This window comes from Polaribacter sp. SA4-10, from assembly GCF_002163835.1.
Lineage (GTDB): Bacteria > Bacteroidota > Bacteroidia > Flavobacteriales > Flavobacteriaceae > Polaribacter.
In genome coordinates this window covers 2,925,573-3,040,915 of the sequence record NZ_CP019331.1, presented here as the reverse complement: position 1 = coordinate 3,040,915, position 115,343 = coordinate 2,925,573, and the positions used below count along the sequence as shown (strand labels likewise).

96 protein-coding genes and 2 tRNA genes (1 of these 98 only partly in view) are annotated in these 115,343 nt (G+C 29.7%); 45 read left to right on the top strand and 53 right to left on the bottom strand.

Going from position 1 to position 115,343, the window contains the following annotated elements:
- Positions 1 to 340, top strand: partial view of a metallophosphoesterase gene (locus BTO04_RS13280; RefSeq protein WP_087564958.1) — the 3' portion only. 158 nt of this gene lie to the left of the window's left edge; the window shows 340 of its 498 coding nt (coding positions 159-498); its start codon lies beyond the left edge, outside the window; the stop codon is at positions 338 to 340.
- Here BTO04_RS13280 and BTO04_RS13275 read toward each other — a convergent pair.
- From BTO04_RS13275 to BTO04_RS13260, 4 genes are all read right to left on the bottom strand, one after another.
- On the bottom strand, positions 327 to 2,117 hold the full coding sequence (locus tag BTO04_RS13275; RefSeq protein ID WP_087564957.1) for a tetratricopeptide repeat-containing sensor histidine kinase: 1,791 nt from the start codon (positions 2,115 to 2,117) through the stop codon (positions 327 to 329). The genes BTO04_RS13280 and BTO04_RS13275 overlap by 14 nt on opposite strands.
- A 22-nt stretch (positions 2,118 to 2,139) precedes the next feature.
- Complete coding sequence (locus tag BTO04_RS13270) at positions 2,140 to 2,835, bottom strand: hypothetical protein (RefSeq protein ID WP_087564956.1); 696 nt, start codon at positions 2,833 to 2,835, stop codon at positions 2,140 to 2,142.
- Positions 2,836 to 2,993: 158 nt separating this feature from the next.
- Positions 2,994 to 3,659, bottom strand: coding sequence for a response regulator transcription factor (locus BTO04_RS13265; RefSeq protein ID WP_087564955.1), 666 nt, complete (start codon positions 3,657 to 3,659; stop codon positions 2,994 to 2,996).
- 275 nt (positions 3,660 to 3,934) lie between these two features.
- A complete protein-coding gene (locus BTO04_RS13260; RefSeq protein ID WP_087564954.1) occupies positions 3,935 to 4,366 on the bottom strand; it encodes a DUF4293 domain-containing protein in 432 nt (143 codons plus the stop codon).
- Between the two features lie 201 nt (positions 4,367 to 4,567).
- Here BTO04_RS13260 and rho point away from each other — a divergent pair, with 201 nt between their 5' ends.
- Entirely contained in the window at positions 4,568 to 6,274 is a 1,707-nt protein-coding gene (gene rho, locus BTO04_RS13255) for a transcription termination factor Rho (protein ID WP_087564953.1), read from the top strand.
- Positions 6,275 to 6,639: 365 nt separating this feature from the next.
- Here rho and BTO04_RS13250 read toward each other — a convergent pair whose 3' ends face one another.
- The 7 genes from BTO04_RS13250 to BTO04_RS13220 all read right to left on the bottom strand — a co-directional run bounded on the left by BTO04_RS13250 (position 6,640) and on the right by BTO04_RS13220 (position 14,313).
- Entirely contained in the window at positions 6,640 to 8,763 is a 2,124-nt protein-coding gene (locus BTO04_RS13250) for a peptidylprolyl isomerase (RefSeq protein ID WP_087564952.1), read from the bottom strand.
- A 123-nt stretch (positions 8,764 to 8,886) separates the two neighbouring features.
- Positions 8,887 to 10,152, bottom strand: a complete 1,266-nt coding sequence (locus BTO04_RS13245) for a hemolysin family protein (RefSeq protein WP_087564951.1) — start codon at positions 10,150 to 10,152, stop codon at positions 8,887 to 8,889.
- 15 nt (positions 10,153 to 10,167) lie between these two features.
- Positions 10,168 to 10,368 carry a hypothetical protein gene (locus tag BTO04_RS13240; protein ID WP_087564950.1) on the bottom strand — a complete coding sequence of 67 codons (201 nt, stop codon included), beginning with the start codon at positions 10,366 to 10,368 and terminating at the stop codon, positions 10,168 to 10,170.
- 4 nt (positions 10,369 to 10,372) lie between these two features.
- Complete coding sequence (lptC, locus tag BTO04_RS13235) at positions 10,373 to 10,936, bottom strand: LPS export ABC transporter periplasmic protein LptC (RefSeq protein ID WP_087564949.1); 564 nt, start codon at positions 10,934 to 10,936, stop codon at positions 10,373 to 10,375.
- 4 nt (positions 10,937 to 10,940) lie between these two features.
- Positions 10,941 to 12,278 (bottom strand): lipopolysaccharide assembly protein LapB, encoded by a 1,338-nt coding sequence (locus tag BTO04_RS13230; protein ID WP_087564948.1) that lies wholly within the window; start codon positions 12,276 to 12,278, stop codon positions 10,941 to 10,943.
- A gap of 17 nt (positions 12,279 to 12,295) precedes the next feature.
- Positions 12,296 to 13,588: a hypothetical protein gene (locus tag BTO04_RS13225; protein ID WP_087564947.1), complete on the bottom strand. Its 1,293-nt coding sequence runs from the start codon at positions 13,586 to 13,588 to the stop codon at positions 12,296 to 12,298.
- Positions 13,585 to 14,313: a type III pantothenate kinase gene (locus tag BTO04_RS13220; protein ID WP_087565423.1), complete on the bottom strand. Its 729-nt coding sequence runs from the start codon at positions 14,311 to 14,313 to the stop codon at positions 13,585 to 13,587. The genes BTO04_RS13225 and BTO04_RS13220 overlap by 4 nt, the downstream gene beginning before the upstream one ends.
- 99 nt (positions 14,314 to 14,412) lie before the next feature.
- Here BTO04_RS13220 and BTO04_RS13215 point away from each other — a divergent pair.
- Positions 14,413 to 14,485 (top strand) — tRNA-Phe (locus BTO04_RS13215).
- 125 nt (positions 14,486 to 14,610) lie between these two features.
- Here BTO04_RS13215 and BTO04_RS13210 read toward each other — a convergent pair.
- The 15 genes from BTO04_RS13210 to BTO04_RS13135 form a co-directional block, all read right to left on the bottom strand.
- Positions 14,611 to 15,252, bottom strand: coding sequence for a DUF6266 family protein (locus BTO04_RS13210; RefSeq protein ID WP_087564946.1), 642 nt, complete (start codon positions 15,250 to 15,252; stop codon positions 14,611 to 14,613).
- A 1,206-nt stretch (positions 15,253 to 16,458) separates the two neighbouring features.
- Positions 16,459 to 17,109, bottom strand: a complete 651-nt coding sequence (locus BTO04_RS13205; protein ID WP_087564945.1) for a DUF4391 domain-containing protein — start codon at positions 17,107 to 17,109, stop codon at positions 16,459 to 16,461.
- Between the two features lies 1 nt (position 17,110).
- Positions 17,111 to 20,344 carry a helicase-related protein gene (locus BTO04_RS13200; protein ID WP_087564944.1) on the bottom strand — a complete coding sequence of 1,078 codons (3,234 nt, stop codon included), beginning with the start codon at positions 20,342 to 20,344 and terminating at the stop codon, positions 17,111 to 17,113.
- A 5-nt stretch (positions 20,345 to 20,349) separates the two neighbouring features.
- Positions 20,350 to 23,484, bottom strand: a complete 3,135-nt coding sequence (locus tag BTO04_RS13195) for a type III restriction-modification system endonuclease (protein WP_087564943.1) — start codon at positions 23,482 to 23,484, stop codon at positions 20,350 to 20,352.
- Positions 23,485 to 23,632: 148 nt separating this feature from the next.
- On the bottom strand, positions 23,633 to 25,090 hold the full coding sequence (locus tag BTO04_RS13190) for an ATP-binding protein (RefSeq protein WP_232455905.1): 1,458 nt from the start codon (positions 25,088 to 25,090) through the stop codon (positions 23,633 to 23,635).
- A 2-nt stretch (positions 25,091 to 25,092) separates the two neighbouring features.
- On the bottom strand, positions 25,093 to 27,147 hold the full coding sequence (locus BTO04_RS15550) for a site-specific DNA-methyltransferase (RefSeq protein ID WP_087564941.1): 2,055 nt from the start codon (positions 27,145 to 27,147) through the stop codon (positions 25,093 to 25,095).
- A gap of 178 nt (positions 27,148 to 27,325) precedes the next feature.
- Positions 27,326 to 27,919, bottom strand: a complete 594-nt coding sequence (locus tag BTO04_RS13180) for a hypothetical protein (protein WP_087564940.1) — start codon at positions 27,917 to 27,919, stop codon at positions 27,326 to 27,328.
- A gap of 149 nt (positions 27,920 to 28,068) precedes the next feature.
- Complete coding sequence (locus BTO04_RS13175; RefSeq protein ID WP_087564939.1) at positions 28,069 to 28,362, bottom strand: helix-turn-helix domain-containing protein; 294 nt, start codon at positions 28,360 to 28,362, stop codon at positions 28,069 to 28,071.
- Position 28,363: 1 nt separating this feature from the next.
- Positions 28,364 to 28,660, bottom strand: a complete 297-nt coding sequence (locus BTO04_RS13170; RefSeq protein WP_087564938.1) for a helix-turn-helix domain-containing protein — start codon at positions 28,658 to 28,660, stop codon at positions 28,364 to 28,366.
- A gap of 81 nt (positions 28,661 to 28,741) precedes the next feature.
- The gene (locus BTO04_RS13165) at positions 28,742 to 29,653 is read right to left on the bottom strand and encodes a hypothetical protein (protein WP_087564937.1); all 912 of its coding nucleotides are present in this window, start codon (positions 29,651 to 29,653) and stop codon (positions 28,742 to 28,744) included.
- A gap of 34 nt (positions 29,654 to 29,687) precedes the next feature.
- A complete protein-coding gene (locus tag BTO04_RS13160) occupies positions 29,688 to 30,503 on the bottom strand; it encodes a hypothetical protein (protein ID WP_087564936.1) in 816 nt (271 codons plus the stop codon).
- A gap of 68 nt (positions 30,504 to 30,571) precedes the next feature.
- Positions 30,572 to 31,876, bottom strand: coding sequence for a site-specific integrase (locus BTO04_RS13155; RefSeq protein WP_087564935.1), 1,305 nt, complete (start codon positions 31,874 to 31,876; stop codon positions 30,572 to 30,574).
- A 2,558-nt stretch (positions 31,877 to 34,434) separates the two neighbouring features.
- Positions 34,435 to 34,668, bottom strand: a complete 234-nt coding sequence (locus tag BTO04_RS13145) for a hypothetical protein (RefSeq protein WP_087564933.1) — start codon at positions 34,666 to 34,668, stop codon at positions 34,435 to 34,437.
- 12 nt (positions 34,669 to 34,680) lie between these two features.
- On the bottom strand, positions 34,681 to 35,283 hold the full coding sequence (locus tag BTO04_RS13140) for a thiamine diphosphokinase (protein ID WP_232455904.1): 603 nt from the start codon (positions 35,281 to 35,283) through the stop codon (positions 34,681 to 34,683).
- A gap of 68 nt (positions 35,284 to 35,351) precedes the next feature.
- Positions 35,352 to 35,690 carry a MotA/TolQ/ExbB proton channel family protein gene (locus BTO04_RS13135; protein WP_087564932.1) on the bottom strand — a complete coding sequence of 113 codons (339 nt, stop codon included), beginning with the start codon at positions 35,688 to 35,690 and terminating at the stop codon, positions 35,352 to 35,354.
- 288 nt (positions 35,691 to 35,978) lie between these two features.
- Between BTO04_RS13135 and BTO04_RS13130 the strand changes: the two genes are divergently transcribed.
- The 7 genes from BTO04_RS13130 (at position 35,979) to BTO04_RS15255 (ending at position 41,205) form a co-directional block, all read left to right on the top strand.
- Positions 35,979 to 36,257 (top strand): LytTR family transcriptional regulator DNA-binding domain-containing protein, encoded by a 279-nt coding sequence (locus BTO04_RS13130; protein WP_087564931.1) that lies wholly within the window; start codon positions 35,979 to 35,981, stop codon positions 36,255 to 36,257.
- A gap of 36 nt (positions 36,258 to 36,293) precedes the next feature.
- Positions 36,294 to 37,397: a diphosphomevalonate/mevalonate 3,5-bisphosphate decarboxylase family protein gene (locus BTO04_RS13125; RefSeq protein ID WP_087564930.1), complete on the top strand. Its 1,104-nt coding sequence runs from the start codon at positions 36,294 to 36,296 to the stop codon at positions 37,395 to 37,397.
- A gap of 27 nt (positions 37,398 to 37,424) precedes the next feature.
- A complete protein-coding gene (locus tag BTO04_RS13120) occupies positions 37,425 to 37,916 on the top strand; it encodes a toxin-antitoxin system YwqK family antitoxin (protein WP_087564929.1) in 492 nt (163 codons plus the stop codon).
- Positions 37,917 to 37,970: 54 nt separating this feature from the next.
- Positions 37,971 to 38,897: a mevalonate kinase gene (locus BTO04_RS13115; RefSeq protein ID WP_087564928.1), complete on the top strand. Its 927-nt coding sequence runs from the start codon at positions 37,971 to 37,973 to the stop codon at positions 38,895 to 38,897.
- A 9-nt stretch (positions 38,898 to 38,906) separates the two neighbouring features.
- Positions 38,907 to 39,824, top strand: coding sequence for a geranylgeranylglycerol-phosphate geranylgeranyltransferase (locus tag BTO04_RS13110; RefSeq protein ID WP_087564927.1), 918 nt, complete (start codon positions 38,907 to 38,909; stop codon positions 39,822 to 39,824).
- Positions 39,825 to 39,863: 39 nt separating this feature from the next.
- The gene (locus BTO04_RS13105; protein WP_087564926.1) at positions 39,864 to 40,730 is read left to right on the top strand and encodes a pseudouridine synthase; all 867 of its coding nucleotides are present in this window, start codon (positions 39,864 to 39,866) and stop codon (positions 40,728 to 40,730) included.
- 319 nt (positions 40,731 to 41,049) lie between these two features.
- Positions 41,050 to 41,205 carry a hypothetical protein gene (locus tag BTO04_RS15255; RefSeq protein WP_157662470.1) on the top strand — a complete coding sequence of 52 codons (156 nt, stop codon included), beginning with the start codon at positions 41,050 to 41,052 and terminating at the stop codon, positions 41,203 to 41,205.
- Positions 41,206 to 41,754: 549 nt separating this feature from the next.
- Here the strand turns inward: BTO04_RS15255 and BTO04_RS13095 are convergent.
- Together BTO04_RS13095 and BTO04_RS13085 are read right to left on the bottom strand one after the other, a co-directional pair.
- Positions 41,755 to 45,522 (bottom strand): M4 family metallopeptidase, encoded by a 3,768-nt coding sequence (locus BTO04_RS13095; protein ID WP_087564925.1) that lies wholly within the window; start codon positions 45,520 to 45,522, stop codon positions 41,755 to 41,757.
- Positions 45,523 to 46,723: 1,201 nt separating this feature from the next.
- Entirely contained in the window at positions 46,724 to 47,062 is a 339-nt protein-coding gene (locus BTO04_RS13085) for a hypothetical protein (RefSeq protein WP_157662469.1), read from the bottom strand.
- Between the two features lie 708 nt (positions 47,063 to 47,770).
- On the opposite strand from BTO04_RS13085, the gene BTO04_RS13080 reads away from it, so the two are divergent.
- Positions 47,771 to 49,321 (top strand): phospholipase D family protein, encoded by a 1,551-nt coding sequence (locus BTO04_RS13080; RefSeq protein WP_087564922.1) that lies wholly within the window; start codon positions 47,771 to 47,773, stop codon positions 49,319 to 49,321.
- A 271-nt stretch (positions 49,322 to 49,592) separates the two neighbouring features.
- Here the strand turns inward: BTO04_RS13080 and BTO04_RS13075 are convergent, their stop codons facing one another.
- Together BTO04_RS13075 and BTO04_RS13070 are read right to left on the bottom strand one after the other, a co-directional pair.
- A complete protein-coding gene (locus BTO04_RS13075) occupies positions 49,593 to 50,528 on the bottom strand; it encodes a UDP-glucuronic acid decarboxylase family protein (RefSeq protein ID WP_087564921.1) in 936 nt (311 codons plus the stop codon).
- 371 nt (positions 50,529 to 50,899) lie between these two features.
- Positions 50,900 to 50,972 (bottom strand) — tRNA-Met (locus tag BTO04_RS13070).
- A 173-nt stretch (positions 50,973 to 51,145) separates the two neighbouring features.
- Between BTO04_RS13070 and era the strand changes: the two genes are divergently transcribed.
- Positions 51,146 to 52,030, top strand: coding sequence for a GTPase Era (era, locus tag BTO04_RS13065; protein ID WP_087564920.1), 885 nt, complete (start codon positions 51,146 to 51,148; stop codon positions 52,028 to 52,030).
- A gap of 72 nt (positions 52,031 to 52,102) precedes the next feature.
- On the opposite strand, the gene BTO04_RS13060 is transcribed toward era, so the two are convergent.
- The gene (locus tag BTO04_RS13060; RefSeq protein ID WP_087564919.1) at positions 52,103 to 52,621 is read right to left on the bottom strand and encodes a hypothetical protein; all 519 of its coding nucleotides are present in this window, start codon (positions 52,619 to 52,621) and stop codon (positions 52,103 to 52,105) included.
- Between the two features lie 80 nt (positions 52,622 to 52,701).
- On the opposite strand from BTO04_RS13060, the gene der reads away from it, so the two are divergent.
- The gene (der, locus tag BTO04_RS13055; protein ID WP_087564918.1) at positions 52,702 to 54,012 is read left to right on the top strand and encodes a ribosome biogenesis GTPase Der; all 1,311 of its coding nucleotides are present in this window, start codon (positions 52,702 to 52,704) and stop codon (positions 54,010 to 54,012) included.
- An 82-nt stretch (positions 54,013 to 54,094) separates the two neighbouring features.
- On the top strand, positions 54,095 to 56,482 hold the full coding sequence (locus BTO04_RS13050) for a GAF domain-containing protein (RefSeq protein WP_087564917.1): 2,388 nt from the start codon (positions 54,095 to 54,097) through the stop codon (positions 56,480 to 56,482).
- Between the two features lie 2 nt (positions 56,483 to 56,484).
- Here the strand turns inward: BTO04_RS13050 and BTO04_RS13045 are convergent, their stop codons facing one another.
- Positions 56,485 to 57,693 carry a Pycsar system effector family protein gene (locus tag BTO04_RS13045; RefSeq protein ID WP_087564916.1) on the bottom strand — a complete coding sequence of 403 codons (1,209 nt, stop codon included), beginning with the start codon at positions 57,691 to 57,693 and terminating at the stop codon, positions 56,485 to 56,487.
- Positions 57,694 to 57,884: 191 nt separating this feature from the next.
- Here BTO04_RS13045 and msrB point away from each other — a divergent pair, with 191 nt between their 5' ends.
- The 12 genes from msrB to BTO04_RS12980 all read left to right on the top strand — a co-directional run bounded on the left by msrB (position 57,885) and on the right by BTO04_RS12980 (position 69,885).
- Positions 57,885 to 58,346: a peptide-methionine (R)-S-oxide reductase MsrB gene (gene msrB, locus BTO04_RS13040; protein ID WP_087564915.1), complete on the top strand. Its 462-nt coding sequence runs from the start codon at positions 57,885 to 57,887 to the stop codon at positions 58,344 to 58,346.
- Positions 58,339 to 58,875 carry a peptide-methionine (S)-S-oxide reductase MsrA gene (gene msrA / locus BTO04_RS13035; protein WP_087564914.1) on the top strand — a complete coding sequence of 179 codons (537 nt, stop codon included), beginning with the start codon at positions 58,339 to 58,341 and terminating at the stop codon, positions 58,873 to 58,875. The genes msrB and msrA overlap by 8 nt, the downstream gene beginning before the upstream one ends.
- Before the next feature lie 64 nt (positions 58,876 to 58,939).
- Entirely contained in the window at positions 58,940 to 60,346 is a 1,407-nt protein-coding gene (locus BTO04_RS13030) for an FAD-dependent oxidoreductase (RefSeq protein ID WP_087564913.1), read from the top strand.
- Between the two features lies 1 nt (position 60,347).
- Positions 60,348 to 60,596: a glutaredoxin domain-containing protein gene (locus tag BTO04_RS13025; RefSeq protein WP_087564912.1), complete on the top strand. Its 249-nt coding sequence runs from the start codon at positions 60,348 to 60,350 to the stop codon at positions 60,594 to 60,596.
- Positions 60,597 to 60,628: 32 nt separating this feature from the next.
- The gene (locus BTO04_RS13020; protein ID WP_087564911.1) at positions 60,629 to 62,185 is read left to right on the top strand and encodes a YdiU family protein; all 1,557 of its coding nucleotides are present in this window, start codon (positions 60,629 to 60,631) and stop codon (positions 62,183 to 62,185) included.
- A 14-nt stretch (positions 62,186 to 62,199) separates the two neighbouring features.
- The gene (locus BTO04_RS13015; RefSeq protein WP_087564910.1) at positions 62,200 to 63,144 is read left to right on the top strand and encodes an aldo/keto reductase; all 945 of its coding nucleotides are present in this window, start codon (positions 62,200 to 62,202) and stop codon (positions 63,142 to 63,144) included.
- On the top strand, positions 63,135 to 63,653 hold the full coding sequence (locus tag BTO04_RS13010) for a peptide-methionine (S)-S-oxide reductase (RefSeq protein ID WP_087564909.1): 519 nt from the start codon (positions 63,135 to 63,137) through the stop codon (positions 63,651 to 63,653). The genes BTO04_RS13015 and BTO04_RS13010 overlap by 10 nt, the downstream gene beginning before the upstream one ends.
- Positions 63,654 to 63,668: 15 nt before the next feature.
- Positions 63,669 to 63,941 carry a hypothetical protein gene (locus tag BTO04_RS13005; protein ID WP_087564908.1) on the top strand — a complete coding sequence of 91 codons (273 nt, stop codon included), beginning with the start codon at positions 63,669 to 63,671 and terminating at the stop codon, positions 63,939 to 63,941.
- A gap of 44 nt (positions 63,942 to 63,985) precedes the next feature.
- Positions 63,986 to 65,005, top strand: coding sequence for an XdhC family protein (locus tag BTO04_RS13000; protein WP_087564907.1), 1,020 nt, complete (start codon positions 63,986 to 63,988; stop codon positions 65,003 to 65,005).
- A 2-nt stretch (positions 65,006 to 65,007) separates the two neighbouring features.
- On the top strand, positions 65,008 to 65,592 hold the full coding sequence (locus BTO04_RS12995; RefSeq protein ID WP_087564906.1) for a nucleotidyltransferase family protein: 585 nt from the start codon (positions 65,008 to 65,010) through the stop codon (positions 65,590 to 65,592).
- A 203-nt stretch (positions 65,593 to 65,795) separates the two neighbouring features.
- Entirely contained in the window at positions 65,796 to 69,488 is a 3,693-nt protein-coding gene (locus tag BTO04_RS12985; RefSeq protein WP_087564904.1) for a metallophosphoesterase, read from the top strand.
- A 10-nt stretch (positions 69,489 to 69,498) separates the two neighbouring features.
- Complete coding sequence (locus BTO04_RS12980; RefSeq protein ID WP_087564903.1) at positions 69,499 to 69,885, top strand: DUF423 domain-containing protein; 387 nt, start codon at positions 69,499 to 69,501, stop codon at positions 69,883 to 69,885.
- Here BTO04_RS12980 and BTO04_RS12975 read toward each other — a convergent pair.
- The 11 genes from BTO04_RS12975 to BTO04_RS12925 form a co-directional block, all read right to left on the bottom strand.
- The gene (locus tag BTO04_RS12975; RefSeq protein WP_157662468.1) at positions 69,878 to 70,723 is read right to left on the bottom strand and encodes an SdiA-regulated domain-containing protein; all 846 of its coding nucleotides are present in this window, start codon (positions 70,721 to 70,723) and stop codon (positions 69,878 to 69,880) included. The genes BTO04_RS12980 and BTO04_RS12975 overlap by 8 nt on opposite strands.
- A 10-nt stretch (positions 70,724 to 70,733) precedes the next feature.
- Positions 70,734 to 71,558 (bottom strand): YgcG family protein, encoded by an 825-nt coding sequence (locus BTO04_RS12970; RefSeq protein WP_087564902.1) that lies wholly within the window; start codon positions 71,556 to 71,558, stop codon positions 70,734 to 70,736.
- On the bottom strand, positions 71,555 to 71,992 hold the full coding sequence (locus BTO04_RS12965; RefSeq protein WP_087564901.1) for a TPM domain-containing protein: 438 nt from the start codon (positions 71,990 to 71,992) through the stop codon (positions 71,555 to 71,557). The genes BTO04_RS12970 and BTO04_RS12965 overlap by 4 nt, the downstream gene beginning before the upstream one ends.
- A 1-nt stretch (position 71,993) precedes the next feature.
- Positions 71,994 to 72,605: a LemA family protein gene (locus BTO04_RS12960; protein ID WP_087564900.1), complete on the bottom strand. Its 612-nt coding sequence runs from the start codon at positions 72,603 to 72,605 to the stop codon at positions 71,994 to 71,996.
- A 60-nt stretch (positions 72,606 to 72,665) separates the two neighbouring features.
- Positions 72,666 to 73,418, bottom strand: coding sequence for an SDR family NAD(P)-dependent oxidoreductase (locus BTO04_RS12955; protein ID WP_087564899.1), 753 nt, complete (start codon positions 73,416 to 73,418; stop codon positions 72,666 to 72,668).
- Position 73,419: 1 nt separating this feature from the next.
- Positions 73,420 to 74,478, bottom strand: a complete 1,059-nt coding sequence (locus BTO04_RS12950; protein WP_087564898.1) for a phosphotransferase family protein — start codon at positions 74,476 to 74,478, stop codon at positions 73,420 to 73,422.
- Positions 74,478 to 75,695 (bottom strand): acyl-CoA dehydrogenase family protein, encoded by a 1,218-nt coding sequence (locus BTO04_RS12945; protein WP_087564897.1) that lies wholly within the window; start codon positions 75,693 to 75,695, stop codon positions 74,478 to 74,480. The genes BTO04_RS12950 and BTO04_RS12945 overlap by 1 nt, the downstream gene beginning before the upstream one ends.
- Before the next feature lie 86 nt (positions 75,696 to 75,781).
- Complete coding sequence (locus BTO04_RS12940; protein ID WP_087564896.1) at positions 75,782 to 76,558, bottom strand: SDR family NAD(P)-dependent oxidoreductase; 777 nt, start codon at positions 76,556 to 76,558, stop codon at positions 75,782 to 75,784.
- Positions 76,558 to 78,372, bottom strand: coding sequence for an acyl-CoA dehydrogenase (locus BTO04_RS12935; RefSeq protein WP_087564895.1), 1,815 nt, complete (start codon positions 78,370 to 78,372; stop codon positions 76,558 to 76,560). Before BTO04_RS12935 ends, BTO04_RS12940 begins: the two co-directional genes overlap by 1 nt.
- A gap of 11 nt (positions 78,373 to 78,383) precedes the next feature.
- Entirely contained in the window at positions 78,384 to 78,713 is a 330-nt protein-coding gene (locus BTO04_RS12930) for a MerR family transcriptional regulator (RefSeq protein WP_087564894.1), read from the bottom strand.
- A gap of 18 nt (positions 78,714 to 78,731) precedes the next feature.
- Positions 78,732 to 79,700 (bottom strand): M23 family metallopeptidase, encoded by a 969-nt coding sequence (locus BTO04_RS12925; protein ID WP_087564893.1) that lies wholly within the window; start codon positions 79,698 to 79,700, stop codon positions 78,732 to 78,734.
- 162 nt (positions 79,701 to 79,862) lie between these two features.
- Between BTO04_RS12925 and alaS the strand changes: the two genes are divergently transcribed.
- From alaS to BTO04_RS12910, 3 genes are all read left to right on the top strand, one after another.
- Positions 79,863 to 82,481, top strand: a complete 2,619-nt coding sequence (gene alaS / locus BTO04_RS12920) for an alanine--tRNA ligase (protein ID WP_087565420.1) — start codon at positions 79,863 to 79,865, stop codon at positions 82,479 to 82,481.
- A gap of 10 nt (positions 82,482 to 82,491) precedes the next feature.
- Positions 82,492 to 83,442 (top strand): GSCFA domain-containing protein, encoded by a 951-nt coding sequence (locus BTO04_RS12915; RefSeq protein WP_087564892.1) that lies wholly within the window; start codon positions 82,492 to 82,494, stop codon positions 83,440 to 83,442.
- 177 nt (positions 83,443 to 83,619) lie between these two features.
- The gene (locus tag BTO04_RS12910; protein ID WP_087564891.1) at positions 83,620 to 83,997 is read left to right on the top strand and encodes a hypothetical protein; all 378 of its coding nucleotides are present in this window, start codon (positions 83,620 to 83,622) and stop codon (positions 83,995 to 83,997) included.
- Positions 83,998 to 84,004: 7 nt separating this feature from the next.
- Here BTO04_RS12910 and BTO04_RS12905 read toward each other — a convergent pair whose 3' ends face one another.
- From BTO04_RS12905 to BTO04_RS12895, 3 genes are all read right to left on the bottom strand, one after another.
- Positions 84,005 to 84,301 (bottom strand): rhodanese-like domain-containing protein, encoded by a 297-nt coding sequence (locus tag BTO04_RS12905; protein ID WP_232455903.1) that lies wholly within the window; start codon positions 84,299 to 84,301, stop codon positions 84,005 to 84,007.
- Between the two features lie 31 nt (positions 84,302 to 84,332).
- The gene (locus BTO04_RS12900; protein ID WP_087564890.1) at positions 84,333 to 86,078 is read right to left on the bottom strand and encodes an aromatic amino acid hydroxylase; all 1,746 of its coding nucleotides are present in this window, start codon (positions 86,076 to 86,078) and stop codon (positions 84,333 to 84,335) included.
- 478 nt (positions 86,079 to 86,556) lie between these two features.
- Entirely contained in the window at positions 86,557 to 86,946 is a 390-nt protein-coding gene (locus BTO04_RS12895) for an ankyrin repeat domain-containing protein (protein WP_087564889.1), read from the bottom strand.
- 258 nt (positions 86,947 to 87,204) lie between these two features.
- Here BTO04_RS12895 and gpmI point away from each other — a divergent pair, with 258 nt between their 5' ends.
- Genes gpmI through BTO04_RS12880 form a run of 3 tightly spaced genes read left to right on the top strand, consistent with a single transcriptional unit; the run spans position 87,205 to position 89,667 of the window.
- Positions 87,205 to 88,722, top strand: coding sequence for a 2,3-bisphosphoglycerate-independent phosphoglycerate mutase (gene gpmI / locus BTO04_RS12890; protein ID WP_087564888.1), 1,518 nt, complete (start codon positions 87,205 to 87,207; stop codon positions 88,720 to 88,722).
- Between the two features lie 14 nt (positions 88,723 to 88,736).
- Entirely contained in the window at positions 88,737 to 89,261 is a 525-nt protein-coding gene (locus tag BTO04_RS12885) for a thioredoxin family protein (RefSeq protein ID WP_087564887.1), read from the top strand.
- A 4-nt stretch (positions 89,262 to 89,265) separates the two neighbouring features.
- A complete protein-coding gene (locus BTO04_RS12880; protein ID WP_087564886.1) occupies positions 89,266 to 89,667 on the top strand; it encodes a BT0820 family HAD-type phosphatase in 402 nt (133 codons plus the stop codon).
- 52 nt (positions 89,668 to 89,719) lie between these two features.
- On the opposite strand, the gene BTO04_RS12875 is transcribed toward BTO04_RS12880, so the two are convergent.
- Positions 89,720 to 90,991: an acetyl-CoA hydrolase/transferase family protein gene (locus BTO04_RS12875; protein WP_087564885.1), complete on the bottom strand. Its 1,272-nt coding sequence runs from the start codon at positions 90,989 to 90,991 to the stop codon at positions 89,720 to 89,722.
- A gap of 134 nt (positions 90,992 to 91,125) precedes the next feature.
- Here BTO04_RS12875 and map point away from each other — a divergent pair, with 134 nt between their 5' ends.
- Together map and BTO04_RS12865 are read left to right on the top strand one after the other, a co-directional pair.
- The gene (gene map, locus BTO04_RS12870; protein ID WP_087564884.1) at positions 91,126 to 91,935 is read left to right on the top strand and encodes a type I methionyl aminopeptidase; all 810 of its coding nucleotides are present in this window, start codon (positions 91,126 to 91,128) and stop codon (positions 91,933 to 91,935) included.
- A 6-nt stretch (positions 91,936 to 91,941) separates the two neighbouring features.
- A complete protein-coding gene (locus BTO04_RS12865) occupies positions 91,942 to 92,712 on the top strand; it encodes a class I SAM-dependent methyltransferase (RefSeq protein WP_198342066.1) in 771 nt (256 codons plus the stop codon).
- Between the two features lie 198 nt (positions 92,713 to 92,910).
- Here the strand turns inward: BTO04_RS12865 and BTO04_RS12860 are convergent, their stop codons facing one another.
- Complete coding sequence (locus tag BTO04_RS12860; protein ID WP_087564883.1) at positions 92,911 to 93,903, bottom strand: FAD:protein FMN transferase; 993 nt, start codon at positions 93,901 to 93,903, stop codon at positions 92,911 to 92,913.
- A 115-nt stretch (positions 93,904 to 94,018) separates the two neighbouring features.
- On the opposite strand from BTO04_RS12860, the gene BTO04_RS12855 reads away from it, so the two are divergent.
- From BTO04_RS12855 to BTO04_RS12845, 3 genes are all read left to right on the top strand, one after another.
- Positions 94,019 to 94,864, top strand: a complete 846-nt coding sequence (locus BTO04_RS12855; protein WP_087564882.1) for an OmpA family protein — start codon at positions 94,019 to 94,021, stop codon at positions 94,862 to 94,864.
- A 476-nt stretch (positions 94,865 to 95,340) separates the two neighbouring features.
- A complete protein-coding gene (locus BTO04_RS12850) occupies positions 95,341 to 97,860 on the top strand; it encodes an ATP-binding protein (protein ID WP_087564881.1) in 2,520 nt (839 codons plus the stop codon).
- A 1-nt stretch (position 97,861) separates the two neighbouring features.
- Positions 97,862 to 98,959: a response regulator gene (locus tag BTO04_RS12845; protein WP_087564880.1), complete on the top strand. Its 1,098-nt coding sequence runs from the start codon at positions 97,862 to 97,864 to the stop codon at positions 98,957 to 98,959.
- Positions 98,960 to 99,060: 101 nt separating this feature from the next.
- Here BTO04_RS12845 and BTO04_RS12840 read toward each other — a convergent pair whose 3' ends face one another.
- A complete protein-coding gene (locus BTO04_RS12840; RefSeq protein ID WP_087564879.1) occupies positions 99,061 to 99,426 on the bottom strand; it encodes a Na(+)-translocating NADH-quinone reductase subunit F in 366 nt (121 codons plus the stop codon).
- 5 nt (positions 99,427 to 99,431) lie between these two features.
- Complete coding sequence (locus tag BTO04_RS12835; protein ID WP_087564878.1) at positions 99,432 to 100,784, bottom strand: DEAD/DEAH box helicase; 1,353 nt, start codon at positions 100,782 to 100,784, stop codon at positions 99,432 to 99,434.
- A gap of 158 nt (positions 100,785 to 100,942) precedes the next feature.
- On the opposite strand from BTO04_RS12835, the gene BTO04_RS12830 reads away from it, so the two are divergent.
- The 6 genes from BTO04_RS12830 (at position 100,943) to BTO04_RS12805 (ending at position 107,245) form a co-directional block, all read left to right on the top strand.
- Positions 100,943 to 101,707, top strand: coding sequence for a TatD family hydrolase (locus BTO04_RS12830; protein WP_087564877.1), 765 nt, complete (start codon positions 100,943 to 100,945; stop codon positions 101,705 to 101,707).
- Complete coding sequence (locus BTO04_RS12825) at positions 101,697 to 102,188, top strand: methylated-DNA--[protein]-cysteine S-methyltransferase (RefSeq protein WP_087564876.1); 492 nt, start codon at positions 101,697 to 101,699, stop codon at positions 102,186 to 102,188. Before BTO04_RS12830 ends, BTO04_RS12825 begins: the two co-directional genes overlap by 11 nt.
- A gap of 31 nt (positions 102,189 to 102,219) precedes the next feature.
- A complete protein-coding gene (locus tag BTO04_RS12820) occupies positions 102,220 to 105,597 on the top strand; it encodes a hypothetical protein (protein ID WP_087564875.1) in 3,378 nt (1,125 codons plus the stop codon).
- A gap of 62 nt (positions 105,598 to 105,659) precedes the next feature.
- Positions 105,660 to 105,878: a hypothetical protein gene (locus BTO04_RS12815; RefSeq protein ID WP_087564874.1), complete on the top strand. Its 219-nt coding sequence runs from the start codon at positions 105,660 to 105,662 to the stop codon at positions 105,876 to 105,878.
- 216 nt (positions 105,879 to 106,094) lie between these two features.
- Positions 106,095 to 106,667, top strand: coding sequence for a DUF3575 domain-containing protein (locus tag BTO04_RS12810; protein ID WP_087564873.1), 573 nt, complete (start codon positions 106,095 to 106,097; stop codon positions 106,665 to 106,667).
- A 74-nt stretch (positions 106,668 to 106,741) separates the two neighbouring features.
- Entirely contained in the window at positions 106,742 to 107,245 is a 504-nt protein-coding gene (locus BTO04_RS12805; protein WP_087564872.1) for a hypothetical protein, read from the top strand.
- A 102-nt stretch (positions 107,246 to 107,347) separates the two neighbouring features.
- Here BTO04_RS12805 and lpdA read toward each other — a convergent pair whose 3' ends face one another.
- Positions 107,348 to 108,748 (bottom strand): dihydrolipoyl dehydrogenase, encoded by a 1,401-nt coding sequence (gene lpdA / locus BTO04_RS12800; RefSeq protein ID WP_087564871.1) that lies wholly within the window; start codon positions 108,746 to 108,748, stop codon positions 107,348 to 107,350.
- A gap of 135 nt (positions 108,749 to 108,883) precedes the next feature.
- On the opposite strand from lpdA, the gene BTO04_RS12795 reads away from it, so the two are divergent.
- Both BTO04_RS12795 and BTO04_RS12790 read left to right on the top strand, forming a co-directional pair.
- Positions 108,884 to 109,357: a heme-binding domain-containing protein gene (locus BTO04_RS12795; RefSeq protein WP_087564870.1), complete on the top strand. Its 474-nt coding sequence runs from the start codon at positions 108,884 to 108,886 to the stop codon at positions 109,355 to 109,357.
- On the top strand, positions 109,358 to 110,602 hold the full coding sequence (locus BTO04_RS12790; RefSeq protein ID WP_087564869.1) for a glycosyltransferase: 1,245 nt from the start codon (positions 109,358 to 109,360) through the stop codon (positions 110,600 to 110,602).
- 109 nt (positions 110,603 to 110,711) lie between these two features.
- Here BTO04_RS12790 and BTO04_RS12785 read toward each other — a convergent pair whose 3' ends face one another.
- Positions 110,712 to 112,727, bottom strand: a complete 2,016-nt coding sequence (locus tag BTO04_RS12785) for a M3 family metallopeptidase (protein ID WP_087564868.1) — start codon at positions 112,725 to 112,727, stop codon at positions 110,712 to 110,714.
- Between the two features lie 574 nt (positions 112,728 to 113,301).
- Positions 113,302 to 115,343 (bottom strand): DUF1566 domain-containing protein (locus tag BTO04_RS15385; protein WP_198342065.1); only part of this gene is annotated, 2,042 nt, incomplete at its 5' end.

Sequence of the window (115,343 nt, the reverse complement as noted above, 5' to 3'; positions counted from 1 at the left end):
TGGAAATATTGATGATCAAGATGCGAGAGCAGAATTCCCTTTAGACTTAAAATTTGAAGTAGAAAACGTTGCTGTCTGGATGACTCATATTGGAGGTTATCCTAATAATTATTATCAAAGAATACGTGAAGAAATCAAAAATAACCCTCCAAAAATATTTATTTCTGGGCATTCACATATCTTAAAAGTACAATACGATAAAAAATTGAACTTGTTACATTTAAACCCTGGTGCAGCAGGGAAACATGGTTTTCATAAAGTAAGAACAATGTTACGTTTTTGTTTAGAAAATGGAGAAATAAAAGATTTAGAAATTATAGAATTAGCTAAGCGTGAATAAAAGTTTCCTTTTCTAAAATTGGTAATTCTACACTTATATATGTTCCATTATTTACTGATGTATCTATTTGAAATTTTCCTTTCATCATTTGAATTCTTGCATCTATTTGGTTAAGACCTAATCCGTCTTTTGAACCTATTTTTGTTTTATCAAACCCAACACCGTCATCAGAGATTTTTATACAAAGTTTAGTATCTACTTCTGCTAAATTTACTGTTGCGTTATTTGCATCACTGTGTTTTAATATATTATTAATAAACTCTTGAATAATATTGTATACTTTAATTTCAAAATTTTGATCATATCTTCTAATATTTGTTACTTGAGTTTTTATTTTTATTTGAGAGTTTGAATACTTTTCTGCCATATCAGTTACGGCATAATTTAATCCAAATTTTAATAAAACAGAAGAAACTAACGTGTGAGATAAATCTCTAATTTTTTGTGAAGCTTCAGTAATTATTTCTTGTGTTTTACCAATTTCTAGAGGTATTTCACCAATATACTGCTTTCTTGTAGCTTGTAAATGTAAGTTTGCAGAAGATAATAAAGCGCTTACACTATCATGCAAAGTTTCGGCAATTTGTTTTCTCTCAGATTCTTTACCATCAATAGTAGCATTTAGAATTCTAATTTGTGAGTCTGATTTTAATTTTTCTAAATTTTGATTTTGAAGTAATTGAGATTGTGATAGTTTTAAACCTAAATTCTTTTGTCGTAGTTTATAGTAATTAACCCAATACAACAATGAAATGATAACAATAAAACTACCTACCCCATAAACCCAAAAAGTTCTTTGATCTTCTACTCGTTTATTCTCTTCTTCTTTTTTAACTTCTTTAACATCATATTCAGCAGCTACAGTTTCAATCATCGTTCTTACCTCCATGTCCCTAATTCCATCTTCTATTTCATAAGAAAGCTCTTGTATATCATAGGCATTGTAATCTTTAAGGTTTCTCATTGCCCAAGCCAAATTGGAATATAAACTAGCTTTGTATCTAATAGCGATTGGACTATTATCATTCTCTATTAAACCTATTCCTTTCTGATACAACTCTTTAGATTTTTTATAATCTCCTAAAGATAAATAAATGTTTCCTAGATTATTAACAGCAATTGCTTGTCCTGCTCTATCGTTTCTAATTTTATGAATATCTATAGCCTTGATTGCGTACTCTTTTGCTTTCTCAAATAAAGAATCTTTTTCAAAAATACCTGATAAATTACCAAAAGAGGTAGCTTTAAAACCTAAAACATCTTTATTGAGAGATGAAAATTTTTCTAATTTCTCATAATAGAATTTAGCACTGTCAATATTAGATAATTTATGATAAAAACTACCAATTCTAAGAATAGTTTTAGCGTAATTTGAATTAACAAAAAGACCATAGTTGCTCTCTTTTAATGAACTGTTATTTAATATAAAAAGGGCTTCTTTATGATATTGAAGTGCTTTATGATACTTATTAGTTTTATCATAGATATCTGCAATTAATGTTGTTATTCTATATTGAGAATTATTATTTTCTCTACTTTCTAAACCATCATAAATTTCTAATGATTTTTTTAAAGCTTCAATAAATTTCTCCTCTTTATATAGTTTTACAATACTTTTATATTTTGCATCAAAAACTGAATCTTTCTGAAACAAAAAAGCAGAAGAAGCTTCTTTAAAAGAAGCTTCTTCTGAGATGTGTGCTTTATTAATTGTAGCTTTTAATTGAAAGAAGCTAAAAAAAGCAAAAATAAATAATAACTTTAATTTCCTTACCAAAAATTCGTAATAATTTTATTAATTAATCAACTGTTTCTCCAGTACCTATAATAACTCTTGGCTTTCTTGTTATCGTATCCGCTACTGCTGATTTAGCAGAAGTATTTGTCGTAATATGATTTACAAAATCAAACTTTAACAGTTGCCCTTCTTCTTTTTCTAATATTCTTGTAAAACTAGTTTCAGTAGTTTTACCCTCTTCTAAATGAATTTCATAAGTATCTATATCTTCGTTATAAACAAAACCTACACTTACATTATTTTTTACAGAAAAATCTAAATTAAAAGTTCCATCCTCATTGCTAGAAATACGATACTCTTTTAACATCACATGTTCCGCAGATGTTTTTGCTAAAGTAATATTATCATCAATAATTGTAATATGTGGTGAATTATTAGAATTTGCATCAACAAAACCAACTTTTAGTTGAGTTCCATCGATTGTTAAATCTTGAGAAACTTTTCTATTTAACTGATTGTCTATCGAATACAATAAAATTTGATGCGTATTTGTTTCTACATCTAAAACATTTTCTGATGCAGCATTCTTATTCAAATCAAAATCAACAGAATATGCACCATTTGCATCTCTTTTAACAGAATATGATTTTAATAAATCTAATGATTGTTCTTCTGGCAAAATTGTTTCATTTGTAGAACAAGAAGAAAAAGTAATTGCAATTGAAAAGATAAATATTAGTAGTTTAAAGTTTTTCATAATGAATGATTATTTAAGTTAAATTGGGTATTTGGTATACTAAAAAAAGTAGGATTAGAGATAACTGAAAACAAAATTGTATACTTATTGGAATTTTCAAGATGTTTAGGACACGATTTAAAAAAAATCAAACCCTGATATTTTTTTAGAGGTAAACATTATACCACCTTGTTTTTTACTGCATACATTGCTAGACCTACTGCATTTTTTACATTTAATTTTTTTAATAAATTCTTTCTATATGTTTCTATTGTATTTACACTTAGATGCATGAAATCTGCCATTTGTATAGTGCTATATTCTTTAGTAATTAACTTAAGAACATCTATCTCTCTATCTGTTAAACTGTCTAGCAAAAAGTTATCTGGCATTTCTCCTTGAGGAACTATTTGACCTGATAATGATTTTAATAAACTACTTTGAATATCATTACTAAAATATTGCTCACCTTTTGCAACCGCTTTTATAGCATTAACTATGTGCTCTCCTGCATTATTTTTAGAAATATATCCTTTACAACCAAGGTTTAATACTTCCTGAACAATTTTAACATCATCATAACTAGAAAGAACAATAACTTTTTGGTCTATTTTATTTTTCTTGAAGTGTTTTAAAACCTGAAAACCATCTAATATAGGCATTGTAATATCTAATATTAAAACATCAGCATTGTTATCTTTTACTTCAAACCAATCTACTACTTCCTGTCCTGTTAAAGAATATCCTTTAATTTCAATCTCATTATCCGTATTTATAACAGCAATAATCCCTTCAATTAAGATCTTATGATCATCAGCTACATGAACGTATATTTTCTCTTTCATTTCTATACAAATTTAAGTTGCAAATTAAGATTGTACAACCCCATTTTCAGTGAAATTTTCTACTCACGGAAAACAGTGAGTCTTATCACGGAAAACCGTTAGACAATAATTTTAATGAACTGTTTATTAACCATTTACAATATAGCGCTTTTACTATATAAAATTACTATATAATTTCTTTTAAAACTTTTTATTAAAAAAAAAACTTAAAAATAAAAAACCGAGAAATAAATTCTCGGTTTTTTTTCGCACTAAATATAACTAAGATGTTAGTTTTATCGCAATCTATCTACAGATTTTACAAGATCCTCATCCTTTTTAATAGCTTTATTTGCCAAAACAATAAGCAAAATAGCTAAAATTGGTAAGAACATCCCAATACCTTTCTCCGAAATCGAAACTTCTCCAGGTAATGTTAGAGATAAATAAATCAATAATCCTAATAAAAAAAGATTGATCAAAATAACAACACGTCCTATTACAAACTGCAATTGTCTGTTTTTATATAAAAAAACAGCAATAAATGAAATAATTGCAGATGCTAGAAATAAAACTGGAATCAACTTTAATTGAATAGTTTCCTCTAGAAATAAATCTAACGTAAAAATATTTTCTTTTAAAGTACTCCATAAATTGAATACAAAAATTAATCCACCAGAAACTGCTGATGCTAATAATAAATATATGGTTTGTATTCTTTGAATCATTCCTTTAAACAAATAGGATTACAAAAGTAAAACTTTCTTTTTTAAAAAGAAAACTTCAAACTTAAAAAAAAAGCATATATTTGTTTTATAATTAACAGCACAAAAATATTGTATAGTACTATATACACTATCTATCTATCAAAAAAAATCATTATAATCTTATCAAAATTAAGATTTACAATTTAAATTAATATATACATAATGTTCGAAATCTCTGAACTAAAAGCAAAAACTCTTGCTGATTTACAATTAATTGCTAAATCTATTGGACTTACAAAAACAAGTCAACTAAAAAAATTAGATTTAGTGTATCAAATATTGGATACACAGGCTGCTAATCCTGCAGAAAAAATTATTCCTTCTACAAATGAAGAAAAAGTTAAAACTGAAAAACCAAGAAGAAAGCGCGTAGTTAAAACACAACCTCTTTCTTCAAATAGTACTCAGAACACTCCAGTTACCCTTGATGAAACTAAAGAAATAGAACCTATAGAAAAACCAATACCGGTAAAAGTTCCTCAACATAAGCCTGTTGTTAGAAAAGAGGAGAAAAGAGAAGTTATTGTTAAAGCTGAAGTTCAAAAAGAAACTGAAGTGGAAAAGAAGGAAAAAGAGGTTGAGAAACCTACTTCTAACCAAAATAAGCCTCAGCAAAATAAACCACAACAAAACAAACCGAAACAAAATAGTCCCCAGGTAAATAAAAACAGACCTAAAGAAAATAGGGATAAAAAACCAGTAGTTAGTAGAGGTAATAAATCTAATAATAGATATAAAGACCCAGACTTTGAGTTTGATGGAATAATAGAAAGTGAAGGTGTATTAGAAATGATGCCAGATGGTTATGGTTTTTTACGTTCTTCAGATTATAATTATTTATCATCTCCAGATGATATTTATGTTTCTCAATCTCAAATTAAATTATTTGGATTAAAAACAGGAGATACCGTAAGAGGTAATGTTCGTCCACCAAAAGAAGGTGAAAAATATTTTCCTTTAATTAGAGTTTCAAAGATAAACGGATTAAATCCTAACATTGTTAGAGATAGAGTTTCTTTTGAACATTTAACGCCTTTATTTCCAGAAGAAAAATTCAATTTAGCAGAAAAAGGAAGCTCCCTATCAACAAGAATTATTGATTTATTTTCTCCAATAGGAAAAGGTCAAAGAGGAATGATTGTAGCGCAACCAAAAACTGGTAAAACTATGTTATTAAAGGATGTTGCCAATGCCATTGCAATGAATCATCCAGAGGTTTATCAGATAGTTTTATTAATAGATGAACGTCCAGAAGAAGTAACAGATATGCAACGTAGCGTTCGTGGAGAAGTAGTAGCGTCTACTTTTGATGAACCTGCAGACAAACATGTTAAAGTTGCTAACATTGTTTTAGAAAAAGCAAAACGTTTAGTAGAATGTGGACATGATGTAGTTATTCTTTTAGACTCAATTACACGTTTAGCAAGAGCTTATAATACGGTTGCTCCAGCTTCAGGAAAAATACTTTCTGGTGGTATAGATGCAAATGCATTACACAAACCAAAACGTTTCTTTGGAGCCGCTAGAAATATTGAAGGAGGAGGTTCTTTAACTATTATAGCAACTGCTCTTACTGAAACAGGTTCTAAAATGGATGAAGTTATCTTTGAAGAATTTAAAGGAACTGGTAATATGGAATTACAGTTAGATAGAAATATTTCTAACCGTAGAATTTATCCTGCTATTGATTTAATTAAATCTTCTACAAGACGTGATGATTTATTATTAGATGCTAAAACAGTACAAAGAATGTGGGTTTTACGTAAGTACCTAGCAGATATGAATCCTATTGAAGCAATGGAGTTTATTAACGATAGAATTAAATTCTCTAAAAACAATGATGAGTTTTTGATCTCTATGAATGGTTAATAAACGAATCTAAATACTATAAATACAAGCCTTTTTGAGAAATCAGAAAGGTTTTTTTCATAAAGTTATTTAATGCTTTACACCTTATCTTTTTATTTCTGTCATTGCGAAGTTTACTTTTTTCTTAAAACTGTGGCAGTCTCATTATTAAAAACAGATTACATCGTTACACACTCGTAATGCGATTATTAAAAGGATAAAAAAGGGTAAGAATAGCAGCAGATAATCGAACACTTTCAATCAGGGTTAAACCATCGTGCCAATTTTTAGTCGCAAAAAAAATAGCAATCACTTTTAATTAAGTTATAAGCAAAAAAAAATCCGCTCAATAATTGAGCGGATTTTGATATTATAAAATAAACGAACTAGTTTGCACTATATATGTTAGCTCTATTATCTTCTATAGTAGAAGCATTTTTAATTGCTTCATACATTTTAAATGTTTGGCTCTTCCTAGTTTGAGAAATCTTTTTTCTTGCAGCATCATAATTTGGTAATGCTGTAGGCAATTCTTTTTTAGAAACTGTAAAAACAAACACACCTCTATTACCCTCTATATTAGCATACATTTTATTTAATTCTGCATTGTACATTGCACCAACCACTTTTGGCTCAGAACCTGCTCCAGATAAGGTAGGATTCTTTAAATTAATACCACTTGCAGTTCTTACACTTGTATTATTAGCTTTTGCAATTTCTTGTAAAGTACTCCCTTTTAATTTATCAGAAATTAACGTTGCTTTCTTTTCATTTAACAAAATAGGTTTTACTCTATTTGTAGCTTTAGCAGCCTGAATTAAACCTTTTTTAGCATTTGCAGTAACAAAAGCAACTACATGGCTTCCCTCTAAATCAAAACGTTTAAAATCTCCTGTTTTAGTGTTTTTTCCAAAAGCCCAACTAACTATCTGTCTTTGGTTTCCTAATCCAGGAACACTCTCATCTAAAACTTTTAAACCAATTGCTGGTCTTGTAGTATATTTATTTTCTTTAGCAATCTCAAAGAATTTTTTATCTTTAGAAACAGACAATGCAAATTGTTCTGCTTTTTGAAACATTGTATTTTCTGTTGTTTCTGAAGCCACAATTTTTCTACTATAAGTAGCTAACTTAAGAACTTTTTGATTATTCTTTTGATCATCAATCTTTATAATATGAAATCCAAATGGAGTTTTCACAACACCTAAAGCTCCTTTTTTGTTTGAAAAAGAAAAATCTCTAAAAGCAGGTGTCATTCTAGAATAGTTAAACCAATCTAAATCTCCTCCTTTTTCTGAATTTGATTTATCAGATGAAAACTCTTTTGCTAATCCAGCAAACTTACTTTTATTTCTTTTTGCAATATTTAAAAGACTATCTGCTAATTTTCTAGCTTCCTCTTCAGTTCTTGTAATATCTGGAGTTGCTCTTTGTGCTCCAACAAAAGGAATTAAAATATGGCTCGCTTTTACAGAATCTGGCATATTAGCAACTTCTGTAATTTTAGCTATTTTAAAAAATCCATTATCTTTATAAGGTCCAAAAACATCACCTTTAGATCCTTCAAAAATTTTACTTGCAACTACTTGATTTACATCATTGTTGAATTTAAAATTTAAATCTAAATTAGTATCAGAATTATATTCTTCTAAAAACTCTTTATCATTAGTAGTGTTTTTAAAACCAACAACAGTTTCTTTATTTCTATCTAAAGAATCTTCAATTAAATTTGCTACCTCACTTTTAATAGCTTCTTCATCTTCTGCAGAAGCTATTATATCAAACTTAACATAAGAAACATCTCTAGATGCCTCTACTTGAAAATTTGATGGATTTGCTTTAATATACGCTTCTACATCTGATTTTGATACAGAAACTAAACTATCTGCAACACTTGTATAAGGGACAAATACAAACTGAGCGTTTAATTTAGTGTTTTCTATTAAGTGTTCGTTTTCACCTTCTTTTAAAGAAGCTCCAAGACCGGCAGTTACTAAATTATTATATGTATTTCTTTCTGCATTGTCTCTAATTTGATTCATGTAATTAGACCAAGCACTCCACATTTGCGGATTATTTTCTTTAGTATCAGCTAAAAATTGCTTGAATTTAGCTTCATCAAATAAACCTGCTTCATTTAAGAATTGTGGATTCCCTTTTACAGAAGGTGCATTAAGAACTTCTTTCCAAACATCTGCTTCACCAACAGTTATTCCTGCTTCAGATAATTGATTTTTATAGATTTTTGTTCTAACAATGTTATTCCAAACAGTTTTTGCTGCTTGCATCTCAGAAACGTTAGCTCCAGCTTGTTGCTTGTAGGCTTCTACAGCAGTTGCAAACTCTTGTCTAGAGACAGATTCTCCATTAATTTCTCCTATTTCATTTACTTTACTAGAGTTAAAAAAGTCTCCTAAAGTTGAAGGGTCTAATACAAAAGCAAAAAGTGCTAAACCAATTATGATGATTAAGAACATTGAGCGTTCTCTAATTTTCGATAATACTGCCATACGTCGTTAATTTATTTTCAGTTGGCGAATATACGATTTGGGTTTTAATATTGCAACCCATTTTATATTTTTTAGCAGTAACTTCGTTCGTATTAAGAAGTATATAAATTAATAACAGGTAAATTAAGCTTCTTTCTCAATTATTTTAAAACAAACTTCATCTATTTTAGCACTGCTTGTTTTTAAAATCTTGATCTCAAAATTCTCAATTTCAACAATTTCTTCTTGTGTTGGTATATTTTCTGTATGATTAATTATGAAACCTCCTAAAGTTTCATAAGCTTCAGATTTCGGAATATTTAAATCATACTCTTCATTAAGGTAATCTACTTCTAATCTTGCAGAAAAATTAAATATTGATTCGCTTATTTTCTCTTCCAAAAACACTTGTGAATCATGTTCATCTTCAATTTCTCCAAATAATTCTTCAACAATATCCTCTACAGTAATTATTCCTGAAGTGCCTCCATATTCATCTACAACAACGGCAACACTTTTACGCTTTTTCATTAACCCGTTTAAAACATCGTTAATCATCATAGATTCTGGAACAATTTCTACAGGAAGTAAAATAGATTTAATTGTCTTTGGATTTTTAAATAACTCAAAAGCATTTACATAACCAACAACATCATCTAATGATGATTTATAAACCAAAACTTTAGACAAGCCAGTTTCTATAAATATATTTTTTAAATTAAAAACCTTTTCATGAATTTCTACAGCTATTATTTCTGTTCTAGGCACCATTACCTCCCTAGCTTTTACATTATGAAATTGTAGTGCATTTTGAAAAATCTGAATTTCAGAATCTAATTCAAAGTCATCACCTCCTGTTTCTAATTGCTCTGTAATATAGTTCCCTAACTCTTCTTTACTAAATTCAGTTTGTTGTTCATCTGCATTTGTTTTAAAAAAAATACGCAAGAAAAAATCTGAAATTACAGTTATAAATTCTGAGAAAAAATGAAATAAAATATAAAAGACATACGCTGGTAAAGCAAATATTTTTAAAACTTCATTTGCATAAATTCTAAATATTGCTTTTGGTAAAAACTCTGCAGTAACTAATATAATAATAGTAGAAATTATTGTTTGAATTAGTAAAACAGAAAACTCATTAAATAAATCTAAAGGAAGTATTTTTACTAAAAAATTTCCCATATAATAACTATAAACCACTAATGAGATATTATTACCAACTAACATAGTTGTAATAAATTTAGATGATTTTTGAGTTATTTTACGAAGAATACTAGCTATAAATCCATCTCTTTTCTTCTCTAACTCTATATGAAGTTTGTTAGCAGAAACAAATGCGATTTCCATTCCAGAAAAAAAGGCGGAAAGGATAATTGATGTAAATATAATTATGAGTTCAATTTCCATTAAGAAATTTATAAACTATTGATTTTGACTGTTTCTTTGTTCTACTTTTTTTCTAAAATGTCTTTTAAAGAAAAACACTAAAGTAATAAAAACTGAAAATATAAATAATATGATTGCTGTATTTCTATCAGAATTCCATTTTAAAATGCCCTCTATTAAACAAATAATTGCAATAAATAAATATCCGTATTGAAAAAGTTTCCAAATTTTAGTCATAATGTTATTCTTTTGTTTGTAGTTTTCCTGTTGTTTTTTTTGCTAAGTGCTTACTTAAATCTTCTTTACATTCAAAACCAACTCCATAAATTGTATCTGTTGGGCTTGTTAATGTAAAAGCTTTTTCTGAGAAAAAATATTTAGTATTTTCATCCCAAAATAATTGTTCTGTTTCTAATTTAGATTCCTCTGTATGATTTAATACAATTACATTTCCAATAATTTCAGAGACTGAGGTTTTAGAATATGAAAGCGCATAATTCCCTGTTATTGTAACAGAATCTAATCCATTTTTATCAAAGTTAATGATTTTTATTCCTTTAGGAAACTCATTATAAGGATGTTCTTTTCTATTACTAAAATCATTTAATAAAGGTGTAATTAACTTAGACGTTATTCTACCAGAATCTTTATAAACATGGTAAGCATTTTTGGCAATTCCTATTGGTAAATTTTTAGACGCCAAAAAATCTCTAACTTGTTGTGTATTGTTAGCGCAAGAAAAAAGCATTACTGTTGTAAGAACAACAGTAATGCTTTTAAATAGTATTTGTTTGTAATTTTTCACAAAATTAGTTAGTTGGTACTCTTACAGTTTCTCCAATCCAACATTTAATAGTGTGTTTACTACCTGGATTAATACCCGCTGTAAAAATCACTTTTTGACTTGGCACATTCGCTCTATAAGCTCTAATATATTTACCCGCTAAAGATGAAATACTAGGATCTACAGATGCTGCTCTTTGTGCTTGATTTAAAGCTGCAACATATACCATTCTTTTTTCAAATTCATTTTCTCCACAAGAATTTACACTTGACTTGTATAAATTAGCAATAAATAAATATGCTTTTCCAAAATTAGGGTTAAATCTAATTGCTTCTCTTGCCAAACTTCTTGCTTTACTACTTTGACCTCTATCTCTAGCTGCCTGTGCAAACTTTAATTTATACTTTGCCTTCTTTAAAGGATCTGTTTCTAAATTAAATGCTTTCTCTCTCATTTGTGCTGCACCACTTGAATCATTATTATCCTCTAAAATATTAGCTAAAAAAGAATACGCATCTGGAGATGGAGAAGCCTCAGCATAAGCTCTCGCCAAAGTTTCATATAAAGCCTCTTTTTGACAACCTTTGTTAAACATTCTAGATACTGCTCTTTTTAACCAAATTGCATTCGATTTATTTTCTTCAAAATCTCTTTGATATAATGGACCTAATCGCTCACATGTAGCAATATCAGATATAATTGCATCTAAACCACTTTCTACAGTACCTAGTGCTTCTGAGTTTATTGTGTACGCTCTTAATCTCGATTTGTCTCTTTTATCTAAAGTTTTTGTAGAATCTTTAGTTAATTTAACAATATTCTTAGAGTACCCTTCTAATTTTTTACTTACAGATTCTAATACATCATCATACGTATCAAATACTTTTTGAGGATTTGTATCTTTATTTCTATCAGTAACTCCTTGAAAATAGATATATAAATTTTTAACGCCCATTTTAGTTGGATCTATACTATATCCTTTTTCTAAAATTGAAAAAATTTCATCTTCAGAAGCTAATTTATTATCCGCTAAATAAGTTGCATAGTCACTATGTACTTTTGCAGGGTTCTTTGTTGGAAAATATTGTAACCTTTGTTCATAAACTCTTTTAGACAATGCAGGATCTTTTCTTATATCTTCTGCTAAAGTTGAACCAAACTTATATATATTAACAGATAAATCTTTACAATTATCCATTAAATAAATCCAATTAGTATAAGCGTCATCGTATTTCTTTGATGAATAATCTCCTTTAAAAAGGTTATACTTAATTGTACATTCTCTTTTTGCGTCATCCTGAGCATTTGTTTTTGCTGTCGCTAAAAATAACACTGCAGCTAGTAAAAACGTAATTTTCTTCATTTTTGTTTGTTTTTTTGTTAATCAATCTTTCTCTTAACGAACCAGTTTGTATCTGTCAAAGATAAACTTAATCTAAAATTAAAATAATTTTCTTGAATTAAATTATTATTTGTGGTTCCTCTTTTACCAAATTCAAATCCCATATTTACAGAGGATAATCGTTTCAATGGTAAACCTAAACCAAAAGATATGCCAAAGTCATCAACTGAAGTGAAATTTGTGCTATTTCCAAATCCATCTACTAATAAACCTGATTTCTCAAAACGAACACCAGCTCTATAAGTAACTCTCTGCCAATAACTAGATATAGAGTTTATTTTTGGTAAATAAAATCCTCCTAAAGAAAACCTATTTGACTTACCATATTTATATACACTATTAGTAGTGTTTAAAAACCCAGAAGTTTCTATTGCATCTTGATTTTCATATTCTAAACCAACATACCAATTATCCAATTTTCCCAATCCTGCTCCTAAAGTAGTTTTTAAAGGAAGTTTATAGTTACCTGTTATTTCACCATCAGGATTATTTGCGTTTTGAAGAGTATCTCTTGGCACTTCACCTCCAGAATTTGATAAACTTAAAGTGTACAAGTACTCATTTCCAGTAACATTTAATTTGTTGCCAAATTTAAAAGCTGCTCCAGCATTTAGTATTAGCTTATTTTTTAACTCTTTTTGATATTGAGCACCAAATGTAACAGCTCCACCTCTAACAACTGTAGTCTCTTTATTTTTTGTCGCCAAGTCTTTATCTGCTCTTTGTTTAATAATACTATTATCAACATTTCCAAAACTAAAATCTGTTTCAATACCTAAAGAGAGTCTTTTAGAAACTTTAATACCAAAACTAGCATATATTCTATTTATACCGCCATCTCCAGAAAAAAGAGTTATTTCAGATAGGTCTTCTGCTGTATTGGATAAAGAATAACCAACAGAAGAAACTGGTTGCAAACCAAAAGAAAAACCTGCTTTATCACCAATAGGAAAAGCCAATGCAAAATAACTTAAACGTGTAGATGTAGAACTTTGCTCTATATCTCCATTTTTAATTGTTAAATCGTTATTTAGCACTCCAAAAGCATATGTTGTATACCTCAAATCTGCATAAGCAGCTGGGTTTGTGAAATTTAAATATTTGTAATTATTAAAAGCAACACCTATTCCTCCCATACTACTTTGCTCTACAGTACTTGGACTAAACTGATCGCCTATCCCAAAAAAAGAATATGGAGATGAATTTGTTCTTTGCGCTAATAAAGTAGCAGAAGTTATCAATAAAAAAACTACTAAAATCTTTCTAATCATTTGTCTTCGTTAAATATCAATATTTCATTTAATCCCTGAAGGAGAAAATTTTGATTGGCAAATATGCTACTTTTTAATTGTTTTGCCAAGAAATTTGTGTCTCCTCCTGTTAAAACAACTGTTAAATGGCCAAATTTTTCTTTATATTCTTTAATTACCCCATCTATCTCTTTTATTACACCATTAACAACTCCTGAATTTATACTCTCTTTTGTAGTTTGACCGATAAAATCTTTCACAAATTCTTTTTCTAATAGTGGTAATTTTGATGTAAACTTATTTAATGCTTTAAAGCGCATCTCAATTCCAGGTGAAATAGCTCCTCCAAAATATTCGCTTTTTGAATTTACAAAATCAAAAGTGATACAAGTTCCTGCATCTAAAATTAAAACATTTCTATTTGGATATCTTTTTACGGCATTTACAACTAAAGCAATTCTATCTACTCCAAGAGTATTTGGACTTTTATATAAATTGATAAAAGGAACTCTTGTTGAAGACGAAACTAGCTGAAATTCGAGTAAACCTTGAAGCTTTTTTAGCTTTTTTTCTGAAATAGATGCCACGCTAGACATAATTCCAGTACTAAAACCTTCTTTTTTTAAAATTTTCTTTACTTCTGAAATAATTTTTTTCTTCTCAAAAATGACAAGATCAAACAATGTATCTCCCTTAAATACAGCTGCTTTCACTCTTGTATTTCCAATATCTATTACTAATTTCATTCTTGTGTTTTTAAAGAATTTCAAAAATACAACACATTTTTTTAATTTTATTTGGTAGAAACCAAAAATGCGTTTTATATTTGCCACCGCTAAGGCGATGGTACCTTAGCTCAGTTGGTAGAGCAAAGGACTGAAAATCCTTGTGTCCCTGGTTCGATTCCTGGAGGTACCACTTAAAGACCCTGTAAACGTAATGTTTATAGGGTTTTCTGTTTTTAGGGTGCTAAATAGGGTGCTAATAAAAAAACCGTTACAACTTAATGCAACGGTTTAAAATATTTATTTAGTCCTTAACTACTAAGCCACCGTACCTGAACCTAAATAAATACTATTTGAAACTACCTTACCATTTTCAGAAACAAATGCCATAAACAACTGTATTGTATCTCCTGTATATGAAGTCGGTAATGTTAATATTTGAGAAGTTGTACTTCTTTGAGCACCATCTAAAATATAAATTGATTCTTTTTTTGATGGATTATAAGCTAAAACCATTGCTTTATCTGTTGCATTTGCATTACCATCAGCAGAATTATCATCCCAATCAAATGTAACTTGATTAGCTGTTGCTAAATCTACACCACCATTTAGTGGAGTTGATAAATTACCTTTACTCAATAGAGCCAATGAATAATCAACATTAAAGTTTGGTGCAGTTCCTGCAATTGCATTGTTTAAAACATATGACATTGCCGAATTAAATGCTGTTTTCTTAACTGCAAAGGCTTTATAACCTACATTTAAAAAATCTTTGTTTGGTTGCAAGAATTCAATTGTTGCACTAAACTTGTTTCTTTGATTTACTTGCCCTGGTGTTCTTGGATTTGCAACACTTGAAGGTTTGATCCTTATATAATCAATACCTTTCCAGCTGCCGCCAATAACATTACCCACTTTACCCGATAAACCACCTAAAATTCCTTGAGAGATTTTCCCCATAACTACTATTTGTATTTAAAATTAATATTCAACATTGGACTTGGTACGGTTTTACTATGGCTTAAGTACTAATATAATTAAAATAAATGACTTTTGTTATAACTATAGATATCCTTGATACCTTTTACTTTCTTTTACCTCTTTTTACTTAACGAAATGTAACAAACAAAGAATTTTGATAAAGAAATTAAATGAATTTAGCAGAATTTTTGTGCAGATGAATGAGGTAAGGGAAAAATACATCTTATCGTTTTTAAAGATTGATAAACAGAGGCTGGTATGAGCGTGGAGTTTATCAATCTTTAAAAATGTTAGCCCAATGGCGATTGAATGACATCATATTGGAAATAAAATATTAATCAAACATTTTTCTTGTATATTAGTACTTTCTTTTTCATAGCAATTTTCCCACCTCTCAATGATGTGGGTTTTTCTTTTTAAATAATTTCATTTAAAAAAATTAAAGTACCTAGTGCGTTGGCAGAAGCGAGAATAAGGGTAAAGACTTTTTATTTGTGCTTTCTAATTTTATTGAGGTTTTATTAAAAGTGAATGCTTACCTTTTGTTATTTTAATAAATTGATTTTCTTATTAAATGACTACTCCCATTTTTTCTAATTGCATTTACTTTTAGTGAAAACGGTTACTAACTATTTTCTTCACAAATAAAAAGTTTTACTCTTATTGGCATTTTTTGATTTTATAGGTGCTTTATAAATTTTCTTTAATTTTCTAAGTTTAATTATTTAGTTCCTACGCTTAATTTAAATTTACCAAAAGCACTTATAAAAACAATGCAACAAAGACGAATTGTTATTAAAATATCTAAATATCATTATTAATATCGGGTGTGAGCGTTGGATGTGCGGCTATTTTACATAATAGCAGTTATAACTACGAAAAAATAAAAACTTAGCGTTAGCGTACCTTTGAAAGGTTTTTTGCTATTATAACTTCTATTATGTAACTTAGCTTGGGGTTGGTTTTGTGGCGAAATAGTTGTTTGAGCGTTGGCAATGGCTCTTTGCTTTTTTATTATTCTAATTTTTAAATATAACTAGGTTTAAATAAAACAAGCAATGTGCCATTTTAGCTTTGGCTACAAATATTATGACATAAAAACCAACTATGTGTTGGTGAGTGGAACAACACAAAAGACAGAGGTTTTTGAGGTACGAAAATTCTGGGTTTTATGTTGTGTGGGTTTTATATTATTGATTTAAGTTCTATTTTTAACTGATTTAAAGTGCCATTTAAAGGTTGTTTTCTATTAAATTGTTTTGTTCTTTTTATTTGCGCTTCTAATCTTATGATTTGATTTTTTAGTTCTTGAATTTTTTGTTCTTTTTCTATCAGTTCTTTTAAATTCTTTTTAGAACCAGGATCTGAATTATTTGATAACTGAAAGCAAAAATCACTAAAAATTTTATCTAAACTTTCTTTTAAATTGATAGTGTATTTTCTTAATGATCTATTGAACCAGTCAGTTTTAAATATCCAATCTACTACAGAATTGTTTTCATTAACTGGATGTGCGTGTTTTTGAGACGTATACAACATTACTTCATCATTAAAAGATATCATAAATATTATATGGTAAGGAATTGCTTTTTCAATAATAGGCAATACCGATTCTATATTCTTTTTTTGTTTTAAATTAATTTCAAAAACCTGTATCTCTTGCACCTCAATACCTTCTAAATTAATAGTATCGCTTGCTAGTTTATATTGCCACTTAATTTTATCTACTACATCAATAAATAATTGTTTTTGTTTAGACGTTGTGTATTCATAAAAAGCTTTTTTAGGAATGCTTTTGTCTTTAATAGTTTGACTTGGTAATTGAAAATAATTCATCTTATTTAATTACTAAAAATGAAATTAATTTAAAATCTTCTATGCCTTTAATTTGACTTTTACCAGAATTTGTCCCACCAGCTCTAAATAAACTTAAAACTTCTTTTTCCTGCTCTGTTTCAACTATAGAGCCAATACTTTTTTTAAGTAAGTTAGAGTACTTTGACATATCTCTATATTGATTTGTTTCATTTTCAAATGATTCACAAACCTGCACTAATGGCTCCTTTTTATCTTTACATAACATTCTGAAAACATCTAACGTTTTCTTTCCATCAATATGACCTAATTTAACTTCACCATCATCTTTTATATACACCATATAATAAGGATGTAAGCGATTCATTTTATCAATATTCACAGAAGTGTTTACATTTTTTAAAACATATATTACCCCCTTTTCAAAATACTCATTGGCATCTGTAATAGCGTGAAGTCCTTCAGGAATGTTTTTTAATTCTCCATATTTTTTAATATAATTTGATAAATCAATTCTAAAATCATTTAAACCTAGATCCGTTATACTTACACCTTCTCTTAGATCCTCTAAATCAACTACTTCTTCTTGTAATTTTTTAAGCTGTATTTTTCTATATTCTAGATCCTTATCTTCTGAGTTTAAAGGATTATCATCACCAGCACCAGTACCCGCCATATTACTGATTAACATTTTATTTTCTACTCTTGACTTTAGATTAATATAATTATCTAATGTAATATCTGGCCAAAAATTAACCATTGTAATATTTGAATTGATTGAGCCAATCCTATCTATTCTACCAAAACGTTGAATAATACGAACAGGATTCCAATGAATATCATAGTTTATTAAAAAATCACAATCTTGTAAATTCTGACCTTCTGAGATACAGTCAGTTGCAATTAAGATATCTATCGATTCTTTAATATTAGGATGCAATTGTTGTTTACTTTTAGAACGTGGTGAAAAACACGTTAATAAGGTATTTAAATCTGTTGGAATTTCTTTAGTGGTGCATTTACGCTTACTACCTGTTATTAATGCAGTATTTAAACCATAAAACGTTTTGAACTCTGATTTTAAACTATCATATAAATAATTTGCAGTATCTGCAAAAGCAGTAAATATGATTATTTTTTTATTATTAGGGTTTTTAGGGTTTTCAATTTTGTCTTTTACAAGGTGTTTTAAATCATTTAACTTATAATCTAAACCATCTTTAACCATAGAAATTTCGGATAGAAGCTGTTCTAATATTTCTACATCAGCATTCAAATCTTCCTTCCATTTTCTACCATCCATATCAGCAATATGAACCTTTATTTTTTTACCAATTACATTTTCTTCATCACCCCAATCTGCATCCCAATCCATATCATTAGTAATACTTGCTTGTAAACCAGAAAATGTATTTTCTTCTCCTTTTTCAATTGCGTTAATAGCATTTATAATTTGACCTAAAATATTCTGTAGCGTTAATCTAAAGGAATAAACAGAACTTTCAATCCGTTTTAGAAGATTCATACGCATTAAAATCTTCAAACTTGCTTCTCTATCTACCTGAGCAAATTTACCAGAACCTTCTTTTACCTGTTTATCATATAAATCTGCATACAATTGCACCTTACTTGGTAGTATGTAACTTAAAGGAGAATAAACAGAAAGGTTTAGCAACGTTAAGCGCTCTGCTATATCAATGTAATTAATACCTGTATGTTTAGTTAATGCACTTTGAATTGAAATTGGTTTATTTCTTTTTGGAAACTCCCCAATATCTGAAGTGTCATAGTAAGTTGTAATATGTTTTCTTGAGCGAGCAATTGTTAAACTATCTAAAATTTCAAAGAAATCAAAATCTAACATTTCTAATAGTTTTTCCGTAGTACGTTGTTCTGTATCAAATTTAGACCAACTATTGAAAGCTTGTTGTGCTCTTCTAAAAACCATATCAACACCTCTTTCTGTATCTAATTTTTCATCAATCTTTTCAGAAGCACCTTCATAAGCTAAGGCTAATTGATTTTTTAAATCATTAAAACGATTGTTTACAGGTGTTGCTGATAGCATTAAAACCTTTGTTTCAATACCTTCTTGCATTATTTTACGTAATAGTTTTTGGTATCTATTTTCTTTACCAACAGATGTATTATTATTTCTAAAGTTATGAGATTCATCAATTACAACTAATCCATAATTACCCCAATTTACATTTTCTAAATTTCTACCATTACTCTGACCTCTTTCACGAGATAAATCTGTATGGAATAATACATCATATCTAAATCTGTCTTTAGATAGAATATTGTCTTTGTCATTCTGACGATACGTATTCCAGTTTGCTTCTAATTTTTTAGGACACAATACTAAAACATCTTTATTCCTTTTCTCATAGTATTTAATAACACCTAAAGCAGAAAACGTTTTACCTAGACCCACACTATCTGCAATGATACAACCGTTGTACTTTTCTAATTTATTAATTGCACCAATTACTGCATCTTTTTGAAAATTATATAGTTTAGACCAAACTAATGTGTCTTTAAAACCTATTTCATCATTGGGTAAATTCTCTAATGCAATATCTTCTAAAAAATCACTAAAAATATTATACAATGTTATGAAGTAAATAAACTCTGGACTATTTTCTTTGTAAGCATTCTCAAAATACTCTTGAACAAAATTAGTTACATCTTGTAAATTTTCTTCATTTTCCCAAATTTGATTGAACCATTCTAAGTATGCACTACTTTGTGGAAAATCTACTTTCTGAATTAGTGTTGGAAACCCTTTTTTATGACTTATCCCTAAATCTGAAGTTGTAAAACCGTTAATATTTGAGAATGCAGCTCCAGAATCTTTATTATCTATATGTATTAACCCATTTAAAGGTGTATTAGCATTTTTATTAGATTTAAAGGTTGCTTTGTCCTTGACCCATTGTGAACATTCTTTAGCTATTGCCCTTTGATTTAGTTCACTTTTTAAACGTAATTCAAATTCACCACCACATAAATCTGCTTCATTAAAAATATGAGGAATATAGAACTCTCTTGATTCTTTATTTAGTTTTTCCTTTAAGAAAGTAGGTGAAGTGAAAATGAATTTCAATTCCTCTATTCCTTTTAATTCTTTTTTTAAAGCCTCAAAAGCATAGATAGAAAAAGAAGAAGCTGCAATAGCCATTTTACTACCTTTCTTAATCTCTGTTTTTAACTCATCGTTTAAACGATTATTTACATTATCTATTAACTTCATACTTTTTATATAAAAGTTAGCATTTGTGTCATTTTTTCATAATCTTTTATTTTAGCGAAGTGAACTTCGCCATTACCTATTTCTTTAAAATGCTCTTCTGCACAATGTATTTTTAAAGCCTCAATGCCCCTTAAATCTTGTTGTTTATCAGAACCTTTTGTTTCGGCAACAAAGTAAATTTCACGTACTTTTTCTTTCTCAAAAACAATAGCCCAATCAGGACTGTAACGACCTGTTGGAATTGTGATATAAAAATCTTTAGGTAATTTAGCAAATACAGAAACCGCTGTACTTGTACTTAATGCATCTGCAAATTCTTTTTCAATATTAGAATCTGATATGATGTAATCGTAAATATGATTTTTAACTTCTTCAGAATTTCTGTCTACTGTAATTTCATTTGTAAATACCGTTTTAGCATCATAACGTTCCTCTGTTTTGTAATAAGAAATATGGTTTAATATTAAACTGGCTTTTACTTCATTTATTAAACCACCAGATTTCGCAATAAATTCTTCTGGGTTTTTACGTAATAAAGCAAATTTTTGAGGACTCATTTTCTTTAAAACAGCTACTATACTTCTTCGAGTTAAGTTGGTGACATTTACTATTTCTCCAACAATATCATATACTGTATCTGTATATAAATCTGCATTTAGCTTTTTAGACTCCCTATTAGTTTGTTTAAAACCTTCTTTGCTTTGTAATTCTTCTTTACTACTATCCTTTAGAAAACCTGTTTTAATTTCGTACACTCTATCCGAAATGTATAAATCTGCATTTAGTCTAATTACACTATCACTAATTAGTTTTTCGGAATTAAATTTTACTTCATAAATGGTTTTAATATTGATACGTTTCCATAACTCTTGAAATTCTTTTTTGTGGAAGTTTTTGTTTAGTGTAACTGTAATTTTATCTCTATCATTTTCTGGCTTAATCATTTCACCAGTATAAACAGATTTTAATAATTTAGTAATAGCTGATCTAAATGGTTCTAAATTTTCAGGTAAGGTTACTGTATTATCTTCAATAGCTTTTTTACCTTCTTCTGTAATTCTATCATCTTCATCTATAATATCATTTTTATACAATATCTTATTCAGCTTTTTGGCGACGTCTTTATCAATGCGCATTTCTACACCCATTGCATCTGTAACCATTTTACCAATAAAAAATTCTACTTCAGCTTTTTGTGGTCTGTCTTTTAATGTTGCTGCAATTTCTGACTGTAATCCTTTTGCAAAATCTTCATAGCTTTCTGAAGCTATAATTGTTAATTTATTAATGCTGTGAACAGCATCACCCACTGTATCATAATCTTGACGAATACCATTTTTACCCTCAACACATAAACGCATTCCACGACCAACTTCTTGACGTCTTCTGTTTTTACTTGCCGATTCTGTATGTTTTAATGCGCAAATTTGAAAAACATTAGGATTATCCCAACCTTCTTTTAATGCAGAATGCGAAAAGATAAAACGTGTTGGTTCATTCATACTCAACAAACGCTCTTTATCTTTCATAATTAAATCGTAGGCAGAAATATCATCAGAATCTTCTTTACCACGTTTTACACTTGGGTCTATAAATTTTTTCTTTTTATCAATAGAAAAATATCCATTATGAATTTCATCTGCTTTATCTCTATCTAAAAATTCTGCATATGCACTTGGAAAATATGCTTTACGTGCAGAACCAGGATCTGTATTTTTTAAAAAATCGTTATAGTCTTGTTGAAATAAATCTAAAAAGTCATTTTTTAATTTATTGTATTCTTCTTCAAATATCTCTGCATATTCACCTAAAACTTGTTCACCATTTTCATCATATTTACGATACTTATCTACAGTATCAATAAAAAATAAAGACAATACTTTTATATCTTTAGAAAATAATTCTTTCTCTTTTTGTAAATGCGATAAAATGGTTTCACGTATTTGAATTCGCCTAAATGCTTTTTCATCCAAATCGCCAACTGCATCACCAGCTTGCAACGTTACACCGTTTACAGAAATGGTATTAGAAGCACCACTAATATCTGTAATTAAGCAATTTTTATATTGTGGCATTTCACCAGATAATTCAAACAAATTTGCACCTTCTTCTAAACGTTCTCTTTTGCGCTTTACTCCTGTACCTTGCCTTTTTTCGTATTCAATTATTGCTACTGGTGGTTTGCCTGGTTTTATTGCAATTTGCTCTAAATACACATAACCAGTTGTACCAGTAGAACCTTTTAAGTTAATTCCTTTTACGTGTATTTTTTTCACTAACTTTTTACCATACGCATCTAACGCATCTAAACGATATACTTTGTTATATTCTTCTTTATGTGTTGCAGAATAGCGTATTGTAAATAATGGATTAAAATCTTGCATACTCGCCAGCGTTTTAACACCATCTACAGATTGTGGTTCGTCTATGATTAAAATAGGATTGGTTTGTGCAATAATATCTATTGGTCTTCTTGATTGAAAACTATCTATTTCTGCATAAATACGTCTTGCATCTTTACCTCTTGCATTAAAAGCTTGCGTATTAATAATCATAACACTTATACGGCTATCTGATGCAAAGTTTTCTATATCTGTTGGTTTAGAAGAATTGTATATAAATGGCTTTATCCTATGCCCATACTTTTCTTGAAAGTGCGTTTGCGTTACTTCAAAAGATTTATAAACACCTTCTCTTATAGCAACACTTGGTACAATAATTATAAATTTAGACCAGCCGTATTGTTTATGTAACTCATACATTGTACGAATGTAGGTATAGGTTTTACCTGTACCCGTTTCCATTTCAATAGTAAGATTTATTCCTTTTTTTTGAACTTTTGGTCTTTCTAAAACTTCACTTTCTCTAATATCATTTTGTTGCTGTACTTTTTGTATATTTTGTAATAACTGGCTGTCTGTAATTTTTAGTAGTTTGTTTCTGTATCCAATATTTTCATCTACATCTTCTGTAAATTGTAACGTATTGATTCCTGCAGCAGCTTGTTTTGCTTTTTGTAATATTTGCTTACTTCGCTCTAAAGTAAAATGACCATTTCCTTTCTCTTGCCCTACAAAACAATCTGTTATTGCACTTACGGCATCTACTTGAAATTGCTGTTCTTTAAATTGTAACTTCATTTTTCTTTTTACTTTGAGCTTCTTTTAAAGAAAAACAGCAAATGCTTTTCTTTATTTGTTCCTTATTTACTCTGAAATGTTCCTTAATACATCTATATATCTATATATCAGTAAACTAAATACCTAATAATTTGTTCGTTAAAGGTTTTTAATCCTTCCTAAAAGTATATTTTGCGTTTTTATCACGAACCTTATCGCTTAATCTATCTAATATTTTTTCTTTTTCTATAAACTGTTTTAGGTAGAGTTTTATCGTTTTTTCATTAATCTCTGTGTGAGCTGCTAATTCTGAAACTGTAGCTTGGTTGTTATATAATAAAAACTGTAAAATTTTTCTTTGTGTATCATTAAAATTAGACCAATTACTTTGAATATGCTTTATAATGGCATCTGGTATTGTTTTACTATGATCGCTTATTTTATTACGAAGAATTAAATATACATTGCCATTTTTCTCTATATATTCTGGTTTAGAAAGCATTGATTCTTCCATAGATTTGTATATACGAGAAACACCTTCATTTAACTGTCTTACAAAACCCATATCTTCTAATGCTCTTGCAATTCTTGGATTTCTTGAATATCGTTCTGTTCTAATATTTTCTATATTTACTTGTGCAGGTAAAGGGCCACTGTTAGAAATTTCTAAACGATTATCGAAATGTTTAATGTAAATTAAATTACCCTGTACATTATAAGATCTATGACAAAGTGCATTTACAATACCTTCTAACCAAGCTTCTTCTGGGTATTCTGGAACTTTGTTAAAACGTCCCATTTTTAAATCGAGGAAATAATAATCTTTTAAAGTAAGATGTAAGAACTCTTTTACTTTACCAATAATCCAAGGAATGTTGTTCTCGAAACGAATATCTTTTACCACATTATGTTCTGCACCTACTTTTGTTTCTGTACCTTCATAACGCACGTAACGCAAAGAAGCAGATGTTATGTATTTTTCGGGGTCTTTTGCAAATAGTAATACACCTGCTTTTTTTATGTTGTATTGCCCATCTTTTCTTACAGCCAAATGCCTTTTTACCAACAAATCTAATAAGCTACCAGAATAATTTAATTTGTCTTTATAACGTTCTAATAAACTCTCATCTAAATCATTAAAATCGAAATTAATTTCTAATTCGTCCTCAAACCTCCTTATTTGTTTGTCGTATTCTAATTTACGAACTGCATCTCTATCTAATTTTTTATTTTTATCATCGATACGTAAATATATATCTTGATTGTCTTTTCGTCTATAGATACGTTCTATATCTTGGTCTACGTGAAACAGAAAAATAAGCTGCCCAGAAATTACAACTTCCTCTAACTCTATTTTGCCAAAAGGCTCAATAAAATCGTGTATTAAATTTCTATAATTACTTAATTTTTGTGGTGGAAATATATTTAAATCTTCTATAGTACCATTATCTGCAACACCAAAAGCCAATACACCACCATCTGCATTTAACATACCAATAAGTTCATTGGCAATTTTTGTGGGTGCAATATCTTTTTCGCCCAAGCCTTTACGCTCAAAGTATTGGTTTTCTACTTTTGTTTGTAGATACAAAAGTGTTATTTGAGAATTTATTGTAGAAACTACCATAACTATATAACTTTCATTTCTGTGTTAGGACTTAATTGTTTTAGCAATTGTTTTACATTTTCTTTAGCAGTATCATCTTTAAAACCGCTATCTTTAAAAACAATACGCAAAGGGTGGTAGCTTGCTATTTCTTTTGCAAAGGCTTCATCTACATCTTTTGCAAAACACGCCATTAAGTAATTATTATCTACTTTAAAAACTTCTTTGTTTTGTATAGTAAGTGTTTCTGTTTTTAAGGTAAGTGGTAAACCCCAATCTAATAAAACTTGTGTAAGTAAATCTTCTGAAGTTCTTTCTTCTTTTATGTTATCTGCAAAAACATCTAATTGCCCTTGATTGTAATCTTGTGGTTTGTAATACACATCTTGCATATTACTACTATCCACTTTAAAGACTTTAAAACCTATGTCTAAATTGTTTATTTTTAACTCTAAATTAGAAATTTCTGTTTTTAGTAATTCTATTTTTTCAGTGTCTTTTAGCAATTCGCCATTTGTCTCTAATTTATTTAAGGCTTCTTTTTTCTCATTAAGTTTTAATAATTGTGCATCGATAATAGATTTTGCAGAACGACGAATACGTTCTTTCCCTATTTCACAAATATTTTTATAACCAGCTTTAAATTCATCAGAATTTGGTTCATTTATTTCAGGAAGTTGAACCATAATAAATTTTCTAAATTTTTCATCTTCTGCATTTTTGTCAAGAACTGCGTGAGCTGAAGACGCTGAACCTGAAAAGAAGTCAAGCACAGTATCGTTTTCCGAAACTCTACAAGTTTCCATTAAAAACTTAATTAGAGAGCTTGGTTTTGCAAAATCGAAAGGAATCCCTAATTTTTTAAGTTCGTGAGATGATGATTGATTAATATGATTTTCGATAAAATTGTTTGGAGTTGCTGATGAATTTTCAATTACATCATTTAAATATGTTTTTGTAAAAACATTCCAAAAAGTTTCACCACCATTTTCATTTACAAGATTTGAAGATCTGACCTTTTTAACTACAATCTGGTCTTTCTTTTTTAAATAGGAATCGAATGACCAACGCCAAACTTTATCTTTTTTGCTTTCTGGTGTAATGTGAGCAGCATCAATTTTCTCGCCAGGAAACACTTCTCCTGGAGGAATAACAAAACTACCGTCAGGACATTCTATAAAATATCTTTGGTTTGGTCTGGGGTCAAGACTTGTCATATATAGGCGGACTAATTGATACTTTTCCCCTTTTCGAGGACCATCTGTTTCAATTTCAGTATAGGCACTATAATTAATACCTCCAAAAAAGGGAACACAGAATTCTCTGTTTTTGCAATAAGTTAGTACGTGATCAAAATTAGGAGCCCAATAGTCACCTTTATTATTTGCTTTTTTTGAGATTCTACCAGCACCACCTATAAAGTTTACACTTCCAAAAATTTCATCTGAAACTTTTCTTAAATTATGGACTTCTTGTTCTCCAATTGAAATAAAAATAACCCCATCATCAGTTAATAAATTACGAGCTAATTTTAAACGAGGATACATCATAGAAATCCAATCAGAATGATAACGCCCCGCACTATCTGGGTTTGCTACTAAACGATTGCCATCTTCATCTATTTGGTCGGTTTTCTCTTTAAACTCTGTACTATCTTGTGTAAAGTTGTCTTTATATATAAAATCTTTACCAGTGTTGTAAGGCGGGTCTATGTATATCATTTTAATTTTACCCAAATAACTTTCTTGTAAAATTTTTAATACTTCTAAATTGTCGCCTTCTATGTATATGTTTTCAGTAGTATCAAAATTTACAGAATCTTTACGTACAGGTCTTAATGTTTTTGTGGTTGGCAAATTTGCCGTTACAATGGCTTCTTTTTTACCTGGCCATTCTAATCGGTAACGTTCTTTTACCCCTTCTACCACTTCGTGGTTTAGTTCTTGTTTTAAAAGATCGAAATCTATGGCTTTTCCTTCTGCAGTTTCTGTTACGCAGTTAGGAAATAAAGCAGCTATTTTTTCTATATTTTGGTTTACAAAATCTGGTGTAGATAAGTCTAATTTATCAGATGGCATATTGGTGGCTTATTAAGTATGATAGCAATTAAAATATAAAAATAGAAATATATATTGATTTAGCATTAATAAAGAAAGGTATCTTTAAAGAATTCTATACAAATCTATTTAACAGTCTTTCACCAGAAAAGGTTTGCTTTTGTTTCTTCTTGCAGTTTACCCTTATTAATCCCTTTATTTATGGTTGCAAAAGTTTCCGTTTTTTAAAGTGAAAAAGAGGGTAGGTAGTATCTACTAATTGCTCTCTGTTTTTACCTTTTTTGTAGACAATATTCTGTTTTAAGTCATTGTATTTTTTGCCTTTTTGTAGTGCATATTTATCATCAATTATATCAGAATAATTTTTCTTTAATTTTATAAATCCCTTTTTAGCGGCACTATTCTTTAACCTAGATGCAGTTGCTGGAGTTATATTAAATATAGCTTCTACACCATAAATAGAAACAGGAGCGTATTGTTCTTTATAGTTAAAGCGAGGAGATAAAAAATAATAGGTGCATCCCTTTATTTGCACGCTTTTTTCTCTCTTTACTTTTCTCCAAAAATCTTTGTGGAGATATCCATAAATAACTGCTCCTGTTATTGCTTTTAAGTCTTGAATGGTATTTAAGTTTATTGGAAATGATAGTCTTACTTCCCAATTATTTTCTTCTCTAATTTTATCGAATGCTTTAATCTGATAATAGGTTGTTTTGCTATTATAAATTACCCATCCTAATTCTTTACATAGTAAAATGTGTTTGTTTAGCGTTTTTCTGTTTATTAGTAACACATACTGTATAAAGGATAATTCTATATTTGATAGTTTAGATTTACCGTTTTTATAGAGTAATTTTAAGAGTAGAAAAGTTTTTAATTCGTTGGTATATTTCTCTACTTGTGCATTAATAAAAAATTCTATGGGTACGTTTATTTGATTATCTAATACAACAGTTTTTTTTTAATTGGGTTATAGTTTTGATCTATTATTTTATGAATATCTGAAAGGCGATAATATATTTTACCCTTAATTTGACTGTAAGGTAATATATTTTCTTCTCGCCAATTTGCAGCAGTTTTAGAACTTATTTTAAAGAGTTGTAAAATATCTGCATTGTCTAAAAGGCAATACTTTGGGTTTGCTGTAACCTTTGTTTTTTGTAATTTGATTAACTCTTCTAATCTTGAAGAAATTTTCTTTAAAGAATCGTTAAATGGATGTTCAAAACCTTTCATCTTAATTTATTTTAGAGTTTATACTAATTAATGCAGTCTCTAATTCAGAACTTTTATATCTGATAAGGTTACCTAATCTATAAGGTTTTAATACTCCTTTTTTATTCCAGTCAGAAAGTGTCACTAATGATACTTTTAAGATTTTGGCAACCTCTTTTCTTGTAAGGTATTCGGGTTGTTTTTTAGGTTGAAAGTTTAAAATTATTTCTTTCAGTTCTGTTCTAACATCTGCTAAAATGTTTTCTCTTAATTGTTGAGGTGTAATTCCGTGTACTTGTGTGATATTATTTTGTTCCATCGTAAAAATGTTTTAAGGTTACGAGGACAAAATTAGAAGAGATAAAGAGAAGTAAGCGTTCGAGTGGGTACTCGAACGGCATTAACTTACCTCTTTTTTGTGTGGTATATTAAACTTTGCTTTTTCAAAAGTTCTATGTGTTTCTTGGGCTTTATTAGTATTTGAGTTTAAATAAGTTGCCAAAGTACCTTCTGTTGTTTTTATTTTAAAAATATGTAAAACCTTTTTAGCAAATTGCGTATAATTGGTCTCACCATCCTCTTTTTTAGGAGGTACTAAATAATCTAATTCAGCAAGTTTACTTATTAAAAATCCTAATTGCGATGGCTTACCACACCATTCTATTTTTTCTTTTACAGCTTGTTCATCTTGGAGCTCTTCGTTTATTGCATCAATTTTATGTTGCAAAATATTTATTAGACCTGAAGTAATTGTAAAAAGAGAAAAAGGTAATTTAGATAATACTTGCATTCTAATATTTGAGTATTCAAGTTCATATAAATCAAAATCTGAAAACTCAATTTCGGAGTATGATTTTCTCTCTATGTCATTATCGTCAACTTGCAAATCTTGCATAATAATTTCAACAACCTTATCTGTTGAAACTATGTTTTCAGCCTTACTTGGCTCGGAATAATATCTTGAATCAGTTTCATTTATATAAAAATCCTTTCTTAACTGTGTTAAAGGTATTTTAAATAATTTAATGATATGATTTAAATAGTTAATTTTTTCTGAAGGATTTGGAAGTACTGATAATTTTAGAAGAACTTCACTTAAAGATTTAATATAGACTGGTTTTAAATCATCTATGATGTAGTTAATTTCTTTTTCAATGGTTTCTATTTTTTTTTCAATATACTCTTCATTTCTGTATTCTATAAGTTCAGAATAATAGGATTGAAAGTTAATATTTTCATCAGAAATTGATAAAATAAAATCTTTATAATAATTTTTAATTAAAATATTTTGTAACTCTAATATGGCTTCCAATTGGCTTATTAATTTGAAAGGTTAGCATTTTTTTTTAACTCACTGATTTTTTATGTGGAATAACAAAAGATTCTTTTGTGAAATTTCTTTTTGTCTCCTCTCCTTTTTCGCTCTGTAAGTTAAGATATTTTGTTAAACTACTTTCCTTACCATCCGTTTGAAATGTTTGCATTACTAATTTTGCAAATTTGGTGTAATTGATTTCTCCGTTTTTATGTTTTGGAGCATCAATATAATCAAGTGAAGCAAGTTGCCCTAATATAAATCCTAAATGAGACGGCTTACCAATCCATTGTATTTTTTCATTTTCAACTTTAGAAATATAATTAAGGTCTTTTGTAAAAATTATTTCTATTGGTGGTTCATACATTTTGTTTGTAATAGGCATTTTAAATAATTCTGGTTTTAAATTGCATATCCAACCAACAGAGAGTAATCTCTCTCTAATAAAATCTTTTTTGGCGTTAAATGAAGTATTGAACATAGAGTTATTACAATAATCTCTTAAACCAAATATGCTTATTTCTTTTAATTCATACTCTGGATTAATTAATTCTTTAATTTCACTTATTAAAAATTGATCTTCTCTACCATCTTTATTATTTGATAAAAAATCTTCTAATCTTGTTTGATAGGTGTTTTCATATACTGATAGAGAACAATCTAAAAAATAATGGTTTTCTTTTTCAGATTCTTGATATAATTCAATGACAAGTTTTCTAATTTCTATTTCAATCTCTTCTTTCTTTTTAGGGAACTCAAATTCATTAAATAGGTTTCTTAGGTGTCTTACTATATCAATTTTGCTTAAAATTTCATTAATAATTACCTTTGGCTTACTCTTTTCCATTTTTTCTTTTTTTTTACTAACTTATAAATAATAAATATTTGTGAAAGTATTTTTTTCAATTGCAAAACTTAAACATTAAAGAAACCTGTTTTTACAATGTGCGACGCTCTTTCTTCATCCTTAATACGAATATATTTATAAAACTCTTTCTCTGTTGTATGACCAGAAAACAACATAATATCATACACACTCATACCCACTTTGTATTTATTTGTACAAAAACTTCTTCTTGCAGTATGTGATTTTATTAAATCGTATTTAGGAATCATTTTAGTAATTGTTTTACCACCTTTTGTAAACTCACATTTAACTAACTCATTCCATTTAAGCATTTTTCCAACTTGCTTTATATAATCGTTTAGATAGCTTTCTGCAATCTTACGAGGAGGTTTTTTATTATGCCTTTTATTCATAATTTCTCTCATTTCCTTTGTTATAGGACACAAAACCTCTCTATTGTACCTTTTATTTTTTTGTTGCTTAATTTTAAAATACTGAACATTATCTATTTCAACAATATCATTTTCAGATAAATTATTATAATCACTTATTCTTTGTCCGGTATAACAACCAATTAAAAAAACATCTCTTGCTAATTCTACTTCTGGATATTTAGATAAATCTTTATCTAACATTTCTTTTATTTCTGAATCTGTTAAATATATTTCTGTAGTTGTTTCTGATGTTACCTTAAAATCTTTACTTTTAAACTTCTGATTACTCGAATATCCTTCTGCAAGCGCATAGTTTAAAAATGTTTTTAAGTTCTTTATATGCTTTCCTATGGTATTCAAAGCATAATCTTTGCTTTCCATAAAAGTATTGAAATCATTATAAAAGCTAATATTGATAAAATCAAACATCAGTTTTCTGTTATAATACTTTTCATATTCTTCTAATCTTTTTTTTGTTTGCTTGTAAGACCTAATTGTAATTATTGAAATATGAGATTCCTTCTCCTGGATATATTTATCTATAACTTGAAAGAAAGTAAGGTTTGTATTAATTTCTTGATGAGGTTCTATTTTCTTTGTAAAGATGTCTAACTTATACTTTAGAAGTTCATTAGATATATTTTTAGATTCATTTAGGATATTTGCACACTCTTTGTTTAATTGGTTTTCTAAACTGCTTAAATCTTCATTTATCTTGTCTTTGTTTTCTATACCAACTTTATTTTTAATACGTTGTTTTTTAAAATCCCAATCATTAAAACAAGACTTGTAACCCGTAGAGTATTTAAACCTAATTTTACCATAACTAAAAAATAAAAATATTAAACTTTGTATATTTTTATTTTCTTCTAACTTTGCTTTTGAAGTTTTAAAAGCAAACCTAATTGTACCTTTTGTTCTTTCAATCCCTTTACTCATAGCTTAATCAATTTATATAAAGATACAAAAAAGGGTGCTAATTAGGGTGCTAATAAGAGTTTATTAATATAACTTTATTGATATTCTACTTACCTACAAAAAACAATTAAACCCTTATTTAAATAGGGTTTAAGGCAAATTTAAGTTGTTTTGACATGTTTTAATAAAGCTAAATATAGTACTGGAGGTACCACAAAAAACCCGAACAGCTAGTTCGGGTTTTTTTTTGTCTTTATTTTAATTTTAAATCAATTTCTTCATCAGAATCAATTCAATTTCTAATACTATTTTATATTTTCCAACCAAGTTTAAATAGAAATGTTATAATTATAAGAAGAATATTAAAGTTTAATAAAAAATTTGTGGCGTACTGAAATAGCGTTACAGAATTAATAACTTAGGGGTAATGATTTTATATCACTCCTTTTTTTTAGTTTTATGTTTTTTCCTTTTGATTGTATTTTGTCTATGCATTTGTTTATGAGCGAGCATATAATTTGATAAATGTGGTCTAAAATAATTATATCTTTTTATTGCATTTTAGAATATGCTTTTTTATTTTTTTTTTAAAAAAACGAATTATTTTTTCTTAAATCAGTTCGATTGTCAAGCCATTCTATATTTCCAAACTCATTCGTTTTTTCGATAAGTATAATTTTTTCGTTTTTAATTCTGCTCTTTCTTTAAGAATCTATGGATAACAACTATTTATTAAAGTTTCTTTTTTGGTTTTCGTTAATTATTGGAAAGTTTCCATTTTATAATAATTGCCTTTACATTCCAAAGTCAAATTATAATCACATGCTAGATTATCCATAAAACTATAACCTTTGTTATAGAAAGAATATAAATATGAATTAGCACAACACATTTTAGTAAAAACACATAGTAATTTAAGTACTTAGCTATTTCTGGTTATTTACTAATAACAAAATTCTACTTTTGATTTGGATAGTTTTCTTTTTTTGACATCTTACTTGAGTTCACAATATTCCATACCGTTAATCCGATGTATATCGAGAAAATTATACCACCAATTATAAAGAAGCCTATACTCATGTTGTTCTTCTTTGTCTAATTGCTATTGCAAATAGTAATATTGTCCCTGGCCAATGTGCTGAATACTGAGCTTGTTCTGTCATGCCCAGTATTCCATACCCTACAGAATACAATAAGCATAAGAATGCTAAAATAATTGGGTACCATTTTAAAATAAAAATTTTCATATTCAAGTATTTTATTTAATAATTAAATGAAATGTGAGTAAAATGTTAAAAAAGGCAATTCAACCTTGTTTAGCTTTCCTCAAATATAGCTAAACAAAGTTAAATAGCAGCCAAATTTTATTATTATTATTAAAATAGATTAATGCTCTTAAACTTTCCTTTTTTGAAACTATTGAAAATTAAGTATTAAATATCAAAGAATATTGAGTTATTTTTAATTCAATTCTTTGTTTTAAAACATTTTAATCCGCTATTACTGATATTAATCTTGGCAATACATTATTCAAGCATGTATGCAAATTGCTAACATAATTCTAGCACTTAATCTCGCATAAAATTAAATAAACCCAGTTACAATATTTGATAATATAACAATAAGCCAAAAAAAAAACAATTTGCCTTAAGCAAATTAAAAGCCCGTATAATTTCAATCCGAAAAAGATCGTTTCTTTTAAATTTCGTTTTTTTAGACAAAAAGCCAAATGTTTTTAAAATCATTCAAATGTTTACAACTTTCTCAAATACACTACAACTGTTTTTTATAAGTTTAGTGTGGGAGGTTAATAATCGATAAATTGTCAGCCGAGCCACGAAGCTTTTACTTATTATTTTTTTTGAGATAAAACACCTGGTAGTTTTCTAGACTTATTTGTTCTTCCTAACCGTAAATCATTAATGTGTGTGTGTGTGTGTGTGCAAAACATAGTAAAAATCTTAAGAGCATTAATAAACTGTCTTTGATAACTAACAGAATATTACGTTATATAAAAACCTTTTAATAAAAAGCGCTACACTTCTATTTGTTAATTCTTCTAATCTTGTTTTTGTGTTAAAATTTACAAAGTATGATAAAAAGAAAGTGTTTGCTTGTATAGTCTTTTTACGATCTCTTTTGCCTTTAAGATAAAGGTAAAACTAATTCATTAATTTTTTCTGAACGTGAGTTAGGTTTCTTTTAAAGAACTTCTTTTTTAAAAACTTTATAAGTGCTCACTGAAGCAATATTTTTAAAAGTTTTTATATTTTCTTTTGAAACTTTAACACACCAAGACTTTAACGTGTTGCCCCAGAGAACACTTTTAGTTTTTCTTAGTAAATTTATTAGAGCATTATTGTACTGAAACTTAATAATTAGTTGCGGTATCTTGCGATGAACTTTTTGTTCTAAAAATATTTCCAGATAAATCTCCAACTCTTTCTTTTTTACTAGCATCTAAATGTAGCTGAAAAAAATCTTTAAATTTGGGTTTGAAAGGGTTGATTTTTTTTGCAATAAAAAGTATATTATTTTAATATCAGTGAATACTTAGCCGTTAAAAGTATTATTTTAGGCTAGGCAATTTCTCCTCTATGAGGTTTTAAAGCATCTCTATACGTTTTCATATCAATTTCATCAACAATTAGAAAAGCAGAAAATAACATTGGATTTTCCTCTTGAATGTCAATTTCATGAAAATTAAGGTTTTCAATAGTCGCAAACTCTTTTAAATGAATGGTGTGATGTTTTGCAGTTTCTTTTGCATCTGGCCCTCTAAAATCCCATAAAAGTTTTATTTTTCTATTCATTTTTTTTTGTTTTTAATGATTGATAAAAATAAACAATTCTCCTGTTTCAAAACTGATTTCAATTTTATTTTCTATTGCCATATTTCTTGTACCAATTCTTTTTCCAAAAGTTAAATTTTCATTTTTTAAAGCGTATTGTAAACCTTTTGTACTGATTTTATTAGCGATAGGAAACGGAACTAAAGAAATTATTTTTTCTATACAATTTAAGACTTCTGTATTTTTATCCGCTAAAAAATAACGACTGTAGTTATCAAAAAAAGTAAGGTTTAATTTTCCTTTCCATTGAATTGCTGTGTGAAGATTTCCTAAAAAATGATCTTGTTCTTTTCCACTTGCTCCAAAAACATCTATTCTTGTAAAGCCTTTATCAAACAAAATTTGTAACATTTTGTCAAAATCTGTAAAATCTTGACTTGGAGTATGAATTACTTCTATATCATTTGGTAGGTGATCTAAAGAATCAAAATCTCCACTAATAAAATTAGGAATAATCTTATTTTTCTTTAAAAACTGATAAGCACCATCCGTTGCACAAATAATTTTATAGGTAGATAGATTAGGAAGTTCTTTTGGAGTTTCACCATTTAATAATAAAAAAACCTTTGTATCCATGATCAACAAAAATACAAACAAAAAGCATCAATGCTATTTCAGGACGTCACAACTTGTTATAAGTTTTTCTATTCCTTTTTAATCAACGTAAAAATAAGTACACCAAACCGTCCAACTAAGAAGGTAAATATTCCTAAAGTTGGGGGCAGAATTCCTCGTTTTATTCCTCCAGCTAAAATTCCTGGTGCAATATTTCCATCAGAAGGAATCATGTCTAAGGCGTTTATTAAACCTAAAATAAACCCAAATAAACCAAATACCAGCGCAAATAGGGTAATTGCTTTAATAAGTGCTACATTTTTTTCTGAATTATTTTTAAATCCTTTAGCGACTAAATAAATAGTAATAAATAGTAAAATGAGTAATGAGACCATAAAGAATGGGCCTCCTTCGTTGATTAAGTGCATTGTATTTGTTTTTAAATTCGATTCAAATATATTTTTAAAGTTAGTGGTAATTTTTTAATTGTGATGAAAGAACAATTTCTAAGATTGTTTTTTACAACTACATATAGAGAATATGCAGTTGATGGTGCTTGTTTACAAAGGCTAGAATATTTTTCAACCTATTGTTTTTGGTCGTTTTCTACAGGGGATACATAAATTTTCTGAAACCACAATTGTTCTTAATTCTCATTTAATAAACGAATAAATTTCAACTAAAATTGATTTTATTTTGTGAGGTCAGAAATAAAAATGGTAAAGATAATTTTTGATGAAACTCATATTCATAAAACCTTTCAGGGTATATTAAAAATTATTTACAAGATAATACGTATTGTTAAAGGAGAAACAATACGTATTATAGAAACCAAACTACCAAACAAAAGTTTTTCAAGAATTCATAGGTCTTATATTGTTAATTTAAATAAGGTAAATTCTAATACAAATGCGCTTGTAGAAATTGAAAAAAATGCAATGCAAATTAATAGAGCCTATAAAGAAAATGTACTTAAAAAGTTAGCCGAAATTTAATTGAAATAGTTTTATCTTTGACATAAATTCTAAATTTTGAGTACAGAACAATTTATCCCGAAAGCAATTTCAAATTCTATAGAAAAAGTTAGTTACACCTGGCAAACTCCTAGTAATATTGCTTTGGTGAAATATTGGGGAAAAAGCAACCCTCAAATTCCTAAAAATGCTTCTATAAGTTTTACGCTAAATAATTGTCATACAATTACTACCATAGATTTTAAGCGTAAGCATAATTCAGAACTTGTTTCAGAATCGAATAAACCTGAAGTAGCATTTAACTTATTTTTTGAGGGAAAACAGAAAGAAGAATTTAAACCAAAAATAGCAGAATTTTTTAGTAGAATCTCAGCATACTGTCCTTATATTTTTGAATATGAAATGACAATTAATTCAGAAAATTCTTTTCCTCACAGTAGCGGAATCGCATCTTCAGCAAGCGGATTAAGTGCAATTGCAATGTGTTTAATGAGTTTAGAAAGGGAATTAAATTCAGGTTTATCACAAGAGTTTATCAATAAAAAAGCCTCGTTTTTAGCACGTTTAGGATCTGGTAGCGCAAGTAGAAGCATAGAAGGTCCTTTAGTTGTTTGGGGAAATCACCCAGAAATTAAAGGAAGTTCAGATTTGTTTGGGGTGCAGTTTCCCTATAAAGTACATCCAATTTTTGAGAACTATCAAGATGCAATTTTGTTGGTTGATAAAGGAGAAAAACAAGTTTCTAGCACAATTGGGCATAATTTAATGCACAAGCATCCATATGCTGAAAATAGATTTAAACAAGCAAATGAAAATCTATCTAAAATTAGTGAAATTTTACAAAATGGAAATGTAAAAGAGTTTATCAGTTTGGTGGAAAGTGAAGCATTAACATTGCATGCAATGATGTTAACTAGTAATCCGTATTTTATATTGATGAAACCTAATACGTTAGAGATTATCAATAAAATATGGAAATATCGTCAAGAAAATAATAGTAATATTTGTTTTACGCTAGATGCTGGTGCTAATGTTCACGTTTTGTATCCTGAAGTTGAAAAAGAAAATATATTTCAATTCGTTGATAGTCAGCTATCTAATTATTGTCAGAAAAATCAGTATATTTGTGATACTGTCGGTTTTGGAGCAAAACAGCTGTAAAATTTTCAGCAACCAAAATATACCATTATGAAAACTACAAAGTTACTTATTGTAATAGTTGTTGGGTTTTTAACTACCTCTACGTTCGCCCAAGAAACTGTTTGGTTTGATTCTAATTGGAAAGTATCCGTCAAAGAAAAAGCTACTTATTATAGGCCAAGTCCAAAACAAATGGAAAAAGGTTATTGGATTGTAGATTACTATCTTTCCGGAAAAAAACAAATGGAAGGCTTTAGCACTGTATTGGAGCCCGACCAAGAAATGTTTAAAGGAAAGGTGAATTTCTTTCATGAAAATGGTGCCGTATTTCAGAATGTAAATTATTTTGAAGGTAAACCAGAAGGTAATTTTTCTGAGTTTTTTGATACAGGCGAAACTAAGCGTGTAGGGAGATATTCTAAAGGTTTACGTGATGGAATTTGGAAAATATACCATAAAAATGGTAAAATCCAATCTCGTGGTAAATATAAAAAGGGAGAAAAAGTTGGAATTTGGAAGATTTTTTACAAAAATTTTTAATAATAATTCCTTAACATAATTATTTGTATTTTTGCAGTACTATATTAAAGAAAAATGAAAGGACCATTATTTTATGCTAAAATTTTACTGTTTGGGGAGTATGGAATTATTAAAGATTCCAAAGGTTTGGCAATTCCATTTAATGCTTATAGAGGAGCTTTAAAATCATCTTCGGAATTATCTGGAAAAGCGAAAGAATCAAATGGAAAATTACTTCTTTTTTATAAATATATTACATCTTTAAAAACAGATTTAGTTTCTTTTAATTTAACTGATTTTGAGAAAGATATAGAAAATGGAATGTATTTTGACTCTTCAATCCCACAAGGCTATGGTGTTGGGAGCTCAGGTGCTTTAGTGGCCTCTATTTATGATAAGTATGCAAATGATAAAATTACAGTTTTAGAAAACTTAACTGGAGATAAATTACTAAAGTTAAAAGAAATTTTTTCTTTATTGGAATCTTTTTTTCATGGTAAAAGTTCAGGATTAGATCCATTAAATTCTTACTTAAGTTTACCTATTTTAATCAACTCTAAAGAAAGTATAGAACCTGCAGGGATTCCTTCTCAAAAACAAGGAAAAGGTGCAGTTTTCTTATTAGATTCTGAGCAAATTGGTGAAACGGAACCTATGGTAAAAATCTTTATGAATAAGATGAAAAATAAAGGTTTTAGAAAAATGATTGATGAAGAATTTGCTATTCATACAGATGCTTGTATTGAAGATTTTTTACAAGGTAATGTGAAATCGCTTTTTGGAAATGTAAAAAACCTTTCTAAGGTGGTCTTGAAAAACTTTAAACCTATGATCCCTAAAGCTTTTCATAAAGTTTGGGAAAAAGGAATTAAGACAAATGATTATTATTTAAAGCTTTGTGGTTCTGGAGGTGGAGGTTATATTTTAGGTTTTACTGAAGATTATGAAAAGGCTCAAAAAAGTTTGCAAGATTACAAATTGGAGCTAGTTTATAGATTCTAACACTGCTTTATGAGTGCGTCAAAAGCAAAAATATTTACCTATAAAATTATTAGTTTACTCTCTGTTATTAGAGGGTATAACATTCTTGTATTAGTTGCTGCTCAATATTTAGCAGCAATTTTCATTTTCTCTCCAGAAAAGTCTTTAAAATATATTCTTTTTGATTGGGACTTGCTCTTTATTGTTTTAGCATCTGTTTGTGTAGTTGCAGCAGGTTATATTATAAATAATTTTTATGACGTTAAAGTAGATAGAATAAATCGCCCTTTAAAAACAGGTTTAGACAATTACATAAAAGAAGAAACTAAATTATCACTCTATTTCTTTTTAAATTTTCTTGGTTTTTCTTTTGGATTTTTAATTTCTGGGAAAGCAGCATTATTTTTTGGTATCTATATCTTTTTAATTTGGTTTTATTCTCATAAGCTTAAAAAACACCCTTTTACAGGATTAATTACAGCAACAGTATTAACACTTCTTCCGTTTTTTGCTATTTTTGTTTATTTTAAAAATTTCTCAAAATTAATATTCGTACATGCAATTTTTTTGATTCTTGTAATCATGGTAAGAGAACTTATTAAAGATTTAGAAAATATTAAAGGAGCAATTGTAAATAATTACAGTACTTTTCCTGTTGTACATGGAGAGAAGAAAACAAAGCAATTATCTGTTTTTTTATTAGTTCTTACCTTGTTTCCGGTAGCTGTTTTGTTTAATTATCCTGCAATAGGTTATATGAAATACTATTTCTATTTTGCAATGATTGCATTGATTTTTGTAGGTTTTTATTTGTACAAATCTTCTTCTGAAAATCAATACAGATTGTTACATAATGTTTTAAAATTATTGCTTTTAATTGGTATTTTTAGTTTGGTCTTTATTGATCCTTCTTTGTTATTAGAAAAAGTGATAGATAGATTGAATTAAATCATTTATTTTATAAGTATCTTTGCAAAAAGTTATAAAATGAATTCAGATAGAAACTCGTCGAGAGGACGACAAGAAGGTAAAAAAAGCACTCCTCTAAGTAGAAAAAGTCCAAAGAAAAATGCTCCTTTAAGCAGAAAAACCCCAAAGAAAGAATTTAAGAAAATTCATTCTGTTCATAAAACAGATGAATCAGCTGGAATTCGTTTAAATAAATACATTGCCAATTCTGGTGTTTGCTCACGTAGAGAAGCAGATACTTATATAGAGCATGGTAGTGTAGAGGTTAATGGAAAATTGGTTACAGAAATGGGTTATAAGGTTCAGCCAGATGATGTTGTTCGTTTTGATGGAACTTCAATTACCCCAGAACAAAAAAGATATGTTTTATTAAATAAGCCAAAAAATTACATTACCACAATGGAAGATGATCGTGGTAGAAAAACGGTAATGGACTTGGTTTCTAATGCATCTAAAGAACGTATTTATCCTGTAGGAAGGTTAGATAGAAATACAACAGGTTTGTTGTTGTTTACAAATGATGGCGATTTAGCAAAAAAGCTAACACACCCAAAACATAATGTACGTAAGCTGTATCATGCTTCTTTAGATAATAAGCTTTCTTTAAAAGATTTAGAAAAATTAAGAGGAGAGGTTATTATTGAAGGTAAAAAAGTGTTTATAGATGCAGTTTCTTATGTAGATGGGCAACCCAAAACTGAAATAGGTATAGAAATACACTCAGGAAGAAATAGAATTGTACGTAAGATTTTTGAACACCTTGGTTATAAAGTTTCAAAACTTGATAGAGTAGTTTTTGCTGAATTAACAAAGAAAAATTTACCTAGAGGAAGATGGAGAGAGCTTACAAACCTTGAATTAAATAATTTATTGATGATGAAGTAGTAGCATTACTATTTTTGAATATTAAAAAAAAGAGCCAAACTATTAGTTTGACTCTTTTTTTTTGCACTAATTGTCTCGTCCTAATATAGTGCTACACTTAACACTATTTAATTATGGAAACACAAGATTCAAATTACAAAAACGAATACAAAAAGATTAGAGTTTAATCTTAAAACTTCAGATTGTTCAAGAAACAGAACATGGATTATTAACCACAATAGGTGCTTTAAACAAATATGGAGTTCAATAAGCATCTACAGTTCGAACTTGGTTAAAAAAATAAGGTAACTTAAATTACCAATATACAATCCAACAAGTTGTGTCTAAAACACCCGAACAACGTATTTTAGAATTAGAGCAACAAGTTAAATTACTTGAAAAGCAGAAAAACAGAGCAAATAAAAAAGTGGTTTTGTTTGATATAATGATTGATATTACAGAAAAAGAGCTTACTATTCCTATAATAAAAAAGTAAAACCCCAAGAAATACACTAGTTCTCAAAAGAACACAAACAACGCATAAAGGCTAGTTGCTGTTTTCGGAGTTAACATCGCAATACCTTAAAAACATAATAACAGTGGAGTGATCCTCTTTTTTTTTAATAATTTAATCATTGATGAAAAATTTAGAGGTATTAATTAATAAGTAAATAGTTGTCTTTTAATAAAGACCTGCTTTCAATTCCGCATAAATACACTTGTAAAACCAATGTGAAATAAGACAAATTTTGATCCTATATAAAATCGAAAAATGACATAAAAGGCAATTTTAATTGTAAGTAATAACGTGATTTTTCATGAACTCCTTTATGTTTAATTCGTATGAAGAAATGTAAAGGAAAATTGAAAATGTGAAAGGAATTATAATATCTAAATTTACTTAAGCCCTTAGAAATTTGTATGCTTATTTTTTTATACTTTATAAAATAAAAATAGATTCTTTCTAAATATAAAATAGGGAAATAAAAAAAAAGGAGCAGATAAATCTGCCCCTTTTCTAATTTAATATGACTTGTATTTAAAACTACTTTTTAACGAAACGTTTTGTTAAAAAGTTACCATTATTAGTACTAATTTTTAAAATATATAGTCCTTTTGCTAAACTTGAAACATTAAGATCTGCTTGTCTATTAGCCGTTTTCATATTCATAAATTTTATAGTTTGACCTAAAGTATTATAAATAGCAACAGATTTAATAGTAGCATCTGCTAATTTAATAGTCAATGAACTAAAAGCAGGGTTTGGGTACACTTTCGTGTTTTCTTCTAACACTGAAATAGATTCAGTAGATAAACTAGTTCCTGCTGCAGGTGTTTCCGAAACCGTTAAAGCTCCAGAACCTTTAAAAGTTCCTGTATAGGCAACAAATTCATCTTCTGTATTTGGCGTAGCATTACCATTGTATTGGTAGTTTTCTTCAGCGAAATCAGCGTCGTTAATAACTTGGCCGTCTACCAATAAAATTTTCAAAGCAGTCGCATCGTCAAAATCAGCCAATTCTCCATTTGTATAATACAATGTTAAATCATAAGTAGCTTCTTTATTCTCTACATCTATGAATAGCACTTTTTCAGCTCTCTTAGTATCCATTTTTTCAAAACCGGCAACATTTGTTCCGGCTTCAATTACTTTAATAGATACACAACCTAGATCTGCAGATGCATTTTCTATATATGCCATTAATCCGTCATCCTGTTTACTTAAAAAATAAACAGCATCATCAGTCCTTACAATACTAGATTTTATAGATTTTTCCGTTCCTCTTCGATATGCTTGAGTTTCGATACCTGCCGGTGTTCCAGAAATTACAACGTTATCTATAGCAAAACTAAATTGAGTACCAGCATTATCGTCATTAGTCCATCTCCATCCGATATAAAATGGTAAACCATCTGCAATACTAATTATACCAGAGTAAGAACCTGAAGCAGTAGCGGCCCCTCCTGGTCCACCTCCTACAAATTTATCTACTCCCACATATGTTTTTCCATCAATACTATATAGCAATTCACCATAATCAAAAATAGTCCCGTCTGTTGCATCTGTTTCTCCACCAGCTTCCCAATCAAAACTTACTGTAACATCATTTGTTCCAGCCGCATTTAATATCGGAGATCTTAAAATAGTATTAGAAGGTGAATTTGTGTCGTAAGTTGCATTACCTGTAAAAACTGGCTGTGTGATATATGCTCTTCCAGCTTCGGTTCCGTCTCCGTTATAAGCCCAGAGATTAGCACCTAATGGGCTTCCTGAACTGTAATCTATCATTTCCCAAGATACTGGAATATCGTCTCCATCAAAATTTTCTTCTAAGAAAATGATATCTGTTAACCCTGTTTTTGGTACAAAATCATCATCTCCTATCGTAAATACTTGTTCAAAATCTACTCCTTTGAATGTATAGGACATTACAATTGTTTCAGAAGCTGCGTCTTCTATAGTAACATCATCAATAACATTTATTATAAATGTTTGTGAACTATTTCCTGCAGGAAAATTTAATGTCTGAGTAGATACCGTATAGTCTAAACCTTTTGTTGCAGTACCCTCAAAATTAAGCGCTACTGTTACCGCGTCTTCTACTGTATAGCCTATAAGCACAATATTGTATGAATTCACTTCACTACAACCATCTACTTCATTCGTCTCTGTAAATATTTGAACATTTAATGGAGAAACTACTATCGAATCTGGTTCTCCTGGAACATATGCTGCACCAATATCAACAGCGTACCAAGCATTTGTAACCTGAATTTCTTCATATGAAGCAACACCATATAACAATTGAGCTGCTAAAATAGAAGCATCTCTCATATTTAAAAAAGTAGCATTTGGCGTTAAGGTTGTTTCCGCTAAGTATGTAATCTGGTCCGCTTTATCAAACCCAATTGGCTCCACTTTATATTCATTTCCTGCATCTGTTATTCCATCTTCTACCAATACTTTAGGTAATACTGGATCAGTCCTAGAGATTTTTCCAGCACCTTCAGAAATAGCTTGTCCAGAACCTTCTACCATTAAATAGTACCATTTGTTTAATACACCACTATTAGAATGCACACCACATTGGTCGTTTCCTGTATTCGGTTCCAAACAAAGTGGACCTGTAACTGGTATCCAAAATTCTCCATCATAACAGTCTGGATCACCTGCATTTTTTGGATCATCCATCCATCTTAAAGCTCTAGAACCAGTTTCACCAGGCTCTAATCCTCCATCTCTTTCATCAATTTGTTCTCCAACTCCCCATGTGACGTATGGTAATTTACCATCAATTCCTACTAAAACAAAGTTTTCTACAGAAGCTGCCCAGATATCAGAAAAACCTTCATTCATTGCTCCAGATTCTCTAGCATACACTAAATCTGCAGTAAACTCACAAACTCCATGACCAATCTCGTGACCACAAACATCTAAAGATGTTAAAGGAGCAAAAGACCCATCAGGATATGTACCTCCTTGATAAGTTCCATCACCATAGGTCATCGCTGTTCCATTCCAGAATGCATTATCATATGCATCACCATAGTGTACATAGTTTTTAACTCCTGTTCCTTTATTATCATAACTCTCTCTTTCATGAATCTCAGACCAATATCTTAAAACAATTTCTGCACCCCAATGCGCATCCAATGCAACATCATCATTATTTGCTTCGTTTTTTGCTGGATAACTTTCCTCTGGTCCATCAAATCTATCTTTTCGATGTTCCTCAGCATTCCACTCATTATCAGCTGTTTCTGAAACCTCTAATAAACCTGAGTCACCATCAAAGATAGATTCCGAAAATGCAGTAAGATTTACATTCAATGGAATTCCTCCTCTTCCTTCAAAAGAAAAAGTCTCATTAGGAATTCCTGTTGGAGTGGTTCCCTTTAATTCATAAAATCCATTTTCATTTAATGAAGTATCAAAATTTCTTCTACCTGCATAACGAGTATCTCCAATTGCTGCTAAATCTTTTGGCACTGCAACTAGGGTTCTAAGTGGTCCGTTCGCATTGGCGCTGAATGTATTTATGTTTGGTCTAATTGTTTTAGCAATTTTATTTTTCCCATTTGCATCTGCATGCTTTATAATTGCGTCATTCAAAAGAATTTTACCATTCGTAGCGTCTACATAAATATCTGCACGAGATAATGGTTCTGCAGCATACACATTAAACTTGTACGCTAAATAAACATCTATTTCTATGGTTCCATAATCATCAACCATTACTAATTCTCCTTTCGGATACAATTCGTTATAGGCTGCAACATGTTCTGGAGAATCTCCTAAAGTTAACACATAATCCCAAGCATAACTTGTAGCTCCTACAAAATCAAATGCTTTTTGTAAAGCGGCACTTTCGCTTAAGGTTGGAGTTGCAGAAATTGATGCTAAATTATAGTATTCAGCAGTAAAACCTTGTACAATGTCTTTCTTCGAAATTGCTTTAAAAACACCGTGCTCTACTTTAATACCGTTGTTGTATTGTTGAAAAACAGTAATTTTAATTCCTTGAGCTGTATTTGTAGTTCTAGCAGCCTCAAAAGTAGTTGTTGCTCCTAACCCTAATACAGATTGAAGAAATGCTGGAGTCTCACTTAAAGAAAGTGTGGTTCCTGCTGCATTCATTTTAATTAAAGAAGGAGTTCCTTTTACTGGCTCCATAGAAAACTCTTTTACTCGAGCATCATTTGTTAAATTTCCATTAATCGTTTGCTCTGAAGTTTGCGCGGTTAACATCGCGATACCCTGAAAGCAAAATAATGCTGAAATGATAATTTTTTTGTGTAATAATTTAATCATTGGTTAAATTTTGGGGGTTAATAATTAATAAATAATTGTCTTTTCTATAAAAAATAAAGCTTGCAAGTATACAAAGCATTTAAAATCGTTAAAAGACATAAAAAAAAACGATTTTAACTGTAAGCTCCAATTTTTTTCTTTTTAAAAAAATCAGTTTTCACACTACAAAATAAGTTTTATACCTTTTTGTTATGAGGGGTTGCCGGAAATATTGGATTAAAAAAGAGGGGAGAATTCAGGTTTTTCGTCATGGGGGGAGGTTAAGTTTTCTTATATAAATCTATAGAATACGTATGATACTTATTATATCAAGTGTAAACATACAATAATTTAAGTATGAAATGCAAAACTTCATAGCTCTTTCCCCTAAAATTTAGCATGTTGACTTTTATAAAATTAAAATAATGGTGTAAATTTAAAACAGAAAAGTAAATGGATTAAATGATAGAATTATCAGTTTTATAAAAGATAATCTTTTATATTAGAGAACGTAACAACTCTAAAAAAAAGATGTTAAATACCGAAATTTTCAGCAACAATATTCTTTATTTTTTTATTAAGTGAATGCATCGCACTGTAACTGGCATGCTCTAAAACGAGAACAACCAAATCATCTTCTAAATATTTTGTAAGTCCTGGTTTCGCGGTTATTTGGAGTTGCAACCGATAATCTAAGTTTATAGATTGCTTTAGGAATAGCAATAGGTGCAGGAATAGCAACTAGTCTCACAAAAAAAGATAATAGTGAATCATAAAATAATAGAAAATAAAAATAGCTCACACCTTGTATAATTCATAGCTAGTTTTTAGCCTACTTACAAAAATCCTCGCAGATTTTGAACTGCCCCAAAAAAGTTATACACTCTTTGGTTTGTATTTCTAAATTAGGTGTTTAAAATACGTAAGAAACCATATACTACAACATTGGCCACAATATTGACCCTTCTGAACAAAAAACAAGGGCTACAATTAATTGATAATCAATAAATTAATTTAAAAAAAATATTAATTAAAATATCATTATAGTTTTTGTTTTGTCCTTATAAATATCACCATACCCTAATTTACCCAATTGCTTGAACCCAATACACCACCAATGATTATAAAAAGACTTACAATGGTCAAAATAATTGACCTGTTTTCATCCCTAAGTTGAATACTTTTTATATTATTTTTCTAATTATCTTCTCATGATCGTTTATTAAAGTACTAATCTATCTATTGGAGTTTTTAACTCTTTTTGCCAAAAAATGTGTCCGATTGAGAAAAAACTAACCAGATAAACTAACAAAAAAATTAAAGCTAAACTTCCGAACTCAAATGCAAATGCAATTATTATAAATGTAATAATGCCACCAAGCAAATGGATTAAATTAATTTTATTTGTAACAACACTTGATGCTGCATTATTTTTCAAAAGGGATTCTCGTAATTTTATCATAACTGCAATAGTTGGTATTGAAACAATAAGGCTTACTAATATTGTTATTACAAGAAAAGGAATTATAATCGATATTGTAGGCCTTAAATAGTAACTCATTTTTATAAATATTATTGGAACACTTAACACTGTCGCCAATAGACTTCCGAATAGAATGGTCTTAAACCACACAATTATACATTTTCTTATCCTCATTATTCCGAAATAATTTTGTTCAATCTGATTAAAAGAGCTTGTTATTTAAAACTTCTATTCTGTCAAACTTTAGAGATTGATTATCTAAAGTCTTCACTTAAACTTTAGCCTTAAGTTTTGACGCTTCATAAAGTGTTACAGATGCTGATTTGCAAATCATACAACCTTGAAGCAATATTAATGTTGCAAAGAAAAGGGCGGCTACTTTTAAATTCGAGTCTATAGCTTTCATATTACAATTTTAATATAAAGCTAAATGTAATTGTTTCACGAGTAACTTAAAATGAGAATTATCAGTATAAATCAGTTAAACCTGAATTAAATTCTGATGCTACATACCATTCGAGTAATGCAATACAGAGAGATAAAATAATGACTTTATTAAGGACTATTATGTTAAAAGAGCAAATGAAAATTCTAAAAATTCAAGAATTATTTAATTAAAAATGGAAATAAAAAATAAAAGACAACCTTAAGCCGTGTAAAACAATTTCTAGTTTGGGGTTACTAATAAAAATCCTCCCGGATTTTCTTCGTTTGTGTTTTATTTATTAACTTTAGTTTTTAAACAGCGTAAATTTTCCTATACAAACATGTTAGCAACAATAACAAATGATAAATCACATTAAATTAATTTTAAAATTTAAATATTATTATACAGCTGCTGTGCTTGTATTAGCATCTTGTAATGAAACAAAGAAGTTTACACCAGAAACAGATTTTTGTTCGAATATTCATAGAAATGAAAGCACAACCCTTTCCAAGGAACTTAAGGATGTTGCTGAACTGATGAGCACCAAAACGGGAGTTTATGTGCTAGAAGATGGAAGTGGTTCAATGATAGCTAGGGCATGGTTAAGTGAATATGCTGAAAAAACGATAGATATTCAATACTTCATTTTTTCAACAGACAATGTAGGACTTATCGCTTGTGATTATTTAATAAGAGCGGCTGACCGTGGAGTTAAAGTAAGAATTATTGTTGATGACATAATGGTTGATGCAGATATTGAAGATATTTTAATTTTTAATTCTCATGAGAATATTACGGTTAAAATATATAATCCAGGGGTTAATTTAGGAAAGAATATCATTGAAAAAATTAAAAAATTTACAACAGATTTTAGATCTGCTAATCAACGGATGCATAACAAAACGTTTATAGTAGACGGTAAAGTAGTAATTACAGGTGGCCGCAATATTGCAGATGAATATTTTGACTATGATCATGAATATAACTTTAGGGATAGAGATATTCTATTATTAGGTAAAGAATCACAAAAAGTAAATAGATCATTTGATCAATTTTGGAATAGCTCGTTAAGTAGAAATATTACAAGTATAATTAAAGAAAAACCTAAAAACATAACTTCAGAAAATAGGTTTAAGAACCTGCATGAATATGCATGTAATCCAGATAATTTCTGGCCACAAATAAGAGAAAGAATAGCGTCTTTACCAACTGCTTTTAATACGATTAAAAATTCTGGTGATTTAGTATGGTTGAATGATGTAGCGTTCATTTCTGATATGCCAGGGAAAAATGATGGAGCAAATGGTTTGGGTGGTGGCGGTGTTTCAACAAGTGCATTAATCGATTTGGTTAAAAATGCCAAATCATCCATAGATATTCAAACACCCTATTTAATCACCACTGAACTGAGTCAAAATCTATTTAAAGAAGCCGTTAAACGTGGTGTAAAAATTAGAATACTTACTAATAGCTTGGCCTCAACAGACAATCTAGAGGCCTTTAGTAGCTACCAAACAGACAGAAATAAATTATTAAAAACAGGAGTTAGAATATATGAATTTCGTCCAGATGCGGCAGAACGGACAAAAATAATGACTGGAGAATTACAATTAAAGTTAGATTATAAACCAATATTTGGACTTCATGCAAAATCCATGATTATTGATAACAAAATAACAGTTATTGGAACATTTAATCTTGACCCTAGAAGTGCAAATTTAAATACAGAATGTGTTGTTATTGTTCGCTCTGATAAAATTTCTAGAGGTGTCTTAAAAGGTATGGAAATAGAGTTTAAACCAGAAAATTCATGGGAAACAACATTAGAATACAACCCAGATTCAGAGGTAAATAACTTTAAGCGTTTAAAAACATGGACGAGAAAAATAATTCCAAAAGAAATTTTATAACACATATAAGTACTGCTAACAATGTATATGAAATCATAAACCATAAACATTTGCTACGCTTCACATGCTAAAGGTAGCCGTGAACCTGAAACCCATCTACTTTAAAAAGTATCTAACGAAATTTGAATTAAACCCTACTATAAGTTTTTAGGGCACAAATGAAATTGACCATAGCAAATCAAAATCGGGAAGAAATAACGTTTATGGCAGATGGTTAAAGGAAAAAGGATTAGAGAATAGATCAACACAACTTGATGAAAATATTTTTGGCTTATATAATACTTTTAAAATATTCAATTGTTTTACTAAGACCTTCTTCTAATTCAATTTTTGGCTCCCACCCATTTAACCTTTTCTTTGCCAAATCAATATTTGGTTGTCTTTGTTTAGGATCATCCATTGGCAATGGTTTAAAGATGACTTTAGACTTTGAGTTTGTCAGTTTAATTATAGTCTTAGCCAACTCTAACATTGAAAATTCATTAGGATTTCCAATATTTACAGGTCCTAAAAAAGAATCTTCTGAATTCATCATTCTAATCATTCCTTCAATAAGGTCGTTTACATATTGGAATGAACGTGTTTGAGTTCCATCTCCATAAATAGTAATATCTTTTCCTTTTAAAGACTGAACAATGAAATTTGAAACTACTCTACCATCATTTATATCCATGTTTGGACCATACGTGTTGAAAATACGTATGATTTTTATTTTAACATTATTTTGTTGATGATAGTTTACAAATAATGATTCAGCACACCTTTTTCCTTCATCGTAACAAGACCTTAATCCTATGGGGTTTACATTGCCCCAATAATCTTCTGTTTGAGGATGAATTGTAGGGTCTCCATAAACTTCACTTGTACTTGCTTGTAAAACTTTGGCGTTCACTCTTTTGGCTAAACCTAACATATTGACAGCTCCAATAACTGAAGTGTTAATTGTTTTAATAGGATCATATTGATAACTTATAGGACTTGCAGGACAAGCTAAATTGTAAATTTCATCAACTTCTGCATAATATGGGTTGGTAACATCATGTCTTACTATTTCAAAATTAGGGTTTGATGTTAATTTTAGAACATTTCGTTTATAACCTGTAAAAAAGTTATCTAAACATATAACTTCATTCCCCTCTCTAAGTAATCGTTCACATAAATGAGAACCTATAAAACCGGCACCACCTGTTACTAATATTGTTTTCATGCACTTTAATCTTTACATAATTAATTTATGAATACAATGTATGGTTTTCTCAATTAATGTACTATTATTACTTCGAACTTTATCTATTTATGATACAATTTACTAATTAAGATATTTAGGAATGCTCCTAAATACTGACCTTAAGTTTTTAATCTTAGATAGATTGAAGGATTAAAATAAGGTTTACAAGGAATTCTACCTTTAGGTCATCAAAAAAACAATCATTTATATTCAATCAGTAAGCTATTGAACAAAACAGTAGTAGCTTTATTCAAAACTATTGTCGCTCATCGCTCTGGTATTCATAAATTGATTGCATAAAAAAAACAGTTTAGAGACCTAAACTGCTGTTTTACACTTATTTAAAGTAGTAGCGGGAACTGGACTCGAACCAGTGACCTTCGGGTTATGAGCCCGACGAGCTACCTACTGCTCTATCCCGCGTTGTAATTTCAAAAATAATGACTTAGCTTTTAACTCTCGACTCATAAAATTCGATCCGTTATTTTCGACTGCAAAGATACATCTTATTTAAACAACTGACCAAACTTTATTTCATTTATTTTTTTCCATCATAAATTATGATGGAAAATACAAAAACAAACTATCTTTGCATCATGATACATAAAGCTGGCTTTGTAAATATTATAGGAAACCCTAACGTAGGTAAATCTACCTTAATGAACGCTTTAGTAGGCGAAAAACTATCAATTATAACTTCAAAAGCACAAACTACAAGACATAGAATCTTAGGAATTGTGAATGATGATGATTATCAAATAGTTTTTTCTGATACTCCAGGAATCATAAAACCAGCCTATGAATTGCAATCTTCTATGATGGATTTTGTGAAATCTGCACTAGATGATGCCGATATTTTAATTTACATGGTAGAAGTTGGAGAGAAAGAATTAAAAAATGAAGCTTTCTTTAACAAAATAATACACAGTGAAATACCTGTAATTTTATTACTGAATAAAATTGACACTTCCTCTCAAGAAGAGGTAGAAGAGAAAATTGAATATTGGAAAGAAAAAGTACCAAATGCATTTGTATCTGTAATTTCTGCTCTAGAACGTTTTAATGTGGATAGCTTATTTGAAAAAATAGTTGAATTACTTCCTGAAGCGCCACCATATTACCCAAAAGATCAATTAACAGATAAACCAGAACGTTTTTTTGTGAATGAAAAAATTAGAGAAAAAATTCTAATCCACTATAAGAAAGAAATTCCGTATGCTGTTGAAGTTGAAACTGAAGAGTTTACAGAAGAAGAAAACATTGTTAGAATTCGTTCTGTTATTATGGTTGAACGCGAAACTCAAAAAGGAATTATCATTGGTCATAAAGGAGCTGCAATAAAAAGAGTTGGTGCAGAAGCAAGAAAGGATTTAGAACAATTTTTCGAGAAAAAGGTTTTTATAGAGCTCTATGTAAAGGTGAATAAAAATTGGAGAAGTGATAAAACTCAGTTAAAACGATTTGGTTATAATCAACGTTAATTAAAAAAACGTTCCTAGGTTTTTTAACTTATAAGATTCAATGAGATTGTCATTCTTGTAAAGACAGGAAATCTAGATTACTTTTATCATAAAATCATGTAAATCTTTCATTTGAGATTTCCCTGTATCTTTTCCTGTTTTCCCTAAAAAATAAAGGATTGTCCAAACAAGTGGTAAAACAAACATCATTATTAATGGAAAAATGATTGGCTCATTTAAAGACATTTTAGTGTACAGGAAAACTGCAAATCCTAAAAAGCTAATTCCTATTACAAAATGAATAAACATAAAAAGTGTCCATACTTGAGGATTTGGTCCAAACAATCCGTTTAAAAGTGATGTTTTTTCAGTTGTCTCTAAAATTTCTAAATGTAATTGAGGAGACCAAAAGTGTTCTTCTTTTTTAGAAACAGCGATAAAAACATGTCCATCAATAACGCTTCCTCTAAACGTTGTTTCTTCCTTTTTAAATTCATCAGAAAAACGATTTAAAACAATTTTAGCATTTTCCTCCAAATCAATAGCAAATCTTGGACGAAGAAAAACCTCACTATTTCTCTTTTCAATTAAAAGATTCTTTTTTTTATCCATAAAAAAGGCATGTATAACGGTTTAAATTTACAATTATTTATCATATAGTAATTGTATCTTTGCAAAAAATATCAATAGAGATGAATAGTATTGTTGCCATTGTAGGAAGACCAAATGTAGGAAAGTCAACACTTTTTAATCGTTTAGTACAAAGAAGAGAAGCCATTGTAGATTCCGTTAGTGGAGTTACAAGAGATAGACATTACGGAAAATCTGATTGGAATGGAAAAGAATTTTCTTTAATAGACACAGGTGGTTATGTTGTTGGCTCTGATGATATTTTTGAAGAAGAAATTAGAAAACAAGTTACTTTAGCAATTGAAGAAGCAGACATCATCATTTTTGTTGTTGATGTAGAAGAAGGAATTACTCCTATGGATGCTGAAGTTGCAAAGATGCTAAGAAAGGTAAAAAAACCAATTTTTACAGCTGTCAATAAAGTTGATAATGCAATGCGTGATGCGGATGCAGTTGAATTCTATAATTTAGGATTGGGAGATTATCATACAATTTCTTCTATAAACGGAAGTGGAACTGGTGATATTTTAGATGCAATTGCTGCAATTATGCCAAAACCTGAAGTAATTGATTTAGAAAAAGAAGAATTACCAAGATTTGCTGTAGTTGGTAGACCAAATGCAGGAAAATCTTCTTTTATTAACGCCTTAGTTGGAGAAGAAAGAAATATTGTTACCGACATTGCTGGTACAACAAGAGATTCTATTGATACAAAATATAACAGATTTGGCTTTGATTTTAATTTAGTAGACACTGCTGGAATTAGAAAAAAATCTAGAGTAAAAGAAGACTTAGAGTTTTATTCTGTAATGCGTGCTGTGCGTTCTATTGAATATTCTGATGTAATAATTCTAATGGTTGATGCCACTCGTGGATTTGAAGGTCAGGATCAAAATATTTTTTGGTTGGCTGAAAAAAACAGAAAAGGTGTTGTTATTTTAATTAATAAATGGGATTTAATTGAAAAGGAAACCAATACAATGCGTGATTATGAAGCTGAAGTTAGACGCGAAATTGCACCTTTTACAGATGTTCCAATTATTTTTGTTTCTGCATTAACAAAACAACGTTTGTTACAAGCTTTAGAAACCGCTGTAGATGTTTTTAAAAACAGAAAAAACAAAATACAAACGAGTAAGTTTAATGAAACAATGTTAGAAATCATTAAAAACTCTCCACCACCAGCAATAAAAGGAAAGTTTGTAAAAATAAAATACTGTATGCAGTTGCCAACACAGACTCCGCAATTTGCTTTTTTCTGTAATTTACCGCAATATGTAAGAGATGGTTATAGACGTTTTCTAGAAAACAAATTAAGAGATATATATAATTTTAACGGAGTACCAATTACTATTTATTTTAGACAAAAATAAATTTAGCTTGTAACTTTTGTAACTTAAACTCGACTATTAGTATACATATTTTTTAAATGTGAATTTTTAATATTTCAAAAAAATGAAAATAATAAAATCGAGTTTAGTTGCTGAAGTAGAATTACCCTTACAATTAAACATTTCGTTTAATAAGGTATTTTCTATTTTTGAAAAATACGCTTCACAAGAACATAAAGAGCATCCTTCTCATAATTCTTCAATAGAAATTATGAAAGAAATTAAACGATATCCTGAGCTAATAAATGGCTTTTCTGATTTAAGTTTAATTCAAAAATACAAAGAGCAAATTAATTTATTATTAGCACCTCTTTTTCCAGAAGCACTTCAAAATAACGAAATAAAAGCTGCTAGTATACCCTTTTCTTTTACCTCTTTTAAATTTACATCTCGTTTTGAAAGTATTTTAAATAATGCAGGTGAAGACTATGAATTTACAGTAAGAAATTTTGAAGACAATAGCATGTACATTATGGCGTGTACCTTTATTTTAGGATTTGTCTATAAACATAATATTGACATAAAAAGACCCTTTTACTTTGACATTCCAGATAAAACAACTGGAACAATGAAAAATTATAGAGCTGCTTTTAATGCTGATTTCTCTGAAATTACACCAACAGAAAATGCTCCAAAATTATCTGAAAATGATATCAAAGAGTTATTAAACAACTTTGATAACATAGCACTTTGGAAAGAAAAAATTCCGCCAAATAGTTACATTTTTAAAGGTTTTGGAATTATCAATTTATTTGATGTTACATCAGAAGAAATGCTTTCATCCATTAAAGCAAATTTATTAGAAGGAGGTGATAATCTAATTGAGAAGTTACAAGACAATTTAAGAGATTTTTATAGTATAAAAGACTTAAGGCTTGGGTATTCAAATTTTGATACTGTAAATACTAAAATTCGTGAAACTGTTGTAAAAAAATCGAATAGTATTATCTTAAAAAACAACTCAGAAATAACTTGCGATAGCAACTATTTTTGTGAAGGATTTATTCAAAAAGTATTTGTAAACCATGAAACTTTTATCTTATCAGATGTAGAAAAGTATGGTGTAAATACGAATAAAAATCCTTTCTATAAAAACCTACACAGTGCTGGCTTGCAAAGTATAATCATAATTCCAATTAAAGCAGCAAGTAATGGAGATTTAGCTTTATTAGAAATTGCATCTCCTAGAGCTTATGATTTAAATTCTGTAAACATTAACAAATTAAAAGATATTATTCCTGTTTTTGAAGCTGCTGTAAAAAGAACTTCAGAAGAACACCAAAATGTTTTAGAAGCTACAATACAAGAAAATTACACATCAATACATAGTTCTGTAAAATGGCGATTTTATGAAGCTGCAGAAAAATACCATCAAGAATCTCAAATAAATGACAATGCAAAATTAGATGAGATTATTTTTAAAGATGTTTATCCTTTATATGGTCAAAGTGATATAAAAGGCTCATCAGAAGCAAGAAACACTGCTATTAAACAAGATTTAATTACACAACTTACCTTAGCTATTTCAGTTTTAAAAGATGCTTGTAAAAGTGAAAAATTACCTATCTATAAAGAATTAATGTTTCGGGTTTCAACCTATTTAAATGATGTAAAAAGTGGTTTAAATGCAGGTGATGAAATTAATATTTTAGACTTTTTAAAGAGAGAAATTTACCCTGTTTTTAATCACATTAAGGATATAAACAAAGAGTTAGAAGAAAAGGTAAGCACTTACATGAATCGTTTGGACAAAGAATTACATGTTGTTTACGAGAAAAGAAAAGATTATGAAAACAGTGTAAATCTATTAAATGATAAGCTTGCTAAATTTATTGATAAAAAACAAAAAGAAGCCCAAAAAATATTTCCTCATTATTTTGAGCGTTACAAAACTGATGGAGTAGAATACAACATGTACATTGGCCAATCTATTACAAAAAATAGAAATTTTGATCCTTTGTATTTGTATAACCTACGTTTATGGCAATTACAAACGATGTACGAAATGGAAAACACTGCTTTTTCTGAACTTAAAAATATGCCTAGCGATTTACGTGTAGCTTCTTTAATTTTAGTTCATAGTAATCCGATGGCTATTAAATTTAGAATGGATGAAAAACAGTTTGATGTTGATGGAGCTTATAATATTAGGTACGAAATCATAAAAAAACGAATTGATAAAGCACATATTAAAGGAACTGAAGATCGTTTAACAGTTCCTGGAAAAATTGCAATTGTTTATTCTCAAGAAAAAGATGCTTCAGAGTATTTAAAGTATATAAAATTCTTACAATCTAACAATCAATTAGGAGAAATAGAGTTTCTAGAACTTGAGGATTTACAAGGAGTTTCTGGTTTAAAAGCGTTGCGTGTAGAAGTTATTTATCAAGATAATTTCGACAAAAAACAAACTGTTACTTTAAATGATTTGATAAAAGAAATTGAAGCTTAAATTTATAAAGTGCTCCCTGTTTCTTGCATTCTAAAGGCAAATGCAAATGCTAATACACTTACTATAATACCAATCATAAAAACGGTATAGGTAACTCGTAATATTTTATATTTTCTATTTAAAACCAATCCTAAAAAATATAAATCTTTCGTTAAAGAACCGTAAAGGTAATCTCTGTCTTGCATCATTTCTGAAATACCCCATTCAAAATCATTTAATTTCATTTGATGAAAATTACCAAAAAACAATAAGTTAACTTTTTTATTAGCAACATCTTCTTTTGTAAATTTCCCTTCTGTAACATTAGGTCTTGTTGCTAAAATTGATAAGATAATAGATGCAACCGTAAAAATTATAAATATAACAGTTGGTATTATTAAATAACTATTTGAAGGGTTATCTAGTTTTGGTAATAGGTTAGACAGTGCTAAAGAAACTATAATTGCATTTACAGAAAGTAAAATATTCGCTTTCGTATCTGCAATATTACTTAAAGTCATGTGGTTTTTTAAAGCGATTCTAAACATCGTTTCTACGCCACGTTCTGGCACGTTTCCTTTCTCTTTTTTTAATTCTAAAGCATCTTGCTTCTGGTTAAATTTTTTAATATCGTTTTTTAAATTTTTTTTATTTTTTATTAATTTAGATAAATTTTTCTGCTTCTTTTTTGTCCAATTTTTTAAAGCATAATCTGTATTAAAGTGATGCTGTTGGGTAAAAAATTCAATATTTCCTGCAATCCATTCTGTATCAGAAACTTTTTTAACACCTGTTAACTCCCACTCTTTTCTTAATAAAAAAGTGTAATCAAAAAAACTTTTAGAAGCTAAATGCGCACAATCTGCATCAATTATTATCTTTTCAAAATCATTTTTGGGTTGATACCCCATTTTAGTTGCCAAAATAAGATCTGAAATAGCTTCAATTCTTTTATCGGTTACTTTATTCTCTTTTAAAAATTCTGAAGCAATTCTAACACTTTCTTCTTCATGATTTTCAGCTCCTTTTATAAAACCTGTATCATGAAACCAAGCAGCAATCTCTAGGTTTTCAGCAGCTACTTTATCAATTTTTAAGTTTTCAATAAGCTCCTTTGTACTTTTAACAACTCTTTGTGTATGTACTAAATTATGATACACAAAATTTCTATCTAAATTGGTATTTAATAAACTAAAGACGTACTTTTCTGTATCAACAATTAATGTGCTCATTGTAAAATTATTTTATAAATGAATAAGAATAAGTGATAACTCCATTCATTACTTTATTAATATTCGTCGTAAATTTATGAATTGCTTTCACTAGCGTACAAATTAAGGATTATTTGTAAGTTAACGAGTGTTTTTACGTCTAAAAAAACAGCTAGCATCAATATTAATTTAGAAAAGAAAGAAAACAAAATATGCTTACTTGGAAAGAAATTATCAGCTTCAGTGTAAAAGGAAATCCAACTCCAGATAAAAGAGTTGAAAAAACGGAAGCAGCATGGAAAGAATTATTAACAGAAGAACAGTTTAGAATTACAAGGCAAAAAGGAACAGAAAGACCAAATACTGGCGCTTTATGTAGTATTTATGATGAAGGACAATACAACTGTGTTTGTTGTAATACGCCTTTATTTGATTCTACAATAAAGTTTGATTCGAGTTCTGGTTGGCCAAGTTTTACGCAACCTATTAAAGAAAATGCTATTAAATATCATAAAGACATTTCTTTTGGTATGATAAGAGTAGAAGTTATGTGTAATACTTGTGATGGGCATTTAGGACATATTTTCCCTGATGGACCAGCACCAAGTGGATTGCGTTATTGTATTAATTCTGAATCTATGCAACTAGAGAAAGGAAATTCTGAAAATGAGTAAAAATTTACAAATTGCCACTTTAGGAGGTGGTTGTTTTTGGTGCACAGAAGCTGTATTCCAAGAAGTAAAAGGTATAGAAAAAGTTGTTTCTGGTTATACTGGGGGAAACGCTCCAGGAAGACCAACGTATAGAGAAATTTGTTCTGGATTAACTGGGTATGCAGAAGTAATTCGAATTACTTTTGATGCTAATGTAATTTCTTATGAAGACATTTTGGTCATCTTTATGACGACCCATGATCCAACAACACTAAACCAACAAGGTGCAGATAGAGGGACTCAATACAGATCTGTAATTTATTATCATAATGAGAATCAAAGAAAAGTTTCTGAAGAGGTTTTGAAGCAAATTCAGTCTTATTATAATGATAAAATTGTGACAGAAATTAGTCCGTCAACAATTTTTTATGATGCTACTAAAGAACATCAAGATTTTTATAAAAATAATAACGGACAAGGTTATTGCACTTATGTAATTGAACCAAAATTGGCAAAGCTACGTATGCTTCACGCTGATAAATTAAAATAGAATGTAACAGGTTTCTAAATTAAATGATTTGGAATCTGTTATTCATAATATAAATAAAAAATTAATGACAGATATTTTATTATATGGCGCAGATTGGTGTCCAGATTGTAGACGTGCAAAATCATATTTAAAAGAAAACAACATTGATTTTACTTTTATTGATGTTGATTTAGACAAAGAAGCAACAGCCAAAGTAGAAGCTATTAATAAAGGTAAACGCATTATTCCTACCTTAATGATAAAAGGAAAATCGTATACAAATCCTAACAATATTGAATTAGCATCCGTTTTAGGAATCAATGAAGTTGGTAAAGTACAATTATTTGGTGCAGATTGGTGTCCAGATTGTAGAAGAGCAAAAAGCTTTCTAAGAGACAATGGTATCAATTTTGATTTTATTGATGTAGATAAATACGATTGGGCAACACAAAAAGTAGAAGAGATTAACAACGGAAAACGTATTATTCCAACAGTATTAATTGATAATGTTCCTTATACAAACCCAGATAATGTAAAATTAACAGCTCTTCTTTCTATAAATATAGAAAAAGAACTCAAAATATTTGATACAATTATTATTGGTGGTGGTGCAGCAGGGTTAACAACTTCTATTTATGCTCAAAGAGATCGATTTGATACATTAATTCTAGAAAAATCTACCATTGGAGGAAATGCTTTCTTAACAGAAAAGATTGAGAATTACCCAGGTTTCACTTCTATTTCTGGTCCAAAATTAATGGAAAAAATGGAAGAACAAGCCAAAACCTATGGTTCAGTTATTAAAACTGGTGAAGAAGTTGTTGGTATTGAAAAAAAAGATAATTTATTCTCAATAGAAACAAAAGGTACTACCTATTTTGGAAAATCAGTTGTATTATCTACAGGTTCTACTTACAGAAAACTAGGCATTCCAAATGAACAAGAGTTAATTGGTTCTGGTATACATTTTTGTGCAACTTGTGATGGAGCTTTTTACAGAGATAAAGATATTATTGTGATTGGTGGTGGAAACTCCGCATTAGAAGAAGGTATCTTTTTAGCCGGTTTTTGTAAGAGTGTTAAAATAGTTCATCGTTCTGAAAACTTTTCTGCATCAGAAACTTATGTAGAAAAATTAAAATCAATCGATAATATTTCTACTTATATGAATAAAACCTCTCTTGAGTTTATTGCAGACGAAAAGGAATTATTTAAGAATTTAAAAATAAAAGACAATACAACAAATGAAGAGAGTTTTCTAGAAGCAGATGGTGTATTTATTTTTATTGGATTAATACCAAATACACAATCTTTTAAAGGAATTGTAAATCTTGATAAAAGAGGATTTATTCAAACAACAGCTTTGGCTCAAACTTCTGTCGATGGTATTTTTGCAGCTGGAGATTGTAGAGAAGGCGCTATTGCACAAGTTGCAGCAGCAACAGGAGAAGGTGTTTTAGCAAGTTATGGTATTAGAAATTACTTAAAATAATATGATTAAATTATATGGCGCAGAAAGATGCCATAAGACTCAATATTATAAAACATTTTTAGAGACCCGTAATTTAGATTACGCGTTTTTAGATTTAGAACAGCATGAAGAAAATGCAGAAGAATTACGTAACTTGTATGAAAATAGAAAACTAAATTTTCCTACAATTACGATTAATAATAAAAAGTTAAGAAATCCTTCTGATAAAGAACTTCAAAAATGGATTGATAAAGCCCATAATGGGCACTAGGCTTTTTTTATATCTCAATAAAATATTGATCAATGAAATTAAACATAAAGAATACTTTTACTTCAGAAAATCCAGCAGATTCAATCCTTGACAATACAAGAAGACAAGTTGAAGAAGCAGTTTTTTCATACGTACATCCTAAGAAAACAACAGCACCTAAAGTGATACATGTTTCTAAAGAAATGGCTTCAGAATTGGGAATTACAGAAGAAGAAATAAAATCAGAATTGTTTAAAAATATTGTTACAGGAAATGCCATTTATCCAAACACAAAACCTTATTCAATGTGTTATGGAGGTCATCAATTTGGCAATTGGGCAGGACAATTAGGTGATGGAAGAGCCATTAATTTATTTGAAGTTGAGCACAAAAATAAAAACTGGAAAGTGCAATTAAAAGGCGCTGGCGAAACTCCATATTCTAGAACTGCAGATGGTTTAGCCGTTTTACGATCTTCTGTAAGAGAATATTTGTGTGCTGAGGCAATGTTTCACTTAGGGGTTCCAACGACAAGATCTTTGTCTTTAAGTTTATCTGGAGATGCTGTTTTACGTGATGTTCTATATGACGGAAATCCTGCACATGAAAAAGGTGCAATTGTTTCAAGAATATCACCAAGTTTTTTACGTTTTGGTAATTATGAGATTTTTTCAGCCAGAAAAGATGTAAAAAATTTAAAAGCGTTGGTTGATTATACCATCAAACATCATTTTTCACATTTAGGCAAACCATCAAAAGAAAATTACATCCACTTTTTTAAAGAAGTTTCAGAACGTACTTTAGAAATGATAATTCATTGGCAACGTGTTGGTTTTGTACACGGAGTGATGAATACAGATAACATGTCCATTTTAGGTTTAACCATAGATTTTGGACCTTATGGTTGGTTAGAAGGTTTCGATTTTGGTTGGACGCCAAACACAACCGACAGACAACACAAACGTTACCGATATGGAAATCAACCAAATATTGGTTTGTGGAATTTGTATCAACTTGCAAATGCTTTGTACCCAATAATTGAAGAAGTAGCACCTTTAAATGCAATTTTAGAACAATATAAAGTTGATTTTGAAGTACAATCTTTACAGATGATGAAATCAAAATTAGGCTTATGTACTTCGGATGAAGAGGATGTAAAACTGATTCAAAATTTAGAGGATAGTTTACAGTTAGTAGAAACTGACATGACTATTTTCTTTAGAAAATTAAGTGATTTTACTGATAAGGATTCTGGTTTAGAATTGATCAAAGAAGCATTTTATGACTTTGAGAATATTTCTGATGAAGTCATAAATAACTGGAATTTGTGGTTTAAAAAATATGAGGAAAGACTTCAAATTGAAAGAGTTTCATCGGAAGAAAGAAAAGAAAAAATGGATGCTGTAAATCCTAAATACGTCTTACGTAATTACATGTCACAATTAGCAATTGATGAAGCCGATAAAGGAGACTATTCTTTAATTGACGAGTTATTTCAACTACTGAAAAAACCATATTCTGAACAACCAGAAAACGAAAAATGGTTTGCAAAAAGACCTGAATGGGCAAGAAATAAAGTAGGTTGTTCTATGTTATCTTGTAGTTCATAAAAAACAAAATAAATATGCAATTAGGTTTAGGAACAGCTGCTTTAGGAAGGCCTCAATACATAAATGTTCGTCAAGAAGAATGTGATAACTCTAGCTTATCTGACTTCAAAAAAGAGAGTTTTTCTGTTTTAGAAAACGCTTATAATTCAGGAGTTCGTTATTTTGATACTGCCCCAGGTTATGGATTGGCAGAAGAATTAGTAGTAGAATGGTTACAAACTAAAAATGATAAATCTATAGAAGTTGCCACAAAATGGGGGTATACGTACACGGCAAATTTTGATGCAAATGCCACTGTTCATGAAGTAAAAGAACATAGTTTATCTAAATTAGATGAACAATGGAATTTCTCTAAACAACTACTACCCTATTTAAAAGTGTATCAGATTCATTCTGCAACTTTAGAAACTGGTGTTTTAGAAAACAACCAAGTTTTAGAACAATTAGCATTTTTAAAAAAGGAACACAACTTAAAAATAGGATTGACAACAACAGGTACAAATCAAGTTGAAGTGATTAAAAAAGCTTTGGATGTTTTTGTTGATGGAGAACAAGTATTTGAACTATTTCAAGTAACGTATAATTTTTTAGATCAAAGTTTAAAAGAGATTTCTGATGAGTTAATCAATCAGAAAAAATCAATTGTCATAAAAGAAGCTTTGGCAAATGGAAGAATTTTTAGAAACGAAAAATATGCTCATTATAATAAAATGTATGCAACTTTAGAAAATTTATCAAAAAAACACAACGTTGGTGTAGATGCAATTTCGCTTAAATATTGTGAGCAAACAATTACGAATAGCATTGTTTTAAGTGGTGCAAGTAATTCTGAACAATTGAAACAAAATTTAAAAATGAACTCATTTTTACTTTCTAAGGATGAAATTGAATTGCTAAATTCTTTTAAAATTAAACCAGAATTTTATTGGAAAGAGCGAAAGGAATTACAATGGAATTAACCAAAATTGCTTTTGGCGGAGGTTGTCATTGGTGTACAGAAGCCGTTTTTCAAACTTTAATTGGTGTAGAAAAAATAGAACAAGGTTGGGTTTCATCAACAGAAAAAAATAGTAGTTTTTCTGAAGCTGTTATAGTTCATTTTGATGTTGAAAAAATAGCTTTAAAAATCCTGATTGAAATTCATTTATTAACGCATAAAAGTACTAGCAATCATTCTATGAGAAGTAAGTATCGTTCTGCTATTTATTATTTTACGCAACATCAAAAAAAAGAAATTATTAAAATTACCGAAGAATTACAATCGTGTTTTAAAAATAAAATCATCACAAAAACGTTAGAATTTAAGGGATTTAAACCATCTACTGTAGCGTTTCAGAATTATTATCAAACAAATCCCGATAAACCATTTTGCAAAAATTATATCAATCCAAAATTAAACTTTTTATTAAAAGAATTTTCAAATCAAGTCAATAAGTGTAAGGTAAACCACCTGATTACGTCTATCTAAAAAATCAAATTAACTATGAGTATTATACAAAATATTAAAAATTACTTTAATTCTAAAGCAGAAGGAAACACTTCAGAAAAAGCACCTGTTGGAATTTGCCCAAACTGTTGGGGTAAAGAAGAATGGGAAGGAGAGTTCTACAAACAGAATAGGGGAAACAAATTGATTGGAAACGATCAAACGTATAACAGTTTCATTAATAAAATTGTAGAAAGTAATATAAGTGGTATCACAATAAATAAAGATAATTATGAATGTGAAACTTGTAAAGTAGGTCATAAAAAATAGCTTAAAAAAGTTTTATCTTTAGCCCAAAATTTTAATTTCATTAAATGATCCACGAACTTAAAGAAATCATCAATCAAGCTGTTATCAACCAACAAAAAGGGTTAAAAAACGTGTTGGCAACTGTGGTGTATTTAGAAGGTTCATCTTACAGAAAACCAGGAGTTAGAATGCTAATTTCTGAAGATTTTAGTGTTACTGGAGCTGTTAGTGGAGGTTGTGTAGAAAAAGAAATTATTCACAGGGCAAAAAGTGTTTTTGATGATAACAAACCTAAAATAATTACATACGATGGTAGGTACAAGTTAGGTTGTGAAGGTGTTTTATATGTTTTAATTGAACCTTTATGTATCACTCATGATTTTATAACTCATTTTTCAGATGCAACTTCAAAAAGAGAAGCTATAAAAATTGAAAGTCGTTTTAGAAAAGAAGATGAAGCTTTTGGTAATTTTGGCTCTGTTGTAACTTTTGAAAACAAAAAGCAATTTGAGTTTTCTGAAACTTTTAGTACTCAGAACAAGCATAATTTAAACCTTTTTTCTCAAATAATACAACCCAGTTTTAAGCTAATTATAATTGGCGGGGAACACGATGCCGTTAAACTCTGTAAAGTAGCTTCTAATTTAGGTTGGGAAATTGATGTAATTACTTGCGTAAAAGACAGTAAAAAAATCAAGAATTTTCCAGGAGCAAATTCTGTTGTTGGGAACTCTGCAGAAACAATTCAATTTACGAATATTGAAGAAAATACTGCAATTGTAATTATGAATCATAGTTACGTGCAAGATTTAAAATATGTGGTAAAACTTTCTGAATACAAACCAAAATATATAGGAATTTTAGGTGCACCAAATAGAAGAGAACGTTTATTTAATGAGCTTTTTGAATTTGTTCCTGATATTTCTGAAGACTTTTTAGATATTATTTATACACCTGCAGGTTTACATATTGGAGCCCAAACTCCTGAAGAAATTGCAATTTCTATTGTTGCTGAAATTCTATCAGTAATTAGAAAAAAAGAACCTTTTTCTTTAAGAAAGTTAAATGGTAAAATTCATAATTAAATATGAAAAATATTGCTGTTTTAATTTTAGCTGCTGGTAAATCTTCTAGAATGGGTTTCACAAAACAACTTTTAAAAGTTGGAACAAAAACACTTTTAGAACGTGCAATTGAAGCTGGGAAAAAATCGAAAGCAACTACACTTTTTTGTGTTTTAGGAGCAAATTTAGATGAAATTAAAAATGAAATTTCTACTGAAAATATTGAGTTTATTATTAATAAAAACTATGAAAAGGGATTAAGTTCAAGTATTGTTACAGGAATTAATTTCATAGAAAAAAGTCAAAATAATTTTGATGCAGTTTTAATAACTTTAGCAGATCAACCAAAAGTAGATTCGACCTATTTAAATCAATTAATTGAAACTTTTAATAGTAATTCTGGTAAAATCATAGCTTCAAAATATGATGATAAAATTGGCGTTCCTGCTATTTTTCCGAAGATATTTTTTAAAAAATTAGTACTTTTAGAAGGTGACAAAGGAGCTAAAAACTTATTAAACTCTAAATTAGAAAATATTTTAGCTGTTGTTTCTGATAAATTACTAGATATTGACACTAAAGAGGATTACAAAAACTATATAAATTAATGTATCCTTATCATAACAAAATAAAGCAAAGAATAAAAAATGGAGAACTAATTAAGTTTGAATTTGTAGCACAATACAAGCAAATATTACCTTGTTTATTGCTATATTTCAATACAGAGCCTTACATTAGACCTATTAGAGAACATCGGTTTAAAGAATACGAAACCATCCTAAAATCAATTTAAAAAAGATATTTTTGCTAAATGAATTATTATAAAAAAATTTTATACTTTTTTTCTTTCGTTTTATTAACCAACTGCGCTACAAGTAAAATTCAATTTTCTGAAGATCAAAATATTGATATTGAAAAAAATCCATCAGAAATAGAACACGCTGTTTATTTGATTGGAGATGCAGGAAATTCAACTATTAAAGAAGATTCGCCCGCATTAAAATATTTAAAAAAACATATTAAAAATGCACCTAAAAATGGGACACTCCTTTTTTTAGGTGATAATGTTTATGAAACTGGAATTCCTAAGAAAAAATCTAAAAAATATCCTTTAGCAAAAAGAAGAATTGAAGCCCAAACTGATGTTGCAAAAAACTTTAAAGGAAAGTCTATTTTTATTCCAGGAAATCACGATTGGTATAACGGATTAGATGGTTTAAAAAGAGAAGAAAAATTAGTAGAAAAAGCTTTGGGAAAAAAATCTTTTTTCCCTCAAAATGGTTGTCCTTTAGAGAGAGTAAAAATTTCTAAAGATATTGTCTTAATTGTTGTTGATACGCATTGGTATCTAACAAACTGGGATAATCATCCCAAAATAAATGACAATTGTGAAATTAAAACAAGAAATAAGTTTTTTGATGAATTAGAAGGGTTAATTAAAAAATCTAGAGGCAAGACTACCATTATTGCACTGCATCACCCAATGTTTACATACGGATCACATGGAGGAAAATACTCATTAAAAAGTCATTTGAAACCATTACCAATACTCGGTTCTCTTAAAAATTTAATTAGAAAAACATCTGGACTTACAAATACGGATATCCAAAATAAAAAATACAACGAACTTAGAAAACGTATTATAACATTGTCTCAAGAGAATGATAAAACCATTTTTGTTTCTGGTCATGATCATAATTTACAATATATCGTACAAGACAATCTTCCTCAAATAGTTAGTGGTTCTGGTTCAAAAACGACTCCAACAAAATTATCTGGAGGAGCTAAATTTACTTATGGAGCGCAAGGTTTTGCTAAATTAAATATTTATAAAGACGGTTCTTCTAAAGTCCAATTTTATTCTGTTAATGATGACAGCATTGTTTATGAAACAAAAGTTTTATCAGCAGATAAAAAGAAAACATTTACAACTTTTACAGAAAGGAATTTAAAAGAAAAAAAGGCTTCAATTTACACAAAAGAAGAAGTTACAAAAAGCAAAAAATATCGATTTTTTTGGGGAGAACGTTATAGAAAATATTTTGGCACAGAAATTACTGCACCAACTGTAAATTTAGACACCCTGTTTGGCGGGTTAAAACCTGTGAGAAAAGGAGGTGGACATCAATCTAAATCTTTAAGACTTGAAGATAAAGAGGGAAGGGAGTTTGTAATGCGTGCTTTGCGTAAAAATGCCATTCAATATTTACAAGCGGTGGCTTTTAAAGATCAATATATAGAAGGGCAATTTGAGGATACCAAAACAGAAAGTTTATTAGCAGACGTTTTTACAGGTTCTCATCCTTATGCGCCTTTTACAATTGGAAAACTAGCTGATGCAATTGGTGTTTATCATACAAATCCTGTTTTATATTACGTTCCAAAACAAAATAGTTTAGGGGATTTTAATGATGAATTTGGAGGTGAATTATATATGATTGAAGAACGTGCTGCTTCTGGTCATGGAGATAAAGCGAGTTTTGGTTTTTCAAATGAAGTAATAAGTACAGATGATTTATTAAAGAATTTGAGTAAGAATGAAAATCATATTTTAGATGAAGAAGCGTATATAAAAGCACGATTATTTGATATGCTAATTGGAGATTGGGACAGGCATGAAGACCAATGGCGTTGGGCAGTATTTAAAGAAAACAAGCAAACTATTTACAGACCAATTCCAAGAGATAGGGATCAAGCATTTTCTATTTTTGGTGATGGAGCTTTGTTAAATTTTGCCACCAAAATAATTCCTACTTTACGTTTAATGAAATCTTATAGCAAAGAATTAAAAAGCCCAAAATGGTTTAATTTAGAGCCATACCCTTTAGATATGTCTTTAATTACTAATTCTAAAAAACCTATCTGGGACAAACAGGTTAAAATAATTACATCAAATATCTCTGATAAAGTTATAGATGACGCTTTTAATAATTTTCCAAATGAAGTAAAAGACCAGACTGTAGTAGAAATAAAAAAGAAACTAATTGGTAGAAGAAAAAATTTACAGAAAATTTCTGATTCTTATTTTAAACATATTAATAAATTTCAAGTTATAAAAGGAACTCAAAAGGATGATTGGTTTGAAATTGAAAGATTACAAAATGGTAAAACTAAAGTTGTAGGGTACAGAATAAAAAAAGGTAAAAAAAGTGATGTCTTTCATCAACGAATATATAACTACGCGAACACCAAAGAAATTTGGATTTATGGCTTAGATGATGACGATACATTTGTTGTAAATGGAGAAGGCAAAAACTTAATTAAATTAAGAATTATTGGTGGTCAAAACAACGATGTTTATACTATAAATAATGGTGACAAAGTTGTTATCTATGACTATAAATCAAAGAAAAATACTTTTGCAACTAAAAAAGGAAAAGTAAAACTAACCGATAATTATGAGACAAATGTGTATGATTATAAGAAGCTGAAAAATAACCAAAATATGATAAAACCAACAATTGGTTTTAATCCTGATGATGGTCTTAAAATTGGGTTTACAAATGTGTATACCGCTTATGGTTTTAATAGAAACCCATTTACATCACAGCATACACTTTCTAGTTCTTTTTATTTTGCAACTAATGGTTATGAAATTAATTATTTAAGTGAATTTGCTAATATTTTTAGCAATTGGAACATCGGTTTTAACACAACATTTACAAGTCCTAATTATGCAATAAATTATTTTGGATTAGGAAACAACTCACCAAATCCGGAGGCAAGAGATTTAGAAGAAGAAGTTTATAATAGAGTAAAAATAAAAAAATTAATTGCAGGTTCATTTATCAACTGGAAAGGAGAATTGGGAGCAGAAATTAAAATTGGTGTTAATTATCAAACTATTAAAATTGAAAATTCTTTAGGACGATATATCAATAAAAAATTCAATGCAAACAACCCAATTTTTGACACTCAAAAATTCTTTAATACAGAAGCAAGTTATCAATTTGAAAATAGTGATAATCCAGCATTTACAACTTTAGGAATGAAAACTAAATTAAAAGTTGGGTACACTTCAAATATTAATAATGATAATGATTTCGGCTATTTTATTCCGTCTATTTCTTTTTATAATAAACTTATATCAAGCGGGAAATTAGTTTTAGCTACCAAATTAAAAACTCATTTTACGTTTGGTAATCGTTATGAATTTTATCAAGCAGCAAGCATTGGAGGTAATGATGGTCTAAGAGGATATCGAAATCAGCGTTTTACAGGTAAAAACTCTTTTTATCATAGCTCAGACATTAGACTTAACTTAAGACAGGTTAAAACAAGTATTTTGCCTTTAAATATTGGAGTTTATACAGGTTTTGATTATGGAAAAGTTTGGGGAGAACAAAATCTAACAATCAACCCTATTTTTAACTACAAACATTGGAATTATTCTTATGGAGGTGGTGTTTTCTTTAATGCTGCAAATCTAGCAACAGGAAATATTGCTTTATTTAATAGTGATGATGGTCTAAGATTATCATTTAATTTAGGTTTCGATTTTTAAAATAATAAATATGAGTCAATTTGCATTAATTTTTGCTTCTTTTTATGGTTTAACAGCAGTAATATTTGGTGCTTTTGGTGCTCATTTATTAAAGAAAAAGCTAACAACAGATCAATTAAACAGTTTTGAAACTGGCGTAAAATATCAAATGTATCATGCCATTGTTTTATTAATTATAGGGTTTCAATTACCCTTAAATAATTCTTTAGATACATACATTATCTATGCATTTATTTTAGGAACATTCCTGTTTTCGTTTTCTATTTATGGATTGGTAATTTCTTCTGCAATGGATAAAAAACTAAAAATTCTAGGACCAATTACTCCACTTGGAGGTTTGTTTTTAGTTTTAGGCTGGGGTTTATTAATTTACAAGTTTGCAGTAACTTTTAATTAATTTTAAGTTCGTACAAATTACCACCAGCTCCATGAGATTTTTCATCTGTAATATACAACGTATTGTTGTTTTTAAAACACACACCTTCTTTTTGAGAACTATGTTTTAATGGAATAACTGATAACGTACCAGAGAAAAAATCATCTCCTTTAAAATCTGAAAAAACCAATATATTTTTCTGAGAAAGTAACACAACCTTACTTTTATCTGGTGAAATATCTGCTGAGGTTATCCAACATTCTAATTCTTTACAATTTTTAAATTCAGAAATTAATTTTGCTTTGTATTTTCCTTCTTTTGAAGGTATTTTATAAAGAGAAGTAGTACCAAAATTATTTTTTACTCTACTTTTTGTAAAAATATATAACGCGTTTTGAAAGTAAAAAAATGCCTCAGCATCATAAAAAGATTGGTTTTTTTTAGGAGGGAAATTCTTTTGAGTTGAATATTCAAATTTTATTTTTTCAATTTGTGCTTTCTTCTTTTTTAATTCCTTCTTATTTACTTTCAGAATTACCAGATTCTTTCTTTTGTTTGAGTTATTCCCAAAATCTCCTATGTAAATATTTCCTTTTTCATCAGAAGTTAAATCTTCCCAATCATGATTTTTTGCCTTAATTTTTACTTCCTTCTTAATTTTCCCTTTTCTAGAAACACCATATAACACTGGCTTATTTCCACCATCATTTAGCATCCAGATAAACGCTGAACCTGTTGTTGTTTCAGTCCCAGAAACCTCTTTCAAATCTTTAGGTAAATCTGAAATCAATTTTAATTGGCTAAAATTCTGACAACTAAATAAAAGTATAGGGATTAAAAAATAAATAATTTTTTTCATAAACAGATAATTACCAACCTCCAGAAGATCCTCCACCACCAAAACTTCCACCACCAAAACCACCGCCAAATCCTCCACCAGAAGATCCTCCGCCACCAAAACTGCCACCACCAAAGCTTCCTCCACCTCTACCAGCGTTGCTTAAAATAATGGTTTGTAAAATATCTCCAGCAAGAGACCTTTTTCTGTAACGTTTTCCTTTGCCTCTATTATTTTTATTTCCTCTAGAAATTAAAATAAAAAAGATAATTATAATGACGACAAAAAAGACAAATCCTGGATTAGAATCGGATGCTTCTTTGCGAGTTCCTTGGTATTCTCCGTTTAAAGTTTTAAAAATGTAATCAGATCCTTTATCTAAACCAGCATAAAAATCGCCACGCTTAAATTCAGGAATAATCACTCTTTCTATAATTCTTTTTGATTGAAAATCAGTAAGTAAATGTTCAACTCCTTTACCTGATTGGATGGTAATTTTTCTGTCATCTTTTGCTAACAACATCAAAACCCCATTATCTTCTTTCGCTTGACCAATACCCCACTTCTCACCCCAATTTGCACCTAAGTATGCAATATTTTCACCTTCTGTAGATGAAATTATGGCAACTACAATTTGTGTTGATGTTGTATCTGAGTACCGAACTAACTTACTTTCTAAACTCGTTTTTTGACTTGCTGATAATAATCCTGTGTAATCATAAACACTTGTTTGAAACTTAGGCTTCTCAGGAATTTTAAACCCTTGTGAAAAAAGACTTAATGAAAATAAAAAAGTTACTAAAACTAATAACTTACTGCCAACTGAATACTGAATACTACTAACTAAATTTTTCATCCTTTAGATATCTCATTAGAAAGTTCATCTTCATCATCTATTTGCCAAGGAAAGTGTTCTTGTAATTCTTCTCCTGCTTTTAAAATACCTGCTACCAAACCTTGCTTAAAATCACCAAGTTTAAAATGGTTTTGCATAACGTCTTTAGTTGTATTCCAAAAGTCATCCGGAACTACTTCGTTGATGCCTTTATCACCATAAATAACAAATTTCTTATCTTTTACAGCAACATAAATCAACACGGCATTTTCATCTTTAGTGTTGTTCATTTTTAGCATATGAAATACTTCTAACGAACGATCATCATGGTTTTTTTCTGAGGTAGCCTCAATATGCACACGAATTTCGCCAGAAGTATTTTTTTCTGCCACTCTAATAGCAGAAATAATTTCTTGTTCTTCTTCTTGAGATAGAAACGCTTCTACTTTAGACATTTTATTCTTTTTTATTTTTAAAATTGAAATTTACATCTGGTGCATTTTCTGAACCAACATTTGCTTTATAACGTGTCATTTCATCAAAATTAAAAACACCCGCTAATAAAGAATTAGGGAAAATTTTAATGTGTTTATTATAATTATTTACGCCTTCATTAAAACGATCTCTAGCAACATTAATTCTATTTTCTGTTCCTTCTAATTGACTTTGTAATTCTAAGAAATTTTGATTTGCTTTTAATTCTGGGTAACGTTCTACAGATACTAATAATTTAGATAAAGCGCCAGTCATTCCTGCTTGCGCTTGTTGAAATTGCGCCATTTTTTCTGGCGTTAAATCACTAGCATTTATATTTACAGAAGTTGCTTTTGCTCTTGCATTAATTACATCTGTTAAAGTTTCTTTCTCAAAATCTGCAGCTCCCTGTACCGTTTTTACTAAGTTACCTATCAAGTCATTTCTACGTTGATAAGAACTCTCTACATTAGACCAAGTAGTTTTTGCATCTTCCTGTAATACAACTGCCTGATTATTAAAACCTTTTCCCCAATTGTATATTCCAAATACAATTACAAGAATTACTATTACTGGTATTAACCATTTTTTCATAATTTCTAAATTTAATTTCTACTTTTTTGTTCTACAAATTTACTTAATATTCTACAATATTTAAAGAGAAGTTCCACCATCTAATGTAATTGTTTGACCGGTAATAAACTTTGTACTATCTGACGCCAACCAAACAACTGCTTCAGCTATTTCTGCTGCTTTTCCATATCGTTTTATTGGAATCACACTTTTTAAAATTGTATCCATTTCTGGTTTTGTGCCTAATAATTGATCTAACAGTGCAGATTCTGTATAGCCAGGGCAAACAGCGTTTACTCGAATATTTTTTGTTGCATACTCCATTGCTGCAGATTTTGTCATTCCAACAACCGCAAATTTGCTTGCACTATAACTAATATTATTTGGAGATGCTTTTAACCCCGCTAAAGAAGCAATATTTACAATATTTCCTCCACCTTGTTTAAGCATTTGTTTTAAAGCCAACTTCATACAATAAAATACACCTGTTTGATTTACTGCAATTACACGATCCCAATCTTCTAAAGTAGATTTATCTGTTCTTAATAAATTAGGTCCAATACCTGCATTATTTACAATAACATCTAATTTACCATATTCTTTAACAGTACTATCAATAAGGTTTTCTACTTCTTCAAATGTTGTAACATTACATTTATTTGCAGTTGCTTTTCCTTTATTTAATTTTATATCATCAACTACTTTTTGTGCACTTTCTAAATCAATATCAGAAACTATAACAGTTGCTCCGTGTTTTGCAAAATGAATTGCTGTAGCTTTTCCTATTCCAGATCCAGCTCCTGTAACAATTACTACCTTATCTTTTACCTCCATATTAATCTATTGATTTAGATTTGATAGCTTTTAACGCCAACTTACAACATAATTCTGCTGCTTTATTCAAATTAGCAAAACGTGGGTCTTTTGTAAATCCTTTTTGATATCTATAATATATTTGTTGTGCAATTACTGCTATTTTAAACAATCCAAAAGCATAATAAAATACCAAATTATCTACATTTCTTCCAGATTTTTGCGCGTACATTTCTGCAATTTCACTTCTACTTGGGTTTCCTTCAAAAATTGTTGGAGAAGGAATTCCTTGTTTTACAAAATCATGATCTGTAGCTACTGTCCAATAACCAAGTGAAGTTCCTAAATCCATCAAAGGGTCCCCTAAAGTTGCCATTTCCCAATCTAAAACCGCTCTAATTTCTTGCCAAGAATCATCTTTAAAAACAACATTGTCATATTTATAATCATTGTGAATTAAACAGTGATTGTATTCTTTTGGTTGATTTTCATTCATCCATTTTATCACCATTTCTACTTCTGGATACTCATCTGTTTTGGCTTTTAGATATTGTTTTCCCCAATTACTAACTTGACGTTCTACATAACCTTCTGGTTTCCCTAGGTCTGACAAACCAATATTTTTATAATCTATAGTATGCAGTTCTACTAAGGTTTCTAACCAAGAATCTGCAATAGTTCTGTATTCTGATGGCGAAATATTTCTTTTTTTTGCTTCTTTATAATTAAGAATAATTCCATCTACTTTTTCCATGATATAAAAATCACTTCCTAAAATAGTTTCATCATCAGAAAAAGCAAACATTTTTGGTGCTTTAGAAAACACTTTACTTACACCACTTTGCACTTTAAACTCACGACTCATGTCATGACCTCTTTTAATTGCGCCAATTGGTGGTTTTCTTAATACAAATTGGTTATTTTCAATCTCAAGTAAATAGGTTAAATTAGAATATCCATGTGTAAATTGTTGTACAAACAAGTCACTTCCAACAGAATCGATCAATTCATTTTCCTGAAGGTATTTCTTCAACAAAACTTCATTTAACTCTTCACCTTTTCTAACTTTTTGATTGCTCATTATTGACTTCCATATTTTTTAATGCAACTTTTTCCTAGTTGATACATATGAACCTCATCCGGTCCATCTGCTAAACGCAACATTCGTGCAATCGCAAAATAATGTGGCAAATACGTATCTGGTCCAACACCTTTTCCTCCTAAGATTTGCATTGCTCTATCTATTACTTTTTGAGCCATATTTGGAGCAACAACTTTAATCATTGCTATTAAATCTTTAGCTTCCTTATTTCCTAATTTATCCATTTTATCAGCAGCAGAAAGTGTAAGCAAACGTGCTTGCTCTATTTCACATTGCGATTTTGCAATTTCATGACGAATACTACTATAATTGTAAAACTTTTTTCCAAATGTTTCTCTTTCTAAAGTTCTTTTAGACATAATTTCCAAAGCATATTGAGCCATTCCAACCAAACGCATACAATGATGAATTCTTCCAGGGCCTAAACGACCTTGAGCAATTTCAAAACCCCTTCCTTCTCCTAAAATTAAATTCTCTTTTGGAACTCTAACATTATTTAAAATGATTTCTGCATGTCCTTCTGGAGAATCATAATAACCAAAAACAGAAAGGGGTCTTACAATTTCTAATCCTTCTGTATTCATAGGAACCAAAACCATACTTTGTTGTTGATGCCTTTCTGCATTTGGATTTGTTTTCCCCATTACAATGGCAACTTTACAGTTAGGGTCCATTGCACCAGAAGACCACCATTTTCTTCCATTAATTACATAATCATCGCCATCTAAAACAATAGAAGTTTCAATATTTGTTGCATCTGAGGAAGCAACTTGTGGTTCTGTCATTAAAAAAGCTGAACGAATTTCTCCATTCATTAAAGGTCTTAACCACCTTTTTTTTTGTTCTTCACTTCCGTATTTTGCTAATACTTCCATGTTTCCAGTATCTGGAGCAGAACAATTAAATATTTCTGAAACCCAGATTTTTCTTCCCATTATTTCTGCTAATGGAGCATATTCTAAGTTGGTTAACCCTGGACTTAAATCACCATAATCTTTTGGAAGAAACAAGTTCCATAAACCAGCATCTTTAGCTTTTTGCTTTAACAATTCCGTTTTAGGAAAACGCTGCCACATATTGTTTTTATCACTTTGAAAAGCAATAAATTCTTGCTCTAACGGAACAATATGCTCTTCTATAAAAGTTGATAGTTTATGCTGTAATTCTTTTGATTTTTGTGGGTAATCGAAGTTCATTTTTAAAAATTAGTTTACAATAATTTTTACCACATATAACATAGACTATGCTACCTATATATCTACGTGGTAAATTTTAATAAATTTTATCCTGCAATCATATAACCACCATCTGCTGCATAAACACCACCAGTCATATAATTCCCAGCATTAGAAGCTAATAAACAAGCTAAGCCAACCATTTCTTCTGGCATCCCCATTCTTCCTGTTGGAAGTGCTTTTTCAACCTTGCCTAATATTTTTTCATTCTGCCAAAGTGCAGAACTGAATTTCGTTTTTATTAATCCTGGACAAATTGCATTTACTCTGATTCCGTATTTCCCCCATTCTTTTGCCTGATTCTTAGAAAGCATTAAAATGGCAGCTTTACTAGTACTATATAATCCTAATCCCAAACCTGGAGTTAATGCTTCTACTGATGCAATGTTAATAATGCTTCCGTTTTTATTCTCTTTTAAATGTGGCAAAACCAAGTTTGATAAACTCCAAGGAGCTTTTACATTTACATCTATAATTTTATCAAAAATTACTGGATCTACATCTTCAATTGGGCCAAAAACTGGATTAATTGCTGCATTATTTACTAAAATATCTATTCGTCCAAAAGCTTCAACTGTTTTATCTACTAAATCCTTACGTTGCTCTTCTTTCCCTATGTGACAAGCAATTCCAATTGCTTTTAAACCTTCTGCTATAAACTCTTTTACAACTTCATTACACGCTTCTTGATTTCTACTAGAAATTATAACTTGTGCTCCATTTTGTGCTAAGCCTTTTGCAATTGCTTTTCCAATTCCTTTGCTTGAACCTGTAATTATTGCTACTTTTCCTTCTAAATTAAATTGTTCTGAAATATGTGTCATTATAAGATGTATTCTTTGTCTTTTTTGATGGTTAAAACCTGATCACTCATTAAAGATTCTGCCAATGAATTTGTTTTAGGAACCTCATATTTAAAGTAAAATTTCATTGTATGGATTTTACTTTCGTAAAAATCTTCTGAGTATCTTTTATCAGTATTAGATAATGCAGTTTTTGCATCAACAGCCATTTCTAACCATAACCAACCTAAAACTACAATACTCATATACTCCATAAATAAATTAGCATCTGCTAAATATCTTTCGTAATTTCCTTTCGCTGCAAAAGGCATTAAGTGGTCTACTATTTTTTGCGAGAGTTTTAATTTCTCTACTAAAACTAAAGCATATTTTTTTAAATCATCCTCTTTTGAGGCCAAGTGAATTGTCTGCATTATTTCTGCAGCAAGTAACGCCAAACCTTTTCCGTTTTGCATCGTTACTTTTCTACCTAATAAATCTTGTGACTGAATTCCAGTAGTACCTTCATATAAAGAAAAAATTCTAATATCTCTATAATATTGCTGTAATACAAAATCGGTACAAAAACCATAACCTCCCAAAACTTGCAAACCATTATCTACAGATGCTGCTCCTGCTTCTGATGGAAACGTTTTTACAATAGGAATAATCATTTCTAACAGTAAATTGTATTTTTCTTTTTCTTCTTTTGATATTGAGGTAGTAATAATATCTTGGTATTTTGAAGCCAACAAAACCAAACTTAAAGAACCTTCTGCAATTGATTTTTGCAGCAATAACATTCTTCTAACATCTGGATGTTCAATAATTAAACTCGGACTTTCTGAAGGATTTTTTTTTCCTGTACTTGTTAATTTTCTTCCTTGTGGTCTTTCATTTGCATACTGCAAAGACGCTCTATAGGCAGCCATTGTAATAGCGGCTGCGCCTCTACCAACTGCAATTCTTGCGCCATTCATCATTAAAAACATTTGGTTTAACCCTTTATGCGCTTCCCCAACTAACCAACCTCTACAATCATCAGAATCTCCAAAACCTAAATGCGTTGTGCAATAACCTCTTTGTCCCATTTTTTGAAAATCTGCAACCGTCATTACATCATTATATACTAAAGTTCCATCTGCTTTTGGTCTATTTTTAGGAACAACAAATAATGAAATTCCTTTTGTTCCTTTTGGTGCGCCATTAATTCTTGCTAAAACTAAGTGCACAAAATTCTCTGAATGTTGATGATCGCCTCCAGAAATAAATATTTTTTGTCCACTAATTTTATAATAACCGTCCTCTGTTGGCGTTGCTTTTGTAGTAATATCAGACAACGAACTTCCTGCTTGAGGTTCTGTTAAACACATGGTACCTGCCCAAACACCCGAAATCATTTTTGGAACGTAAATTTCATTAAGTTTCTTATTGCCAAATTCTATAATTAACTCTGCAGAACCACTTGTTAAACCAGCATAACCAGGTAAGTTATTATTTGCAGCGTCCATAATATAAACAGCTGCTTGAAGCGCAGTAAATGGCATTTGCAAGCCACCAGCTTCATAATCAAAAGAAGCAGAAATAACACCCATTTCTCCTCCTTGTAACATCATCGTTTTTACTTGCTCATGAACAATTACAGTACCCTCTTTATAATAAGCAGGAGTTTTATCCATTTCTCTAAAATAAGGATACAATTCTCTATCAGAAAATTCTTTAACAGCATCAATAAAAAGATTCAACGATTCTATATCGTGATCTTCAAATCGTTCTCTCTCCAGTAAGTCTTTTAGTTTGTGAATATCATAAAGTATGTATTTAAGTGTTTCTAAGTCTACATACTTTTTTGACATATTTTGAAATTTTATAGTTGATTTTTAATTTTCATCAGCTCGGATCTAACAGCTTCTAATTTACTAATAATTTCGTGATTTTTAATAAGTTTGCTTGGATTTTTCTTCAATTTTTGTTTGGCGCCATCTAAAGTAAAGCCCCTTTCTTTTACTAAACTGAATATAAGTTTAAAGTTCCCAATATCTTCTTGCGTAAAAAGACGGTTTCCTTTTGCATTCTTTTTGGGCTTAATAATATCAAACTCTTTTTCCCAAAAACGAATTAATGATGTGTTCACATTAAAAGCTTTTGCTACTTCGCCAATCTTATAGTAACGTTTTTCGGGTAAGTCAATATGCATAAAGAACAGTAATTAGATTTAATCGTAAGATTGACCTTCTTCTTCCGATGCTTTTTGCATCGCTAAAAATTCTTCTGGAGTTAAGTCTCCGTAGTAAAAATTAATTGGATTTAAAGCAACATCATTTTTATGAACTTCATAATGTAAATGTGAAGAAACAGATCTACCAGTATTACCTACATAACCAATTAAATCTCCACGTTTTACTATTTGTCCTCTTTTTGCTTTTAATTTACTCATGTGTGCATAAATAGTTTTATACCCATATCCATGATCAATGTAAACCACTTTTCCATATGTTGCACTTCTTTGAGAACGAATTACAGTTCCATTTCCAGAAGCATAAATTGGTGTTCCAACAGACGCCGTAAAATCCATTCCTTTATGAAATTTTCTAATTTTTAAAATAGGATGCATTCTCCATTTATAACCAGATGCCATTCTTGTTAGGTCTACTAATTTTACTGGTAATATTGCAGGAATTGAAGCTAACATTTTTTCTTTTTCTTTAGCCAAAACAACTATTTCATCTAAAGATTTAGATTGTACAACCAGTTGTTTTGACAGCACATCTATATCTTTAGTTAATTTTGTAATCATTGTAGAGTTATCAAAACCTTCTAAAGACTTATATCTATTTACACCACCAAAGCCGGCTTTTCTTTGTTCATCTGGAATTGGATTTGCCTCAAAATAAATTCTATAAATATTATTATCTCTTTCTTGAAGTTGAGATAAAACGGAAGAACTTTCTTCCATTCTTTTGGAAAGTAAATCGTAATGTAATTTAAGATTTTCTAATTCTCTTTTTTGAGAACGTTCATTTGGAGACATTATAAACTGACTAAGAAAAACAAAACCAATAAAAGCAATTAATAGTATCGAAAAAAACCCATAAACAGTTTTCTTGAAGAAATCACTTTTCTTTACCGCAATTTTCCGGTAAGAAAGCGTGTCTGCATCGTAATAATATTTTACTTTCGCCATAATGCTAAATGTACTATTTTTGTACTCTTAAAATTTATTTTTTATTGAAAACTTATTTTTAATAACTTACGAATTTACAAAATGTTTTACAACTGCTTTTTTTAAAGTAGTATTTTTAAAGATATATTAACAAAATCCATTTAATTGGAAATTTCTTTTTTTATGAAATCTCAAGACGTTAGATCAACTTTTTTAAACTTTTTCCAAGAAAAATCTCATTTAATTGTTCCTTCTGCACCAATGGTAACAAAGGATGACCCAACTTTAATGTTTGTAAATTCTGGAATGGCTCCTTTTAAAGAATATTTTCTAGGAAATGGAAAACCAAAAAATAACAGAATTACAGACTCTCAAAAATGCTTACGTGTTTCTGGTAAACATAATGACTTAGAAGAAGTTGGTTATGATACATATCACCATACGCTGTTTGAAATGTTAGGGAACTGGAGTTTTGGAGATTACTTTAAAAAGGAAGCAATTGCTTGGGCTTGGGAATTATTAACTGAAGTTTATAAAATTGATAAGGACATTTTATATGTAACGGTTTTTGAAGGAACCAAAGATGCTGATAACTTAAAAATGGACTCAGAGGCTTACGATTTATGGAAACAATTTATTCCTGAAGACCGTATTTTAATGGGAAATAAAAAAGATAATTTCTGGGAAATGGGAGAACAAGGACCTTGTGGACCTTGTTCTGAAATTCATGTAGACATTCGTTCTGCTGAAGAAAAAGCAAAAACTCCTGGAGAAGATTTAATAAATAAAGACCATCCTCATGTAGTAGAAATCTGGAACTTGGTTTTTATGCAATACAACAGAAAAGCGAATGGTTCTCTTGAGAACCTACCTAATAAACATATTGATACTGGAATGGGGTTTGAGCGTTTATGTATGGTTTTACAAAACGTACAATCTAATTATGATACAGATATTTTTACACCAATAATTAGAGAAATTGAAACAATTACCAATACAAAATACGGAGAAAATGAGCAGCAAGATATTGCAACTCGTGTAATTTCTGATCATGTTAGAGCTGTTGCTTTTTCAATTGCAGACGGTCAACTACCAAGTAATACTGGTGCTGGCTATGTAATTAGAAGAATTTTACGAAGAGCGGTTCGTTATGGATTTACTTTCTTAGACAAAAAAGAACCTTTTCTTTACAAGTTAGTTGAAGTTTTAAGTAAAAAAATGGGAGATGCTTTTCCAGAAATTAAAGGGCAGAAACAATTAATTGAAAATGTAATTAAAGAAGAAGAAACTTCTTTTTCAAGAACTTTAGATCAAGGTTTACTTTTATTAGATAGAATTATAGACAACGCTACAGACAATCAGATATCTGGAGAAAAAGCTTTTGAATTATATGACACTTTCGGTTTCCCTATAGATTTAACAGCTTTAATTCTTTCTGAAAAAGGGTTGAGTTTAGATGAAAAAGGGTTTCAAGAAGAGTTACAGAAACAAAAAAACAGGTCTAGAGCAGCTAGTGAAATGTCTACAGATGATTGGACCATTTTAGTGGATGATAAAATTGAAGAATTTGTTGGTTATGACTCTTTAGAGGCTACCGTTAAATTAACTCGTTATAGAAAAGTAGTCTCTAAAAAAGAGGGCGAAATGTATCAACTTGTATTTAATTTAACTCCTTTTTATCCTGAAGGTGGTGGGCAAGTTGGTGATAAAGGGCATATAGAAGATTCACAAGGAAATATTCTTTATATCTTAAACACAAAGAAGGAAAACAATGTAATTATTCATTTTACAAAAAATCTTCCAAAAGATATTAATGCAACATTTAAGACAGTTGTAGATAAAAAACAACGTCATAGAACAGCATGTAACCATACAGCAACTCACTTATTGCATCAAGCTTTAAGAGAAGTTTTAGGAACTCATGTAGAGCAAAAAGGTTCTGCTGTGAATTCTAAATATTTACGTTTCGATTTTTCTCACTTTTCTAAATTAACTGTTGAAGAATTACGTGAAGTAGAAAACTTTGTAAATAATAGAATTTCTGGTCAACTTCCTTTAGAAGAGAAAAGAAACATACCAATGCAACAAGCAATTGAAGAAGGTGCAATGGCGTTATTTGGTGAAAAATATGGAGATACTGTAAGAGCTATAAAATTTGGTAAATCTGTTGAATTATGTGGCGGAACTCACGTAAAAAATACAGGTGACATTTGGCATTTTAAAATTAAATCTGAAGGTGCTGTTGCTTCTGGAATTAGAAGGATTGAAGCAATTACAAATGACGCTGTAAAAGAGTTCTATTCTGAAAACAATAAAGCTTTATTCGAAATTAGAGATTTATTAAATAATACAAAAGAACCTGTAAAAGCAGTACAGGTATTACAAGAAGAAAACTCATCATTAAAAAAACAAATTGAGCAATTACTAAAAGATAAAGCTCAAAATTTAACTGGCGAATTAAAAAATCAATTGCAAGAAATTAATGGTGTACTGTTTTTAGCTACAAAAATAGACTTAGATCCAAATGGAATTAAAAATTTAGCTTTTTCTTTAGGGAAAGAGTATAAAAATTTATTCTTATTTTTTGCTACTTCTGCTGCAAAAGACAAAGCAATGTTAACTTGTTACATTTCTAAAGAATTAGCAAATGAACGTGGTTATGATGCAGGAAAAGTTGTTAGAGAATTAGGTAAACTAATTCACGGTGGTGGAGGTGGACAAAACTTCTTTGCAACTGCAGGAGGTAAAAACCCTAGTGGAATCCCTAAAGTTTTAGAGAAAGTTAAAGAGTATTTGGTATAAATTTTAGCGTATGCAACTCCAAACCAAGATTCCATTAAAAAAAGAGACAAGAAATTTAATAGATTATAATTCTAAACTGTTATTATTAGGATCTTGTTTTTCAGAAAATATTGGCAACAAACTAAATCATTTTAAGTTTCAAACGAATCAAAATCCATTCGGGATCTTATTTCACCCAAAAGCAATTGAATCACTAATTACAAATGCTATAAATAAAAAAGTCTATACAGCAACTGATTTGGTTTTTCAAAATGAACGCTGGCATTGTTTTGATGCGCATTCTAATTTAAGTGCTGTTGATAAAAATGAACTTTTAAACAATTTAAATACTGCCATTTCATCAACAAACAACCAGTTACAAGAAGCTTCACATATAATAATTACGTTAGGAACTTCTTGGGTTTATCGTTTTATAGAAACTGATAAAGTTGTAGCCAATTGCCATAAAATTCCACAGAAAAAATTCTTAAAAGAATTACTTTCTGTTGATGAAATTACACAAATTTTAGAAGCAATAATTTCACTTTTAAAAGCTGTAAATAAAGATGTAAATGTACTTTTTACGGTTTCTCCTATTCGTCATTTAAAAGATGGTTTTATAGAAAACACCCAAAGTAAATCGCACTTAATTGCAGGAATTCATAATGTTATCGATAAAAAAAATAACACCTTTTACTTTCCTTCTTATGAAATTATGATGGACGAATTACGTGATTATCGTTTTTATGCAGAAGACATGATTCACCCAAGTAAAACAGCAATTAATTACATTTGGGAAAGGTTTATTTTTTCATGGTTTTCTAGTGAATCATTAACTACAATGCAAGAAATAGAAACAATACAAAAAGGAATTTCTCATAGACCTTTTAATAAAAATTCTGAGAAACATCAACAATTTTTAAACAATTTGGAAATAAAAAAAGAAAAAATAACTCAGCAATTTTCTTTCATAAGTTTCTAAAAAATGTATTTATCACATTGGTTTGTATATTGAGAGCTTTAAAATTTCTCTTACTATTTTTTTTATAAAAAACGGTGCTTTTATAGCATAAAGGAAGTTGTTATGAGAGCACAAAAAAAACACCTTATTTAATAAAGAAAATATTTTGTACTTTGCAAACCATATACCCCCTTCTAAATGATAAAAAAAATAATTATTGGTATTATTGCTGGCACTCTAATTGGTCTATTTATTTCTTCAATTTTCATGTTAGATGAAATATACTTAAAAGAATTACTGCTAACAAAAATTACTGCAACATCAATTATAACTGGTGCTTTTTGCGGTATTTATGCTCATTTATCAAAGTCTAAACTACAAGTGTTTTTAGTTTCAATATTAATTGGAGCAGTTGTTTTTTATATAAAATACATAGTCACAGGACATGATTATGACCCTATTACAATGGGTATATTTGTAGGCTCTATGTTAGGAGGAACTTTTGCAGTGATAAGAAAAATAACACATTCTTTTAAAGTTTTTAACCGTTTAAGAACACTTCAAAAGAATGGTTAAATTTTAACTATTTTATAAACTGGTCAACATTTTGCCAAGGACCACCATTAATAATATCTATACCATGTTTAGATAAAAACTGAGTAGCTTGTCCACTTCTAGCTCCACTTCTACAAACTGCAATAATAGGTTTCCCCCAAGATTTTACTTTTTCAATTTCTAAAGGGATTAAATTTAAAGCAATGTGTTTTGCGCTAGCCGTGTGCCCTTCATCCCACTCTTCTTTAGTTCTAACATCTAAAATAATTGCTCCTTTTTCTAAGAATTCTTTTATTTCTGCACTCATATCTTTTCTCTTAAACATGTCAAATAGACCCATGTTATTTTTTTTATTATTAAATTCCGCACAAAACTAATCCATTTTCAATAAGCTTTGTGTAGCTTTTGTTACATTTCAACTTTTCTAACTGTTTCAAAATTTCATTTTGAATTGAAAAATTATTCTGCAAAGCTAATTCATATAACTCTAAATTCAATAACCAATCTGAAGAGAAATTTATTTTTAACTGATTAAATATTGCTATTATTTTTTCTTCCGTTGCTATATTTTCTTCTCGTATTCTCCTTACTTCTGCATATAAATTATACAACTCTTTTTCTTGATTAGTGTAGCTAATTTTATGTGTTTTTGTTTCAGAAACTTTCCCTAAATCTTCAAAAGAATTTAAATCTGCAGGACCTGAATAAGCAGAAATAACTTCTTTACCAATAGCCATATCATAAATACCCCATTCTGGTTCAAACAAGATGGTATCTCCATGAGTAACTGTACAATTTTTAAAAGAAATTAATAAAATTCTACCACTTAAATCTCTTGTTCCAGTAATTACATCTCCAATTACTTTTATTCCACCTTCAAATTCTAACATTATTTGCTTTCCTTCATAAATTTCATAAGCATCTAAATCTCTTGGACTCATGTCTTCAATTGGTAAATTAATTCCTTTTAATTTTCCTATTGGGCTTCCAAAACCATCTGTATGCTTTTCAATTCCATGACCAATTAATTCTTTATCTCTGTTAGAAAGTGCTGTTTTTCCGGTAGTTTTCACATAAATAGGATTGTCATTTTCATCTGAGATAACATCTGTAAAAACGCCAGAAATTTGAATTCCAGTGCTCAACTCTATAGTTCCTAAATTTTCAGAATTTATTAATTTCCTTACACCTTTTAAACCTCCTTTTCTAATTGCCATTTTATTTGCAAACTGTTCTAAAACTAAACTTAAATGTGCAAAATTTGGTATAACAAATAATTGTGGTTGTGGTTTTGTAATATCAAAATTTACGTTTGCAGCTTCAATTGAATAAGGAGTTTTCTTTACCTCTTCTTGCATACACCATGCACTTTCTCCTATTGAGGATAATAAACCTGCACCATAAATTTTTGGATTTTCTAAATCCCCTATCAAACCATATTCTACAGTCCACCAATGTAAATTTCTAATCTGTGCCATTTCAGACAATTCGCCCATATTATCTTGCAGAAACTCAACTTTTTGCTGTGCTTCAGAAACTTCTTTTTCTATTGCATTTGGATTTTCTTTTAAAATAGAAAGTAACCTAATTGCTTCATACATTTCATAATCTTTAGACGATGAAATTGCCTTACTTCCTATTTCTCCAAATCGTCTTAAATATTCTGCATATTCTGGGTTTGCAATAATTGGTGCATGACCTGCTGCTTCATGGATAATATCTGGAGCTGGAGTATATTCTATATGATTTATTGTTCTCATATCTGAAGCAATTACCAAAACATTATACGCCTGAAACTCCATAAAAGCATTTGGAGGAATAAAACCGTCTACAGAAACTGCAGCCCAACCAATGTCTTTTAAAATTCTATTCATTCCTTCCATATAAGGAATCGTTTCTATAGAAATACCTGTTTTCTCTAATCCAAATATATAAGATTCATGAGCAACTTTACTTAAATAGTCTACATTCATCCTCATTACATATCTCCAAACTGCTTGGTTTTGTGCTGTATATTCATGATAAGGTTGTTTTACAACAAACTTATGGAGATGTTTAGGTAGCTTTTTTGTCACCTCGTTTGATTGAAAATTTGTTTTCATTAAGAATTTGATAAAATTTACCTTGTAAAATTACGAATAATACAACTCATTATTCCCTTTTTTTGATGTTAAAAATTTAGTTTTATATATTTTACGCAGCAAACAAAAATCAAAAAATTAAAAAATAAAAAAAAATAAGAAGAGGTAATTGGAAAATTTCAATGTTTATAGGAATCACTTTAAGTGCTTTTGCGTATCAAAAAAAATGTAATCAGAGAGAAGTTAATACTGATACATGCAAATCGCAATCATTTAGCCTTTCTCCGTAACAAGAAATTGTAATTAATTTACAATAAGGTCCAATGATGGAAAAACAATATATGGGTTTATATCCTAACCAAAAAGCACAAGGTTTGGTAGATAGAGTTGCAAGAATTAAAAAAGGTAAAAGATAAATTCATCTATTCTTATAACACAAAATAGGCTGTCTTTTCAGACAGTCTATTTTTCTTTAGTTTAATTAATTCAAATAATACTTCTAAAGTGCTTTTTTAATAACCTTAACTACATCAAGTGCTTTAGACCTTTTAGCCATATCAAGTGCAGTCATATTTCCTTTATCTGATCTTGTTTTTAATTTTGCTCCGTTGTCTATTAAAAGTTGGGCAATTTTTGCTTTGTTGTGTCTTCCAGCAAACATTAACGGCGTCAATCCGTTTGATTTTTTATTTACATCTTCACCCGCTTTAATAAGAGATTTTACAGCATCAAAATCCCCCATTTGTATTAGCTTACAAAAAGAGTTTACGTTATTAGAAAAGGAAGTCATTGTAGATTTCTCTTCTTTTATTGGTTCATTAATAGAAGTTGCATTTATAGTACTAATTGCAAAAAGACCTAAGAAAATTGGTAAGATTAATTTTTTCATAATGATAGAATTTTAAGTTAAAAATTTATTTGTTTGTTATATTATAGTAGACTGCAGAAAAAAAATAATGTTTCACTAAAACTAGACATTAACAAGCGTTTAACACTTTAAGACACCTAAATCATAAAAAATGTTAATACTGTTAAATTTTAACATTTTTAAATAAATACACCTTAAAAATTTACGGTATCGGTTTCGTGAAATTTTAAACAGAAGACATAATTATTTCTTATTTTTACTCCTTATAAATTCTAGAAGATGAACAAGAAAGTTATACTAATGATTTTGGATGGATGGGGAATTACACAAGACCCAAAAGTATCTGCTATTTACAATGCAAAAACGCCATTTATTAATGGTTTATATGATAAGTATCCACATGCAGAATTAAGAACTGATGGTGAACATGTTGGTTTACCAGAAGGACAAATGGGTAATTCTGAAGTAGGACATATGAATTTAGGTGCAGGAAGAATCGTTTATCAGAATCTAGCACGTATCAATAAAGCGGTAAGAGAAAAAACTTTAGGAAAAGAAAAAGCATTATTAGATACGCTTAATTATGCTAAAGAAAATAACAAGGATGTTCATTTATTAGGCTTGGTTTCTAATGGAGGAATTCATGCACACATAGATCATCTAAAAGGAATTATAGATGTTGCAAAAGAAAATAATGTTGAAAATGTGTATTTACATGCATTTACAGACGGACGAGATTGTGATCCTAAATCTGGAACCTATTTTATAAATGATGTTCAGCAATACATGAAAGAAAATGGTGGAGAATTAGCCTCTGTTACTGGACGTTATTATGCAATGGACAGAGATAATAGATGGGAACGTGTTAAGGAAGCTTATGATGGTCTTGTAAATGGAGTTGGAACAAAAACTACAGATGTAATTGCTACAATGAACGCAAATTACGAAGCAGGAATTACGGATGAATTTCATAAATCTATTATTGTAACAAAGGAAGATGGCACTCCAAAATCACAAATTAAAGATGGTGATGTGGTTCTTTTCTTTAACTACAGAACAGATAGAGGAAGAGAGTTAACAAATGCTTTATCTCAAAAAGATTTTCCAGAATACAATATGAAAAAATTAGATTTATACTATACAACGATGACTTTGTATGATAAATCTTTTACAGGAATAAATGTTATTTACAATAGTGATAATATTAAAAATACTTTGGGAGAAGTTTTATCTAAAGCAGGTAAAAAACAAATTAGAATTGCAGAAACAGAAAAATATCCACACGTAACTTTTTTCTTTTCTGGCGGACAAGAAGAACCTTTTGAAGGAGAATCTAGAATTTTAAAAAACTCTCCAAAAGTTGCTACTTATGACTTAAAACCAGAAATGAGTGCTTATGAATTAAAAGATGCACTTTGTGAAGATTTAGAAAAAGGGGAAACAGATTTTGTTTGTTTAAACTTTGCTAATGGAGATATGGTTGGGCATACAGGTATTATGGAAGCTGCTATTAAAGCTTGTGAAGCAGTAGATAAATGTGCAAAAGATGTAATTGAAACAGGTTTAGAAAATGGGTATTCTATTCTATTAATTGCAGATCATGGTAACTGTGAAACAATGATGAATCCAGATGGTTCTCCTAATACAGCTCACACTACAAATCCTGTACCTTTCATTTTAATTGACAAAGAAATAAAATCAATAAAAAGTGGTATATTAGGCGACATTGCTCCTACTATTTTAGATTTAATGGGAGTTGAACAACCTAAAGAAATGACACAACACTCTTTATTGTAATTTAATTTTTAGAAATGAAAAACTTTTTCCTTATTGCAATAATTGTAATTATATCATCTTGTGCTACTCAGAAAAAAGTGACTGCACAAAAAAATAAAAGCGGTGATTTGATTGGCTTAGTAGATAAAGAATCTTTTAACCAAGCACCTTATTCAAGGTGGTTTAATCAAAGATATGATACTTACAAGCCAGATGCAGCAACTGTAAATGCTTTAAAAGAAAAACTTAAAGGAGTTAAAATTAAAGGTTTTATGGGAACTTGGTGTGTAGATAGTAAAAGAGAAACTCCTCGTTTTTATAAAATTTTAGAACAAGCAGATTTTAATACTAAAAACTTTGAGTTAATTACAGTAAACAGAAGTAAAAAAACACCCGATAATTTACAAAGAGGTCTTACTATTAAAAGAGTACCCACTTTTATTTTTTACAGAGACGGCAAAGAAATTGGACGTTATGTAGAATATGCTCGTGAATCTTTAGAAAAAGATATATTAAAAATTCTTTCAGGACAAGCATATAAACATTCTTACGATAAATAAAATAATGCTTACCAATAATAGTAAAATAATAGCAGTAGATTTTGATGGAACCATTGTAGAAGATGCGTATCCAAAAATCGGGAAATCCATTATTTTTGCTTTTGAAACATTAAAAAAACTACAATCAGAAGGGTATCGATTAATTCTTTGGACCTATAGGTGTGGCTCTAAACTAGATGAAGCTGTTGTTTTTTGCAAAGAAAATGGTATTGAGTTTTACGCAGTAAATAAAAGTTTCCCTGAAGAAATATTTGATAAAAAATACAGTAGAAAAATTCATGCAGATTTATTTATTGATGACAGAAACGTTGGTGGATTTTTAGGTTGGACAGAAATCTACAAAGAAATATTTAACTATGAACCTGGCGTAAAAAAGAAAAAAGGCTTTTTCTCTTTTTTAAAATAACTTAAAAAACACCTAAACTAAAATTTAGGTGTTTTCTTTTTAATATCTAATCTTAGTCTCTTACCTCATCAAAATATGATTTTTCAATAAGTTCTCTATGAGTTGGATGTGCAATTTTAACCAACTCCTTAACTCTTTGTTTTAATGTTTTTCCATACAAATTAGCGACACCAAATTCTGTAACAATATAATGAGCATGCGCCCTTGTAGTAACAACCCCTGCTCCATTTTTCAAAAAAGGAACAATTTTACTAACTCCCTTTTTAGTCATTGAGGGAAGTGCAATAATGGCTTTTCCTCCATTACTTAAAGAAGCTCCTCTCATAAAATCCATTTGACCTCCAACACCAGAATACAATTTCCCTCCAATAGAATCTGCACAAATTTGTCCAGTTAAATCTACCTCTATAGCAGAGTTTATTGCAACCATTTTTGGATTTAACTTTATATTTGAAGCATCATTTACATAATCTGCAGATCGTAACTCTACAAACGGATTATCGTCAACAAAATCATATAATTTTTTACTTCCTATTAAAAAAGTAGCTAAAGACCTTCCAGGGTTTATGCCTTTGTAATTTCCATTAATTACATCTTTTTCTATCAAATTTATAACTCCATCAGAAAACATTTCTGTGTGTAAACCTAAATTTTTATGATTTTCTAATTTAGACAACACCGCATTTGGAATTGTTCCTATTCCCATTTGAAGTGTACTTTTGTCTTCAATTAAATTAGCAACATACGCACCAATTTTATGTTCTACTTCAGTAGATTTTGGCATCAAATGTTCAAAAATTGGAGTATCTACTTCAACCAAAGTATCAATTTCAGAAACATGTATAATTCCTTCTCCATGAACGCGAGGCATTTGTGGGTTAACTTGTGCTATTACATGTTTTGCATTTTCTATAGCAGCTAAAGTTGCTTCAACAGAAACACCTAAAGAGCAATAGCCATGTCTATCTGGTTTAGAAACATGAATTAAAGCTACATCTACAGGAAGTATGTTTCGCTTAAAAAGCATTGGAACTTCGCTTAAAAAAACGGGTGTATAAGAACCATTTCCTACTTTTATTGTATGCCGCACATTTGAACCAATAAAAAAAGAATTTACATGAAAACTCTTCTTAAGACTTACATTAGCATAAGGTGCTAATCCTTCTGTATGTAGATGACAAACTTCTACTTTTCTTAATTCTTCATGCCTATTCGTCATTGCAATTATTAATTCTTGCGGAGCTGCAGCTCCTGCCTGAATATAAACCCTATTGTTAGACTTAATAACCTTTACTGCTTCTGATGCTGTTGCTAATTTATACACTCTTTATTTATTTATAAAGCAAATTACCGAATAAACATTTTTCTAAAAAATGAACTATATCATATTTTATCTTATAATTCTGATGATAAAATAAAAATCTAAATAAGTACCTTTGCAATTCAATATATTTGAAGATGATTAAAATAAAAACTAAAGAAGAAATAGAAATTATGCGCGAAAGTGCATTGGTAGTTTCAAAAACATTAGGAATGCTTGCAAAAGAAGTAAAACCAGGTGTTTCTACTTTATATTTAGATAAACTTGCAGAAGACTTTATAAGAGCAGAAGGTGCTATTCCTGGTTTTTTAGGTTTATATGACTTTCCAAATACGCTTTGTATGAGTCCAAACGCTCAAGTAGTTCATGGAATTCCTAACAAAGAACTATTAAAAGAGGGAGATATTATTTCTATTGATTGTGGTGCAAAGAAAAATGGTTTTTATGGTGATCATGCGTATACATTTGCTGTAGGTGAAATTGCTGCTGACACAAAAAAATTATTAGACATTACCAAAGAAAGTTTATACGTTGGTATTAGAGAGTTGAAAGCTGGAAATAGAGTTGGTGATGTAGGTTATGCAATTCAAAAATTTACAGAAGATCATGGTTATGGTGTTGTTAGAGAATTAGTTGGTCATGGTTTAGGGCGTGAAATGCACGAAGATCCAGAAATGCCAAATTACGGAAAAAGAGGAAGAGGCAAAAAATTTGTTGAAGGGATGGTAGTTGCTATAGAACCTATGACCAATTTAGGAACTCATAAAATAAAACAACATTCTGATGGTTGGACAATTACAACTTTAGACGGAAAACCATCTGCTCATTTTGAACATGATATTGCAATTGTTAATGGAAAACCAGAACTACTTTCTACTTTTAAATATATTTATGAAGCTTTAGGTATTGAAAGTAATGAAGAAGATGAATTTAGAGCTAATTTATAACACTTAGTGTCTATATTCAAATCCATATTAAATACAATTCCACGTCCTTTTTTAATAAAAGCAAGTTATTGGGTAAGACCCATTATCGCTTTTTATTTAAAAGGAGATAATTTTACAGATCCAATTGATGGCAAAAGTTTTCGCAAATTTTTGCCTTATGGATATGGAAAACAACGTCAAAACGCACTTTCTCCTTCTACATTAGCTTTAGAAAGACATCGATTAATGTGGCTTTTTCTTCAGCAAGAAACTGCTTTTTTTACTTCAAAAGAAAAATTAAAAGTTTTACATATTGCTCCTGAACAATGTTTTTTAGATATTTTTAGAAAGCAAAAAAACCTGGATTATATAACTTCTGATTTAGAATCTCCTATTGCAGACGTAAAAGCAGATATTTGCGATTTACCTTTTAAAGAAAACGAATTTGATGTTGTTTTTTGTAATCATGTTTTAGAACATATAGATGATGATACAAAAGCCATGCAAGAGTTATACAGAGTTCTAAAAACTGGCGGTATGGGAATATTTCAAATTCCTCAAGATTTATCTAGAGAAAAAACCTTTGAGGATAACACTATAACTGATAGAAAAGAACGTGCTAAAATCTTTGGACAGTATGACCATGTTAGAGTTTATGGTCGCGATTATTTTAACAAACTTCGTGCTATTGGTTTTAAAGTAGATGAAGTTGATTATACACAAAAAATTACTCCAGAAAAACTAGAACGATTTTGTTTAATGAAGAATGAAATTCTTCCTGTATGTTATAAAAAATAATTTTATTTCATTCATAGCATATAATCATCAAAAGACACTGCATTTATATACTCAACTGCTAACTCAGTATTAGCTTGTGCATTAGAAATGGTAAAAGTTATTGCACTTTAAAGTGCTAGCAATAAATTTCTAATAATTAGATTAATTCTTCTCAATTTTATGATGCGACATAGCAAATATATTATGTAATATAATTACCTAGTTGTAGGTGTATGTAGTAAATTCATTTATGACCCCTTTATTGTTTACATATAATAAAATAACATGCAGGTTTTTATGAGTTTTTAAAAATTCTTTTGTTTTCTCTAAACCCATTGCCATAAAAGCAGTTGCATAAGCATCTACATCTGCACAATCTAAGTTGGCTATTACAGAAGCACTTAATAAATTACTTTCTTTTGCATAACCCGTTTTAGGGTTTATAGTATGAACATATTTTTTTCCATCTTCAGCAATTCTAAACTTTCTATAATTACCAGAAGTTGCCATAGATTTATTAGAGATATTTAGTTTTTTGAACCCATTCTCTGAATCTTTTTTTACAGGATTCACTAATTTAATCACCCAAGGTTCATTATTTTTTTTGAAACCATTTGCTCTTATTTCACCTCCAATTTCAATTAAATAATTATCAATATTCTTAGTATTAAAAAAACGAGCAATAACATCAATCCCAAAACCTTTTGCGATAGAATTAAAATCTAAATAAATACTAGAATCTTCCTTTATAACAATTCTATTTTCAATTTTCACTTTGTCTAAGCCTACAAACTGCATTTGTTTTTTCACTTCATCATCACTTAAGTTTTTCTTTCCTGTTTTTGGTCCAAAACCCCAGGCATTTACTAAGTTACCAACTGTTGGGTCAAAAAAACCATCAGTTTCTTTAAAAATTCGCTTTGACTTATTAAAAACTTCTATAAAAATAGCATCTACTTTCACATCAGTTTCTCCTTTATTTATTTTAGAAATATCTGAAGTAGGTAAATAGGTTGAAGTTGATTTATTTACTAAATAGAATAAACTATCTATAGATTTTTGATAGTTTATTGAAGAATTTAAATAAACGATTTTATACGTAGTTCCAAAAACAAGTCCTTTTAAAATGAAATCTTGTTGTTTTTCTTCTTTTGTACAAGAAAGTAAAACAGTTGAAACTGTTAGAATTACAAGTAGCTTTTTAAATTTCATCAAATTTTGAATTTAATAACAAAAATAGTGCTTAAATTTTTCACAAAATGTAGTTAAAGCTACTTTTTGTGGTTACATTTTGTTAAGTTTGTTAACTTAATTTAAAGACTATAATATGAAAAAAATATCATTGCTCCTATTATCGATTGTTCTAGTAAGTTCTTGTGTATCTAAGAAAGAACTTGTTACATTACAAACAAAACATGATCAAACAAAAGCAGAATTAGTAAATGTAAAAGCTAGTTTACAAAAATGTGTAATTGAAAATGAAAAAGAGGGTGCTAAGGCCTTTTCTTTAACAGAACAAGTTAGATCTTTAAAAGAGGACAAAAAAACAGCTTTAAAACAAGTTGAAAACTTAACTGTTTTAACACAATCTTCTTCAGATAATATTAAAAATGTTATTTCTCAATTAAGTGAAAAAGACAAATATATTAATGGTGTTAGAAAAGCTATGACACAAAAAGATTCTTTAAATCTTGCCATAAAATATCATTTAACTAAAAATTTAACAAACGGTATTCAAGATAAAGACATTGAAGTAAGGGTTGAAAAAACAGTAGTGTTTATCTCTATATCTGATAAGTTATTATTTAAAAGCGGAAGCTATAATGTAACTGATAATGCGTACACTGTTTTAGAAAAAATTGCTAAAGTTATTAATGACCAGCCTAAAATGGAAGTTATGATTGAAGGTCATACAGATGCGACTCCAATTAAAAGAAATATTATTCAAGACAATTGGGATTTATCTGCTTTAAGAGCTACTTCAATTACTAGAATTTTACAATACAAATATGGTGTAAAACCAGAGAGGTTAATTGCAGCTGGAAGAAGTCAATATGTGCCATTAGCACCTAATGATACCGCTGAAAATAAAGCTAAAAATAGAAGAACAAAAATTATTATTATGCCTAAATTAAATCAATTCTTTGAATTGTTAGAGCAAAAAGAAAACTAATTTTCAGTCTCTTTTAAAATATAAAAACCACTCTTTTGAGTGGTTTTTTTTTGTAAAAAAAGTATTTTCCCGATCACCTTAATGAGTAAAAAATCGTAAATTGAGTAAAAAATCGTATATTTAATAAATTTATTCTTAAAAAGAACTTCTTTTTAGAAAAAATAATAGGTAGAATTTTAACTCGTATCAAGACATAAACGATGGTATTACATAAAATTATGCTGATTTAAATTAAACATTAACCCTCAAACTTTCAAATTTAATTTTAAGTAACTTTTTAAATTAATCTTTATTATTACCTAAGAGTCCCCAAACGCTGTTAATTTTAGATATGGTAATTATAAAATATAATTCATATTTAATAAATTTTTAGAGTTCGTCGAAAACCAGTTTGGTATCAAAATAGTTCAACCCATAATCGCGAAGCATAAACGGTATACAACCAACAAAACACACACCCTAAAAACGAACAACAGTTGGACATAGAAAAAAAAGCACTAAAAAGAGAACAAGAAGCACGAATAAAGGCAGATTATATAGCTACGGAAAAAAGTTTAGAAATTTCTTTTCTAAACAAAGACATAGATAACCGCGCAGACGAATTAGTGCTTGCAAATAAAGAACTTGCTTTTCAAAATGAAGAAAATGAAAAAAGAACAGACGAATTAAATATTGCGAATGAAGAACTTGCTTTTCAAAATGAAGAAAAAGAAAAAAGAGCAGACGAATTAAATATTGCGAATGAAGAACTTGCTTTTCAAAATGTAGAAAAGGAAAAAAGAGCAGACGAATTAGTGCTTGCAAATAAAGAACTTGCTTTTCAAAATGAAGAAAAAGAAAAAAGAGCAGACGAATTAAATATTGCGAATACAGAACTTGCCTTTCAAAATAAAGAAAAGGAAAAAAGAGCAAATGAATTAGATATTGCGAATGAAGAACTTGCTTTTCAAAATGTAGAAAAGGAAAAAAGAGCAGATGAATTAGTGCTTGCAAATAAAGAACTTGCTTTTCAAAATGAAGAAAAAGAAAAAAGAGCAGACGAATTAGTGCTTGCAAATAAAGAACTTGCTTTTCAAAATGAAGAAAAAGAAAAAAGAGCAAATGAATTAAATATTGCGAATAAAGAACTTGCTTTTCAAAATAAAGAAAAGGAAAAAAGAGCAGACGAATTAGTGCTTGCAAATACAGAACTTGCTTTTCAAAATGAAGAAAAAGAAAAAAGAGCAAATGAATTAAATATTGCGAATAAAGAACTTGCTTTTCAAAATAAAGAAAAGGAAAAAAGAGCAGACGAATTAGTACTTGCAAATACAGAACTTGCTTTTCAAAATGAAGAAAAGGAAAAAAGAGCAAACGAATTAGTACTTGCGAATACAGAACTTGCTTTTCAAAATGAAGAAAAAGAAAAAAGAGCAGACGAATTAAATATTGCGAATAAAGAACTTGCTTTTCAAAATGAAGAAAAGGAAAAAAGAGCAGATGAATTAGTACTTGCGAATACAGAACTTGCTTTTCAAAATGAAGAAAAAGAAAAAAGAGCAGATGAATTAGTACTTGCGAATACAGAACTTGCTTTTCAAAATGAAGAAAAAGAAAAAAGAGCAGACGAATTAAATATTGCGAATACAGAACTTGCTTTTCAAAATGAAGAAAAGGAAAAAAGAGCAGACGAGTTAGTGCTTGCAAATACAGAACTTGCTTTTCAAAATAAAGAAAAGGAAAAAAGAGCAGACGAATTAGTGCTTGCAAATACAGAACTTGCTTTTCAAAATAAAGAAAAGGAAAAAAGAGCAAATGAATTAGCCATCGCTAAAAAAGAACTTGCTTTTCAAAAAGAACTCGATGGTTATCGTTCTAAGATGGAACACGTAGCACGTGACTTGACACGATTAATTGATACTGCAAATGCGCCTATTTTTGGTATCGATAGTGGAGGACTCGTGAATGAATGGAATCAAACTTCTGAGAAAATTACTGGATTTAAAAAAGGCGATGTATTTGGAAAAAATCTAGTACAAACCTACATAACTGAAGATTACCGAGAATCCGTAAAAAAAGTATTAGATGACGCTTTAAAAGGGAAGGAAACTGCCAACTTTGAGTTCCCATTATTTACCAAAAATGGCCACCGTGTAATGGTATTATTAAACTCGAGTACGCGCCGTGACGCGAACGGTAAAATTACGGGGGTTATTGGTGTAGGGCAAGATATTACAGAATTAGCTAGTTACAGAAAAGAACTAGAACTTATGGTAGATGAAAGAACCAGAGAGTTACATGAAGCCTTGAAAAAGGAAAAAGAACTAAGTGAACTAAAGTCTAAATTCGTATCTACAGCCTCTCATGAATTTAGAACACCATTATCTGCTATTAATTTTGCTGCCGGATCTATTAAAAAATACTGGACTAAAATGGAACCAATTATGATTGAAAAAAAGCTAGATAAAATAGAAGATCAAGTAATGCATATGACAAAATTATTGGATGACATTTTAATTGTTGGACAAGCAGATGCAGGTAAGCTTAAAAACAATCCCAGACATATAAATTTTGGAAATTTTATTTATGAAATTATTGAAGAGGTCTATAGTTCTCACAAAAAATCTCACGAAATATTACTAATTGATAATGAAGGTTTAAAAAAATCTGACCTATTTATTGATGAAAAATTGGGCAGAAATATTTTTATAAATTTAATAAGTAATGCTATAAAGTATTCTCCACGTAATAAAAAAGTTCATATTGAATTAGCTTCTAAAAAAAACCACATAATTATTTCGATTATAGATTATGGTATCGGGATTCCAGAATCTGAGTTCAAAAATATATTTCAACCTTTTACTAGAGGACAGAATGTAGATTTAATTCAGGGAACAGGTCTTGGTTTGTCAATTGCAAAAGAAGCTATAGAAGTAATAGGAGGTAAAATAATAGTGAATAGCACTATTGGAAGTGGTACATCCTTTGTTGTTAAAATCCCAAAAAGAACTAAATAGTATGCATAAAATATTAATTGTAGAGGATACATTGGCCATTAGAGAAGAAATTTTCGACATCTTAGTAATGGAAAATTATACTGTTTTTCAAGCTGAAAACGGAAAAATTGGTTTTGAAATAGCATTGAAAGAAGATCCAGATCTTATTATTTCAGACATTTTAATGCCAGAGCTTAATGGTATTGAAATGTTTAAAAAACTACAAACTAATAAAAAAACAAGTAGTATTCCTTTAATTTTTCTTTCTGCAAAAGGTGAAAAAGAAGATATAAGAAATGGAATGAACCTAGGAGCTGAAGATTATTTAACAAAACCTATAAATGTAAATGATTTGTTGAATGCTGTTGAAAATAAAATTAAAAAGAAAATAATTATAGATCAAAAAATTATTGATAAGACAATAACGTTGTCTGCTATTCTTGAAGTTCAACGAGATGAACTAGATAATTATGCGCATTTAATTTCCCATGAATTAAAATCTTCCTTAAGAAACGTTTCAGACCTTTTAGCCTGGTCTCAAGAAGAACTAACAGAAACTAACAATTTGGAAAACTCTACGAACACGGTTCAACTTATGGGAGAAAAAGTAGAACAAATGGAGTTGCTATTAGTAAAGCTTGAACAATACAAGAACATTACCAACACTACTTTTAAAGACACTTTTATTAGCAGCAACGAGATTGCAAAACTAGTAATAAATGAAATACACACACCTGCTCATATTACAATTAAAATAAAGAATGAACTACCCGTTCTTTTTGCCGATGAAAGTATGTTGAAAAAAGTATTTGAAATTCTACTACAGAATGCTTTAGACTACATCGATAAAGAAAGTGGTTTCATTGAATTAGGATGTGAGACGACAGAAAAAGACTATCTTTTTTCAGTCAAGGATAACGGAATTGGAATAAATTCGAAATATCACAAAAAAATATTTAAAATGTTTGAAGTAATTGAATCTAATAAATCTACAGGAACTGGATTAAGTATTGTTGAAAAAATTATTTCTAATTATAATGGAAAAATATACGTAGAAAGCACTCCTAATATAGAAACAACGTTCTATTTCAACCTTCCAAAAACGAAGAATAATCAGTAAAATTTTAATAATTGAGGAATATTAAGTACATGATAAAAAATTTAATTTTTACTTTGTTACTCGAAAAATGGTACAGGGCTCCTGCAAATCTAAAAACCTACTTACTCTAGAATTTTGATAAAATCTTCAAAAGCAACATAATAGGGTTGATCTTTAAATACAGGGTTCTCTACACTTTCTGCATTTGCAATACCAACGCCTGCAAACCAGACTTTAGCGTTTTGTTTTTTTGCGTGTGCTTTAAAAGTCTCCATCCATAAAACATCATATTCTTCTGAATTTTGAACATTATTTGTTGCTTTTACTAGCACAAAAATTGTAGGTTCTCCTTTTTTAAATAAGACAAATTGTGGATGTCTTTTTAACTGACTATTTATTGCTTGAAACTCATACCCCATTTTTTGGAGCTTCTTACCAACAATATTCATAGCAAGATTATGAAGTTCTTGCGCAGTTAAAATATGCATAAATATTACTTCTTTTTATTTCTTAAATTGTAATTTTTATCGCCACGAGTTTTTGGCTTCTTGTATTTTTTAGCAATTTCTCTTCGGTAAGAACCGCCTAAATTAACTTGACTATTTTTTTCGCTTTTATCATGAAATGCAGCTCCAGGAACATATTCTAAAGAAGTTCTGTTTTTTGAAATTCCTTGATCTTCTCTTGGGCGCTCATCTTCTGTTAATTCAGTAGAAATTTCTACTTGTTCTGGCAATTCTAAAACAGGAATTTTAAAATCCATCAATTGCTCAATGCTTTCTTTTAATTCCTCTTCCTTCTTTGTAGAAAATAAAATAGAAGTTCCTTCTTTTTCTGCTCTACCTGTTCTACCAATTCTGTGCATGTAGTTTTCTGGAAAATCTGGCGTATCAAAATTGATAACATGAGAAACATTATCAAAATCTAAACCACGAGCCATCACATCTGTAGCTACTAAAATTCTGTTTTTTCCTTCATCAAACTGACGAATAGAACGTATTCTATAATTTTGTGTTTTATTAGAATGTATCACACAAGATTCGCTTCCAAAAATCTCTTCTAAATGTTTAAAGAGCAAATCTGCACTTCTTTTAAAAGCAACAAAAATTAATACTTTATGGAAGGCTTGTTTATCTCTTAATAAGTGATGTAATAAATTTACTTTTGTAAAAAAATTAGGTAAATTATAAGCTTGTTGCTTAATATTATCAAGTGGAGTTCCACTTACTGCAATAGCTATTTTAGTAGGATTTTTAAAAAAATCATAAATTAATGCATTAACATCTTCTGTCATTGTAGCAGAAAAAAGCACATTCTGTCTTTTCTCTGGCAACACATCAAAAATGTTTAATAATTGAAACCTAAATCCTAAATCTAGCATGACATCAACTTCATCAATCACTAATTTCTGAATGGTTTTTAGCTTTAAAGTATTGCTTAACGCTAAATCATACAAACGACCAGGTGTTGCTACAATAATATCTTGTCCTTGCGCAATAGATTGCTTTTGGGTATTAATATTTGCACCTCCATAAACTCCTAAAACACGCACATTAATATAGGCTGCTAATTTTTCAATTTCATCAACAACTTGTAAAACTAATTCACGTGTTGGCACTAAAACCAAGATTCTTGGATGCTGCGTTTTTAAAAACTTTAAATCTCTAAGAATTGGCAACATATAAGCAAACGTTTTTCCGGTTCCTGTTTGCGCAATTCCTACAACATCTTTACCAGATCTTACTACAGAAAAAGCCTGCTCTTGAATTGGTGTAGGGTTCTTAAATCCTAAATCATCAATAGCATACTGTAATTGATTTGATAAATCTAAATCTTCAAAAGTCATCATCTTTCTAATTTTCTGCAAAGGTACGCTTTATAAAGCGCTATACAATAACCGTTTTGTTGAAAAACAAATAAGAAAATGACCTTATAAATAAAGAAAATAGTGCCTTTAACATCGATAGAATTACTTAGTTTTGTCTAGGTAAATTCAATTAAAAAATGATTACAGATACGCATACACATTTATATTCTGAACAGTTTGATGAAGATAGACAAGCAATGATGCAACGTGCTTTAGATGCCGGTGTTTCTCGCTTTTTTATTCCTGCAATAGATAGTTCTTATACAGAACGAATGTTAGATTTAGAAAATAAATACCCAAATGATGTTTTTCTGATGATGGGTTTGCATCCAACTTCTGTAAAAGAAAATTACAAAGAAGAATTGGCCCTGGTAAAAGAATGGATTGATAAACGTAATTTTTATGCAATTGGTGAAATAGGAATTGATTTATTTTGGGACAAAACTTTTTTACCTCAACAACAAGAAGCTTTTAGAACTCAAATACAATGGGCAAAAGAAAAAAAATTACCTATAGTAATTCATTGTCGTGATGCTTTTGATGAAATTTTTGAAATTTTAGAATCAGAAAAAAGTGATGATTTAAGAGGAATTTTTCATTGTTTTACAGGAACATTAGCGCAAGCTAAAAAAGCAATTTCTTATAATATGAAACTTGGAATTGGTGGAGTTGCAACTTTTAAAAACGGAAAAATTGATAAATTTTTAAATGAAATTGATATTAAACAGATTGTTTTAGAAACAGATTCACCTTACTTAGCTCCTACTCCTTACAGAGGAAAACGAAACGAAAGTTCTTACATAACACAAGTTGTAGATAAATTAGTTGCTATTTATGAATTAACTTTCGAAGAAATTGCTGAAATTACTACTCAAAATTCAAAAGATATTTTTGGAATCTAAAATTACATACTACAAAACACCAATTGGAACTGCAAAAATTATTGGAGACGAAAACGGAATTCAATCTGTGTCTGTTTTAGATGATGATGCGATTTCTAATGAAAGCCTAAATTTAAAAACTCCAGAATGTTTGGAAGATTGTGTTCTTCAATTAGAAGAATATTTTACTGGAGAAAGAACAAATTTTGACTTAAAATTAAATCCAAAAGGAACCACTTTTCAGAAAAAAGTTTGGACAGCGTTATTAAATATCCCTTTTAATAAAACTAAAACTTACTTAGAACAAAGCAAAGCGCTTGATAATGTAAAGGCAATTAGGGCTGTTGCGGCTGCTAATGGTAAAAATCCTATATGGATTATTATTCCGTGTCACAGGGTAATAGGATCTGATGGTTCTTTAACGGGGTACGCTGGTGGAATTTGGCGTAAAAAATGGTTACTAGAACATGAAAGCCCTGTAAAACAACAATCGTTATTTTAAACTATTTTTGTTAGAACTACGTTTGTATTTTATGACAAAAAAAATCTGTCTTCTTTTTTTAATACTTCTTGGGTTTTGTGCCCAAGCACAAACTACATCCAAAGAATTCAGGACTAAAAAAATAAGTATTCAAAAAGATACGATTCAAATAGATTCTATAAATATTAATTCACAGAAATTTAAAGTTTTAAATTCACAGAATTCCATTATTAATTCACAAGAATATAAAGTTGATTTTAGAAAAGCCATTTTAATTATCAATTCTAAAAAATATCCTGAAATTACTATTGAATATTTTAGATTTCCAGCATTTTTAACAAAGGTTTATTCTCCTTTTGATGAAAATTTAATTTTACCAAATATAGGAAGTCAAGGAAAATTATTCAAATTAGCAACGACCAACAAACCCTCAGAAATAAAACTTTTTGAAGGTTTACAAACCAAAGGTTTTATTACACGTGGAGTTACTGGTGGTAACAATCAAAACGCTGTTACAAATGCTGCTTTAGATTTAGAAATCTCTGGTAAATTATCTAAAGACGTTACGTTAAGAGCAAATATTTTTGACACAAATATTCCGTTACAAGAAAATGGATATTCTCAAAACATTACAGATTTCGATCGAATTTTCATAGAAATGTTCAGCAAAAATTGGCGCGTAAAAGCTGGTGACATTTCTTTAAGTAATCAAGAAAGTTATTTTCTTAAATTTAATAAGCAAGTTTCTGGTTTACAAGTTGAAGCTAACATAAATAAGAACCTAAAAGTAGGCGGTTCTGGCGCTATTGTTAGAGGTAAATTTAGCAGTTTTAAATTCACTGGGGTTGAAGGAAACCAAGGTCCTTACAAACTACTTGGTGCAAATAATGAACCTGCAATAATTGTTATTGCCAAAAGCGAAATTGTTTATATAAATGGAATTGCCATAAAACGTGGCCAAGATGAAGACTACACAATAGATTACAACTTAGCAGAAATAGAATTCAACACCACTTTTCCTATTACAAATGATATGAGAATTACGGTAGAATTTCAATATTCCGACAGAAATTATTCTCGTTTCATAACCTACGAAGAGGCTTCTTTTAAAACTGAAAAATTTAGTTTAAGCGGTTATTTTTACAATGAAAATGATGCAAAAAATCAACCACTACAACAAAGTTTAACAGATAATCAAAAGCAAATATTAGCAAATGCAGGTAATAATCAAGATTTAATGACCTCTGAAAGTGCATATCTTGACACCTATTCTGAAAACAAGATACTCTATAAAAAAACACAAAACGGCAACATTGAAACTTTTGAATATGCTACAGATGAAACTGCAGAACTATACAATGTAACCTTTACAAATGTTGGCACAAATAACGGAAATTATTCTTTTGACAGCACCATAGCAATTGGAAACATCTTTAAATTTGTTGGTGAAAATTTAGGTGATTATAACCCAATTGTTCGTTTAATTGCACCTTCAAAATATCAGATTGCAGTTGTAAGTTCTAGCTATCAACCAAACGAAAAAACAACCTTAAATACAGAAATCGCTTTTAGTAATAATGATTTAAATTTATTTTCTTCTGTTGATGATGCTTCAAATGCGGGAATTGCGACTCTAATTGGCTGGCAACAGACTCTAATAGATAAAAAATGGCAATTAAAAAGTGATGTGAATTTCGAATTTAAACATGCTAATTTTTTCACTGAACAACGTTTTGAATCTATCGAATTTAAAAGAGATTGGAACCTAATTACTACCACTGGAAATAAGAGTTTACTACAAACAAAATTCATTTTAGAAAATAAAAAAAAGGACTATGTTTCTTATAGTTTTAATAGGTTGAATTATACAGAAAACTTTAACGGAACAAAACATATCTTAAACGCTAAAACCCATTTTAAAAACACATCTTTTTATGTTGATGGTAGTTTTTTAAACAACACTTCTGAGTTAGAAAAAAACTCCTTCTTTAGAGCCAAAGCAAAAGCGGAACAAAGTTTTACTAAAAGCTGGCTTGGTGCTTTCATCAATTTTGAAACGAACGATAAAAAGAATAAAACCACACAAGAGTTGGTGAATACAAGTCATAAATTTAAAGAATATGAAACCTATTTAGGTTTAGGAGATTCTACCAAAGTTTTTGCGAAAATCGGACTCAACTATAGAAATAACGACAGTGTAAAATCAAATAAATTTACCGAAATAAATAACCGTAAAACATTTTATATCAATAGTAAGTTGATTCAGAATAAAGCAACAAACTTAGCTGTTTTTGCAAATTATAGAATTACAGAAAATACTTTTTCTGACAACGAAAAATCATTAAATTCTAAGGTCGTTTTTAATCAACGTTTGTTTAATGATTTTATCTCTTTAGGAACTGTCTTTGAAACTTCATCCGGTAACGTTGCCAGACAAGATTATGTGTATGTAAAAACAGAGCCTGGACTTGGGTTTTATACATGGATTGATTATAATAATAACAGTATTCAAGAGTTTAATGAGTTTGAAATTGCACAATTTCAAGATCAAGCAGAATATTTACGTCTTCCATTACCTAACTTGCGCTATACGGCTACGCAACGTGCAAAATGGAGCCAATCTTTAACAATAAATCCTGCACAATGGAAGGATAAAAACAGTTTCAAAAAGACAGTTTCGCATTTTTATAATCAGTCTTTTTTATCCGTTGACAATGAACAAGAACGTATTGGGAATTCTTTTAATTTAAATCCTTTTGATTTTGATGAAAACAAATTAATTGGTCTGAATTTAAGTTTCAGAAATAATTTCTACTTCAATAAAAATTTACAGAAATATAGTTTTACGTACACCTACGGAAAATCAAAAAATAAGCAACAATACTTTATTGGAAATCAGGAAAACAACACCAAATTGAATCAACTAGAATTTCAGCATAAATTTGCCAAGTTTTGGTTATTTGATGTACTTGGAAAACGCTCTAATAATGATTTAGAAACTGAAAATTTTAGCAATAGAAACTATCAAATTAATACCAAGGAAATTCAACCAAAAATTAGTTTCTTATATCATAAAGACCATCGTCTTTCTGCCTTTTATCATTATAAAAACAAAGAAAATAAACTACAAGATTTTGAAGTTTTAAAACAACAAAAAATTGGTTTAGAATATTTTTACATCAGTAAGAAACAACAACAAATTAGCGCAAATATTACCGCTTTTTTAAATGATTTTACTGGAGATTCAAATACACCTGTTGCCTATCAAATGTTAGAAGGTTTACAAACTGGTAGCAACTACACTTGGAGTTTTCTATTTAATCAAAAATTGAATTCTTTTTTAAATTTAAACTTGAATTATTTAGGTAGAAAAAGTGAAAATTCTAAAACAATTCATACTGGAAACATTCAATTAAAAGCCATTTTTTAATAGGTTACCTTTTGTAATAAGTAACAATTATTACATCAAAATCAATTTATTTGTTCCCACTAATGGCAAAATTTCATCTAGAAAAATACGTTGATCGTTTTTATATGAATGCTGTTAGAAAAAATCATAAATTCAATTTAAAAAATAAACTGATTATTCTTTTATTTATTGCTTTTGTTATTGGCTTCCGAATATTCTCCTTGGCAAAAACACCTATGGGAACCGCTCAAGATATTACCAATAATCAATTACAAGTAATGATTATACCTTTAAAAAGGTAAAACTAGAAGTTGGAGAAAAAAATGAATCATTTGTAGAAGTATTAAATACTAAGGATTTTGAAGGTAAAAAAATACTGGTAAAAGGACTTTTTATGCTATCTACAGATAATAAATAAGTTAAATTATACTTTTAAGTCCTAATTCTTCTTATTGATGTATTTATACTTTGTAGTTTTTTAATAGATTTGCAATTAAAAAATTTAATTAAAAAAACCTATGAGAAAATTCATACTAGCATTCTTACTTTTAATTACCACCAATTCAATTGCTCAGGAAAAAGATGACATTTATCCACAAGATGTAAATAAAAAACATGAGATTAAGTTAAATACTTTTAACTTAATCGCACTTTCATCTTTTGACATTGGTTATGAGTACTTAATTAATAACGATTCTTCCTTTGGGGTAAGTTTATTCTATAACTTTAATGATTCTGAGGATATTCTTTTAAGAGAGTTTTCTTTAACTCCTTATTACCGATGGTTTTTTTCAGAAAATTTTACTGCAAGAGGTTTTTTTGTTGAAGCATTTGGAATGTTAAACAGAAGTGGAAATGAAGCATCTGATTATTACTATGATAATAACGGAAATTATGTATATAATAATCAGACAACAAAAGCAACAAATTTTGCGCTTGGTATATCTGTTGGTGGTAAATTTATTACTAGAAAGAATTTTATTGCTGAAGTGTATTTGGGTGTTGGAAGAAATTTAATTAAAGAGAATGAAGATTTTTTTGACACAAATATTGTTGGTAGAGGAGGAATTTCTTTAGGTTACAGATTCTAAAAATACAATTAGATTTTAGTATGTTTGTATTATAGTTTTAGAAACAAAATATGGTTATTAATAAAAATAAATAAATGAAAAAAATACTTTTAGCTTTTGGCCTTTTAATTAGTTCTTTAGGATACTCACAACAAGAAATTAAATTAGATATTGCAGATGCTTTGGTTATAAGAAGTTTAGAGTTTTCTTATGAAAGCTATATAACTGAAGATTCTTCTTTTGGTGTTTCTGCACTTTTTAATCTTGCAGAACAAGACCTTGCTTTTAGATATAATGAGAATACTATGATAACACCTTATTACCGTCATTATTTTTCTACAAATGAAAAATGGAACTTTTTTGGTGAAGGTTTTGTAGGAATTAATTCTGGAAAAACAGCAATTGAAAAGGTTGGAGAAAGTGAAATTACTTATGAAAAATATACTGATGGTGCTTTAGGTATTGCTGTAGGTTTAAAATATGTTGCTGAAGGTGGTTTAGTTTTTGACCTTTACGGAGGTGCTGGTAGAAACTTATTTGGTACAAACTCGCCAATTATTGTTCCTAGATTAGGTTTTAATATTGGTTGGAGGCTTTAGTCTAAAACAAAAAATATAATAATAAAAAAACCAGAGAACTTAACTTCTCTGGTTTTTTAATGAAATATTGTAATACTATGTAAAATAGTCTAATTATAATTTTTAAGCATTTAAAGGTTTACCGTCCCAAGCAGCTTTTGCAGCTTCTTTTACAGCTTCAGAATAGGTTGGGTGACCATGACATATTCTTGCTAAATCTTCTGCGGATGCTCTAAATTCCATTGCAACTGCAGCTTCCATAATTAAATCTGCAACACGTGCACCAACCATGTGAACTCCAAGAATTTCATCCGTATTTTTATCTGCTAAAACTTTTACAAAACCATCTAAATCTCCACTTGCTCTAGATCTACCTAAAGCTCTCATAGAAAATTTACCCGCTTTATAATCAACTCCTGCATCTTTTAATTCTTGTTCCGTTTTACCAACAGCAGCAACTTCTGGCCATGTGTAAACAATTCCTGGAATTAAATTATAATCAATATGTGGTTTTTCTCCCGCTAAATATTCTGCAACTACAACACCCTCTTCTTCAGCTTTATGTGCTAACATTGCACCTTGCACTACATCTCCAATAGCATAAATATTAGAAATATTAGTTTGTAAATGATCGTTTACAGAAACTTGCCCACGTTCATTAACTTCTATACCCACTTTTTCTAACCCTAAACCTTCTGTATATGCTTTTCTACCCACTGCAACTAAACAATAATCTCCAGTAAAAGTAACCTCTTCACCTTTTTTATTATTTGCTTTTACAATAACTTCATCTCCATTTCTTTCAACAGAAGTTACACCGTGATTCACATTAAATTTGATTCCTTGTTTCTTTAAAACTTTTTGTAATTCTTTAGAAACATCCGCATCCATTGTTGGCGTTATTTTTGGAGCATACTCTACAACACTAACATCTGCACCCAAACGTTTATAAACAGAACCCAACTCTAAACCAATTACACCACCACCAATAACAATTAAATGTTTTGGTACTTCAGGTAATATGAGTGCTTCTGTAGACGTAATTACTCTTTCTTTATCTAAACTGATAAAAGGTAGCGTTGATGGTTTTGATCCTGTTGCAATTATTACACTAGTCCCTTCAAGTATTTCTGATGTACCATCTTTTTTAGAAACTTTTACATGTGTAGCATCTTCAAAAGAACCTAAACCTTCATAAACATCAACGTTGTTTTTGTCCATTAAATATTTAATCCCACCTGTTGTTGTTTCAACAATTTTAGCTTTTCTATCTATCATTTTTCCAAAATCGAAAGATGTTTTTTCTACAGAAATCCCATGTTCTTCAAAGTGATGAACTGCATCATAGTAATGATGAGAAGAATCTAACAATGCTTTTGATGGAATACACCCAACATTTGTACAAGTACCTCCTAAAGTTGAGTATTTTTCTATGATTGCTACTTTTTTACCTAATTGAGAAGCTCTAACTGCAGAAATGTATCCTCCAGGACCAGATCCAATTACAATAATATCGTATTTCATGAGTGCGTTTGTTTTGCGTAATCGATAACCTTTCGGTTTGTTTTTTAATAATAGTTGACAAAAATACGGATATTTTCACAGAACAAAGTAGGAATTTAGTAGATTTACTCACTAGAACATTTTAAAACTTGACAAATGAAAATACTTAAAAAAATAGCACTGTTACTACTTATTATTTTACTGATTTCACAATTTTTTGGTCCTGAAAAAAATGAAGGAAGTTTAGAATCTGTAACTGCTTTTATGGCAGAAACAAATCCACCAGAAAATGTCAGAAAAATATTAGAAACTACTTGTTTCGATTGCCATTCAGCAAAAACAACATATCCTTGGTATAACAACATTACACCTGTAAATTACTGGTTAGATGAGCATGTTAAAGATGGTAAAAAGCATTTAAACTTTTCTAAATGGAACGACTATTCTTTAAAAAAGAAAGAGCATAAGATGGACGAGTTGTATGAAGAAGTTGAAGAAGGAGAAATGCCTTTAAATTCTTATACTTGGACGCATTCTGAAGCTAATTTAACACAAGAACAAATTGATGCTGTAGTTGCTTGGGGTAAAAAAGTGCAAGCAAATTACAAGCAACAATTAAAAGCTAAATAATTGAAAATCCAAAATGTTTTAATTATTGGCTACGTTTGGGTAGAACCCAATTCTTCTGCTGCAGGGGGCAGAATGCTACAATTAATTGAACAATTTCTAAAACAAAATTGGAAAATTACTTTTGCCTCTCCAGCTCAAAAAGGAGAAAAAGCGTCACATTTAAAGGCTTTAGGAATTAATGAAGTTTCTATTGAATTAAATAATTCTTCTTTTAATAATTTTATAAAAGAATTAAACCCAACAATTGTGATGTTCGATCGTTTTATGATGGAAGAACAATTTGGTTGGCGAGTTGCAGAAAATTGCCCAAAAGCTTTACGGATTTTAGATACTGAAGATTTACATTTTTTAAGAAAAACGAGACATCAACAATTAAAAAACGAAGAAGAGTTTACCACTGAAGCATTGTTGAAATCTGATGATGCTAAAAGAGAAATTGCGGCTATTTTAAGATGTGATTTGTCTTTAATTATTTCAACTTTTGAAATGGATTTACTAAAAAATGTTTTTAAAATTGATGAGAAAATTCTTTATTATTTGCCATTTCTATTAGATAAGATAGCTATTCATCAACAAAAAAAATGGAAATCATTTGAAGAAAGAGAACACTTTGTATTTATCGGTAACTTCTTTCACAAACCAAATGTTGATGCTGTTTTAACACTAAAAAATGAGATTTGGAATGAAATAAAGGAGCACTTGCCAAAAGCAGAAATTCATATTTATGGAGCCTATGTTAACCAGCAAATAAGTGAATTACATAACAAAAAAGAAGGGTTTATCATTAAAGGGTTTGCAGAAAACGCAAAAGAAGTTGTGGGCAACGCAAGAGTTGTTTTAGCTCCTTTACGTTTTGGAGCAGGTATAAAAGGGAAACTTACAGAAGCAATGATCTGTGGCACACCAAGTGTTACAACAGAAATTGGAGCTGAAGGAATGTGTGGTAGATTAAATTGGAGTGGGTTTATTGAGGAAAATTTTTCTGATTTTGCATTTATGTCTGCAGAATTGTATAAAAATAAATCAATGTGGAAAAATGCCCAAGAAACAGGAATAGATATCATCAATTATATTTATGATAAAGAGAAAATTGGTCCTTCATTTATCAACAAAATAAAAGAAGTACAAGAAAACTTAGAAGCACATAGAACTCAGAATTTTTTAGGAAGTTTATTACAACATCAAACTTTACAAGCCACAAAATACATGAGTAAATGGATAGAAGTTAAAAACAGTGTTCAGTAAAATCAGTCTTCAGTTTGCAGTAATTATCTAACTGCAAACTGAAGACTGAATACTAAATACTGAGCACTGAGTACTGAATACTGAATACTGAATACTGAAAAACTCATATTTAAATTAACCCTGCACGTTTTAACAATGCATCTGGTTTTGGTTCTTTTCCTCTAAAACGTTTGTATAATTCCATTGGTTTCTCTGTACCTCCTTTAGACAACACGTTTTCTTTAAATTTTGTTGCTACTTCTTTGTTAAAAATTCCTTCTTCTAAAAAGTATTCAAAAGCATCTGCATCTAAAACTTCTGCCCATTTGTATGAATAATATCCTGCAGAATATCCTCCTTGAAAAATATGAGAAAAAGCCGTACTCATAGAGTTTTCTGCTACATCAGGGTATAATCTAGTTTCAGCAAAAGCTTCATTTTCAAACTCTTTTACAGCGCTAATTTTTGTTGGATCCTGTCCGTGCCATTGCATATCTAATAAACCAAAACTAAGTTGTCTTAACGTTTGCATTCCTTCATGAAAACTTGCAGATTCTTTAATTTTTTCTACATATTTCATCGGAATAACTTCACCCGTTTCATAATGTTTTGCAAACAACGCTAAGGCCTCTTTTTCATAACACCAATTTTCTAAAACCTGACTTGGTAATTCAACAAAATCCCAATAAACAGAAGTTCCGGAAAGACTTTTATAGGTTGTATTTGCCAACATACCATGCAACGCATGCCCAAACTCATGAAACAAGGTAGTAACTTCATTAAATGTTAAAAGCGAAGGTTTTGTTTCCGTTGGTTTTGTAAAATTACATACAATTGAAACTTGTGGGCGCTCATTTACGCCGTTTTTAATTTGTTGAGACTTATAAGAAGTCATCCACGCACCGTTTCTTTTTCCTTTCCTTGGATGAAAATCTGCGTAAAAAACAGCAATAAAATTTCCGTTTGTATCCGTTACATTATAGGTTTTTACATCTTCGTGGTATTTGTCGATAGTAAAAACTTCTTCAAATTTTAAATCATATAATCTACTTGAAATTTCAAAAACACCATCAATTACATTTTCTAACTTAAAATAGGGTTTTAATAATTCTTGATCTAAATCAAAAATTTCTTTCTTTAGTTTTTCTGAATAATAGGCTCCATCCCATTTTTGTAATTGGTCAATACCATCAAGTTTTTTTGCATAATTTTCTAATTCTTCAAATTCTTTTTTTGCTGCTGGTTTTGCTTTTGCTAACAACTCATTAGAAAACTCAATTACGTTCTCTGGCGTTTCTGCCATTCTCTCTTCTAAAACAAAATGTGCATGTGTTGTATAGCCTAATAAATTTGCTCTTTGGTGGCGAAGGTTTACAATCTCTAAAACAATTTGCTCATTATTAAATTCATTTTTTTGAAAGCCTTTTTTACCGGCTGCAATTGCAAGTTTTTTTCTTAACTCTCTATTGTCTGCATACGTTAAAAAAGGAATGTAACTTGGGTAATCTAATGTAAAAACCCACCCTTCTTTTTCTTTAGAATTTGCAACTTCTTTAGCTGCTTCTATTACACTTTCTGGCAAACCAGACAAGTCTTTTTCTGCTGTTATATGAAGCTCAAAAGCATTGGTTTCTGCTAAAACATTTTCTCCAAATTTTAGTGATAATTTAGAAAGCTCTGTATCAATTTTACGTAACTTATTTTTATCCTCTTCCTTTAAATTAGCACCATTTCTAGCAAAACCTTTGTATTGCTTATCTAAAAGCATTTTTTGCTCAGGGTTTAAATCTAAGGTTTCTCTAATATCAAAAACCGATTTCACTCTTTTAAACAAGGCTTCATTTAAAGTAATATCATTTCTAAATTCACTTAACCAAGGAGAAACTTCTTGAGCAATCTTTTGAATTTCGTCATTTGTTTCTGCAGAATTTAAATTGAAAAATATACTTGTAATTCTATCTAATTTTTCACCCGTAAAATCTAACGCAACTGTTGTGTTTTCAAAACTTGGTTTTTCAGAATTATTTACAATTTCTTCAATTTCAACTTTTGCAATTTTAATTGCTTTTTTAATTGCTGGTTTGTAATCAGTATTAGAAATTTTAGAAAAAGGTGCCGTGTTAAAATCTTGTAAAAGTGGATTCATTTTTTTAAAGAATATTTTTTTCAAAGATAACTATTAATACGTTTTTATATCGTTAAACAAATACAATATGTTGTTCACCAATCAGTGGTTCAGAAATTTTTGCTATAACAAGAAGAACACCAACTGACACTGCTAACTATTTTTATTCAGCTTATTGTCTTGTCCTGAAATAGCGTTAAGTGTAACACTATATTAGGACGAGACATTTTGTCATTGCGAATGAAACGCAGTGGAAAGAAGCAATCTCATGATTAGAACCGCAAAGTAACAGATTACTTCGTTGTTATCACTCCTCGCAATGACGCGGACTTACGTCATTGCGAGGAGGCAAGACGTGGCAATCTTTTTATTTTTAGTTTCAATCATGAGATTACCACGTCATGCATTCTTCATGTTTGGTAATGACGTTTCAATCATGAGATTACTTCGGTCATACTTCCCTCGTAATGACAGGTAATTATTTTTATGAAACACAAAAAAACCACGACCACTTTTTTAAAAGTAATCGTGGTTTTGTGTTTTTTAAAACCGACCGCTTACGCGGTACTAATTAAATTGATAAATAATTAAATTGTTAAAAAGCCCGAACTGCACGCACATAGTTTGCGTTGCTCTTACTGTCGTTGCCCTGAATACCAAGGATGAAATTCTGGATCCACGCGTTATTGCTATCATTCTCCGTAGAACCCCAGTAGTCACTATTAATAAAACCACCAATTAATAAACGATATAAATACATTTCATTTAATTCGTATTTTGTTGGCAACCTCCAATCCATAAATTTTTGTCCATCTATACTATGGTTTATTGGATCGCTAATTATATTTTGAGCTGTATACCAATTACTAGAAGTTGATTGATCAACTGTTTCAACAACTAAGCCATGTCTTCCATCTGCTGATACTCTAAAAACATATCCACCTAGTTCAGGCCATAAGCCAATTGTATAAACCCTTGTGCTAACAATGTATGGGGCACCAGCTGTACCTATTCCAGTTACTGAAATTTCCGATCCTTGTTGCGTAATACCACCTTGCCCATCTATACCATCCGCTCCAACTGTTCCATTAGTTCCAGCGATTCCTTGAAGTCCTATTGCTCCAGCAGCTCCTTGAATCCCATCAACTCCTGCAATTCCTTGTGCTCCTATTGCTCCAACATCTCCTTGTATTCCATCAATTCCCGCGATTCCTTGGGATCCTTTTGCCCCAGTATCTCCTTTAACTCCATCAATACCAGCTATTCCTTGTGCTCCTGTTGCTCCGACATCTCCCTGTATTCCATCAACTCCTGCGATTCCTTGCACTCCTATTGCTCCAATATCTCCTTGTATTCCATCAATTCCTGCGATTCCTTGTGCTCCTATTGCTCCAGCAGCTCCTTGGATTCCATCAACTCCTGCGATTCCTTGTGCTCCTATTGCTCCGACATCTCCCTGTATTCCATCAACTCCTGCAATTCCTTGGGCTCCTATTGCTCCAGCAGCTCCTTGAACACCATCAATTCCTGCAATTCCTTGTGCTCCTAGAGCTCCAACATCTCCTTGGACACCATCAACTCCTGCAATTCCTTGGGCACCTATTGCTCCAACAGCTCCTTGAATCCCATCTATTCCTGTAATTCCTTGTGCTCCTATTGCTCCAACAGCTCCTTGTATTCCATCAATTCCTGCAATTCCTTGTGCTCCTATTGCTCCTTGTATTCCATCAATTCCTGCAATTCCTTGGGCTCCTATTGCTCCAGCAGCTCCTTGTATTCCATCAACTCCTGCAATTCCTTGGGCACCTATTGCTCCAACAGCTCCTTGAATCCCATCTATTCCTGCAATTCCTTGCGCTCCTATTGCTCCAACAGCTCCTTGAATCCCATCTATTCCTGTAATTCCTTGTGCTCCTATTGCTCCAACATCTCCTTGGATTCCATCAACTCCTGCGATTCCTTGTGCTCCTATTGCTCCAGCAGCTCCTTGAACACCATCAACTCCTGCAATTCCTTGTGCTCCTATTGCTCCAACATCTCCTTGGATTCCATCAATTCCTGCGATTCCTTGTGCTCCTATTGCTCCGACATCTCCCTGTATTCCATCAACTCCTGCAATTCCTTGTTCTCCTATTGATCCAGCAGCTCCTTGTATTCCATCAACTCCTGCAATTCCTTTTGCTCCTATTGCTCCAGCAGCTCCTTGAACACCATCAATTCCCGCGATTCCTTGTGCTCCTATTGCTCCGACATCTCCTTGTATTCCATCTATTCCTGCGATTCCTTGCGCACCTATTGCACCGACATCTCCTTTAACTCCATCTATTCCTGCAATTCCTTGCGCACCTATTGCTCCGACATCTCCTTGGACACCATCAATTCCCGCGATTCCTTGCGCTCCTATTGCTCCAGCAGCTCCTTGTATTCCATCAATTCCTGCGATTCCTTGTGCTCCTATTGCTCCAGCAGCTCCTTGAACACCATCAATTCCCGCGATTCCTTGTGCTCCTATTGCTCCAACATCTCCTTGTATTCCATCTATTCCTGCGATTCCTTGTGCTCCTATTGCTCCGACATCTCCCTGTATTCCATCAACTCCTGCGATTCCTTGTGCTCCTATTGCTCCGACATCTCCCT

Bases quoted from the DNA above. Each gene is read 5' to 3' on its own strand.
- BTO04_RS13270 (WP_087564956.1), bottom strand. From the start codon at position 2,835: ATGAAAAACTTTAAACTACTAATATTTATCTTTTCAATTGCAATTACT.
- BTO04_RS13265 (WP_087564955.1), bottom strand. From the start codon at position 3,659: ATGAAAGAGAAAATATACGTTCATGTAGCTGATGATCATAAGATCTTA.
- BTO04_RS13260 (WP_087564954.1), bottom strand. From the start codon at position 4,366: ATGATTCAAAGAATACAAACCATATATTTATTATTAGCATCAGCAGTT.
- rho (WP_087564953.1), top strand. From the start codon at position 4,568: ATGTTCGAAATCTCTGAACTAAAAGCAAAAACTCTTGCTGATTTACAA.
- BTO04_RS13250 (WP_087564952.1), bottom strand. From the start codon at position 8,763: ATGGCAGTATTATCGAAAATTAGAGAACGCTCAATGTTCTTAATCATC.
- BTO04_RS13245 (WP_087564951.1), bottom strand. From the start codon at position 10,152: ATGGAAATTGAACTCATAATTATATTTACATCAATTATCCTTTCCGCC.
- BTO04_RS13240 (WP_087564950.1), bottom strand. From the start codon at position 10,368: ATGACTAAAATTTGGAAACTTTTTCAATACGGATATTTATTTATTGCA.
- BTO04_RS13230 (WP_087564948.1), bottom strand. From the start codon at position 12,278: ATGAAGAAAATTACGTTTTTACTAGCTGCAGTGTTATTTTTAGCGACA.
- BTO04_RS13225 (WP_087564947.1), bottom strand. From the start codon at position 13,588: ATGATTAGAAAGATTTTAGTAGTTTTTTTATTGATAACTTCTGCTACT.
- BTO04_RS13220 (WP_087565423.1), bottom strand. From the start codon at position 14,313: ATGAAATTAGTAATAGATATTGGAAATACAAGAGTGAAAGCAGCTGTA.
- BTO04_RS13210 (WP_087564946.1), bottom strand. From the start codon at position 15,252: ATGGGGAAAATCTCTCAAGGAATTTTAGGTGGTTTATCGGGTAAAGTG.
- BTO04_RS13205 (WP_087564945.1), bottom strand. From the start codon at position 17,109: ATGAATTATTTTCAATTACCAAGTCAAACTATTAAAGACAAAAGCATT.
- BTO04_RS13200 (WP_087564944.1), bottom strand. From the start codon at position 20,344: ATGAAGTTAATAGATAATGTAAATAATCGTTTAAACGATGAGTTAAAA.
- BTO04_RS13195 (WP_087564943.1), bottom strand. From the start codon at position 23,484: ATGAAGTTACAATTTAAAGAACAGCAATTTCAAGTAGATGCCGTAAGT.
- BTO04_RS13190 (WP_232455905.1), bottom strand. From the start codon at position 25,090: ATGGTAGTTTCTACAATAAATTCTCAAATAACACTTTTGTATCTACAA.
- BTO04_RS15550 (WP_087564941.1), bottom strand. From the start codon at position 27,147: ATGCCATCTGATAAATTAGACTTATCTACACCAGATTTTGTAAACCAA.
- BTO04_RS13175 (WP_087564939.1), bottom strand. From the start codon at position 28,362: ATGAAAGGTTTTGAACATCCATTTAACGATTCTTTAAAGAAAATTTCT.
- BTO04_RS13170 (WP_087564938.1), bottom strand. From the start codon at position 28,660: ATGGAACAAAATAATATCACACAAGTACACGGAATTACACCTCAACAA.
- BTO04_RS13160 (WP_087564936.1), bottom strand. From the start codon at position 30,503: ATGGAAAAGAGTAAGCCAAAGGTAATTATTAATGAAATTTTAAGCAAA.
- BTO04_RS13155 (WP_087564935.1), bottom strand. From the start codon at position 31,876: ATGAGTAAAGGGATTGAAAGAACAAAAGGTACAATTAGGTTTGCTTTT.
- BTO04_RS13145 (WP_087564933.1), bottom strand. From the start codon at position 34,668: ATGAATAGAAAAATAAAACTTTTATGGGATTTTAGAGGGCCAGATGCA.
- BTO04_RS13140 (WP_232455904.1), bottom strand. From the start codon at position 35,283: ATGGATACAAAGGTTTTTTTATTATTAAATGGTGAAACTCCAAAAGAA.
- BTO04_RS13135 (WP_087564932.1), bottom strand. From the start codon at position 35,690: ATGCACTTAATCAACGAAGGAGGCCCATTCTTTATGGTCTCATTACTC.
- BTO04_RS13130 (WP_087564931.1), top strand. From the start codon at position 35,979: ATGGTAAAGATAATTTTTGATGAAACTCATATTCATAAAACCTTTCAG.
- BTO04_RS13120 (WP_087564929.1), top strand. From the start codon at position 37,425: ATGAAAACTACAAAGTTACTTATTGTAATAGTTGTTGGGTTTTTAACT.
- BTO04_RS13115 (WP_087564928.1), top strand. From the start codon at position 37,971: ATGAAAGGACCATTATTTTATGCTAAAATTTTACTGTTTGGGGAGTAT.
- BTO04_RS13110 (WP_087564927.1), top strand. From the start codon at position 38,907: ATGAGTGCGTCAAAAGCAAAAATATTTACCTATAAAATTATTAGTTTA.
- BTO04_RS13105 (WP_087564926.1), top strand. From the start codon at position 39,864: ATGAATTCAGATAGAAACTCGTCGAGAGGACGACAAGAAGGTAAAAAA.
- BTO04_RS13095 (WP_087564925.1), bottom strand. From the start codon at position 45,522: ATGATTAAATTATTACACAAAAAAATTATCATTTCAGCATTATTTTGC.
- BTO04_RS13085 (WP_157662469.1), bottom strand. From the start codon at position 47,062: ATGAGTTACTATTTAAGGCCTACAATATCGATTATAATTCCTTTTCTT.
- BTO04_RS13080 (WP_087564922.1), top strand. From the start codon at position 47,771: ATGATAAATCACATTAAATTAATTTTAAAATTTAAATATTATTATACA.
- BTO04_RS13075 (WP_087564921.1), bottom strand. From the start codon at position 50,528: ATGAAAACAATATTAGTAACAGGTGGTGCCGGTTTTATAGGTTCTCAT.
- era (WP_087564920.1), top strand. From the start codon at position 51,146: ATGATACATAAAGCTGGCTTTGTAAATATTATAGGAAACCCTAACGTA.
- BTO04_RS13060 (WP_087564919.1), bottom strand. From the start codon at position 52,621: ATGGATAAAAAAAAGAATCTTTTAATTGAAAAGAGAAATAGTGAGGTT.
- der (WP_087564918.1), top strand. From the start codon at position 52,702: ATGAATAGTATTGTTGCCATTGTAGGAAGACCAAATGTAGGAAAGTCA.
- BTO04_RS13050 (WP_087564917.1), top strand. From the start codon at position 54,095: ATGAAAATAATAAAATCGAGTTTAGTTGCTGAAGTAGAATTACCCTTA.
- BTO04_RS13045 (WP_087564916.1), bottom strand. From the start codon at position 57,693: ATGAGCACATTAATTGTTGATACAGAAAAGTACGTCTTTAGTTTATTA.
- msrB (WP_087564915.1), top strand. From the start codon at position 57,885: ATGCTTACTTGGAAAGAAATTATCAGCTTCAGTGTAAAAGGAAATCCA.
- msrA (WP_087564914.1), top strand. From the start codon at position 58,339: ATGAGTAAAAATTTACAAATTGCCACTTTAGGAGGTGGTTGTTTTTGG.
- BTO04_RS13030 (WP_087564913.1), top strand. From the start codon at position 58,940: ATGACAGATATTTTATTATATGGCGCAGATTGGTGTCCAGATTGTAGA.
- BTO04_RS13025 (WP_087564912.1), top strand. From the start codon at position 60,348: ATGATTAAATTATATGGCGCAGAAAGATGCCATAAGACTCAATATTAT.
- BTO04_RS13020 (WP_087564911.1), top strand. From the start codon at position 60,629: ATGAAATTAAACATAAAGAATACTTTTACTTCAGAAAATCCAGCAGAT.
- BTO04_RS13015 (WP_087564910.1), top strand. From the start codon at position 62,200: ATGCAATTAGGTTTAGGAACAGCTGCTTTAGGAAGGCCTCAATACATA.
- BTO04_RS13010 (WP_087564909.1), top strand. From the start codon at position 63,135: ATGGAATTAACCAAAATTGCTTTTGGCGGAGGTTGTCATTGGTGTACA.
- BTO04_RS13005 (WP_087564908.1), top strand. From the start codon at position 63,669: ATGAGTATTATACAAAATATTAAAAATTACTTTAATTCTAAAGCAGAA.
- BTO04_RS13000 (WP_087564907.1), top strand. From the start codon at position 63,986: ATGATCCACGAACTTAAAGAAATCATCAATCAAGCTGTTATCAACCAA.
- BTO04_RS12995 (WP_087564906.1), top strand. From the start codon at position 65,008: ATGAAAAATATTGCTGTTTTAATTTTAGCTGCTGGTAAATCTTCTAGA.
- BTO04_RS12985 (WP_087564904.1), top strand. From the start codon at position 65,796: ATGAATTATTATAAAAAAATTTTATACTTTTTTTCTTTCGTTTTATTA.
- BTO04_RS12980 (WP_087564903.1), top strand. From the start codon at position 69,499: ATGAGTCAATTTGCATTAATTTTTGCTTCTTTTTATGGTTTAACAGCA.
- BTO04_RS12975 (WP_157662468.1), bottom strand. From the start codon at position 70,723: ATGAAAAAAATTATTTATTTTTTAATCCCTATACTTTTATTTAGTTGT.
- BTO04_RS12970 (WP_087564902.1), bottom strand. From the start codon at position 71,558: ATGAAAAATTTAGTTAGTAGTATTCAGTATTCAGTTGGCAGTAAGTTA.
- BTO04_RS12965 (WP_087564901.1), bottom strand. From the start codon at position 71,992: ATGTCTAAAGTAGAAGCGTTTCTATCTCAAGAAGAAGAACAAGAAATT.
- BTO04_RS12960 (WP_087564900.1), bottom strand. From the start codon at position 72,605: ATGAAAAAATGGTTAATACCAGTAATAGTAATTCTTGTAATTGTATTT.
- BTO04_RS12955 (WP_087564899.1), bottom strand. From the start codon at position 73,418: ATGGAGGTAAAAGATAAGGTAGTAATTGTTACAGGAGCTGGATCTGGA.
- BTO04_RS12950 (WP_087564898.1), bottom strand. From the start codon at position 74,478: ATGAGCAATCAAAAAGTTAGAAAAGGTGAAGAGTTAAATGAAGTTTTG.
- BTO04_RS12945 (WP_087564897.1), bottom strand. From the start codon at position 75,695: ATGAACTTCGATTACCCACAAAAATCAAAAGAATTACAGCATAAACTA.
- BTO04_RS12940 (WP_087564896.1), bottom strand. From the start codon at position 76,558: ATGACACATATTTCAGAACAATTTAATTTAGAAGGAAAAGTAGCAATA.
- BTO04_RS12935 (WP_087564895.1), bottom strand. From the start codon at position 78,372: ATGTCAAAAAAGTATGTAGACTTAGAAACACTTAAATACATACTTTAT.
- BTO04_RS12930 (WP_087564894.1), bottom strand. From the start codon at position 78,713: ATGCATATTGACTTACCCGAAAAACGTTACTATAAGATTGGCGAAGTA.
- BTO04_RS12925 (WP_087564893.1), bottom strand. From the start codon at position 79,700: ATGGCGAAAGTAAAATATTATTACGATGCAGACACGCTTTCTTACCGG.
- alaS (WP_087565420.1), top strand. From the start codon at position 79,863: ATGAAATCTCAAGACGTTAGATCAACTTTTTTAAACTTTTTCCAAGAA.
- BTO04_RS12915 (WP_087564892.1), top strand. From the start codon at position 82,492: ATGCAACTCCAAACCAAGATTCCATTAAAAAAAGAGACAAGAAATTTA.
- BTO04_RS12910 (WP_087564891.1), top strand. From the start codon at position 83,620: ATGATAAAAAAAATAATTATTGGTATTATTGCTGGCACTCTAATTGGT.
- BTO04_RS12905 (WP_232455903.1), bottom strand. From the start codon at position 84,301: ATGTTTAAGAGAAAAGATATGAGTGCAGAAATAAAAGAATTCTTAGAA.
- BTO04_RS12900 (WP_087564890.1), bottom strand. From the start codon at position 86,078: ATGAAAACAAATTTTCAATCAAACGAGGTGACAAAAAAGCTACCTAAA.
- BTO04_RS12895 (WP_087564889.1), bottom strand. From the start codon at position 86,946: ATGAAAAAATTAATCTTACCAATTTTCTTAGGTCTTTTTGCAATTAGT.
- gpmI (WP_087564888.1), top strand. From the start codon at position 87,205: ATGAACAAGAAAGTTATACTAATGATTTTGGATGGATGGGGAATTACA.
- BTO04_RS12885 (WP_087564887.1), top strand. From the start codon at position 88,737: ATGAAAAACTTTTTCCTTATTGCAATAATTGTAATTATATCATCTTGT.
- BTO04_RS12880 (WP_087564886.1), top strand. From the start codon at position 89,266: ATGCTTACCAATAATAGTAAAATAATAGCAGTAGATTTTGATGGAACC.
- map (WP_087564884.1), top strand. From the start codon at position 91,126: ATGATTAAAATAAAAACTAAAGAAGAAATAGAAATTATGCGCGAAAGT.
- BTO04_RS12860 (WP_087564883.1), bottom strand. From the start codon at position 93,903: ATGAAATTTAAAAAGCTACTTGTAATTCTAACAGTTTCAACTGTTTTA.
- BTO04_RS12855 (WP_087564882.1), top strand. From the start codon at position 94,019: ATGAAAAAAATATCATTGCTCCTATTATCGATTGTTCTAGTAAGTTCT.
- BTO04_RS12845 (WP_087564880.1), top strand. From the start codon at position 97,862: ATGCATAAAATATTAATTGTAGAGGATACATTGGCCATTAGAGAAGAA.
- BTO04_RS12840 (WP_087564879.1), bottom strand. From the start codon at position 99,426: ATGCATATTTTAACTGCGCAAGAACTTCATAATCTTGCTATGAATATT.
- BTO04_RS12835 (WP_087564878.1), bottom strand. From the start codon at position 100,784: ATGACTTTTGAAGATTTAGATTTATCAAATCAATTACAGTATGCTATT.
- BTO04_RS12830 (WP_087564877.1), top strand. From the start codon at position 100,943: ATGATTACAGATACGCATACACATTTATATTCTGAACAGTTTGATGAA.
- BTO04_RS12820 (WP_087564875.1), top strand. From the start codon at position 102,220: ATGACAAAAAAAATCTGTCTTCTTTTTTTAATACTTCTTGGGTTTTGT.
- BTO04_RS12815 (WP_087564874.1), top strand. From the start codon at position 105,660: ATGGCAAAATTTCATCTAGAAAAATACGTTGATCGTTTTTATATGAAT.
- BTO04_RS12810 (WP_087564873.1), top strand. From the start codon at position 106,095: ATGAGAAAATTCATACTAGCATTCTTACTTTTAATTACCACCAATTCA.
- BTO04_RS12805 (WP_087564872.1), top strand. From the start codon at position 106,742: ATGAAAAAAATACTTTTAGCTTTTGGCCTTTTAATTAGTTCTTTAGGA.
- lpdA (WP_087564871.1), bottom strand. From the start codon at position 108,748: ATGAAATACGATATTATTGTAATTGGATCTGGTCCTGGAGGATACATT.
- BTO04_RS12795 (WP_087564870.1), top strand. From the start codon at position 108,884: ATGAAAATACTTAAAAAAATAGCACTGTTACTACTTATTATTTTACTG.
- BTO04_RS12785 (WP_087564868.1), bottom strand. From the start codon at position 112,727: ATGAATCCACTTTTACAAGATTTTAACACGGCACCTTTTTCTAAAATT.